At 39.3% G+C, this 115,343-nt stretch carries 88 protein-coding genes, 2 tRNA genes and 13 pseudogenes (1 of these 103 running past the window's edge); 66 read left to right on the forward strand and 37 right to left on the reverse strand.

Annotation, left to right across the window (positions count from 1 at the left end):
• Positions 1 to 315 precede the first annotated feature (315 nt).
• Positions 316 to 963 (forward strand): TfoX/Sxy family DNA transformation protein, encoded by a 648-nt coding sequence (locus CFY87_RS08275; RefSeq protein ID WP_236757394.1) that lies wholly within the window; start codon positions 316 to 318, stop codon positions 961 to 963.
• A gap of 398 nt (positions 964 to 1,361) precedes the next feature.
• A pseudogene (locus CFY87_RS08280) lies at positions 1,362 to 1,610 on the forward strand (YdcH family protein); the annotation flags it as partial.
• A gap of 40 nt (positions 1,611 to 1,650) precedes the next feature.
• On the opposite strand, the gene CFY87_RS08285 reads toward CFY87_RS08280, so the two are convergent.
• On the reverse strand, positions 1,651 to 2,253 hold the full coding sequence (locus CFY87_RS08285; RefSeq protein WP_094946732.1) for an outer membrane beta-barrel protein: 603 nt from the start codon (positions 2,251 to 2,253) through the stop codon (positions 1,651 to 1,653).
• 9 nt (positions 2,254 to 2,262) lie between these two features.
• The gene (locus tag CFY87_RS08290; RefSeq protein WP_094946733.1) at positions 2,263 to 2,763 is read right to left on the reverse strand and encodes a hypothetical protein; all 501 of its coding nucleotides are present in this window, start codon (positions 2,761 to 2,763) and stop codon (positions 2,263 to 2,265) included.
• A gap of 161 nt (positions 2,764 to 2,924) precedes the next feature.
• Between CFY87_RS08290 and CFY87_RS08295 the strand changes: the two genes are divergently transcribed.
• Positions 2,925 to 3,308, forward strand: coding sequence for a helix-turn-helix domain-containing protein (locus CFY87_RS08295; protein ID WP_094946734.1), 384 nt, complete (start codon positions 2,925 to 2,927; stop codon positions 3,306 to 3,308).
• A gap of 50 nt (positions 3,309 to 3,358) precedes the next feature.
• On the opposite strand, the gene gnd is transcribed toward CFY87_RS08295, so the two are convergent.
• The 5 genes from gnd to cysQ all read right to left on the reverse strand — a co-directional run bounded on the left by gnd (position 3,359) and on the right by cysQ (position 8,399).
• Positions 3,359 to 4,813, reverse strand: a complete 1,455-nt coding sequence (gnd, locus tag CFY87_RS08300; protein ID WP_094946735.1) for a decarboxylating NADP(+)-dependent phosphogluconate dehydrogenase — start codon at positions 4,811 to 4,813, stop codon at positions 3,359 to 3,361.
• Positions 4,814 to 4,891: 78 nt separating this feature from the next.
• Positions 4,892 to 5,179 (reverse strand): DUF1304 domain-containing protein, encoded by a 288-nt coding sequence (locus tag CFY87_RS12725; RefSeq protein WP_094946736.1) that lies wholly within the window; start codon positions 5,177 to 5,179, stop codon positions 4,892 to 4,894.
• A gap of 50 nt (positions 5,180 to 5,229) precedes the next feature.
• The gene (gene pgl / locus CFY87_RS08310) at positions 5,230 to 5,928 is read right to left on the reverse strand and encodes a 6-phosphogluconolactonase (RefSeq protein ID WP_094946737.1); all 699 of its coding nucleotides are present in this window, start codon (positions 5,926 to 5,928) and stop codon (positions 5,230 to 5,232) included.
• A gap of 82 nt (positions 5,929 to 6,010) precedes the next feature.
• Complete coding sequence (zwf, locus tag CFY87_RS08315; RefSeq protein WP_094946738.1) at positions 6,011 to 7,501, reverse strand: glucose-6-phosphate dehydrogenase; 1,491 nt, start codon at positions 7,499 to 7,501, stop codon at positions 6,011 to 6,013.
• Positions 7,502 to 7,571: 70 nt separating this feature from the next.
• Entirely contained in the window at positions 7,572 to 8,399 is an 828-nt protein-coding gene (gene cysQ / locus CFY87_RS08320; protein WP_094946837.1) for a 3'(2'),5'-bisphosphate nucleotidase CysQ, read from the reverse strand.
• A 243-nt stretch (positions 8,400 to 8,642) separates the two neighbouring features.
• Between cysQ and CFY87_RS08325 the strand changes: the two genes are divergently transcribed.
• The 5 genes from CFY87_RS08325 (at position 8,643) to CFY87_RS08345 (ending at position 14,448) form a co-directional block, all read left to right on the forward strand.
• On the forward strand, positions 8,643 to 9,677 hold the full coding sequence (locus CFY87_RS08325; protein WP_158216625.1) for a class I SAM-dependent methyltransferase: 1,035 nt from the start codon (positions 8,643 to 8,645) through the stop codon (positions 9,675 to 9,677).
• Complete coding sequence (locus CFY87_RS08330) at positions 9,652 to 10,218, forward strand: hypothetical protein (RefSeq protein WP_143226169.1); 567 nt, start codon at positions 9,652 to 9,654, stop codon at positions 10,216 to 10,218. The genes CFY87_RS08325 and CFY87_RS08330 overlap by 26 nt, the downstream gene beginning before the upstream one ends.
• Before the next feature lie 515 nt (positions 10,219 to 10,733).
• The gene (gene pyrG, locus CFY87_RS08335) at positions 10,734 to 12,371 is read left to right on the forward strand and encodes a glutamine hydrolyzing CTP synthase (RefSeq protein WP_094946741.1); all 1,638 of its coding nucleotides are present in this window, start codon (positions 10,734 to 10,736) and stop codon (positions 12,369 to 12,371) included.
• Positions 12,372 to 12,632: 261 nt separating this feature from the next.
• The gene (gene eno / locus CFY87_RS08340) at positions 12,633 to 13,934 is read left to right on the forward strand and encodes a phosphopyruvate hydratase (RefSeq protein WP_094946742.1); all 1,302 of its coding nucleotides are present in this window, start codon (positions 12,633 to 12,635) and stop codon (positions 13,932 to 13,934) included.
• Between the two features lie 103 nt (positions 13,935 to 14,037).
• Entirely contained in the window at positions 14,038 to 14,448 is a 411-nt protein-coding gene (locus tag CFY87_RS08345) for a DUF2251 domain-containing protein (RefSeq protein ID WP_094946743.1), read from the forward strand.
• A gap of 36 nt (positions 14,449 to 14,484) precedes the next feature.
• Here the strand turns inward: CFY87_RS08345 and gyrB (CFY87_RS08350) are convergent, their stop codons facing one another.
• Entirely contained in the window at positions 14,485 to 16,908 is a 2,424-nt protein-coding gene (gene gyrB / locus CFY87_RS08350) for a DNA topoisomerase (ATP-hydrolyzing) subunit B (RefSeq protein WP_094946744.1), read from the reverse strand.
• A 283-nt stretch (positions 16,909 to 17,191) separates the two neighbouring features.
• Between gyrB (CFY87_RS08350) and zapB the strand changes: the two genes are divergently transcribed.
• From zapB to CFY87_RS08415, 13 genes are all read left to right on the forward strand, one after another.
• On the forward strand, positions 17,192 to 17,410 hold the full coding sequence (gene zapB, locus CFY87_RS08355; protein ID WP_094946745.1) for a cell division protein ZapB: 219 nt from the start codon (positions 17,192 to 17,194) through the stop codon (positions 17,408 to 17,410).
• 59 nt (positions 17,411 to 17,469) lie between these two features.
• Complete coding sequence (gene mioC, locus CFY87_RS08360) at positions 17,470 to 17,913, forward strand: FMN-binding protein MioC (protein WP_094946746.1); 444 nt, start codon at positions 17,470 to 17,472, stop codon at positions 17,911 to 17,913.
• Between the two features lie 416 nt (positions 17,914 to 18,329).
• Entirely contained in the window at positions 18,330 to 20,219 is a 1,890-nt protein-coding gene (gene mnmG, locus CFY87_RS08365; RefSeq protein ID WP_094946747.1) for a tRNA uridine-5-carboxymethylaminomethyl(34) synthesis enzyme MnmG, read from the forward strand.
• Positions 20,219 to 20,857: a 16S rRNA (guanine(527)-N(7))-methyltransferase RsmG gene (gene rsmG / locus CFY87_RS08370; protein ID WP_094946748.1), complete on the forward strand. Its 639-nt coding sequence runs from the start codon at positions 20,219 to 20,221 to the stop codon at positions 20,855 to 20,857. Before mnmG ends, rsmG begins: the two co-directional genes overlap by 1 nt.
• A 367-nt stretch (positions 20,858 to 21,224) precedes the next feature.
• Entirely contained in the window at positions 21,225 to 21,401 is a 177-nt protein-coding gene (locus CFY87_RS12315) for an ATP synthase subunit I (RefSeq protein ID WP_236757395.1), read from the forward strand.
• A 26-nt stretch (positions 21,402 to 21,427) separates the two neighbouring features.
• Positions 21,428 to 22,216, forward strand: a complete 789-nt coding sequence (gene atpB / locus CFY87_RS08380; protein WP_094946749.1) for a F0F1 ATP synthase subunit A — start codon at positions 21,428 to 21,430, stop codon at positions 22,214 to 22,216.
• Positions 22,217 to 22,318: 102 nt separating this feature from the next.
• Complete coding sequence (gene atpE / locus CFY87_RS08385; protein ID WP_094946750.1) at positions 22,319 to 22,576, forward strand: F0F1 ATP synthase subunit C; 258 nt, start codon at positions 22,319 to 22,321, stop codon at positions 22,574 to 22,576.
• Positions 22,577 to 22,646: 70 nt separating this feature from the next.
• Positions 22,647 to 23,117: a F0F1 ATP synthase subunit B gene (atpF, locus tag CFY87_RS08390; RefSeq protein ID WP_094946751.1), complete on the forward strand. Its 471-nt coding sequence runs from the start codon at positions 22,647 to 22,649 to the stop codon at positions 23,115 to 23,117.
• A gap of 14 nt (positions 23,118 to 23,131) precedes the next feature.
• Complete coding sequence (atpH, locus tag CFY87_RS08395) at positions 23,132 to 23,680, forward strand: F0F1 ATP synthase subunit delta (RefSeq protein WP_094946752.1); 549 nt, start codon at positions 23,132 to 23,134, stop codon at positions 23,678 to 23,680.
• A 12-nt stretch (positions 23,681 to 23,692) separates the two neighbouring features.
• The gene (gene atpA / locus CFY87_RS08400; protein ID WP_094946753.1) at positions 23,693 to 25,234 is read left to right on the forward strand and encodes a F0F1 ATP synthase subunit alpha; all 1,542 of its coding nucleotides are present in this window, start codon (positions 23,693 to 23,695) and stop codon (positions 25,232 to 25,234) included.
• Positions 25,235 to 25,257: 23 nt separating this feature from the next.
• Positions 25,258 to 26,127, forward strand: coding sequence for a F0F1 ATP synthase subunit gamma (atpG, locus tag CFY87_RS08405; RefSeq protein ID WP_094946754.1), 870 nt, complete (start codon positions 25,258 to 25,260; stop codon positions 26,125 to 26,127).
• A 14-nt stretch (positions 26,128 to 26,141) separates the two neighbouring features.
• Positions 26,142 to 27,515: a F0F1 ATP synthase subunit beta gene (gene atpD / locus CFY87_RS08410; RefSeq protein WP_094946755.1), complete on the forward strand. Its 1,374-nt coding sequence runs from the start codon at positions 26,142 to 26,144 to the stop codon at positions 27,513 to 27,515.
• Between the two features lie 42 nt (positions 27,516 to 27,557).
• A complete protein-coding gene (locus CFY87_RS08415) occupies positions 27,558 to 27,986 on the forward strand; it encodes a F0F1 ATP synthase subunit epsilon (protein ID WP_094946756.1) in 429 nt (142 codons plus the stop codon).
• Between the two features lie 62 nt (positions 27,987 to 28,048).
• On the opposite strand, the gene CFY87_RS08420 is transcribed toward CFY87_RS08415, so the two are convergent.
• The 6 genes and pseudogenes from CFY87_RS08420 to CFY87_RS08450 form a co-directional block, all read right to left on the reverse strand.
• On the reverse strand, positions 28,049 to 28,147 hold the full coding sequence (locus CFY87_RS08420) for a methionine/alanine import family NSS transporter small subunit (protein WP_115238748.1): 99 nt from the start codon (positions 28,145 to 28,147) through the stop codon (positions 28,049 to 28,051).
• Positions 28,147 to 29,655 carry a sodium-dependent transporter gene (locus CFY87_RS08425; RefSeq protein ID WP_094946758.1) on the reverse strand — a complete coding sequence of 503 codons (1,509 nt, stop codon included), beginning with the start codon at positions 29,653 to 29,655 and terminating at the stop codon, positions 28,147 to 28,149. Before CFY87_RS08425 ends, CFY87_RS08420 begins: the two co-directional genes overlap by 1 nt.
• Before the next feature lie 248 nt (positions 29,656 to 29,903).
• Complete coding sequence (locus CFY87_RS08430; RefSeq protein ID WP_094946759.1) at positions 29,904 to 31,205, reverse strand: sodium ion-translocating decarboxylase subunit beta; 1,302 nt, start codon at positions 31,203 to 31,205, stop codon at positions 29,904 to 29,906.
• A 9-nt stretch (positions 31,206 to 31,214) separates the two neighbouring features.
• Positions 31,215 to 32,862: pseudogene (oadA, locus tag CFY87_RS08435) on the reverse strand (sodium-extruding oxaloacetate decarboxylase subunit alpha); the annotation flags it as partial.
• A gap of 596 nt (positions 32,863 to 33,458) precedes the next feature.
• Positions 33,459 to 35,408 carry a MacB family efflux pump subunit gene (locus tag CFY87_RS08445; RefSeq protein ID WP_094946761.1) on the reverse strand — a complete coding sequence of 650 codons (1,950 nt, stop codon included), beginning with the start codon at positions 35,406 to 35,408 and terminating at the stop codon, positions 33,459 to 33,461.
• Between the two features lie 115 nt (positions 35,409 to 35,523).
• On the reverse strand, positions 35,524 to 36,426 hold the full coding sequence (locus tag CFY87_RS08450; RefSeq protein WP_236757396.1) for an efflux RND transporter periplasmic adaptor subunit: 903 nt from the start codon (positions 36,424 to 36,426) through the stop codon (positions 35,524 to 35,526).
• 349 nt (positions 36,427 to 36,775) lie between these two features.
• On the opposite strand from CFY87_RS08450, the gene CFY87_RS08455 reads away from it, so the two are divergent.
• From CFY87_RS08455 to CFY87_RS12730, 7 genes and pseudogenes are all read left to right on the forward strand, one after another.
• On the forward strand, positions 36,776 to 37,333 hold the full coding sequence (locus CFY87_RS08455) for a hypothetical protein (protein WP_236757397.1): 558 nt from the start codon (positions 36,776 to 36,778) through the stop codon (positions 37,331 to 37,333).
• Between the two features lie 16 nt (positions 37,334 to 37,349).
• Positions 37,350 to 37,583, forward strand: a complete 234-nt coding sequence (locus CFY87_RS08460; protein ID WP_094946762.1) for a hypothetical protein — start codon at positions 37,350 to 37,352, stop codon at positions 37,581 to 37,583.
• Between the two features lie 153 nt (positions 37,584 to 37,736).
• The gene (locus CFY87_RS08465) at positions 37,737 to 38,297 is read left to right on the forward strand and encodes a hypothetical protein (protein WP_236757398.1); all 561 of its coding nucleotides are present in this window, start codon (positions 37,737 to 37,739) and stop codon (positions 38,295 to 38,297) included.
• A 12-nt stretch (positions 38,298 to 38,309) separates the two neighbouring features.
• On the forward strand, positions 38,310 to 38,543 hold the full coding sequence (locus CFY87_RS08470; protein ID WP_094946763.1) for a hypothetical protein: 234 nt from the start codon (positions 38,310 to 38,312) through the stop codon (positions 38,541 to 38,543).
• Positions 38,544 to 38,768: 225 nt separating this feature from the next.
• On the forward strand, positions 38,769 to 39,257 hold the full coding sequence (locus CFY87_RS08475; RefSeq protein ID WP_236757399.1) for a hypothetical protein: 489 nt from the start codon (positions 38,769 to 38,771) through the stop codon (positions 39,255 to 39,257).
• 13 nt (positions 39,258 to 39,270) lie between these two features.
• Entirely contained in the window at positions 39,271 to 46,086 is a 6,816-nt protein-coding gene (locus CFY87_RS08480; protein WP_094946764.1) for a S8 family serine peptidase, read from the forward strand.
• A gap of 76 nt (positions 46,087 to 46,162) precedes the next feature.
• A pseudogene (locus CFY87_RS12730) lies at positions 46,163 to 46,634 on the forward strand (transposase); the annotation flags it as partial.
• Between the two features lie 80 nt (positions 46,635 to 46,714).
• Here the strand turns inward: CFY87_RS12730 and CFY87_RS08490 are convergent.
• The 5 genes and pseudogenes from CFY87_RS08490 to CFY87_RS08505 all read right to left on the reverse strand — a co-directional run bounded on the left by CFY87_RS08490 (position 46,715) and on the right by CFY87_RS08505 (position 52,183).
• Positions 46,715 to 48,147 (reverse strand): annotated as a pseudogene (locus tag CFY87_RS08490) (HlyD family type I secretion periplasmic adaptor subunit).
• Between the two features lie 11 nt (positions 48,148 to 48,158).
• Positions 48,159 to 50,282 (reverse strand): type I secretion system permease/ATPase, encoded by a 2,124-nt coding sequence (locus CFY87_RS08495; protein ID WP_147291291.1) that lies wholly within the window; start codon positions 50,280 to 50,282, stop codon positions 48,159 to 48,161.
• A 68-nt stretch (positions 50,283 to 50,350) separates the two neighbouring features.
• Entirely contained in the window at positions 50,351 to 50,845 is a 495-nt protein-coding gene (locus CFY87_RS12320) for a hypothetical protein (protein WP_236757400.1), read from the reverse strand.
• Complete coding sequence (locus CFY87_RS12325) at positions 50,815 to 51,300, reverse strand: calcium-binding protein (protein ID WP_236757401.1); 486 nt, start codon at positions 51,298 to 51,300, stop codon at positions 50,815 to 50,817. Before CFY87_RS12325 ends, CFY87_RS12320 begins: the two co-directional genes overlap by 31 nt.
• A 265-nt stretch (positions 51,301 to 51,565) precedes the next feature.
• A complete protein-coding gene (locus CFY87_RS08505) occupies positions 51,566 to 52,183 on the reverse strand; it encodes a MarC family protein (protein WP_094946767.1) in 618 nt (205 codons plus the stop codon).
• A gap of 86 nt (positions 52,184 to 52,269) precedes the next feature.
• On the opposite strand from CFY87_RS08505, the pseudogene CFY87_RS08510 reads away from it, so the two are divergent.
• A pseudogene (locus CFY87_RS08510) lies at positions 52,270 to 54,174 on the forward strand (ABC transporter ATP-binding protein); the annotation flags it as partial.
• A gap of 6 nt (positions 54,175 to 54,180) precedes the next feature.
• Here CFY87_RS08510 and CFY87_RS08515 read toward each other — a convergent pair.
• The 4 genes from CFY87_RS08515 to xylF form a co-directional block, all read right to left on the reverse strand.
• A complete protein-coding gene (locus CFY87_RS08515; RefSeq protein ID WP_094946769.1) occupies positions 54,181 to 55,341 on the reverse strand; it encodes a XylR family transcriptional regulator in 1,161 nt (386 codons plus the stop codon).
• 194 nt (positions 55,342 to 55,535) lie between these two features.
• The gene (locus CFY87_RS08520; protein WP_094946770.1) at positions 55,536 to 56,663 is read right to left on the reverse strand and encodes a sugar ABC transporter permease; all 1,128 of its coding nucleotides are present in this window, start codon (positions 56,661 to 56,663) and stop codon (positions 55,536 to 55,538) included.
• A 3-nt stretch (positions 56,664 to 56,666) separates the two neighbouring features.
• Positions 56,667 to 58,181, reverse strand: a complete 1,515-nt coding sequence (xylG, locus tag CFY87_RS08525) for a D-xylose ABC transporter ATP-binding protein (protein WP_094946771.1) — start codon at positions 58,179 to 58,181, stop codon at positions 56,667 to 56,669.
• 62 nt (positions 58,182 to 58,243) lie between these two features.
• A complete protein-coding gene (gene xylF, locus CFY87_RS08530; protein ID WP_094946772.1) occupies positions 58,244 to 59,248 on the reverse strand; it encodes a D-xylose ABC transporter substrate-binding protein in 1,005 nt (334 codons plus the stop codon).
• 249 nt (positions 59,249 to 59,497) lie between these two features.
• On the opposite strand from xylF, the gene xylA reads away from it, so the two are divergent.
• Together xylA and xylB are read left to right on the forward strand one after the other, a co-directional pair.
• Positions 59,498 to 60,811: a xylose isomerase gene (gene xylA, locus CFY87_RS08535; protein ID WP_094946773.1), complete on the forward strand. Its 1,314-nt coding sequence runs from the start codon at positions 59,498 to 59,500 to the stop codon at positions 60,809 to 60,811.
• Between the two features lie 77 nt (positions 60,812 to 60,888).
• Complete coding sequence (xylB, locus tag CFY87_RS08540) at positions 60,889 to 62,334, forward strand: xylulokinase (RefSeq protein ID WP_094946774.1); 1,446 nt, start codon at positions 60,889 to 60,891, stop codon at positions 62,332 to 62,334.
• A gap of 96 nt (positions 62,335 to 62,430) precedes the next feature.
• Here the strand turns inward: xylB and CFY87_RS08545 are convergent, their stop codons facing one another.
• Positions 62,431 to 64,878: a TonB-dependent receptor gene (locus CFY87_RS08545; protein WP_094946775.1), complete on the reverse strand. Its 2,448-nt coding sequence runs from the start codon at positions 64,876 to 64,878 to the stop codon at positions 62,431 to 62,433.
• A gap of 316 nt (positions 64,879 to 65,194) precedes the next feature.
• On the opposite strand from CFY87_RS08545, the pseudogene gyrB (CFY87_RS08550) reads away from it, so the two are divergent.
• The 11 genes and pseudogenes from gyrB (CFY87_RS08550) to CFY87_RS08600 form a co-directional block, all read left to right on the forward strand.
• Positions 65,195 to 66,973 (forward strand): annotated as a pseudogene (gene gyrB / locus CFY87_RS08550) (DNA topoisomerase (ATP-hydrolyzing) subunit B); the annotation flags it as partial.
• A 1-nt stretch (position 66,974) separates the two neighbouring features.
• Positions 66,975 to 67,725 (forward strand): annotated as a pseudogene (locus CFY87_RS08555) (FGGY-family carbohydrate kinase); the annotation flags it as partial.
• Positions 67,726 to 67,859: 134 nt separating this feature from the next.
• Positions 67,860 to 68,984, forward strand: coding sequence for an A/G-specific adenine glycosylase (gene mutY, locus CFY87_RS08560; RefSeq protein WP_094946776.1), 1,125 nt, complete (start codon positions 67,860 to 67,862; stop codon positions 68,982 to 68,984).
• A 2-nt stretch (positions 68,985 to 68,986) separates the two neighbouring features.
• Complete coding sequence (locus CFY87_RS08565; protein ID WP_094946777.1) at positions 68,987 to 69,262, forward strand: oxidative damage protection protein; 276 nt, start codon at positions 68,987 to 68,989, stop codon at positions 69,260 to 69,262.
• Positions 69,263 to 69,266: 4 nt separating this feature from the next.
• A complete protein-coding gene (mltC, locus tag CFY87_RS08570) occupies positions 69,267 to 70,340 on the forward strand; it encodes a membrane-bound lytic murein transglycosylase MltC (protein WP_094946778.1) in 1,074 nt (357 codons plus the stop codon).
• Positions 70,341 to 70,523: 183 nt separating this feature from the next.
• A tRNA-Phe gene (locus tag CFY87_RS08575) sits at positions 70,524 to 70,599 on the forward strand.
• A 22-nt stretch (positions 70,600 to 70,621) separates the two neighbouring features.
• A tRNA-Asn gene (locus CFY87_RS08580) sits at positions 70,622 to 70,697 on the forward strand.
• Positions 70,698 to 70,782: 85 nt separating this feature from the next.
• Positions 70,783 to 71,614: pseudogene (locus CFY87_RS08585) on the forward strand (ParA family protein).
• A gap of 264 nt (positions 71,615 to 71,878) precedes the next feature.
• Positions 71,879 to 72,571 (forward strand): ESPR domain-containing protein, encoded by a 693-nt coding sequence (locus CFY87_RS08590; protein ID WP_094946779.1) that lies wholly within the window; start codon positions 71,879 to 71,881, stop codon positions 72,569 to 72,571.
• A gap of 94 nt (positions 72,572 to 72,665) precedes the next feature.
• Entirely contained in the window at positions 72,666 to 73,421 is a 756-nt protein-coding gene (locus CFY87_RS08595) for a hypothetical protein (protein WP_094946780.1), read from the forward strand.
• A gap of 66 nt (positions 73,422 to 73,487) precedes the next feature.
• Complete coding sequence (locus CFY87_RS08600) at positions 73,488 to 74,348, forward strand: YadA-like family protein (protein ID WP_094946781.1); 861 nt, start codon at positions 73,488 to 73,490, stop codon at positions 74,346 to 74,348.
• 326 nt (positions 74,349 to 74,674) lie between these two features.
• On the opposite strand, the gene acrB is transcribed toward CFY87_RS08600, so the two are convergent.
• The 5 genes from acrB to priA form a co-directional block, all read right to left on the reverse strand.
• The gene (gene acrB, locus CFY87_RS08605) at positions 74,675 to 77,773 is read right to left on the reverse strand and encodes a multidrug efflux RND transporter permease subunit AcrB (RefSeq protein ID WP_094946782.1); all 3,099 of its coding nucleotides are present in this window, start codon (positions 77,771 to 77,773) and stop codon (positions 74,675 to 74,677) included.
• 17 nt (positions 77,774 to 77,790) lie between these two features.
• Complete coding sequence (locus CFY87_RS08610) at positions 77,791 to 78,990, reverse strand: efflux RND transporter periplasmic adaptor subunit (protein WP_094946783.1); 1,200 nt, start codon at positions 78,988 to 78,990, stop codon at positions 77,791 to 77,793.
• Between the two features lie 27 nt (positions 78,991 to 79,017).
• Positions 79,018 to 79,596 carry a TetR/AcrR family transcriptional regulator gene (locus CFY87_RS08615; RefSeq protein ID WP_236757402.1) on the reverse strand — a complete coding sequence of 193 codons (579 nt, stop codon included), beginning with the start codon at positions 79,594 to 79,596 and terminating at the stop codon, positions 79,018 to 79,020.
• A 144-nt stretch (positions 79,597 to 79,740) separates the two neighbouring features.
• Positions 79,741 to 80,433: a cell division protein FtsN gene (ftsN, locus tag CFY87_RS08620; RefSeq protein ID WP_094946784.1), complete on the reverse strand. Its 693-nt coding sequence runs from the start codon at positions 80,431 to 80,433 to the stop codon at positions 79,741 to 79,743.
• A gap of 156 nt (positions 80,434 to 80,589) precedes the next feature.
• Positions 80,590 to 82,794, reverse strand: coding sequence for a primosomal protein N' (priA, locus tag CFY87_RS08625; RefSeq protein WP_094946785.1), 2,205 nt, complete (start codon positions 82,792 to 82,794; stop codon positions 80,590 to 80,592).
• Positions 82,795 to 82,977: 183 nt separating this feature from the next.
• On the opposite strand from priA, the gene rpmE reads away from it, so the two are divergent.
• The 13 genes and pseudogenes from rpmE to CFY87_RS08695 all read left to right on the forward strand — a co-directional run bounded on the left by rpmE (position 82,978) and on the right by CFY87_RS08695 (position 96,736).
• Positions 82,978 to 83,190, forward strand: a complete 213-nt coding sequence (gene rpmE / locus CFY87_RS08630) for a 50S ribosomal protein L31 (protein WP_094946786.1) — start codon at positions 82,978 to 82,980, stop codon at positions 83,188 to 83,190.
• Positions 83,191 to 83,423: 233 nt separating this feature from the next.
• Positions 83,424 to 85,045 (forward strand): annotated as a pseudogene (locus CFY87_RS11965) (capsular polysaccharide synthesis protein).
• Between the two features lie 13 nt (positions 85,046 to 85,058).
• Positions 85,059 to 85,886, forward strand: a complete 828-nt coding sequence (locus CFY87_RS08640; RefSeq protein ID WP_236757404.1) for a hypothetical protein — start codon at positions 85,059 to 85,061, stop codon at positions 85,884 to 85,886.
• A gap of 204 nt (positions 85,887 to 86,090) precedes the next feature.
• Entirely contained in the window at positions 86,091 to 86,465 is a 375-nt protein-coding gene (rpsL, locus tag CFY87_RS08645; RefSeq protein WP_013745731.1) for a 30S ribosomal protein S12, read from the forward strand.
• Between the two features lie 127 nt (positions 86,466 to 86,592).
• Positions 86,593 to 87,063, forward strand: coding sequence for a 30S ribosomal protein S7 (gene rpsG, locus CFY87_RS08650; RefSeq protein WP_094946787.1), 471 nt, complete (start codon positions 86,593 to 86,595; stop codon positions 87,061 to 87,063).
• Positions 87,064 to 87,170: 107 nt separating this feature from the next.
• Entirely contained in the window at positions 87,171 to 89,273 is a 2,103-nt protein-coding gene (gene fusA / locus CFY87_RS08655) for an elongation factor G (RefSeq protein ID WP_094946788.1), read from the forward strand.
• A 70-nt stretch (positions 89,274 to 89,343) separates the two neighbouring features.
• A complete protein-coding gene (gene tuf, locus CFY87_RS08660) occupies positions 89,344 to 90,528 on the forward strand; it encodes an elongation factor Tu (RefSeq protein ID WP_094946789.1) in 1,185 nt (394 codons plus the stop codon).
• Positions 90,529 to 91,256: 728 nt separating this feature from the next.
• A complete protein-coding gene (locus tag CFY87_RS08665; RefSeq protein ID WP_094946790.1) occupies positions 91,257 to 92,282 on the forward strand; it encodes a zinc-binding alcohol dehydrogenase family protein in 1,026 nt (341 codons plus the stop codon).
• A gap of 21 nt (positions 92,283 to 92,303) precedes the next feature.
• Positions 92,304 to 93,294: pseudogene (locus tag CFY87_RS08670) on the forward strand (TRAP transporter substrate-binding protein).
• A gap of 120 nt (positions 93,295 to 93,414) precedes the next feature.
• Positions 93,415 to 93,645: pseudogene (locus tag CFY87_RS12330) on the forward strand (TRAP transporter small permease); the annotation flags it as partial.
• A 1-nt stretch (position 93,646) separates the two neighbouring features.
• The gene (locus CFY87_RS08680) at positions 93,647 to 94,918 is read left to right on the forward strand and encodes a TRAP transporter large permease (protein ID WP_094946791.1); all 1,272 of its coding nucleotides are present in this window, start codon (positions 93,647 to 93,649) and stop codon (positions 94,916 to 94,918) included.
• A 653-nt stretch (positions 94,919 to 95,571) separates the two neighbouring features.
• A complete protein-coding gene (gene trmB, locus CFY87_RS08690) occupies positions 95,572 to 96,324 on the forward strand; it encodes a tRNA (guanosine(46)-N7)-methyltransferase TrmB (RefSeq protein WP_094946792.1) in 753 nt (250 codons plus the stop codon).
• Between the two features lie 73 nt (positions 96,325 to 96,397).
• Positions 96,398 to 96,736: a YggL family protein gene (locus CFY87_RS08695; RefSeq protein ID WP_094946793.1), complete on the forward strand. Its 339-nt coding sequence runs from the start codon at positions 96,398 to 96,400 to the stop codon at positions 96,734 to 96,736.
• Between the two features lie 55 nt (positions 96,737 to 96,791).
• Here the strand turns inward: CFY87_RS08695 and CFY87_RS08700 are convergent, their stop codons facing one another.
• Entirely contained in the window at positions 96,792 to 97,841 is a 1,050-nt protein-coding gene (locus tag CFY87_RS08700) for a glycosyltransferase family 9 protein (RefSeq protein WP_094946794.1), read from the reverse strand.
• Positions 97,842 to 97,924: 83 nt separating this feature from the next.
• Between CFY87_RS08700 and CFY87_RS08705 the strand changes: the two genes are divergently transcribed.
• Positions 97,925 to 98,647 (forward strand): 3-deoxy-D-manno-octulosonic acid kinase, encoded by a 723-nt coding sequence (locus tag CFY87_RS08705; protein WP_094946842.1) that lies wholly within the window; start codon positions 97,925 to 97,927, stop codon positions 98,645 to 98,647.
• A 179-nt stretch (positions 98,648 to 98,826) separates the two neighbouring features.
• Here CFY87_RS08705 and CFY87_RS08710 read toward each other — a convergent pair whose 3' ends face one another.
• Both CFY87_RS08710 and ilvC read right to left on the reverse strand, forming a co-directional pair.
• Positions 98,827 to 100,503 (reverse strand): solute:sodium symporter family transporter, encoded by a 1,677-nt coding sequence (locus tag CFY87_RS08710; RefSeq protein WP_094946795.1) that lies wholly within the window; start codon positions 100,501 to 100,503, stop codon positions 98,827 to 98,829.
• Positions 100,504 to 100,922: 419 nt separating this feature from the next.
• Positions 100,923 to 102,404: a ketol-acid reductoisomerase gene (gene ilvC / locus CFY87_RS08715; protein ID WP_094946796.1), complete on the reverse strand. Its 1,482-nt coding sequence runs from the start codon at positions 102,402 to 102,404 to the stop codon at positions 100,923 to 100,925.
• Positions 102,405 to 102,606: 202 nt separating this feature from the next.
• Here ilvC and ilvY point away from each other — a divergent pair, with 202 nt between their 5' ends.
• From ilvY to srlR, 7 genes and pseudogenes are all read left to right on the forward strand, one after another.
• Positions 102,607 to 103,485 (forward strand): HTH-type transcriptional activator IlvY, encoded by an 879-nt coding sequence (gene ilvY / locus CFY87_RS08720; protein WP_094946797.1) that lies wholly within the window; start codon positions 102,607 to 102,609, stop codon positions 103,483 to 103,485.
• Positions 103,486 to 103,557: 72 nt separating this feature from the next.
• Positions 103,558 to 104,439 carry an EamA family transporter RarD gene (gene rarD / locus CFY87_RS08725; protein ID WP_094946798.1) on the forward strand — a complete coding sequence of 294 codons (882 nt, stop codon included), beginning with the start codon at positions 103,558 to 103,560 and terminating at the stop codon, positions 104,437 to 104,439.
• 359 nt (positions 104,440 to 104,798) lie between these two features.
• Positions 104,799 to 104,912, forward strand: a pseudogene (locus CFY87_RS08730) (PTS glucitol/sorbitol transporter subunit IIC); the annotation flags it as partial.
• Positions 104,912 to 105,094: pseudogene (locus tag CFY87_RS11725) on the forward strand (sorbitol-6-phosphate dehydrogenase); the annotation flags it as partial. The pseudogenes CFY87_RS08730 and CFY87_RS11725, both read left to right, overlap by 1 nt.
• Before the next feature lie 54 nt (positions 105,095 to 105,148).
• Positions 105,149 to 105,724 (forward strand): transaldolase family protein, encoded by a 576-nt coding sequence (locus tag CFY87_RS08735; protein ID WP_236757405.1) that lies wholly within the window; start codon positions 105,149 to 105,151, stop codon positions 105,722 to 105,724.
• Positions 105,725 to 105,927: 203 nt separating this feature from the next.
• Positions 105,928 to 106,290: a transcriptional regulator GutM gene (gene gutM, locus CFY87_RS08740; RefSeq protein WP_094946799.1), complete on the forward strand. Its 363-nt coding sequence runs from the start codon at positions 105,928 to 105,930 to the stop codon at positions 106,288 to 106,290.
• A gap of 8 nt (positions 106,291 to 106,298) precedes the next feature.
• A complete protein-coding gene (srlR, locus tag CFY87_RS08745; RefSeq protein ID WP_094946800.1) occupies positions 106,299 to 107,066 on the forward strand; it encodes a glucitol operon DNA-binding transcriptional repressor SrlR in 768 nt (255 codons plus the stop codon).
• Between the two features lie 63 nt (positions 107,067 to 107,129).
• On the opposite strand, the gene lysA is transcribed toward srlR, so the two are convergent.
• Positions 107,130 to 108,386, reverse strand: coding sequence for a diaminopimelate decarboxylase (gene lysA / locus CFY87_RS08750; RefSeq protein ID WP_094946801.1), 1,257 nt, complete (start codon positions 108,384 to 108,386; stop codon positions 107,130 to 107,132).
• 8 nt (positions 108,387 to 108,394) lie between these two features.
• Entirely contained in the window at positions 108,395 to 108,517 is a 123-nt protein-coding gene (gene lptM, locus CFY87_RS08755; protein WP_094946802.1) for an LPS translocon maturation chaperone LptM, read from the reverse strand.
• A gap of 120 nt (positions 108,518 to 108,637) precedes the next feature.
• Here lptM and cyaY point away from each other — a divergent pair, with 120 nt between their 5' ends.
• From cyaY to pckA, 3 genes are all read left to right on the forward strand, one after another.
• Entirely contained in the window at positions 108,638 to 108,946 is a 309-nt protein-coding gene (gene cyaY, locus CFY87_RS08760) for an iron donor protein CyaY (RefSeq protein ID WP_094946803.1), read from the forward strand.
• Positions 108,946 to 110,814 (forward strand): DNA helicase RecQ, encoded by a 1,869-nt coding sequence (gene recQ, locus CFY87_RS08765; protein ID WP_094946804.1) that lies wholly within the window; start codon positions 108,946 to 108,948, stop codon positions 110,812 to 110,814. The genes cyaY and recQ overlap by 1 nt, the downstream gene beginning before the upstream one ends.
• A gap of 124 nt (positions 110,815 to 110,938) precedes the next feature.
• Positions 110,939 to 112,555 carry a phosphoenolpyruvate carboxykinase (ATP) gene (gene pckA / locus CFY87_RS08770; RefSeq protein WP_094946805.1) on the forward strand — a complete coding sequence of 539 codons (1,617 nt, stop codon included), beginning with the start codon at positions 110,939 to 110,941 and terminating at the stop codon, positions 112,553 to 112,555.
• A gap of 86 nt (positions 112,556 to 112,641) precedes the next feature.
• Here the strand turns inward: pckA and CFY87_RS08775 are convergent, their stop codons facing one another.
• The 3 genes from CFY87_RS08775 to malF all read right to left on the reverse strand — a co-directional run.
• Positions 112,642 to 113,007, reverse strand: a complete 366-nt coding sequence (locus CFY87_RS08775; RefSeq protein ID WP_094946806.1) for a hypothetical protein — start codon at positions 113,005 to 113,007, stop codon at positions 112,642 to 112,644.
• A gap of 104 nt (positions 113,008 to 113,111) precedes the next feature.
• Entirely contained in the window at positions 113,112 to 114,002 is an 891-nt protein-coding gene (gene malG, locus CFY87_RS08780; protein WP_094946807.1) for a maltose ABC transporter permease MalG, read from the reverse strand.
• Between the two features lie 9 nt (positions 114,003 to 114,011).
• On the reverse strand, positions 114,012 to 115,343 hold the 3' portion of the coding sequence (gene malF / locus CFY87_RS08785; protein WP_094946808.1) for a maltose ABC transporter permease MalF. 219 nt of this gene lie beyond the right edge of the window; only the last 1,332 of its 1,551 coding nucleotides appear in the window; its start codon lies beyond the right edge, outside the window; the stop codon is at positions 114,012 to 114,014.

The following is a 115,343-nucleotide window of genomic DNA, read 5'->3' on the forward strand; positions in this document are numbered from 1 at the left end:
TCTCATTATAAAATCAATTGGTAGTTTTTTACTCGTCTTTTGTATTTTTTATCTACAACACAACTAAATAAAAATATCTAGAACAACAAATTTTATTTTGTCAAAGGGAAATTTGCACAAAATACGGTTTTTGAGGCACTCTTTTTTATTTCCTCGATCAGGTTCACAATTTTGCAACATAATTTACATAAACTTTTCATTAATTGCTAAGTATGTGCTATAACATTACTTGAAGTGGTTATTCTTAATCACGACTTTTGGTATAAACAGAGTAATTTACTGTTTAAGTGAAAACTTTGGACAAAAGGATCTTGCATGAACATGAAAATAAACACACAACAACCCCGAGAACTCCGCCAACAATTAGAGGAGCTTATCGGTGACATCAAAATCAAAAGACTATTTATTGGATGTGGTCTCTTCAAGGATGAAGACTTATTTGGAATGTGTCAGGGAGAAATTCTTTATCTCAAGGCAACAGGTGAACTGGCTAAATACTTTGAGTCGCTCGGTGCGGTATCTTATTTAATTACTGCACCGAATTCTCGCCTCACAATAAGTAATTATTACAGATTACCTAAATATGTTATGGATGACAAAAAAGCTTTCAAGCGCTGTTTAATTCTCTCAATTGAACAAGCAAAAAAGCTACGAATTGCAATAGAGTTGTCAAAAAAAAGACGAATTAAAGAATTGATCAATTTATCAATTAAACATGAGCGTCTACTGGCTAAAATACAGGTTTATGATGTTAAAACCTTTAAAACGGTCGGAGCAGCTAATTGTTATGTTAGGCTAAAAAAACTCGGCATTTCCGTCAATGTTTCTCTTTATTGGTCTCTTGCAGCAGCACTATTGAATAAATATGTGATTTTACTCACGTCCCAAGAAAAGAAAAAATTGATTGCTGAATTAAATACAGCACTTTGGAATGCCGGTCTAAAACCAGTTAAAACAGAATAATAATCTGATTACATTCCTAAACCCAAAAGGGTTGGTTATGCCAACTCTTTTTTTTATTAAAAGAACTGCGCCTCATAAGTCCTCAAAGCAGTATTCCCACCACATCAGTCCAGTTGGCATAGAACAACTCGCTACTAAATCTTCAAAGGAATCCATCACGACTTTAAAGCTGTTATCATTCATTTTGATCCATTATCCATAACACCGATATTGCCTTTTACAGACATTTTTTGCTCCTGTTGGATTATTGAATTTATTGCGGAAAAATCATTGAATTTTCACCGCACTTTAACCTGCAAAGTGGGCATTTTACCCACCATTTTCAAATGAATAACATCCTGCCCATCAATTTTTCAGATTAATGATATTTTAGTGGACAAGAATGCAACCCTAAACCTAAACTAAAAACGGAACATGTACATTTTGCTCACCTTTTTAACAAACACAATGAATTAAACCAACGTATTAAAAATATAGAATCAAATATTGAACTTTCTACTCACATTGAAGTAGAGATCTTGAAAAAGAAAAACTGCATATTGCATATTAAAGATGAGTTGTATGTGATTTTGAAAAGTAAAGGAAAGAGATTTATTTATTATAAGTGTCAGGCATTTCTGCCTGACACTTATAAAAGCTCTATATAAAAAGCTTTAAATATGAATTCAATCAAAGCATATAATTTTTTTAGAAATGATAAACTGCTGTTAATGCAACACTCTTCGTTTTAATTTTGATATCATCTTTTCCTTTCAAAGTATATTGGTTATACTCTATGCCAACATCAAAATTATCCGATAAGTTTGCTCGTATACCGCCACCAATCCCAAAACCAAAAGCTCCCGAGTTTTCAATCACCGCATAATGACTAGGTATAGCTTCGTTGTTGATATCAAACGAACTTGCATTTACACTTACTTTTACATAAGGTAACACTTTATTTGCAATGCGATAGCCTTGTAAGTAAGCAAGGCTTGTTGCAAACTGTTCTTTAGTTACTTTTGTTTTTACATTAGATACTGATATGCCGGCTTCACCTAAACCAACAAAGTTACCTCCCATATCAAAACCGTAACCTGTTACTACTCCGAAACGAGTGCCACGAGAACCATTAGCAATAAATTTACCTTCTTGAACATAACCTAATTCCGAATAAGGAACAGAAAATTCTTGCTTGACTGAGCTTAATTCTCCACCAAAATAAAATCCTGTAAAGGCACTCTTTTCTGCAGCAATTGCACTTGTTGAGAACAATGCGGAAAGAGATAAATAGGTCAATAAACGCTTCATTTTATCTCCTTACAAATTGATTGGCTGTAATTTTGAGCGTTGCATATCATTCAGCTGCTCAATAGATATAATATGTAAGCCTGCCGTTGTCGTGTTTCCGCTAGCTAAATCTACCATAAATTCCTCTGGGAGTTTATACATCGCTCCAGTAAGTGGATCGACAATTAAATAGCCAATTAACCCTCCAAATATGAGGTTACCACCTAAATACCAACCGTCTAATGTTGTATCCAGTTCAAATGTTTGTGATTTTGCATTTTTACCTTTTGGTGTAAAAGTTACTTGATATTTTTCACCTTTAAAATATCCTGCTCCCGCTTTTAAAACAACCCTTTGTGGTGTAATGCCATTTACAATAACCTTACCTGCACGATTTGTAATTTGGAATGGCACTTCACTTGGTATAGAAGTAATATTCACTGGATAGCTACTCTCACTTACGATAGTTGCACAACCACTTGCCATTACGACAGCGACTGCCAATGTTGCTAATTTGCCTAACTTTTTCATAGCTAAAGACCTCTAAATATGTAAAAATAACACTAGTTGTATCTTGCAAACGATTGCTAAATACAATATAAATTGTAAAAAAATAGACCAAATTAAAACAGCAACAAACTGAATAATTACAATCTTATTCAGACAATTTTTACTCTATTTGGAAAATCAAAATGGCAATACACGATAAAATTCGTTTGATGAGAGAATTACATCAATTCTCACAAGAAGAAATGGCTGATAAGATGAATATGTCGCCAAGTGGTTATGCAAAAATTGAACGTGGCGATACTAAATTACAGTATGATAAATTAGTACATATTGCTCAGATTTTTAATATGAATGTGACGGATTTAGTCGATTCCGGGAAAGGGGTTGTTTTTTGTATGAATGATAATAGCGATTATATTTATACAAGTTATAATGGCAATAACGAGGGTTTAGAATTTGAAATTGAAAAACTAAGGCTACAATTAGCCCATAAAGACGATTTATTAGCTCAAAAAGAAAAAGAAATTGAGAATTTAAAGAAAATCATTTCATTACTTGAAGCATAAAAAAACGTAAAAAGGCATAGTTCTCACTATGCCTTTTTAGTGTCTATCACTTACACATCATAAGTCGTTGAAGCGGTATTCCCACCACGCCCTGTCCAGTTAGTGTGGAAGAATTCGCCACGTGATTTGTCGGTGCGCTCATAAGAGTGAGCACCGAAGTAGTCACGTTGCGCTTGGAGTAAATTTGCCGGCAAACGATCCGACGTGTAACCATCTAAGAACGTGATCGCAGATGCCATACACGGCATTGGGATACCAACTTCAATGGATTTCGCCACCACTTTACGCCAGTCGCTTAAGGCGTTTTCTAAAATGCCTTTGAAGTAGGCATCTGAACCTAAAAACACCAAATCCGGGTTCGCTTCATACGCATCACGAATGTTACCTAAGAAACGGCTGCGAATAATACAACCTTCACGCCATAATAACGCTGTTGCACCGTAATCGATGTCCCAGCCGAAGTTTTCCGATGCTTCACGAATGAGCATAAAGCCTTGTGCGTAAGAGATGATTTTTGAAGCCAATAACGCTTTGCGTACCGCTTCAATCCAGACGTTTTTGTCGCCTTCCACTTTGCCAATAGTTTTGTTGAACAGTTTAGAAGCTGCCAAACGTTGATCTTTGAATGAAGAAACGCAACGGGCGAATACCGACTCGGTGATTAAAGTTAATGGAATACCGAAATCTAAGGCGTTAATCCCTGTCCATTTACCGGTGCCTTTTTGACCTGCCGTGTCAAGGATTTTTTCCACAAGCGGTGTGCCATCCGTGTCTTTGTAGCCTAAGATATCCGTTGTAATATCAATAAGATAGCTATCTAACTCGGTATTTTTCCACTCAGCAAAGATCTGCTGCATTTCATCATAGTTTAAACCTAAGCCATCTTTTAAGAATTGGTAGGCTTCACAGATCAATTGCATATCGCCATATTCAATACCGTTATGTACCATTTTCACAAAGTGACCTGCACCTTCTTTACCCACCCAGTCACAGCAAGGCTCACCCTCGTCGGTTTTAGCTGAAATCGCTTGCAAAATTGGTTTTACATATTGCCACGCCTCGCTGTTACCGCCCGGCATAATCGAAGGTCCGTGACGTGCGCCTTCTTCACCACCCGACACACCCGAACCGATAAAACGGATGCCTTTTTCCGCTAACGCTTTCACACGTCGGTTGGTATCCGGATAGTTTGAATTACCACCATCAATGATGATGTCACCTGCTTCTAAGTACGGTAATAATGCCTCGATAAATTGATCGACCACATCGCCGGCACGCACCATTAACATCACTTTACGCGGTTTTTCCAATTTAGCGGCTAAATCTTCTAAAGAATATGCCCCAATAATGTTCGTGTCTTTTGCTGCACCTGCTAAAAACTCATCCACTTTTGAAGTAGTACGGTTATACGCTACGACTTTAAAGCCGTTGTCGTTCATATTTAAAATAAGGTTCTGCCCCATTACCGCTAAACCGATAACGCCGATATCGCCTTTTACTGACATTTTTTGCTCCTGTTGAATTGTTGAATTTGTTGCGGAAAATTCCTTGAATTTTCACCGCACTTTAATTATTTAATGTTATTACCGTAGGGACGCCAACACTGCGGGTATTCTCTGTTTAATCAAAATCTCTTTATTTTTGCAATCACTGCCCCATAAACTGCAACGACAATCACGCAAATTAAAAAGAAATTCAGACCGCACTTTGTTGAATGCAAAGAGAAAAATAATCCCTGCGGCTAAAAAAACATTGTATAAACCTTGATTGGCAAACAACAACTGAATTTTTCGGTTCGTTGCGCCCGGTTCATCTAAATTAAAAATTTGTCTCGCCTTTGGGTCGTTTAGCACAAACATTTCCAAATACATAATATAGAAATACTCAAGGGCAACAAGAATTATTAAAATATAGGCAATAATTAAAGTAATATCGCTGCCTCTTTATCCAAATACCACTCCGTTACACCATTTTTCGCTTGAATTTTTGCCGCGGGATAAGACAAATCTTCAGGAAGTGCGGTCTGAATTTCTTTTAAAATTTCCGCTTTGCCGGCGCCTGTTACCAAATAAGTAATGCGTTTTGCTTGTTCAATAAGTTTGGCGGTTTTTGAAATACGAATCTGCCCGGTTTCGGGATGTTTGGCGATCACCGCTAAATTCGGATCGTTAAAATTCGTTTGGTGCGGAAAAAGGGAAGCAGTATGACCGTCTGTCCCCATACCTAAAATAATCCAATCAAAAACTTGCCCGGGAACGACCGCACTCAGCTCTTGCTCAAAACGTTTTAATTCCTGCTCAACCGGTTCTTCGCCGCGAATACGGTGAATATTTTCCGTTGGGATTTGAATATGATCGAACAACAATTTCTGCACTTCGCCATAATTGCTTTCCGGATCTTGTGGCGCAACCATACGATCATCACCCCACCAAAAATGCAAATTTTTCCACCGCACTTGGCTTTTATAGGGCTCTTGGGCAAGAGTTTTGAATAACATTTTTGGCGTTGAACCACCGGATAGAGAAATATGCACCGGGCAGTTAAATTGGCTATAAAGCACAAATTCTTGTGCTATTTTTTCCACAGCATTTTGCGCGGTTGGGAATGTAATATAATTCATATAATCCTTGTAGGGACACATTAAGTGTGTCCGTTAATGGTTGATGTTAATTTCAGTGGACACTCACAGTGTCCCTACGTGGTTACACTTTTTTTCTCATAGCGCCGGTAGGTTTGCGCCAAACGCGACCGGATTTTGCGATTAATTTATCGGCTTCCGTTGGTCCCCAGGTTCCCGCTTCGTATTCATAAATACGTCCGCGTGCGGCTTTGTAATCCAAAATTGGCTGTACAAATTTCCAACAAGCGTGTACCGCATCAGTGCGTGCAAATAAAGTAGCATCCCCTTTCATTGCATCTAGCAACAAACGATCGTAAGCGGTTAAAATACTTGGCGACGCCAAATCCGCATAACGGAAATCCATTGACACTTCTTTTGCTTCAAAGCCGGCGCCCGGTTTTTTCAAACCAAAGCGCATTGAAATTCCTTCGTCGGGTTGAATACGAATAATCAATTTGTTTTCCGGCGCATTTTGGCTAAATACCGGGTGTGGCGTGGTTTTGAAATGAATCACCACTTCTGTTACGCGCGTTGGTAAGCGTTTTCCGGTACGGACATAAAATGGAACGCCCGCCCAACGCCAGTTATCAATCTCACAACGCAACGCCATATAGGTTTCTGTTATGGAATCCGGCGGCACCCCTTTTTCTTGCAAATAGCCTTTGGCTGCTTCACCTCGGATATTAGCAGCGGTATATTGCCCTAACACCAAGTTATTTTTAATATCTTCTTCGCTTAATGGGTGCAAACAATGCAACACTTTCGCCACTTCATCACGCATAGAATCCGCATTGATAATTGCCGGCGGCTCCATGGCAACCATTGCTAACACTTGTAACAAATGGTTTTGGAACATATCACGCATTGCACCGGAACCATCATAATAGCCGCCGCGTTCTTCGACACCAATTTCTTCCGCACCGGTAATCTCAACATAATCAATAAAATTGCGGTTCCACAGCGGTTCAAATAATCCATTGGAAAAACGTAAGACTAATAAATTTTGTACGGTTTCTTTACCCAAATAATGGTCGATACGATAAATTTGATGTTCTTCAAAGAAACGGTGAATTTGCACATCCAGCGCTTTTGCAGTTTTGATGTCATAACCAAACGGTTTTTCGACAATAATGCGTTTCCAACCAAACTCTTCGGTATTTAATCCATGCGCGGCTAAACATTCAGGAATAACGCCATATAAACTCGGCGGCGTTGATAAATAATAAAGCGTATTACCGGCAGTGTTATATTGATCATGCAATTCGTCAAGACGTGGAATAAGTTTACCATAATCCGCTGCATCGGAAGTATTTAGCGTTTGATAATAAAGATGGCTACAGAATTTTTCTAAAATGGCAGGATCCGGATTTTCCGTTTTGATTAAAGCCTCACACATTTTTTGTCGAAAGGTTTCGTCGTTCATGTCGCTGCGCGCCACGCCCAAAACAGAAAAATTTTCGGTTAAGCGCCCTATTTTATATAAATTAAATAGTGCCGGAATTAATTTGCGGTGAGTCAAGTCACCGGAAGCACCAAAAATGACAATACAATTATTTTCTGCGTTTGCGTTCATTTTATCCTACAACTTATAAAAACTATGATGAGTGGCTATAATATGCTGAAACGATACAAATTACCAATAGTTATAATGAATTATATTGAAAGATTTTTCGCCAATTAAACTGTGCGTCGGAAACCATTATAAAATCGGGATTAACAAAGGTTTCACGCTGGTTATAGGTGAGCGGATTAAAGTTTAAATCCATAATTTTCCCGCCCATTTCCGCTAGAATAATTTCTGATGCTGCAGTATCCCATTCCCCTGTTTTGCCCAAACGGATATAACAATCGGCAATCTTACCGGCAACCAAGGTACTTTTTAACCCACTTGAGCCATAAATTTGAAATTGATATTGAAAATTCGGTGATAAAATCGACCGCACTTTTGCAACAGCCCCCGCCGCGCCTACCACAATATGAATAGGCTGATTGGCATCCACCGGACGATATTGCAATTTTTCCAGCTGTCCATGGTCAATTTTATAGGCGCCATTGCCTTTGGTAGCATAAAACGTTTGTTGCAAAATCGGAGCGTGGATTATGCCTAAAACCGATCGATTTTGTTGCATCAATGCGATTAATACGGAAAATTGTCCGCTGCGATTGATAAATTGTTGTGTACCATCAAGGGGATCAATAAGCCAATAGCATTCCCAATTTTGGCGTTGCACTAAGGAAATATACTGACTTTCTTCCGATAACACCGGAATAGCGGGCGTAAGTGCGGTCAGTTTTTCGATTAAAAATTGACTAACTGCTAAATCCGCTTCAGTCACCGGCGTATTATCAGCTTTGGTGTGAATGTTAACTTTCGTAGAATAAAAACGCGTCAACAGCTCACCGGCTTGATGGGCGATGGTTAATGTCGCTCGTAAAAGCATTGGAGTGAGTAATACGTTTCTTTCCGTCATAAGCCATGATTTGATTAAAGACTCTAAGAGATAATATATCCATAACATAAAAAAACAATCTTAGAAGATATAACATCACTAATCGATCCGGCGTGAATCCAATGTAGCCCAATGTAGCAATGGGAAAAGGCATAAGTGGTATGGCATAAACTGTAGGTAAAGCCCGTTTTCATTAAAATATTAATGCAAAAAAACAGAATTGTTGATATTCTTATGAGCTTATTATCCAATGGAGATTTATTTATGGCTATAACACATCAAGCTCCCAATGAATACGACAGAATACCTTACCGTTCAAAGGGTTTTTATCGTTCTTCACCTGTAAGAATGGCGACTGTCGGAACATTATTCGGGTTGGAAAGCATTCAAATGAAAAAAGCCCGAATTCTGGAATTAGGTTGTTCATATGGGGGAAATATCATTCCTTTTGCGGTCAATTTTCCCCAATCAAAGGTTGTAGGAGTTGATTTATCAAAAGTACAGGTCGATGAAGGCAACCGTATTATTGCTGAAATGGGGTTGAAAAATATCGAACTTAAAGCAATGAATATGTTGGATATTGATGAAAAATTCGGCGAATTTGATTTTATTATTTGCCACGGTGTTTTTTCTTGGGTTCCTGATATCGTTAAAGAACATATTTTAAAAATAGTTAAAACCAATCTGGCATCCAACGGTTTGGCTTATGTATCGTATAACACTTACCCGGGTTGGAAATTGAATGATATTCTAAAAGACGGGATGCGTTTTCGGGTTCAATCGTTACTAAAAAACGGTGAAACGATTTCTCATGAAGATTATACCCGTTTCGGATTGGGCATGGTTGAATTTTTAGAACAATATGCGGACTTAGATAAAGGTTTAAAAGAAAAAATTCAAAATTTAAAAAACAAAGATCCTTATTATCTTTACCACGAATATTATGAAGAATTTAACGATCCGATTTATTTTTATCAATTTGCAGAAAAATTAAAGGAAAAGGATTTAGTTCACATTTCCGATTCAAATTTGCTTAGATCGGTATTGATTAATTTTCAAGAATCTCACCAAGCTATCCAAAGAGAATGCAAAGGTGATCATATCGCCGTGGAACAATATCTCGATTTTTTAAATGAAGTTCAATTTAGATCTTCTATTATTACACATGAAAAAAACCGGTCTCAACTCATCTTACAAAATGCATTAAGAAAAGATTTGATGAATGGAGTCTATGTGAGAGGATTATTTTCTTTAAAATCAGACTCAGAAGAAAATGCTAATGATTCGGGGGGGGGGTAGAGGATCTATCTATTATTACAATAAAAAAATTAATGTAACAGTGGATAATAATGTATTACTTGAAATAGGAAAAGCATTTCCAAGTAATATTAAAGTAAAAGATTTGGTTGAAAAGTTTGGTGATGATGCTTATGATACTATCGCTGTTTTAATGTTAGTTGATGATATTGAAATTTTTTCTGAACCATTGACATTGGTAAAAACAGATAAACCAAAATTAAAGCCCGAAATAGTCCGTTATTTTCATTATTTCTTGGAAAATGACCGCTCTTATGAAGACAAGAGCGAATTTTCCCATTGTTTTCCAATAAACATATCCAGTTTTTTAAATGAAGATATAGGTATCACCGGTCAATTAGATCTTAAAATATTTCTATTGTTTGACGGAACAAGAACTCAGGCGGATGTTGTTCGTTATTTAACGGAAAATTACCATTTTTCGGAAAATCCGGATCCTGTTGAAGAAAGAAATTATTTCGAGAAGCTCGTCAATTCGATTTTTGAACGGATGTATATATTTAATTTAGTGATCGTGCCGTAAACCTAAGTCCTTTAGGGCGTAGATAAGGCACAAAATGGAGTATAACATGCATGCTGACAGAGATACGCTTAGACTTTCTCAATGACGGCATTTCAGGCGAGGACATCGCCGTAGCGCTTATGAAGTAAACCGCATAAGCGGTAAGCCAAAGAACCCACCGAGAGTAGCCCACAGTTTGCTGTGGGAGCCGGTAGAAATCCCTCGCCTTTAGGAGGCTGGGGATGTCAAGTGAGTAAAATAGAAAACGGGGTAACTCCCGTTTTTTATGTCAACGTAATTTTAATTGACGGCGAATTTTTCTGAGAATAAGGAAGGAAATTCCATTATTCTGAAAATAAATTGAAAGATAAAAGTTCATTTAATTGTTATAACACCATAAAAAACGCAAGCGATAAAAAACAGAATCACTCAGCAAGGAAACTCGTTGAGTTAGCGCCTACATTGGTGTAAACTGTTTTCCCGTCTTAATCGCAAGTCAAGCAAGATTTTTCATTCCAATACAAATTAGGTTTACTATGACTACCAATTATATTTTTGTCACCGGCGGCGTGGTTTCTTCTTTAGGAAAAGGCATTGCCGCCGCCTCATTAGCCGCCATTCTTGAAGCGCGCGGTCTTAATGTTACTATGATGAAATTAGACCCTTACATTAACGTTGACCCCGGTACTATGAGCCCTACTCAACATGGCGAAGTGTTTGTGACGCAAGACGGCGCCGAAACGGACTTAGACTTAGGTCATTACGAACGATTTATTCGCACTAAGATGACCAAGCGCAATAATTTTACTGCGGGGAAAGTCTATTCCGAAGTGTTGCGCAAAGAGCGACGCGGCGACTATTTGGGCGCAACTATCCAAGTCATCCCGCATATTACTAACGAAATTAAAGCGCGCGTTATCGACGGTGCCGCGGGGCATGATGTGGCGATTGTGGAAGTGGGCGGTACGGTCGGCGATATTGAATCCCTACCGTTTTTGGAAGCCTTGCGCCAATTGGCAGTGCAAGTAGGACGCGAGCGCACACTTTTTATGCACCTCACCCTTGTGCCCTATATTCCAACCGCCGGCGAAGTGAAAACGAAACCGACGCAGCATTCCGTTAAAGAACTTCTTTCTATCGGTATTCAACCGGATGTTTTAGTTTGTCGTTCCGATCGCATGATCCCGCCTAACGAACGCGCCAAAATTGCGCTGTTTTGTAATGTTCCGGAAAGAGCGGTCATTTCTTTAAAAGATGTGAACTCTATTTACCAAATTCCGGCATTATTAAAATCGCAAGGTCTGGATGATTTTATTTGTCAACGGTTCCATTTAACTTGTCCTGAGGCAAATCTCTCGGAATGGGAGCAAGTGCTGTATCAAGAAGCTAACCCAACCGGGGATGTGACCATTGGTATGGTAGGCAAATATACTGAATTACCGGATGCCTATAAATCTGTAAACGAAGCCTTAAAACATGCCGGCTTAAAAAATCGCTTAACCGTTAATATCAAATATATTGATTCGCAAGATGTCGAAACCAAAGGCTCGGATCTATTAAAAGGTCTGGACGGGATTTTGGTGCCGGGTGGATTTGGTTATCGAGGGATAGAAGGCAAAATTTTAACCGCGCAATACGCTCGCGAAAACAATATTCCTTATTTAGGTATTTGTTTAGGTATGCAAGTGGCATTTATCGAATACGCGCGCAATGTCGCCGGTTTGACCCAAGCGAATTCGTCTGAATTTGACAAAAACTGTCCGCAGCCGGTTATCGCTTTGATCACTGAATGGCAAGATGCGGAAGGCAATATCGAGACCCGCAGCGATAATTCCGACCTCGGCGGTACCATGCGTCTAGGCGCACAACAATGCCATTTGGCAGAAGGTAGCCTTGCGCGTCAACTTTATGGCAAAGAAACTATCGAAGAGCGCCACCGTCACCGCTACGAAGTTAACAACCGGTTACGCCCGAAAATCGAAGCTGCCGGCTTAAAGGTGACGGGGTTAAGTGCGGATAAAAAATTGGTAGAAATTATCGAAGTGCCGCATCACCCTTGGTTTGTAGCTTGCCAATTCCACCCGGAATTTACCTCCACACCGCGCGACGGACATCCTTTATTTACCGGTTTTGTCAAAGCCGCTAAGGAAAATCAGAAAAAAGACTGTCGATAAAAATATTCTCATCAACGTATGGACGCCTCGCCTTTGGCGTCCATAAAATAGGTGAAATACAAAAAGTTGAGATGAAATAGAGGTCGGTATCGCCTTGGATGATCCATAATGTTAGTATATTAATAAATTACAAAATTATTTTTATTAAGATTTAGACTAAGATCAAAAAAAGTGTTTTTTTACAAGACAAACGTACGAAATAGCTTTACTATATTGCTCGTTTTTATACCTATTTTAGATTAACTATAGAAGGAAAATAAAATGGCAAAAATCGTTAAAGTCATTGGTCGTGAAATTATCGACTCACGCGGTAACCCAACTGTTGAAGCAGAAGTACACCTTGAAGGCGGTTTCGTTGGTCTTGCTGCTGCGCCCTCAGGTGCATCAACCGGTTCACGCGAAGCATTAGAATTACGTGACGGTGATAAATCACGTTTCTTAGGTAAAGGTGTATTAAAAGCGGTTTCTGCAGTAAATAACGAAATTGCGCAAGCGGTTGTGGGCAAAGATGCGTCTAACCAAGCAGAAATCGACCAAATCATGATTAATTTAGACGGTACCGAAAATAAATCTAAATTCGGTGCTAACGCGATTTTAGCAGTATCTTTAGCAAACGCGAAAGCCGCAGCAGCATCAAAAGGTTTACCACTTTATGCACATATTGCTGAACTTAACGGTACTCCGGGCGTATATTCTATGCCTTTGCCAATGATGAACATCATCAACGGCGGTGAACACGCGGACAACAACGTGGATATTCAAGAATTTATGATTCAGCCGGTTGGAGCGAAAACCTTACGTGAAGCATTGCGTATCGGTGCGGAAGTGTTCCACAACCTTGCTAAAGTATTAAAAGCGAAAGGTTTAAGCACCGCGGTTGGTGATGAAGGTGGTTTTGCGCCTAATCTTGAATCAAACGCAGCAGCATTAGCTTGTATCAAAGAAGCGGTAGAAAAAGCAGGCTACGTGTTAGGTAAAGACGTAACTTTAGCCATGGACTGTGCATCTTCTGAATTTTATAACAAAGAAAACGGTTTATATGAAATGAAAGGTGAAGGCAAATCTTTCACTTCTCAAGAATTTACACACTATTTAGAAGGTTTATGTAAAGAATATCCGATCGTTTCTATCGAAGATGGTCAAGATGAATCAGACTGGGAAGGTTTTGCTTATCAAACTAAAGTGTTAGGTGACAAAGTTCAATTAGTGGGCGACGATTTATTCGTAACTAACACCAAAATCTTAAAAGAAGGTATCGAAAAAGGTATCGCCAACTCAATCTTAATCAAATTCAACCAAATCGGTTCATTAACTGAAACCTTAGCAGCTATCAAAATGGCGAAAGACGCAGGTTACACCGCGGTGATTTCACACCGCAGCGGCGAAACCGAAGATGCAACTATCGCGGATTTAGCAGTAGGTACTGCAGCAGGTCAAATCAAAACCGGCTCAATGAGCCGCTCTGACCGTATTGCGAAATACAACCAATTAATCCGTATTGAAGAAGCATTGGGCGATAAAGCACCGTTCTTAGGCTTAAAAGCGGTTAAAGGTCAAGCCTAATCTTAATTTTAACAATTAAAGCTTAAAAATAATGAATATGTACACCGCACTTTCTATAAAGTGCGGTCTTTTTTTTGTATTTTTATAACAATAGGATTGTAAAATGTTATATTCCGTCTTAACGGATCAACTTCTGCCGGGAAAATCTTACCGCAACGGCGCACATTCTATTGCCCATGAGCATTTGGCAGTGATATTTGAAGATGACGGTGAAACCGGTTATTTCTATGCAATGGATTTACACCAGCCACAACCGGTGGTAGATCGTTTATTTGTATATAGTATTCATGATATTGAACAAGAAAGTCGCCAAGAACCGCGACGTTTTCAAATCTGTTGGTCAGAAGACGGTTATAAAGCCTTTTTATTGATCAATGATTATCCGCATGCGGTGTTCGATTTTCGTGCGTTTGTCGGCTATAACTATTCTAAATATCCTGAGCTCGAATTCGGCAGTATGTGGACCCACAAACAAACCACACCGCAATTAGTAGAAAGCTGGTTAACGAATTAAAATGGGGTGATTAAGCCCCTTTTTCTTGTTCAAAAATTAAATATCCAAATTTGCACGCAAGGCGTTGGCTTCGATAAATTCGCGACGCGGTTCCACTTCATCACCCATTAAGGTACTGAATAATTGATCCGCCGCCACAGCATCTTTAATCGTCACTTGCAATAACGTCCGATATTCCGGTTTCATGGTAGTTTCCGCCAATTGATTAGCATTCATCTCACCCAACCCTTTATAACGTTGGATAGTCAATCCGCGACGAGATTCTTTCACTAACCAATCAATAGCTTGTTCAAAGGAGCTAACTTGGTAACGACTTTCGCCGCGTGCCACATAAGCGCCTTCTTCCAACAATCCGTTTAATTTATCGCCCAATTTAATAATCCGCGCATATTCATTTCCGTTAACAAATTGAAAATCAAGGAAATAATCATTATCGACGCCATGGGTACGAATGGTTAATACAATTTCATATAGATGACGTTCTTGGTTAAAATTCACTTTGTAGCTGTAATGATTACCGCTATTTTCTTTTTCAACCAATTGATCAACCAAAGATTTTGCCCAATTTTCTACTGCACTTTGATCTTGCATCATCTCAACGTGCAATTTCGGTTGATAAATTAATTGATTTAACAAACTCTCCGGATAATAACGGGATAGGCGGATGATCATTTTTTGTACCATATTGTATTCACCCACCAATTTTTCCAGCATCAACGCATTCATCGCCGGTGCATTTTCATTGGTATGGAAACTTGCTCCTTCCAACGCCAAATTCAGTTCATATTGCACCATAGCATCATTATCTTTGATATATTGCTCTTGTTTACCTTTTTTCACTTTATACAGCGGCGGTTGCGCAATATAAATATGTCCGCGCTCTATTAACTCCGGCATTTGACGATAGAAAAAGGTCAAAAGCAACGTACTGATATGCGCACCATCCACGTCCGCATCAGTCATGATAATCACTTTATGATAACGCAATTTATCCGGATTATATTCTTCGCGACCAATACCGCAACCTAAGGCGGTAATCAAAGTACCGACTTCTTGTGAAGAAAGCATTTTGTCAAAACGAGCTTTTTCTACATTAAGAATTTTCCCTTTCAATGGTAAAATTGCCTGATTTTCACGATTGCGCCCTTGTTTTGCTGAACCGCCGGCGGAATCCCCCTCTACCAAGAACAATTCGGATAACGCCGGATCGCGTTCCTGACAATCGGCTAATTTCCCCGGAAGACCGGCAATATCCAATGCGCCTTTACGACGTGTCATTTCCCGTGCTTTTCTTGCCGCTTCACGCGCGCGTGCCGCTTCTTGGATTTTCATCACGATAATTTTGGCGTCATTCGGATTTTCTTCCAAATATTCCTGCAAACGCTCATTGGTCACTGATTCCACCGCACTTTTCACTTCAGAAGACACCAATTTATCTTTGGTTTGTGATGAAAATTTCGGATCCGGTACTTTAACCGAAATAATGGCTACCAAGCCTTCTCGCGCATCATCTCCTGATGCTGCCACTTCTTTTTTATCTTTTTTATTGGCGTGTTCTTCCATGTATTTGTTCAACACTCGAGTCAAGGCGCCACGGAAACCTGCCAAATGGGTCCCCCCATCTCGTTGCGGAATATTATTGGTAAAACAATATACATTTTCCGTATAGCTATCATTCCACTGCAATGCGACTTCTACTCCGATATCGTCTTTTTCCGTAGAAAAATAAAACGGTTTTTGATGAATTGGCGTTTTATTTTTATTTAAATATTCCACGAAAGCCTGAATACCGCCCTCATAATGGAAATGGTCTTGACGATCGTCACGTTTATCAAATAATTTAATGGACACGCCGGAATTTAAAAAGGACAACTCGCGCAAACGTTTTGCCAAAATTTCATATTCAAATTCGATATTATTAAAAATTGTCGGACTCGGCCAAAAACGCACGGAAGTCCCTGTTTGCGCAGTTTCACCGATTACCGACAATGGCGCTTGCGGTTCGCCCAAATGGTAAATTTGTTCATGTACATGACCTTGGCGACGAATGGTTAATTGCAACTTATCCGATAACGCATTTACCACTGAAACGCCCACTCCGTGCAAACCGCCGGAAACTTTATAGGAATTATCATCAAATTTACCGCCGGCATGCAATACGGTCATGATAACTTCTGCCGCAGAAACCCCTTCTTCGGGGTGAAGATCCACCGGAATACCGCGACCGTCATCTTGTACGGAAACGGAATTATCCGAATGAATGGTCACGATAATGTCTTTACAATATCCTGCCAAGGCTTCATCAATCGCATTATCCACCACCTCAAACACCATATGGTGTAAACCTGTGCCATCATCGGTATCACCAATGTACATTCCGGGACGTTTACGCACAGCATCAAGTCCTTTTAACACTTTAATACTGCTTGCACCATAATTTTCTGGGGTTTTATCTGCCATAAAGTTTCTCTATGTTTTAGTAATAAAAATTGACCGAATTATAGCAAATTTTTCCTTTTTTGGCTAAGACAAAGTGCGGTCTATTTTTCACTAATATATTAGGATAAACCTAAGCCTACAAAACCGTTCAAATTGCCAGATTACTTTACTGTCACAAATTACAAATATGTTGTTATAAATCAACTACAATAAGATATAATAATTTCATTACTACTGTTTAACAAACCGATTTAACTAAGGTAGAATACCCAAACTTAATGAACACTTTTTAGAGGAAACAGCAATGTCATTAGAAATTTTAGATCAATTAGATGAAAAAATTAAACAAGCCGTTGAAACCATCCAATTACTTCAGCTTGAAGTAGAAGAATTAAAAGAAAAAAATAACCAAGCACAACAAGCCAACGAAGCATTACGGAATGAAAATGAACAATTAAAAGCGGAACATCATAACTGGCAAGAACGTTTACGTTCTCTTTTAGGTCGCATTGACAATGTTTAATTTTTACGGTTTTCACCAAGGCTTAGATTAAATCTAAGCCTTCTTTTTAGGAGTAAAACATGAAACCTGAAGTTTGTATCATCACCGGCAGCACCTTAGGCGGCGCAGAATATTTGGCGGAACATATCGAAGATCTGCTAAAACAACAAGGATTCAAACCTCATCTCTACCATGGTCCGGAATTAGAGGAAGTGATCGAATATCAATATTGGCTTGTAGTTACCTCAACCCATAGTGCCGGAGAAATTCCTGATAATTTAAGACCGCTCTTTGATCTTTTAGAAGAAGATCAAATGGATTTATCTAACCTACATTTTTCTGTGATCGGCTTAGGCAATTCCGATTACGATACCTTTTGTTACGCCGCCAACCGGGTAGAAGATATTTTACAGCAAAAAAGTGCGGTACAAATTTGTCCAATTTTAAAAATTGACATGAAAAATACCTTTGATCCGGAACAAGAAGCAGAAAAATGGCTACCTAAATTTATGCAAAATCTTTAAATTTTGTTTGATCCTACTGTGGATAAGATCCGAATAAAAGACTGGATAACCTGTTTTTATCCGATTAATAAAAATCATCAACGATCAAACTGTGGATAACTTGGCATGTTATCCACAATAAATACCGATCATCTCAACCTAATATTTACCTTTTTTAAAAGGATCTAACTTCTTCATTTTCAATAAAAAAAGATCTTATACACAAGGATCCTTGATCCTAATAATCATTATAATAAGATCTTTATATATAAATAAAAGATCTTATTTTATTACACGATCCTTTTTTTCTAAAAAAGAATCCCTTTTATTTTTTTCTACTTAACCTGTTTACCAATTAAGAGCAATTCTTACTTTTAAGCAAGAGCAAATTTCAGTAGAATAGCGCCTAATTTTAGGATCAAGGATCATTGAGAAATATGTTTTACACAGAAAGCTACGATGTGATCGTCATTGGTGGCGGTCATGCAGGAACGGAAGCGGCTTTAGCACCGGCAAGAATGGGATTAAAAACCTTATTGCTTACACATAATGTCGATACTTTAGGTCAAATGTCTTGTAATCCAGCAATTGGCGGAATTGGCAAAGGGCATTTGGTAAAAGAAATTGATGCTATGGGCGGATTAATGGCGAGCGCAGCGGATAACGCTGGGATCCAATTTCGCACTTTAAACAGTAGCAAAGGTCCGGCAGTACGCGCAACCCGTGCACAGGCAGATCGAGTATTATATCGGCAAGCGGTCAGAATAGCGTTAGAAAATCAGCCGAATTTGGATATTTTTCAGCAAGAAGCAGTAGATATTTTAGTGGATCAAGATCGTGCAGTCGGTGCAGTGACTAAAATGGGATTGAAGTTTCGATCCAAAACCGTAATATTAACTGCGGGAACTTTTCTTGCCGGTAAGATCCATATTGGATTAGAATCTTACACGGGCGGACGTGCAGGTGATCCGGCATCGGTAATGTTGGCGGATCGCTTACGTGATCTTAATTTACGGGTTGCACGTTTGAAAACAGGCACACCGCCGCGTATTGATGCACGTACCATTAATTTTGATGTATTGGCAAAACAGCATGGTGATGCTCAATTACCGGTCTTTTCTTTTATGGGATCGGTTGATCAACATCCTCAACAGATCCCTTGTTATATTACTCACACCAATGAACAAACTCATGAGGTGATCCGTAAGAATTTAGATCGTAGTCCAATGTACACCGGTATGATCGAAGGGATCGGGCCTCGTTATTGTCCGTCTATTGAAGATAAAGTGATGCGTTTTATTGAACGTAATTCGCACCAAATTTATCTTGAACCGGAAGGATTGACTAGTAACGAGATTTACCCGAACGGGATTTCTACCAGTTTACCCTTTGATGTGCAGATGGGTATTGTGAATTCCATGAAAGGGTTGGAAAAGGCACGCATTGTTAAACCGGGTTATGCCATTGAATATGATTATTTTGATCCAAGAGATTTAAAACCGACCTTGGAAACCAAAGCCATTCGCGGTTTGTTCTTTGCCGGTCAAATTAATGGCACCACAGGTTACGAAGAAGCAGCGGCGCAAGGATTGTTGGCGGGAATTAATGCCGGTCTTTTCGTGCAGGAAAAAGATGCTTGGTTCCCAAGACGGGATCAAGCTTATATCGGCGTGTTGGTGGATGATCTTTGCACCCTTGGCACAAAAGAACCGTACCGTGTCTTTACTTCGCGTGCGGAATATCGCTTATTGTTACGGGAAGATAATGCAGATATTCGTTTAACGCCGATTGCTCATGAATTAGGTTTGATTGATGAAAAACGTTGGGCAAGATTTAACCGAAAAATGGAAAATATTGAGTTGGAAAGACAGCGTTTGCGCCAAATTTGGTTACACCCGCGTTCAGAATATTTAGCGGAGGCTAATCAGGTGTTAGGTAGCCCGTTAGTTCGTGAAGCGAGTGGCGAAGATTTGTTGCGTCGTCCGGAAATAACTTATCAAATTTTAACCGCACTTACACCGTTTAAGCCGGCAATGGAAGATAAAGAAGCGGTTGAACAAGTTGAAATTGCGATTAAATATCAAGGCTATATCGAACATCAACAAGAAGAAATTGAACGTCATAAACGCCATGAAAACACCGCTATTCCTGAACATTTTAATTATAGTAAAGTGTCCGGTTTATCCAACGAAGTGCGCTCAAAATTAGAGCAGCATCGCCCCATGTCAATTGGTCAAGCAAGTCGTATTTCAGGGGTTACACCGGCGGCGATTTCCATTTTGTTGGTGAATTTAAAAAAACAAGGTATGTTAAAGCGAGGTGAATAATGACTGACTTGGAACAACAGTTAGCGGAAAAACTCAATTCTTTGCTAAAACAGACCGCACTTTTGATAACCGATCAGCAAAAAAAACAGTTGATTGATTTAGTGAAATTATTAGATAAATGGAATAAAGCGTATAACTTGACTTCCGTACGCGATCCGCAGGATATGTTGGTGAAACATATTTTGGATAGCATTGTGGTAAGCCCTTACTTACAAGGTAAACGTTTTATTGATGTAGGAACCGGTCCGGGGTTACCGGGCTTACCACTGGCAATTGTACAGCAGGACAAGCACTTTGTGCTGTTGGATAGTTTGGGTAAGCGGATCAGTTTTATTCGTAATGCGGTTCGTGAACTTGGATTAACCAACGTAGAACCGGTATTAAGTCGAGTGGAAGATTATGTACCCGATCACCAATTTGATGGCGTATTAAGTCGAGCTTTTGCTTCGCTTAAAGATATGACCGAATGGTGTCGGCATTTACCGCATAAAAACGGATTTTTTTATGCTTTAAAAGGGCAATATCATCAACAAGAAGTACAAGAATTAAGCGATTTATTTGTTATCCAACGGGTTATCGAATTGCAGGTTCCCGAGTTAATTGGCGAGCGTCATTTGGTTTTAATTACACATAAATGACACTTGTGGTGATAAGCATAAAAATAGATTTGTCATTGTTAAAATTAATTTGTAAATTTGTGATTTATTTAACACTTTTTGTTTAGTTTTGAGTTGAATAGAAAGAAAACTTGCGTATAATTAAAAAGATTTTTTTGATTAAATTTTTATAAATTTTAATAATGTCTGCAGTTATTAACCAAACGAGAAGAAAATACCAATTGGCATTAGGGATAGAAATCGTTTGCTTTTTGGTGATTTTCGGTTTGTTGGCAGCATGGCAATGGAATAATGCATTGTCCTTCATTCTGGGTGCAAGCGCCATTTTTATTCCTCATTGTTTTTTTGTGTTATTGTTTTTTTTACTCGACAAGAATATGCTCAAAAGTTGACCGCGCTTTATCGTGGCGAGTTGGTTAAATTTGTGTTAACAATCTTATTGATCGTGTTGTTTTTTAAGATTTTCTTGTCGATAAATTTTATTATTTTTTTCTTAGGTTATTTTATAAGTATTCTATTGAATAATATTGTTCCCTTTATGGTCAGCAAATATTTTGGAATTTAATTTTAAATGTCGAAGGATTAACAACTATGGCAGGTCAAACATCCGCTGAGTATATTCAGCACCATTTGGAATTTCTTAAAAGCGGGGATTCTTTTTGGAGTATTCACCTTGATACCCTTTTCTTCTCTTTAGTGGCCGGGGTTATCTTTCTTTTCTTTTTCCGCAAAGTCGCTAAAACAGCAACCTCCGGCGTTCCGGGAAAATTGCAATGTTTGGTGGAAATGTTAGTGGAATGGGTTGATGGCGTAGTGAAAGAAAACTTTCACGGTTCACGTCATATGGTTGCTCCGCTTGCGTTAACGATTTTCTGCTGGGTTTTTGTGATGAATGCTATTGACTTAGTGCCAGTGGACTTTTTACCACAATTGGCGAATTTATTCGGTATTCATTATCTAAGAGCTGTTCCTACAGCTGATATTAGTGCAACATTAGGGATGTCTATTTGTGTATTTGCATTAATTATTTTTTATACGATTAAGTCTAAAGGGATTAGTGGCTTTGTTAAAGAATATACGCTTCACCCTTTTAATCACTGGGCATTTATCCCAGTAAATCTCATTCTCGAATCCGTTACGTTGTTGGCAAAACCAATATCATTGGCATTCCGTTTATTCGGTAATATGTATGCCGGTGAGTTAATCTTCATTTTGATTGCAGTAATGTATAGCGCCAATATGGCGATCGCCGCATTGGGTATTCCATTACACCTTGCGTGGGCGATTTTCCATATTTTGGTAATTACTTTGCAAGCTTTCATCTTTATGATGTTAACTATTGTATATTTGAGTATTGCTTATAATAAAGCGGATCATTAAGGTCATCTAACCGTCGGCGTAAGTTGGCGGTTTATGAAAAAACTTTTTACAACTTAACTTTAATTAACCTAGCCTGTCGGCTAAACATCTACGGAGAAAACTATGGAAACTGTAATTACAGCAACTATTATTGGTGCATCAATCCTACTTGCTTTTGCAGCATTGGGTACTGCAATTGGTTTTGCGATTCTAGGCGGTAAATTCTTAGAGTCATCTGCTCGTCAACCTGAATTAGCAAGCAGTTTACAAACCAAAATGTTTATCGTTGCTGGTCTTTTAGATGCGATTGCGATGATTGCAGTGGGTATTTCTTTACTATTTATTTTTGCAAACCCATTCATTGGTTTATTACAACAATAATTGTCATTGCTCATTACAGCAAGGATTACTCGATTAGAGTAATAAAGACGACATTATTGAGGAGGGCGTTGTGAACTTAAATGCAACATTAATTGGTCAACTTATTGCGTTCGCACTTTTTGTGTGGTTCTGCATGAAATTTGTTTGGCCACCAATTATTAAAGCAATTGAAGAACGTCAAAGTTCTATTGCTAATGCCTTGGCTTCAGCTCAAGCAGCGAAAAAAGAGCAAGCGGATACTAAAGTATTAGTTGAGCAAGAGATTACTCAGGCGAAACTTCAAGCTCAAGAAATTGTGGATTTAGCCAATAAACGCCGCAATGAAATTTTAGATGAGGTGAAGGCGGAAGCAGAAGCGCTTAAAGCTAAAATTATTGAGCAAGGGTATGCAGAAGTGGAATCCGAACGTAAACGTGTTCAAGAAGAATTACGGGTTAAAGTGGCTTCACTAGCGGTTGCTGGAGCAGAGAAAATTGTGGGTCGTACAGTTGATGAAGCGGCAAACAATGACATTATTGATAAATTAGTTGCAGAATTATAAGGAAGGTTGGGCTTATGTCAGAATTAACTACGATAGCTCGTCCTTATGCAAAAGCAGCATTTGATTTTGCAGTTGAACGATCCGCGACGGATAAAAGTGCGGTCAAAAAATGGGCTGAAATGCTGAATTTTCTCGCTGAAGCGGTAAAAAATGATGCGATGAATGCTTTCCTAAGCAGCTCTTTATCAGCTGATAAATTGGCTGACACTGTGATTTCAATTTGTGGTGAACAACTTGATAAATCAGGGCAAAATCTTGTTCGGTTAATGGCTGAAAATAAGCGTTTAACTGTACTTCCCGCCGTGACGGATGAATTTCAACGTTATGTTGAAGAATATCATGCAATCGCCGAAGTGGAAGTTATCTCTGCTCAACCATTAAATGAAAAACAACAGCAAAAAATTGTCGCCGCAATGGAAAAACGACTTGCTCGTAAAGTGAAATTAAATTGCAGCATTGATAGTAGCTTAATTGCAGGGGCTATTATTCGTACAGATGATTTTGTGATTGACGGAAGTAGTCGAGGACAACTTAACCGCCTTGCAAATGAGTTGCAATTATAAGAGGAATTGAAGATGCAACTAAATTCAACTGAAATTAGTGAATTGATTAGAAAACGGATTGCTCAGTTTGACGTGGTCAGCGAAGCTCGCAATACGGGAACGATTATTTCTGTAAGCGACGGTATTATTCGTATCCATGGATTAAGTGATGTAATGCAAGGGGAAATGATTGCATTACCGGGTAACCGTTACGCTATGGCACTTAACCTTGAAAGAGATTCGGTAGGTGCAGTAGTGATGGGACCTTATGCCGATTTAGCAGAAGGGATGGAAGTTCAATGTACCGGACGTATTTTAGAAGTTCCGGTCGGTCGCGGTTTATTAGGTCGTGTAGTAAATACCCTTGGTCAACCGATTGATGGAAAAGGTGAAATTGAAAACGACGGATTTTCTCCGGTTGAAGTGATTGCACCGGGGGTAATCGATCGTAAATCTGTCGATCAGCCGGTTCAAACCGGCTATAAAGCGGTTGACTCCATGGTTCCAATCGGTCGTGGTCAACGTGAGTTGATTATCGGCGACCGTCAAACTGGTAAAACTGCATTAGCAATTGATGCGATTATCAACCAACGCGATTCAGGTATTAAATGTATTTATGTAGCGATTGGTCAAAAAGCATCTACGATTGCTAACGTGGTGCGTAAATTAGAAGAACATGGTGCGTTAAAAAATACTATCGTTGTTGTAGCGTCTGCGTCTGAATCTGCGGCGTTGCAATACCTTGCGCCTTATGCCGGTTGTGCCATGGGTGAATATTTCCGTGATCGCGGTGAAGATGCGTTGATTGTTTATGATGATTTATCTAAACAAGCGGTTGCTTATCGTCAGATTTCATTGTTATTACGTCGTCCACCGGGTCGTGAAGCATTCCCCGGTGACGTATTCTATCTACATTCTCGTTTACTTGAGCGTGCATCACGTGTTAGTGAGGAATATGTTGAACGCTTCACTAAAGGTGAAGTGAAAGGAAAAACCGGTTCTTTGACCGCACTTCCGATTATTGAAACACAAGCTGGTGATGTATCTGCTTTCGTTCCAACTAACGTGATTTCAATTACTGACGGTCAGATTTTCTTAGAATCTAACTTATTTAACTCCGGTATTCGTCCAGCAGTTAACCCGGGTATTTCGGTATCTCGGGTTGGTGGTGCGGCACAAACCAAAGTGGTGAAAAAATTAGCGGGTGGTATTCGTACTGCACTTGCTCAATATCGTGAATTAGCGGCATTTGCTCAGTTTGCATCAGATCTTGATGATGCGACACGTAAACAATTGTCTCACGGTCAGAAAGTAACCGAATTGTTGAAACAGAAACAATATTCACCATTAAGCGTAGCTGAACAGGCATTAGTCTTATTTGCGGTTGAATTTGGTTATTTAGATGATGTTGAGTTACATCGTATCGGTTCTTTCGAATCCGCTCTTTTAGAGTATGCTAACCACAATAACGCTGACTTTATGCGCGAACTTACCAATACCGGTAATTACAATGATGACATCAAAGGCACATTGAAAGGTATTTTAGATAGTTTTAAAACAAATAGTTCGTGGTAACGAGACAGTAACGGAGAAACGAAATGGCTGGTGCAAAAGAGATAAAAACCAAAATTTCCAGTGTGCAAAGTACGAAAAAAATTACTAAGGCAATGGAAATGGTTGCTGCTTCGAAAATGCGTAAAACGCAAGATCGAATGTCTTCTTCACGTCCGTATTCTGATGCAATACGCAGTGTAATTAGCCACGTATCAAAAGCCAGTGTAGGTTATAAACATCCGTTTTTAGTTGAACGAGAAATTAAAAAAGTCGGTGTTTTGTTAATTTCAACAGACCGAGGATTGTGCGGCGGATTAAACGTAAACTTATTTAAAACAGCGCTTTCTGAAATTAAAGGTTGGAAAGAGAAAAATGTGGAAGTTTCGCTTGGTTTAATTGGTTCTAAAGGGATTGGTTTTTTCCATCCACTGGGATTAGATGTTGTCGCACAACATTCCGGTATGGGGGATAGTCCTTCTGTTGAAGAACTTATCGGTATTGCAAATCGTATGTTTGATGCTTACCGTGAAGGCAAAATAGATGCTATCTATATTGCTTATAATAAGTTTATTAATACAATGTCGCAAAAACCGACGTTTGAAAAACTTGTTCCGTTGCCGGAATTGGATAATGACAATTTAGGCGAGAAAAAACAATCTTGGGATTATTTATACGAACCGGATCCAAAAGTTTTATTGGACAGTTTGTTGGTTCGTTATTTAGAATCACAAGTTTATCAAGCGGTAGTTGAAAACTTAGCTTCTGAGCAAGCAGCGAGAATGGTGGCGATGAAAGCAGCAACAGATAATGCAGGTAATTTAATTAATGACTTGCAGTTGGTGTATAATAAAGCTCGTCAGGCAAGTATCACAAATGAATTAAACGAAATTGTTGCAGGCGCTGCAGCGATTTAATGGAGAAGACGGTAATGTCAGCAGGAAAAATTGTACAGATTATCGGTGCGGTAATCGACGTTGAATTCCCACAAGATGCAGTACCAAAAGTTTATGATGCATTAAAAGTTGAATCGGGATTAACACTTGAAGTTCAACAACAATTAGGTGGTGGTGTAGTGCGTTGTATTGCACTGGGTTCATCTGATGGTTTAAAACGTGGTTTAAAAGTAGAAAATACAGGTAATCCTATTTCTGTGCCGGTTGGTACGAAAACCTTAGGTCGTATTATGAACGTATTAGGTGAACCTATTGATGAGAAAGGACCTGTCGGTGCGGAAGAAACTTGGGCTATTCACCGTGCAGCACCAAGCTATGAAGAACAATCAAACAGTACGGAATTATTAGAAACCGGTATTAAAGTAATCGACTTAATTTGCCCATTTGCAAAAGGGGGAAAAGTGGGGTTATTCGGTGGTGCGGGTGTAGGTAAAACCGTTAATATGATGGAATTAATCCGTAATATTGCGATCGAACACTCCGGTTATTCCGTATTTGCCGGTGTAGGTGAACGTACTCGAGAGGGTAATGACTTCTATCATGAAATGACAGAATCCAATGTGTTGGATAAAGTATCTTTGGTTTATGGTCAAATGAATGAGCCGCCGGGTAACCGTTTACGTGTAGCCTTAACAGGATTGACTATGGCGGAAAAATTCCGTGATGAAGGGCGTGACGTATTATTCTTCGTGGATAATATTTATCGTTATACCCTTGCTGGTACAGAAGTTTCAGCTTTGTTAGGTCGTATGCCTTCTGCGGTAGGTTATCAACCAACATTGGCGGAAGAAATGGGGGTATTACAAGAGCGTATTACTTCAACTAAAACCGGTTCCATCACTTCCGTGCAAGCGGTTTATGTGCCTGCTGATGACTTGACTGACCCATCTCCGGCAACGACCTTTGCGCACTTGGACTCAACTGTTGTATTAAGTCGCCAAATCGCGTCATTAGGGATTTACCCTGCGGTTGATCCGTTAGATTCAACTTCTCGTCAATTAGATCCGTTAATTGTCGGTCAAGAGCATTATGATGTCGCTCGTGGTGTGCAAGGGATTTTACAACGCTATAAAGAATTGAAAGATATTATCGCAATTCTTGGTATGGATGAACTTTCCGAAGAAGATAAATTAGTGGTGGCGCGCGCACGTAAAATCGAGCGTTTCTTATCACAACCGTTCTTCGTAGCAGAGGTCTTTACTGGCTCACCGGGTAAATACGTATCATTGAAAGATACTATTCGTGGTTTCAAAGGTATTTTAGATGGCGAATACGACCATATTCCGGAACAAGCGTTCTATATGGTAGGTTCAATTGATGAAGTGCTAGAAAAAGCCAAAAAAATGTAATCACTTCAAGACTGAAAAACAGCAAACTTGAAGGAGAAAAAAATGGCAACACTTAAATTAACAGTAGTAAGCGCAGAAAAAAGCATTTTTACCGGCGAGGTAAAAAGTATTCAGGCTTCCGGTATTGAGGGGGAATTAGGTATTTTGCCGGGACATACTCCGTTAATGACTGCGATTAAGCCGGGTATTGTAAAGTTAACGCTTGAAAACGGTAACGAAGAAGTAATTTATGTTTCCGGTGGTTTTTTGGAAGTACAACCGACAGTTGTTACCGTGCTTGCTGATGTTGCTATTCGTGGAAAAGAGCTTGATGCAGATCGTATTTTGGAAGCTAAACGTCGTGCGGAACAAAATATCGTATCAGGCGCAAAAGATGCAAATTATGAGATGTTGGCATCTAAACTTTCAAGAGAATTAGCAAAATTACGTGCTTACGAATTGACGGAAAAATTAGTGAAAAACAGACGCTAATTTGACCGCACTTTAATAAAAAAGGGTTCGTTTTTTTGAACCCTTTTTTCTATCTGATAATGTTATCCTTCTTTAGGAAGGCGTTTAACCGCAAATAATAGTCCACCCCAAATAATTACTAACGCAATAACCATCATCAAAATTGCAATACTGCTCATCATTATTCTCCTCTATGCTCAGCTAAATGCTCATCTTTCCATTTTAAACGGGACAATAGAAATGAAACCACAAATAAACCGATAGACATTCCCCAACCAAAGATATTTACAAACCAACTTGGGTAGCCTTCGTAACCTTCCGATAATACTTTTGCTCCTTCACTTAACAACATAAAGGCAAGTACGCCGGTGGTTAAGATGATAAATAAACGCCAGAAAAAACCTACTTTAAAAGAAGAGGTTTCATTTAAGTGATTTCCTAATGTACTTAGTTTTTCATTGGTCACAATAGCTACTAATGAAACAAAGGCTACTGCAACAATACCGAAATAGTTGACGAATTTATCCAGTACATCTAGCATAGGTAACCCAGTTGTTGTACCAAATAGTAAAATTGAGACAAACATCATTGGAATTCCAACAATAAAAGTGGATTTTACCCGCCCTAATCTTAATTTATCTTGTACTGCGGAAATAATTACTTCAATGACAGAAATAAATGAAGTCAATGCAGCAAAGGTTAATGAACCGAAAAATAATACGCCTAACACTTCACCAAACGGGGCTTCGTTAATGATTGTCGGGAATGCAAAAAACGCCAATCCGATACCACCTTTCGCTACATCACTAACTTCTTGACCGGCAGCGGTTGCCATAAAACCAAGTGCGGCGAATACACCAATACCGGCTAAAATTTCAAAACTGCTGTTTGCAAATCCAACCACCAAGCCACTACCGGTTAAATCGGAATCTTTTTTCAAATAAGAGGCATAGGTGATCATAATACCGAAGCAAATAGATAGTGAGAAAAATATTTGCCCGTAAGCTGCAATCCATACACTTGGATCGGATAATTTTGACCAATTCGGAGTAAATAACGCATCCAGACCTTTTTCTGAACCCGGTAAGAAAAGTGCGGAAATAACTAAAATTATGAACATAATAATCAGTAAAGGCATTAATATTCCGGAAGATTTAGCAATTCCTTTTTGTACACCCAATGCTAAAACACCTAATGCCACTAACCATACTGCAATTAACGGACCGGTAACCATGCTTACAAATTCAAAACTTACCCCTTGATTAATATCTCCCATACGCAAAAATTCGCCAATGAAAAAATCAATCGGTTTATCGCCCCAAGCCCCATTGATGGAAAAATAAGTATAACTTGCAGCCCAGCCAAGAATAACGGCATAGTAAATACCAATAATTACATTCACCATCACTTGCCACCAGCCGAATGTTTCAAAATGACGATTAAAACGTCGATAAGAAAGCGGTGCGCCTCCACGGTGACGATGACCGATAGCATAATCTAAAAACAATAACGGAATACCGGCAGTTAATAATGCAATAATATAAGGAATAACAAATGCACCGCCTCCGTTTTCATAAGTAACATAGGGGAAACGCCATATATTCCCTAATCCTACTGCAGAACCGATAGCCGCAATAATAAACGCTTTTCGGCTGGAAAAGGTTTCACGTTGATTATTTGATTTTGACATAATTTAAACCTTCAATTAAAAATAAGGCTTTTAATATAACGGATTATTTTAACCAGTCAATAGATAAAAATATTTGATAATCATTGTTTTTATTCTTTTTTTAGTTATTTATTCTTTTAGAAATTATTATTTTAATTAATTATTTTGATTTAAAAAAAAAAAAAAAAAAAGTGAGGAAGAAATACGAGAACATATATTAATACCTAAATCTTATATTTTATAAAATAATAAGATTTAGGTAAAAATGATTACATAATAGCAATGTATTTTAACATTACACCGGCGGCGATAGCGGAACCGATAACACCCGCGACATTAGGTCCCATGGCGTGCATTAACAAAAAGTTTTGATGATCGGATTCCAGTCCTATTTTGTTGGCAACACGCGCCGCCATAGGTACTGCAGAAACACCGGAGGCACCAATTAACGGATTAATCGGATTTTTGCTAAAACGGTTCATTAATTTTGCCATTAACACTCCGCTTGCGGTACCGATACCGAACGCGATAATACCGAGTACCAAAATGCCGAGAGTTTGTGGTTGCAAAAATTTATCCGCTACCAATTTTGCTCCGACAGATAAGCCTAAGAAGATAGTGACGATATTGATCAAGGCATTTTGTGCGGTGTCGTTTAAACGTTCAACGACGCCACTGACCCACATTAAGTTACCAAAACAGAACATTCCCAATAATGGGGCAGCGTCCGGCAATAATAAGGCAACTAAAACTAATAACACGATAGGAAACAGCACTTTTTCCCGCCGGCTGACTTGACGTAATTGTACCATGCGGATTTTACGTTCCTGTGGTGTGGTTAAGGCTTTCATGATCGGAGGTTGAATTAAGGGTAGCAATGCCATATAAGAATAGGCAGCAACAGCGATCGCGCCCAATAATTCCGGTGCTAATTTGCCGGCAAGATAAATGGCGGTTGGACCGTCAGCACCGCCGATAATCCCGATCGCCGCAGCTTGTGGCAAGGTGAAATCAATGATACCAATCCAATTTAATAATAATGCGCCGATAACGGTGGCAAAAATTCCAAATTGTGCGGCAGCGCCTAATAATAGGGTTCTTGGATTGGCTAACAGCGGACCGAAATCCGTCATAGCGCCCACGCCCATAAAAATGATCAACGGCGCCACGCCATAACCAATTGCTACTTTATAAAACAGCGCTAACACGCCGGCGGCATACCCCATATCGCCCGCCATCACTTCCAGTTCGTTTTGCAGAGATGGCAACGCGTTGGCGAGCGCCAGTTTTATTGCCTGTGGATCGGCGGCACTATTGAGCTTAGCGGCGATAATTGCCAGTTGTTCGCTTGAGCCTTGGTGCAATAAATTATCCAAGGCAGTCATTGCTAAACCCGCTTCCGGAATATTGGATAATAATTCCCCGAAACCGATAGGTAGCAGTAACAAAGGCTCAAATTTGCGTGCAATGGCAAGCCACAGTAACAAGAGGCTGACAGCCATCATCACTGCCTGTCCCCATTCTAAATGCATGATCCCCATGCCACGTAATAAGGCGTAAATACTTTCCATATTCACCGCCTACACTAAGGTCATCAAAGTAGTGCCAACTGCAACGGAATCGCCGGTTTTCACGCGGATACCTTGCACGACACCGGATTTGGACGCACGAATTTCCGTTTCCATTTTCATGGCTTCCAAAATCAACAACACATCACCTTCCGTCACGCGCAGACCTTCAGTGGCAATAACTTTCCAAATATTGCCTGCCATTGGCACGCTGACCGGTGTACCTTCGACATTGGTTGGCGTTGTTGTGGGGACACTTGGTGCCGGAGAGGCAGTGCTAATTTGCTCAATTTCACCGCCTTCAGACACTTTAACCACCCTCCAATTCTACGGTGTAAACTGCCGGATTTTATGGTGTTTTCGCAAGTGCGGTCGATTTTTTGTTTATTTTGGTTTCTGTCGCTTTATTTTCTAGTGTCGGCGCCGGTTCAAAGGCATCCGGATTGCCACAATTTTCTAAGAATTTCAAGCCGATTTGCGGGAACAATGCTACAATTAACACATCATCAATTTCATTTTCCGCCAATTGAATACCTTTTTCTTTGGCTTGTTGTTTGACTTCATCAATCAATTTCTCCATTTCTGGCGCAAGATGATCTGCCGGACGGTCGGTAATTGGCTGTCCACCCTCCAACACCCGAGCTTGTAATTCGGCATTGACCGGTGCCGGCGTACGCCCGTATTCCCCTTTTAGAATACCGGCAGTTTCTTTGGCAATCGATTTATAACGTTCGCCCATCAATACGTTAATTACCGATTGGGTACCGACAATTTGTGAGGTCGGTGTAACCAATGGAATATAGCCCAAATCCGCCCGTACTTTTGGAATTTCTTCCAACACTAAGTCAATTTTGTCGGAGGCATTTTGTTGTTTTAATTGACTTTCCAAGTTGGTTAACATCCCGCCAGGAACTTGTGCCACTAAAATGCGGCTGTCCACACCATGCAATTGCCCTTCAAATTTGGCATATTTTTTCCGCACGTTACGGAAATAAGCGGCAATTTTTTCTAATTGCGGGATATTTAAACCGGTATCATATTGGGTATCTTGTAACTCAGCGACTAGGGCTTCTGTTGCCGGATGACCGTAGGTACCGCTCATGGAAGAAATCGCGGTGTCAATTCCATCTACACCGGCTTCCACCGCTTTCAACAAGGTTATTTCGGCAAGACCGGTGGTGGAATGGCAATGTAAATGCAGTTGCACATCATACCGTTGTTTAATTTCACTGACTAATTTATACGCATCAACTGGCGTCAAAATCCCTGACATATCTTTAATCACCAAGGAATCAATACCGATTTCCATTAATTGTTCGGCTGTATTTAACCAAGTTTCTAAGGTATGTACCGGACTGGTAGTGTAACTTAAAGTACCTTGTGCATGAGCGCCATTTTTGCGTACCGCTTTCAGTGCTTGCTGCATATTGAGTGGATCATTCATGGCGTCAAATACACGGAAAACTGACATTCCGTTATCCACCGCACGTTCCACAAACCGATCCACTACATCATCAGCATAATGGCGATAGCCCAATAAATTTTGTCTGCGCAATAACATTTGTAACGGGGTTTTCGGAATGGCTTTTTTCAATTCGCGCAACCGTACCCAAGGATCTTCGCCTAAGAAACGAATACAAGCATCAAAGGTCGCACCCCCAAGCTTTATATAAACTATCCGCTACATAATAACTGATTTAATAAAAAAATACTTGAAGCAGATCACAGAGTTAAAAATGAAATTAAAGAAAAGGGCGGTAGAAAAATAGAAAGTTTTCAATAAGATAATATTGAAATAAGAAAAAGTGGTAGGATTTACGGTTAATATTTTGCGGGCGATTTATTCAGGGGTGTTTGCAATAATTTGATGGTAATAAAAACACCCCATAAACAAATGTTGCCTAAGACGGCAATACACATCAGTTGTAAACCATAAATTCCGTTTAAAAAAAGCAAAAGCGCTAATAAAACCAGTGTAAATAAGAATTGAATAAAGCGTTTTTCCAATAGCGTAAACATAAAATATTGACATCATTTTCCTCAACATTCTGTCTTTATTTTTACCTAAAGTGGGGGATTTTTTCTGTGAATTGGATCACAGTTTGGTGAAAAACCGGGAAAAATTCTTGGATCGCGCAAAAGAGCGGTCAAAATTATTGACATTATGTCGGTATTGTGTAAATACCGTATAACTAAAAATTATTAAAGTCCTTATATATTTAGATAAATAAGGACTTAATATAAATAGATGACGTTTTATTCTCTGGATAGTGCATCTACCGGTTTTAAACGGGCGGCATTTCGTGCCGGAAAATAACCAAAAATGATGCCTATTAATGATGAACATAAAAATGCAACAAAAAATGAAGAAAGTGTGAATTGCATTTTAATACTTTCGGTCAATAGCGAAAAAAATGAACCGAACAGTAATGAGAGTAATATACCAATAATACCGCCGATAAGGCTAACAGTAGCCGATTCAATCAGAAATTGATGCAGTATATCTTTTTCTTTTGCACCGACAGCAATTCGAATACCTATTTCTTTTGTCCGTTCAATTACGGAAACTAACATAATATTCATTACACCAATACCTCCGACAATTAATGAAATAAAGGCAATAGAAGATATCATTAAGGTCAATGCTTGAGTGGTGCGATTTAAGGATTGTAAAAATTTACTGCTACTGAAGGTAAAGAAGTCCTTTTTACCATGTTTGACAGTGAGTAAATCAATAATAGCTTTGTCGGCAACTACGGGGTCAATATGCTGTTCTAATTGTACGGTGACTTGCTGAAAGTAAGCTTGGTTACGCAAGCGTGCAACCATAGTATTATATGGTAACCAAATGGTCGCCCGTTGTCCTTCTGCTATTTGAGAAGAGGCTTCTACAACGCCGATAATCAAAACCGGTACATCACCTATAAAAACTGTTTTACCATCTATTGTTTGCGTACCAAAAATTACTTCTTTTGATTTTTTATCAATGACACCCACTGCTTGATTGGTCTCTGAATCTTGTCGATTAAATAATCTGCCATTCAACAGTTTATAATTTTTTAATGTAAAGAAATCCTGATCTACTCCATTTATTGTGGCATTAATCGTTTTGTTTAAAAAACGAACGGGCAATTCTAATATCAGATTAGGCGTGGCACCTTTGATATAAGGTTGTTGACGTAATAAAGTTAAATCCTTACTATTCAGTGTTTGAATTTTATACGCTTCCGTATCCCCCCAATTTTTGCCGGGAAAAATGTCTATTGTGTTGCTTCCTAATGCGCTAAATTCATTTAATACCTTATTTTTAGTTCCTTCTCCTAATGCTATTACACAGACGACAGCGGCGATACCGATAATAATCCCTAACATTGTTAATAATGTTCTGACTTTATGCGCTCGCATCATATTGAATGCCATAATAAAAGATTCGTTATAGCTGAGCAGTGAAGCAAACCGGTTAGTGATATTACTTGGTTTTTTCCAAGCTGTTTGAATTTTTGGCTGAGTATCAAGGTAGTTGTTATCATTATCATTGATAATTTCACCGTCTTTTATGGTGATAATTCGGTCTGCATGTTGGGCAATGTGCATATCATGCGTAATCAAAATAACGGTATGTCCCTGATGATTTAATTCTTTTAAAACTTTTAGTACTTCATGGCTGCTTTGGCTATCCAGCGCACCGGTTGGTTCGTCGGCTAAAATAATTTCTCCTCCGTTCATCAACGCACGAGCAATACTAACCCGCTGCTGTTGACCGCCGGAAAGCTGTGATGGCTTTTGTTCCAGATGTTTTTCTAATCCTAAACGACAGAGCAATTCTATTGCTCGTTTGGTCCTTTTTTCCTTATCTGTTGCAGAGTAAATGGCAGGAATTTCTACATTGCCTATTGCACTTAGGTGAGGTAATAAATGATAACGTTGAAAAACGAAACCAAAATGACGGCAGCGCAATTCAGCCAGTTCATCAGCATTTAATGAAGTAATATTTTGCCCTCGAAACAAATATTCGCCGTTATCTGCGATATCAAGAGTACCTAATATGTTCATTAAGGTTGACTTACCTGAGCCGGAAGCACCTACGATAGCAATCATGTCGCCGGCATAGATTTTTAAATTAACTGATTTTAGTACTGTTGTTTCGGTATTACCGTTAAGATAGCGCCGCTCAATATTTTTTAGTTCAATTAATGGTTGTTTCATCACAATCCTATGCTATAAATTTCACTATCATTAGACGGAGATATTGCGTTAACGGAGAGTACGACTTCATCTCCTTCAGCCAATCCTTCAATAATCTCTATTTTTGATTCATCTTTTAGCCCGGTTTTGACTGTAACTTGTTCTTTTTACCGTTTTCTCGCAGTAATGTAACGTAATATTTATCCTGCTCAATCATTTCTCCTAATGCGGATAAAGGGATAGTCAATACATTCTCACGTTTATCCAACATAATTGTTACCTCTGTCGTCATGGCAATACGTAATTTATGTTCAAGATTAGGAATTTTAAATGTAGCATAATAGTAAATCGCATTATTTACATTATTAGATAAATCGGTGATATAAACTGGAGCCAGTTTAACTGTATCAAGTTGCCCATTAAATTGATAATTTGGGTTTCCTAATAACGTAAATGAAACCGGTAGTCCGGGGTGTAAGTCAATCACATCTGCCTCTGAAACTTTGGCATAGACCTTCATTGTGTCAATATTGGCTAATTTCATCAATACAGGAACTTGTTGGCTGGTTGCTAAGGTTTGACCGCTTTGTGCCATTACAGAAATTACTGTCGCATCAATAGGTGATCGGATTTCTGTATAACCTAATTCAGTTTCTGCTTTTTCTACTTTAATTTCTGCGCTGTTAAGGTTACTTTGTGCAATTCTAACTTCCGCTTTAGCAATATCTAATCGACTTTTCGTCTCTTCGGTTTCTCTTTTCGTGGTTGCATTTGTTAGCGTTAAGCGTTGCTGACGTTCCCAATCTGATTGAAGTTGTTTAAGATTAATTTTCTTCGCATCTAAATTTGCCAAAGCATTTTCCAATTCGGTCTTTGCCAGTTTTAAATTGGTTTCTGCCAAACTGGGATCAATGATTGCCAATAGATCTCCTTTTTTAACCCGCTGTCCCTCTTGTACCAATATATATTTAATTTGTCCGGACACTTGAGCACCAATATCCACTTGTTCTGCTGCCCGTAAAGCACCGCTGGCATTCACGGTTTTATGAATATTTCCTTTTTGTACATAAAAACTAATATTTTGTTCATTTTCTTTTTTTCCAAAAAAATATAAGAATATTAAGATAAATAATAAAAATAAGCAGAATATATTTAATAAAAATTTTAATTTTCAAAACAACCGCCTTTATAATAGGTTTAATAACCATTAAAAAATCAGGGTTTATTTACTCTAGAAGAGTTTAAATTTTCTAATTTTAACCAAAATAAGAGTATTAAATCAATAGTAGATAGGTATGACCTCAGTGTAAAAGTTATAGAAACACTTGACTTAACCAATCATTTTAACCATTCTCATACCCGAGTTGTGCTATTTTTTGCAGGAGTTGATGATGAATATTTCGTTTTTTAAGAAACACCGCATATGTTGTTATGTTTTTCTTACGCCCTTATGTTTATTTTTGTTATGTTCTTATGACTTGATTGTCGCAGAGATTATCACGCCTTTTCGCTGCGAAATGTGGAAAGGGAAAGAAGTCGAGGTATTTTTAACGCCGCAAGAATGGCGAAGTTTGTCGGGAGTTAATGAGTCGCTAAAAGATACAGAATGGATTTATTATTCTAGTAATAGAGCGAAAACTGATCCTTTTTTTATTAAAAATCAAGGGGTATATCAACCTATAATGTACATAAATGAAAAAAAACATTGGTTATCCTCAGTAAATAGTAAATATCCTAACTTAAATATTTACAGTTATATATATCCAAAAACAATTTTGGGTCAAGATACTTTTATTCTTTATGATTACAGGCTTAATAAAATAATTATGAAATATAATTTCATTGCAGGATATTTTAAGTCTCCACTAACAGGGTTAGCACAACGTGTATATTGTGATAATGAATTTTTAGATGTTTATAGTGTATTAAAAAATTATTTGAACTAAGAGAAGGAATTTAATTATGTATAAAGATAATTTAGCTTTGTTAGCTGCTGCAGCTTATGGAAACTTTACTGATAAGAATAATGTAGATAGCATTCAAAGAGCACTACTAGATCAGGATATATTGGAAAAACAAGCAACACAATTCACAGACACTTATGAAATCCTCGCCCATCAAGCCAATACTGCAAATGGTTATTCCGGTACCATTGTTAGAAATAAACATAGCCATCAAGTATTTGTATTACACTGAGGAAAATGAGAAATCGGTCACAAATCTGATATTTAATGGTTTATTAAAATGATCAGATATGTTAAAACCTAGTCAAATTGAGTAAAGTAATCAGTCGCTTTAACCATTCCTATCACTTTACGTCCCCGAGTTGTGCTATTTTTACAGGAGTTGATGATGAATATTTCATTTTTTAAGAAACACCGTATATGTTGTTATGTTTTTCTTACGCCCTTATGTTTATTTTTGTTATGTTCTTATGACTGGATTGCCGCAGAGATTATCACGCCTTTTCGCTGCGAAATGTGGAAAGGAAAAGAAGTCGAGGTATTTTTAACGCCACAAGAATGGCGAAATTTGTCGGGAGTTAATGAGTCGCTAAAAGATACAGAATGGATCTATTATCCTACCATTGAAGGGGAGCCTGAAACTGAACCTTTTTTTATTAAAAATCAGGGGTTGTATCAGCCAAAAATGGATTTTTATAACAATAGACATTCGTTGATTTCCGTGAATAGTAAATATCCAAACTTAAATTTGTATATGTATATAAATCCCACAACTATTTTAGGGCACGATACATATATTCTTTATGATCATAAACTCAAAACCAAGATTTTACAGTATAACAAGATTGCAGGTTACTATGATATTCCGTTTGTTGGTTTGGCCGATAGAGTGGAATGCAATCATGATCAAAAGCATTATGATCTGATTGAAAACTATTTGAATTAAAAAGGAGATATTATGTCGAATGATAATTTGGCTCTTTTAGCAGCAGTAGCTTATGGGAAATTTAACGATATTAAAAATACCGAAGAAGTCCAAAAGATATTAAAAAAAGAAATAATATCCCAAGAGCAAGCTGAAAAATTCACAGCCACTTATGAAATCCTCGCCCATCAAGCCAATACTGCAAATGGTTATTCCGGTACCATTGTTAGAAATAAACATAGCCATCAAGTATTTGTATTACACTGAGGAAAATGAGAAATCGGTCACAAATCTGATATTTAATGGTTTATTAAAATGATCAGATATGTTAAAACCTAGTCAAATTGAGTAAAGTAATCAGTCGCTTTAACCATTCCTATCACTTTACGTCCCCGAGTTGTGCTATTTTTACAGGAGTTGATGATGAATATTTCGTTTTTTAAGAAACACCGCATATGTTGTTATATTTTTCTTACGCCCTTATGTTTATTTTTGTTATGTTCTTATGACTGGATTGCCGCAGAGATTATCACGCCTTTTCGCTGCGAAATGTGGAAAGGAAAAGAAGTCGAGGTATTTTTAACGCCGCAAGAATGGCGAAGTTTGTCGGGAGTTAATGAGTCGCTAGAAGATACCGAATGGCCATTTTATTCTACCATTGAAGGCGAGCCGGAAACAGATCCTTTTTTTATTAAAAATCAGGGGTTATATCAGCCAAAAATGGATTTTTATAACAATAGACATTCGTTGATTTCCGTAAATAGTAAATATCCAAACTTAAATTTGTATGTGTATATAAATCCTACAACTATTTTTGGGCACGATACATATATTCTTTATGATCATAAACTCAAAGCCAAGATTTTACAGCATAACGAGATTGCAGGTTACTATAGGGTGCCGTTTGTTGGCGTGAGCAATAGAATAGCATGCAATCTTGATAAAAAGCATTATGATCTGATTGAAAGCTATTTGAATTAAAAAAGGAGATATTATGTCGAATGATAATTTAGCCCTTTTAGCGGCAGCGGCTTACGGAAAATTCACTGATATTAAATATGATAAAGAAATCCAAGATGCATTAAAAAGAGAACATATACTAACTGAACCACAAGCAACACAATTTACAGCCACTTATGAAATCCTCGCCCATCAAGCCAATACTGCAAATGGTTATTCCGGTACCATTGTTAGAAATAAACATAGCCATCAAGTATTTGTATTACACCGAGGAACGGAGGATGTTCAAGATTGGGTAGAGGATGGATTATTGGTGTTGGGAGGATTGCCTTATCGCCAGATTGTGGATGCTAAAAAATTTGTTGATGAGAATATAAAAAATGGAAATATTTCAGGGGATTTTACCAATGTGGGGCATAGCTTAGGTAAATCAATAGCGGATATTGTGCATTTTACCACCGATCTCTCTTCGGGTTCGATTGGTTTTAACGGGGCGGGTTCTTCATTTTTGGGAGATGGACAAAAGGTAAATATTTCAATTCCGGCATGGGATATATCAAATCTTGTGAAACAGTCCGGAAATAGAAAATTATTAGAAAAGTTAGCAAAAGAAAGCGGGAATGTATTTGATCCGAGTAAAAGCAATGTTAAAAATTTTGTCAGCCTCGGTCCGTCGATAGTGGCAAGTCATCTCCCTTATCACCAACATGGAAAAATAATTTCCTTTAATAATGGCACGACAGCATCGCATTCTATTTCACCTTTTATAGAACCTATGGATTGGGTTGTTAAATTAAGCGACAAATATCAAATTGGTTTGGAGGAAGCTGTTAATTTATATAATATCAATGGGCAATATGCATATAGCTTTGACAAAAAATATGGGAAGCCCGGATATGATCTGGATAAAGCCCATGAAGTTTTAAATCGCTATATGTCTGAAAATAAAAATATAAGTGCGACAAATCTTGAACTTTATGCTAAAAATGAATATTTATCTCATCGGGGTGGTATAAGTTCAATGATTGATATTGGGAAAAACCGATATTGGCCGAATTATGGGCTAAAAAGTGATAATAAAGTGTATATCGGAAATACGGACGCCATACCGAGTGATTATGACAGTTTTTATGTTACGAATCAAAATAAGATTTCATTTAATAAAGATGTACTGAATAAAAGCACTAAAACTTCCGATCTGGCCTCTTCTTCCATCTTGACCGACGACCGACGAATTGCAAATCATAATTTAATTGCAATGAAAGCAATAGAAGTCGCGAATATGGCGGTATCTGCCATTCCTAAAGTAAGAACACCCAAAATTAATACCCTTCTCAACAGTTCACAGGGTAAGCCTTATAAAATAGCCATAGATCCGCTGATTTTAGATCTTAACGGAGATGGTGCTAAAGCGGTCAGCTATAGCGATAAATCCGTATTATTTGATATTGATAATGATGGCGGGTCATTAGAGGAAACAGGATGGTTATCAAATCAAGACGGTTTACTTGTGCAGGATTTAAATAATAATGGCAAAATCGATAATATGGCGGAGGTGTTTTCTGAATATTATGCGGGTAAAGCCGGACGCAACGGTGAAAGCGGAGAAAAACGTTTTAAAAACGGTTTTGAGGCATTGAGCACCTTAGACAGTAATAGGGACAGGGTATTCGATCACAAGGATAAAGGGTTTAATAGCGTACGAGTTTGGCAAGATAAAAATCACAATGGTATAACCGATAAAGGTGAATTACAGACGTTGGCGGATTTAGGGATAACGTCAGTTGACTTGAGGTATCAAGATGCCGGCGGTCAATTATTTTATGGGAATGAATTACTTGCAAAAGGCAATTTCACTCGTAAAGGTAAAAAATATGAAGCCGCTGCGGTTAATTTTCTGGCAAATCCAAGAGGGCATATTATCACCAGTATGGCTGGCGGAAAAAAAACAGTGACCGAAGCCGCCGGCGTTTTAGCGAAAACCGGCAGTTTTACCGCGGCGGATGATGTTGCTCGCACATTAGAAGCAAAGCGCTTAGGCGTTGAGAATATTCAGGCGGGAAATGGTAATGACACCTTGTATGGGGATGAGCGAGATAACTGGCTTGCCGGCGGTGGCGGTAAAGATACGTTTTATGGGGGGGATGGTGATGATGTGTTGCTGATTGACGGTGAGGATTTACCGGAAAATATTCACGGAGGAAAGGGAAACGATGTTGTTCAAGTGATTGGTAATCAAGGTGTTTCACTGGATTTAGGTAAAGCGGAAATTGAAATTGCACATGGTGGACGTGGGAATGATGTGTTTTTTTCTTCCGGTAACAGCTCAGTGTTTGTACGGGGCGGGGACGGGAATGATACTATTATCGGCAGTATCGCTAATGATGCCCTTTCAGGTGAAAACGGTAACGATTCACTATCGGGTAATGCCGGGAATGATTTAATTCGGGGGCACCGAGGGAATGATCGCCTGTTTGGGGATGATGGTGATGATATTCTTTTCGGCGGGTCTGATGATGATATTTTACATGGCGGTTACGGTAATGATACTTTACTCGGTGAGGGCGGTGATGATTATTTAGACGGTGGAGAAGGCGAAGATACAGCGGAATTCTCCGGAAATTTTGCCGATTATAAAATTACAAAAATGGGTGAGGGGATTCTGATTAGTGATAAAACGCAAGGACGTGACGGTACGGATTTTTTACGCAATATTGAAAGATTGAACTTTAAAGATATTACAAATTATCTTGCACCTACCGCTGATAATGAATGGGAAAATCCGATTCCGGTAGAAGATATTCTCTATCAAGACAGCAAAGGACAACGTTTCGACGGTACACGTCCTTACATTATTAAGCCATCTCAATTACTTAAAAATGATATTGATTTGCAAGGCGATAATCTGGTTATTTATCAAGCTTCAAATATTCGGGGCGGATCGCTTAAAGAATTAGCAAATGGCGATATTGAATTTACGCCGCTTAAGGGATTTAACGGGATTGCCGGGTTTGAATATTCAATTAAAGATAGCAAGGATGTGACGTCTGTCGGTACCCAAGGGAAAGGGGAGTTGACAGGAAAGGTTTATCTTGTTCCGCCTCATTTACCGTCTGATCCTGATGTTATTCGCCAGCATTATTTGGACGCTGCCAATATATTGCCGGTTTGGGCGCAATATAGCGGTAAAAATATCCGTATTGGGCAATTTGAACCGAGCGGACCTTTTTCAATTGCGGAAGAAGTGGCTGATTATCGGCATTTTGAATTACGCAATAAAGTAGATAAGTCGTGGTTGCATGATTATGAATATAAACGTCAGGAGGATGATAAAGTATTTAGTAAACATGCGACGGAAGTTGCCGGTATTATGGTGGCGGAGCGTAATGGCGAGGGCGGTGTTGGCGTTGCTTATGATGCCACGGTGGCAAGCTATTGGGTAGGGGCTGATGTCTCCGGTTTGGATAAAATGAAATATTATGATGTGGCTAATCATAGTTGGGGGCATACTCAAAATTTTAGGCAACAAATTAGTTTTTCCGATAAAAGTAAAACGATTTTTGATCTTTATAAACCGGCGTTGACCGAAGGGCGTCACGGTTTAGGAACGGTTATAGTGAACTCGGCGGGCAATGATCGCGCCAAGGGCGGTAATACGAATTATTCGGAGTTAACAAATGTTCGTTATGGGATTGCCGTTGCTTCGGCTGAATTGAATGCGGCATTTGAGACAAAAATTGCGGGCTATTCTAATCCGGGTGCAAGTGTATTAGTGACGGCGCATGGTTCTAATGCTTATTCCTGTTCACGCGAAATTGTGAATGAAAATGGCTCTGTATTAGGGGAAGAGTATGCGCGTAATAATGGTACAAGTTACTCGGCTCCGGTGGTTTCGGGGATTGTAGCTTTAATGTTGGAAGCCAATCCTTATTTAGGGTATCGTGATATTCAAGAAATTTTGGCGTTAACTGCAACGACAAAAGGGATAACCGATAGTCAGTGGCAGCGTAATGGCGCCAAAAATTGGAACGGTACAGGAATGCATGTGAGCCATGATTATGGGTACGGTATAGTTGACGCTCAGGCGGCGGTAAGATTAGCGCAAAACTGGAATACGCAGCATACTTATGATAATGAGGTTAAACTTGAATCGGTTTTCCAATCGGAGCCGTTAAAATTGGCAATTGATGATAATAGCGGCATTCAAAGTTCCGTAGAGGTTTCTAATGCGAAAATTCAATTAGAAAATGTGAGCGTTAAATTGAATTTAACTCATCCAAGAGCGGGCGATTTAATTGTGAAATTGATCTCACCGGCAGGAACGGAGTCAATATTAATGAATCGGGCGGGCAAGGATCCTAATGATGAGAGCGCAACGGGAGAGGTGAAATTCGGTGAGTCATCTACCTTGAACTACACATTTAATACGGCGTTATTAAAAGGGGAAGATCCGAATGGGAAATGGGCGTTACAGGTTTTTGATGTAGCAACAGGGGAAACCGGAACGTTAAATCATTGGTCGCTCAGTTTCTATGGACGGACGTATGATGGTTCGGATACGTATGTTTATACAAATGAGTTCCATAATAATCAAATTTCTCATCAATTAAATGATACCAATGGCGGAGTTGATACGATCAATGCTTCGGCAATGGATGGGGTGATTAACGTTGATTTATTATCAGGTAAAGCCGATTTAGCGGGAAAAGCCTTAACGGTTCAGAACCCGCAACATATTGAAAATATTATCGGCGGTGATTTTAATGATGTGCTATCGGGAAATAACGGAGTAAATGTGTTAGTCGGAGGGCGGGGGAATGACATCCTTTCCGGCTTAGCGGGAAATGATGTATTAGTCGGCGGATTGGGTAAAAATACGTTAACCGGCGGTGAGGGGAGTGATACGTTTATTATTGAGAAAAAATCATCAGGTGAAGATGTGATTGTTGATTTCAAAGTTGGAACGGATCGCTTGGTGTTAACCGGCTTTGACCCGCTTAATGTACCTACTAAAGCACAGCAGGGCAAAGATACCGTTATTACGCTGCAGGAGCAAATAATTCGATTGAAGAATATTAAAGCGGATTCATTCTTAATGGATAATATTGTATTGACCAAAGAAGTATTTAAACCTTATTGGTTAAATCAAAGGGATGCCTATGGGTTTGCGAACAGTAATGATGAAGTAGCATTACCGCATATGGGCGTTGCATTTTGGGGAACGGAGAGGGATGATCGGTTATTCGGTGGCAACGGTAACGATATTATTAGAGGCGGTTCAGGGAGAGATATTATTGTTGGTGAGCATGCTGCAGATTCGGTAATGGGAGGTAATGATATTCTCTACGGAGACGGAGGTGACGATCGCATCATGGGCGGAGGAGGTAATGATACGCTTTATGGCGGTATGGGCGACGACTATCTCGGCGGTGGAGCAGGAGATGATATTATTTATCTTGAGGGAGATGATACCGCACTTTCGAATAGCTATCGAAATCAACAATATATCACGCTGGGACAATACAATGATGTAGAATTTAGTTGGGCGAGAGGGGAAGGAGGAAGCGGTAGTGATCGCTTTGTCATTGTTAAAGATAATTCAGGGAATGCATCAAAAGGGTTATTGAAAAATCTCATTTGGGATTTTGACCTTAATGACAAAAATGAGAAGATCGATTTATCCCAATTTAAAGGATTGCATACAGTGAATATTTCAGGATTTGCAGTGAATGGTGAACAATATTCACGTATTTGGTTAGGGGAAGCGAAAGCCGGAACGCAATATATTACGTTAAGAGGTATAAGTCCGGATAAAATTAAAGAGGAAATGTTTATTTTTTCAAATGAGCAAGCTGATTTACCACAACTGACGTATTCTATTTCCGGTTCAAACAAAAATGATACCTTAAAAGGTAATGCGATTGGTAATGTTATTGACGGTAAAGCCGGCAGCGATGTCATGGAGGGTTTTGCCGGTGATGATGTTTATTCGGTTGATAATGTTGGGGATAAGGTTATTGAAGCTAAAAATGAAGGATATGATACAGTGAAATCCTCTGTTTCTTATACCTTGCCTAATCATGTGGAAGAATTGCAATTAACAAAAAATGCTTCAATTAATGGAACCGGTAATGCGGAAAACAATCGCCTTGTCGGTAATAGCGGCAATAACCGACTTGATGGAAAAGCGGGATTTGATACCATGATTGGCAAAGCAGGGAATGATACCTATATTGTAGATTCTCATTTAGACAAAGTAATTGAAAAGCCGGGAGAAGGTCATGATACGGTGATTTCATCTGTCTCTTATACGTTACCGGAGAATGTTGAGCACTTAGCGTTAAGCGGTAATCATCCTATTTCGGGGACAGGTAATGACAAAAATAATACTATTAAGGGAAATGCGGCAGACAATCGTTTAATTGGTTACGAGGGTAATGATACTTTAAACGGTATGCGAGGTAATGATTTTCTGATGGGAGGTAAAGGAAATGATACGTATCAATTTAATCGCGGAGACGGAATTGATACTATTTATGATGAACAGGGAGAAGATACGTTACGTTTCACCAATGTAAACCATAACCAGCTGTGGTTTCGTAAGTTGGATACCGATTTAGAGGTGAGCGTTATCGGTACACAAGATAAGGTTATTATTGCTGACTGGTATGCTAAGAATTATAAAATTGAGACGATTGTCGCGGCGAATAATAAATCTTTAGCCCATTCCGATGTAGATAAATTAATCAGTGCAATGTCGGCATTCGCTCCACCGACAGCGGGACAAATATCATTACCACAGGAGATAAATGCAAAAATAAATCCGGTTTTAGCAGCCAACTGGATATAATTTGTAGGAAAATCAACTCTGATCTGATCGTTAATGCATTAGCTATGAAATTGGCTAAAATAATAAATTGTCAAAAGCGATTTATCCTCAAACGAAAATCCGGCTTTGCATCATGCATTTAGCTCGTAACAGCCTAAAGTATGTCGCGTGGAAAGATTACAAGGTGGTAACGGCAGATTTGAACAAGCTCCAATTAAGGCTCAAGCGCGAGAAAATCTGACCGCACTTTCGCAAAAATGGCAGGAAAAATACTCGCTGCGGCAAGAGGCAGGGAAGAAAATTGGGAAAATATCGCCACATTTTTTGACTATTCTCCGGATATCCGCAAAGCGATTTATACTACCAATTCGTTGGAATCACTCAATAGCGTGATTCGTCTTGTTATTAAAAAACGAAATGTGTTTTCAACGGATGATTCGGTGTTCAAAGTGATATGACCGGCGATGAAAGATGCGTCAAAAAAATGGACAATGCCGATTCAAAACCGGAAACAGGCAATGAATCGATTTATGATTGATTTTGGTGATCATCTAAACGATCACCGTTAAGTTGACATGGGCGTTTACACAGAATGTGGGATAAGCTCGACAGACGCATCATTTTAGACGGAAGTCGGATTAAAAATAAATTAACGTTCTCGTAGGCTCTCTGTAATAGATTCCTCTAATGGGCTGAGTAGGAAACTGATAACGCTACGTTCGCCGGTTTTTATTTCAGCAATAACATTCATGCCGGACCCCAGTTGAATTTCTTTATCACCATCAGATAATGTTTTCTTATTAATTTCAATAATTGAATTAAATACTAAACCAAGCTGTGGATGCTCAATAGCATCAAGCGTTATACTCTTTACTTTTCCATAGAGATAACCATATCTGGTATAAGGGAAGGTTTCCACTTTAATTACTACGTCTTGTCCGATTTCAACAAAGCCGATATCTTTATTTTGAATTAATGCGCTTACTTCTAATACATCCTCTTCAGGAGCGATTACCATTAAAGTTTCGGCGGTAGTAACTACGCCACCTTTAGTATGGGTTTTTAACTGTTGAACCGTACCTGATACCGGTGCGCGAATAATAGATGCCAATTGTCGTTGTTCATTTTTTTCAAGTTCTAAAGAAAGCTGTTTGTCACGTTGTCTATTTTGCTGCAGTTTTTCCAAAAGATCACTTTTAAATAATTGTGTGACAAGCTCCAATTCCTCTTTTGCCTGCAGTAGATCACTTTCTACTTCTTTGAGATGGGATTCGTAAATAGAAAGTTCGTTTATAGCTTCAACATATCGGTTTTCTTGTGCCAATAATTCATGTTTAGAAATAGATTTTACATTATATAATTTTTTGAAATCACTTAGTTTTCCTTTTCAATACGGCTGGTCGTTTTATATTTACGGATATTGGCTAATACAGTCTGTTTTTCAGCCTGTTTTCGTTGATATGCCAGCTCCTTCTGATATTTTTGTTTTTGCCATGTCTCAAATTGTTCAGTAATTAGATGGCGTGTATTCGTTTTATCTTCTTCTTTTACAGCATTGAAGTCAGCTTGGTTAAAATCTAACAAAGGTAATCTATTATGTTCAATACTGTATAATAGTACGCTGTAGCGATAACCGTCCAATTTTTCCAGTCCTAATGCAACTTGTGTTTTTTGTAAATCAGCGTCGGCACCAAGTGCGGTCAAATTTAACAATAATTGTCCTTTTTTAACAAATTGCCCGTCTTTGACAAAAATATCTTTAACTAAGGCATTTTCAATAGGTTTTATTTCTTTACTATGCCCGCTAAAGACTAATTTACCGGTAGCACTCGCAACAATTTCTACTTTGCTTACAATAGAAATTATGATTGCTAACAGCAAAAATAGCATAATTAAATAGGCAATCAGGCGAGGTCTTTTTGAAACGGGGGTTTCAATCAGCTCTAAATGTGCGGGCAAAAATTCATTTTCATCTTTTTGTCTGATAGGCGTATCCAGTTGTTTACGAGTTTTCCATACTTCATGCCAAATATGGCAATAGTGTCGGAAAAAATCTATAAGTCCATTAATCCATAATTTCATACTATTTTACCTTAGATTGATTGTAGCTGATTGAGATAGTAATAAAGTCCATCTTTATTTTCGAGTAATTCACTGTGCTTGCCGCGCTCTACAATATGTCCTTTTTCCATCACAATAATGCGATCGGCATTTCTTACCGTAGAAAGACGATGCGCAATAATAATTACTGTTCGTCCGTGACAAATCTGTTGCATATTCTGCATGATGATATGTTCGGATTCATAATCTAATGCACTTGTCGCCTCATCAAAAATCAAAATTCTAGGGTTATTCACCAACGCTCTTGCAATAGCGATACGTTGACGTTGTCCACCGGATAAACCGGCGCCTTGTTCTCCTACCATTGTGTTGTAACCTTCTCGTAGTTCAGAAATAAAATCATGAGCACCGGCAAGTTTTGCCGCATGGATTACTTGCTCTATGGGCATACTTGGGTCAGTAAGTGCAATATTGTCGCGAATACTACGGTTGAGTAATACATTATCTTGTAAAACAACACCTATTTGGCGGCGTAACCAATTAGGATCGGCTAAAGCTAAATCATGACCGTCAATTAATACCTGACCGTTTTCCGGAATATAAAACCGTTGTAATAATTTAGTAAGCGTACTTTTGCCGGATCCTGAACGCCCCACAATGCCGATCACTTCTCCTTGTTTAATGGTTAAATTTACATCATTTAAAATGATGGGGGTATCCGGTTTATAGCGAAAGCGAATATTTTTGAACGTTACATCACCTTGAATTTCCGGTAATGAGAGTTTGCCTTGAAAGTTTTCTGTGGGGGCATTTAATACGTCACCTAATCGGGTAATGGATATACCTACTTGTTGGAAGTCTTGCCATAATTGAGCCAGACGAATAACAGGTGCAATGACTTGTCCTGAAAGCATATTAAAAGCAATTAACTGTCCGATACTGAGATTCCCTGAAATGACTAAATGTGCCCCTAACCATAAATTAATTATCATTACTGTTTTTTGAATCAATTGTATACCTTGTTGCCCTATAGTTGCCAAGACGGTTACTCGGAAATCTGCAGATACATAGCTTGCCAGTTGTTTATCCCAGATATTCGTCATTTGCGGAGTTACGGCAAGTGCTTTGATTGTATCAATGGCAGTAACGGATTCTACTAAAAAGGCTTGGTTATCTGCATTACGGGTAAATTTTTCATCTAATCTGCGACGCAATATTGGACTGATAAATATTGACCATGCAATATAACAAGGCAAAGAAAGTAAAATGACGATAGTTAGTTTGGGGCTGTAGTACCACATGACCGCAAAGAAAATAAAAGAGAATAATAGATCTAATACTGACGTGAGCGCTTGACCGGTTAAAAAATTACGTATTTGATCCAATTCCCGAACCCGTGCGACGGTATCACCGACACGTCTATTTTCAAAATAGGAAATAGGTAATGCCAATAAGTGGCGAAATAGTTTTGCACCGAGTTCCACATCGATTCGACTGGTACTGTGGGAAAATACGTAGGTTCGTAAGCCACTTAAGACAATTTCAAAGATGACGACAATCGCCAAAGCAACAGTGATAACATTGAGTGTCGAGAATCCCCGATGGACAAGAACTTTATCCATTACTACTTGGAAAAAAAGAGGTGTAATCAGCGCAAATAGTTGTAAAAAAATAGACACGATCATGACTTCTACAAAAATTTTGCGATATTTGATAATTGCCGGAATAAACCAAGTGAAATCAAATTTTGCTAATTTTCCCATGATAGACGCACGAGAGGTAAGAAGAATGACATTTCCTTGAAAAACTTGTTGAAATTCAACCGCACTTAATACTTTTGGATTGCGTTCTTTTAAGTCAAAAATAAGGTAACGATTGGTTTGAGTATCAATTTTCGTCAAGATAAAATGTTGACCGTCATCTCGCCAAATCAAGGCAGGAAGATGAATAAAGGGTAAACGATCAATACTTTTTTTTACTTTCTTGGCTTTTAGTTCAAGGGATTTTGCAGCTAATAACCAAGCGACAAGATCTACTCCTTTCCCCTCCGGATCAAATTTATGTTTTATCTCTTCAGGACTTACAGCAACGTTATGATATTGAGCAAGGATTACTAAAGCATATAATCCATAATCGTTTTTTTGTTTAAAGGACATTAATGGCTCCATAAATAAAATAGCAATCCTAAAGGCATATTAGGATTGCTATTGGTTAATTGATTCGACTAAGCTGTTTTAGCCAGACTGATTAATGTAGTCGAGTTAGCATTGTTTAATGATAACAGCCCCATACCTAAACCACTCATTTGTGAAGTAGCAAAGTTACTTGCAGAAGATATAATTTTATCTACGTTATTTAATGTAGAGGCGTGATCACTGGTGCTCTCCTGTTTTGTTAAACCGAAATTACCCGCACTGGAAATAATTTTACCTAATTCAGTTTTAAGAGAAAATAAATTATTTTCATTCTGATTTTCTTCGGTGTAACCAAGTAAATTAGCTTTTTGGGTACCATTGAAATGGGTTTCCAATTTATCTAATATTAATTTTCTACCATTTTTATCAACGATTTGTTCAATCTTATGGTTGTAACCATGACCTGTTTTAAACCAATCTTTAATAGTAAGTGAACCACGATTACTATTGTGATCACTAGGTTTAAACACAAGGTTATTATCAACTTTTTCAACTAACAGATTATCGAAAGAAAGATCTGACAAATAAAGTTTATCGGAATCACTGGATTTACCTTGACCATAAATAGTATGGTTTCCTGAAGTAGCTCGATAGGCATAGAAGTCACTGCCTTCTCCCCTTTCCAGATAATCATTACCTTCCCCCCTTCTAATAAATCAGATCCGGATCCACCATACAATTTATCATCTCCTTTACCGCCACGAAGCACGTTAGAACCATTACCAAATACTTGAAGTTCATCATTACCATCACCTCCACTGAGATAATTGTTGCCATTGCCTCCAATCAGTTTATCGTCACCATCATTACCTTGTAGTAAGTCGTCGCCCTCGGCACCATGGAAAATATCTCCAAATTTGCTACCTTTAAACTCATCTCTACGATTACTTCCGATAATTTCTTCAACAGAATACAGTTCATCTTTTGCTTTTAGATTACTGTTACCTGATTGAGCTAATTCATAATCACGATATTCCACAGTTTCTTCACGTCTGCCTACAAACGATTTTTGATTTTTTATAACCTCTCTTAAAATCTGTGTAGCACCGCTTAATTCACGAATAACAGAGTAACGCCCCTTTTCAGTTGTTTGAGTTCCGTCAATAAATAAAGAGTATTATATGTACGTTCAATTAAAACTAAAAGGACTGAGTCCGATACAATATCGAAATCAGTCATGTGAATAACGGTCCGGCTTTTCGGGATCAGAGCATTTCGACCACGCCTTTGTTTGGCGATATGGGTTAGCCGATTTGGGTAAAGAAATCACGAATACCGACCAGCATATTGTTAATTGCGACCGCGGCGAGGATTAATCCCATCACGCGGCTGATGACAGCGGCGCCGGTGGTGCCGATAATCCGTTGGATATTATTGGCGGCGAGAAATAATAAGTAGGTAATAAATAAAACCGCTAACATAATAAAAGTGGTCAACACTTGATCAAAAAAGCTGAAGCGGTGGTTATCGGTTAATAACACGATTGCCATCATGGCACCGGGCGAGGCGATAGACGGAACCGCTAAAGGATAAACTGCCAGTTCGCTTAGGCTGGTGGACATCCGCATTTCTTGTTCCGGTTTGCCTTCACCAAAAATCATGGTTAATGCGAATAATAACAAAACTAAGCCGCCGGCAATTTGGAAGGCGGTTAGCGGAATTTGCATTGCCTCAAGTAACGCTTGCCCTAAAATCAAGAAAAACATCAAAATACCGGTCGCAATTAAAATCGCTTTTAAGGCGATTTTGCGCCGATCTTCTATGGGTAATCCGATTGTTTTAGCTAAATACACCGGGATCGAACCGATAGGATCGATAACTGCCCATAACACCACAAATTGAACAATTAATGAATCAAACATTGGCAACCTCAGAAAAAAAGTGGAAAATACAGGAATTCTATGTAATGCCTTATATCTTATAACAAAATTAAAAAAATAATGATTTTTTTACAAATTTAACCTTAAAACGCGGGCAATCGCTCTTATTGGATAACGCAAGCGCCACCATTAATCCGGGGCAAAAAGTCGGCTTGGTGGGAAAAAACGGTTGCGGTAAATCTTCGCTATTTGCCTTGTTGAAGCAAGAAATGAGTGCGGAGGGCGGCGAAATTGGTTTTCCCTCCAATTGGTCTATGGCGTGGGTCAACCAAGAAACACCGGCGTTGGAGATGAGCGCTCTGGATTATGTTATCGAAGGTGATCGGGAGTATTGTCGTTTGCAAAATGCCTTGCAACAAGCCAATGCGGATAATGATGGGAACGCTATTGCTTATATTCATGCACAACTGGATACTATTGATGCTTGGACTATTCAGGCTCGCGCTTCTGCGTTATTACATGGGTTAGGCTTTAGTCAGCAAGCGCTTACACAATCGGTAAAATCCTTTTCTGGCGGTTGGCGAATGCGGTTAAATTTGGCACAAGCATTACTTTGTCGCTCCGATCTTTTATTATTGGACGAACCGACTAACCACTTGGATTTAGATGCGGTGATTTGGTTGGAACGTTGGTTGGTACAATATCCCGGAACCCTGATTTTGATTTCCCATGACCGCGATTTTCTCGATCTCATCGTGGGAAGAATTTTGCATATTGAAAATCAAAAATTAAACGAATATACCGGCGATTATTCTTCTTTTGAAGTGCAACGCGCCACTAAATTAGCGCAACAAACCGCACTTTATCGTCAGCAACAACAAAAAATCAGCCATTTGCAGCAATATATTGATCGCTTCAAAGCGAAAGCCACTAAAGCCAAACAGGCGCAAAGCCGCATGAAAGCCTTGGAGCGTATGGAATTGATCGCGCCGGCGTATGTGGATAATCCTTTTACGTTTCAATTTCGCGAACCGCTATCCTTGCCAAACCCGTTGTTGAGTTTGGATAATGCCGGCGCCGGTTATGGTGAGGGCGAAAGTGCGGTGGAAGTTTTGCAAAAAATTAAACTTAATTTGGTGCCGGGGTCGCGTATTGGATTATTGGGGAAAAATGGCGCGGGTAAATCAACTTTAATTAAATTATTGGCGGGCGAATTGACCGCACTTTCCGGGCAAGTACAACTCGCCAAAGGCGTGCAGTTAGGGTATTTTGCACAGCATCAATTAGATACCTTGCGTGCGGAAGAAAGTGCTTTGTGGCATTTGCAAAAAATGGCGCCACAACAAACCGAGCAACAATTACGCGATTATTTAGGCGGCTTTGCGTTTCATGGCGATAAAGTTAATCAAGCGGTTGCTTCTTTTTCCGGCGGGGAAAAAGCCCGTTTGGTGCTGGCGTTAATCGTGTGGCAACGTCCGAATTTGTTGTTATTGGATGAACCGACCAACCATTTGGATTTGGATATGCGTCAAGCCTTAACCGAAGCCTTGGTGGATTATCAGGGGTCTTTGGTGGTGGTTTCCCATGATCGCCATTTATTGCGCAACACGGTTGAAGAATTTTACTTGGTGCATGATAAACAAGTAGAGGAATTTAAAGGCGATTTGGATGATTATCAAAAATGGTTAAGTGAGGTGAAAGCACAAACATCGGTGAAAAGTAGCGAAAGTGCGGTCAATTTTAAGGAAAATTCCAGCCAAAATCGTAAGGAACAAAAACGCAAAGAAGCCGAGCAGCGCCAACAAACAGCGCCGTTACGCAAAAAAATCAGCCAATTTGAAGCCGAAATGGAACGCTTGCAACGCCAACTGGAGGAGATTGAACAACAACTTAGCGATACTGAATTATATGCGGCAGAAAATAAAGAAAAATTGACCGCACTTTTAGCCACTCAAGCCTGCGATAAAAAAACGCTGGAGGAGGTAGAAATGCAGTGGTTTGAAGCGCAAGAAGAATTGGAAAATTTATTGTAATAATTTTTATTCGTTATCTCGAAACGCTTTCGGCGTGAGGTTTAATTCTTTTTTGAATACCGCGTAGAAATATTGTAACGACGGGTAGCCGCAAACCTCGGCGATTTCTTGGATTGGCAGATCGGTTAAATGCAATAATTGTTTAGCTCGCGCCAGTTTTTCTTCGTGGATGACTTGATGAATGGTTTTGTGCATTTCTTCTTTGAAGCGTTGTTCCAAATTAGAACGGGAAACGCGCAGATGATCCAATACTTGTTCCGTTTTGATCCCTTGTGTTGCACGGTGGCGGATAAAGTGCATAGCTTGGATAACCAGCGGATCTTGTAAAGAACGATAATCAGTGGAGCGACGCTCTTCAATTTTAAATGGCTGAATTAGCATTGGTTTATTGGAAACCGGTTGATCGAGTAAACGTTTATGCAGCAATTTCGCTGCTTGGTAGCCTATCTGTTTGGTTCCTTGCACCACGGAGGATAGGGATACGCGGGATAAATATTGGATCAATTCTTCATTGTCGATACCGATGATACAAAGTTGATCGGGAACCGCAATTTTTAAGTATTCGCACGCTTGTAATAAATGTCTGGCACGGGCATCGGTTACCGCGATAATACCGGTATGTAGCGGCAAGGTTTTAATCCAGCCACAGAGTTTTTCTTGTGAAGTCTCCCAGTTGTAGGAGTGAATTTTATCGCCTAAGTAAAAAACTGGCTTGTGTTCGTATTTTTCCATTAATTGAATAAAGGCATTCAATCGTTCTACTGACCAATGTTTTTTCTGTGTGGTCGGGTAACCATAAAAAGCAAATTGATCGATGCCTTTTTGTTTAAGATGTAAAAAAGCGTTTTCAATTAAGGCATTATTGTCAGTAGCAACATAGGGGACATTGGGATAATCTTCCGGATTTTGGTAAGAACTGCCCACGCCGATAATTGGGACTTCAATATTTTTGAGCAATTCAACGGTTTCGGGATCGTCGTAATCTGCAATAATACCGTCAATGGATAAGTTTTTAATGGTATCGCTATGGTAGATAAATTCATCTTCCATAAAAATATCCCACGTACATTGAGAGGCTTGGATATATTGCCCAATGCCTTCGATAACGCCGCGGTCGTAAATTTTATTCGCATTAAATAATAAAGCGATTTTAAACCTTTGTTCCATTTGCTTCCTCTCTTTTCTGTCTTACTATAAAAGAAATAGGAAAAGAGGGAAACAGTAAGTTAGTAAAAATATTTTAAATATTGAAAGGATAAAAATAACATAATAATGTTAACTGTTATTTTATAAAAAATAACAAGTAGTCGAATAGTTATAAAATGTTATAGCTTTTCGACCACTTGTTAATTTAGACAGCGTTAAGCTTTTTTCTTACTCATACTATCTGCCCATACCGCAAGAAGTAATATGGCGCCTTTCACAATATATTGCCAAAATGTTGGGACATCAAGCATACTCATTCCGTTATCAAGTAAGGCGATAATAAATGCTCCGATAACGACACCGTAGATAGTACCGATACCACCGGCTAAACTTGCTCCACCAATGACACAAGCGGCGATAGCATCAAGCTCGGCATTTTGTCCTGCTGATGGCGCACCTGCACCTAAACGCGAGCTTAAAATCAATCCTGCAACACCAACGAGTAAACCGTTGATTGCAAAAATCATTAATTTGACTTTTTCTACCGCAATACCTGACAAACGCGCCGCATCAATGTTGCCACCAATTGCATAGATATGGCGACCAAAGGCGGTTTTACGTGCAATAAATGTGCCGGCAATGGTAAGTAGAGCAAGTAATAAGACAGGGAATGGTACGCCACGGTAATTGTTTAATAAGTAAATCGTCCCTAATACTGCAATGGCGACTAAACCATATTTAGTTGTTTCTCTGCCTGCTGTTGGTACATTTAAATTTAGGTTTTGTCGAGCCTTGCGTTGGTAACTCCCCCAAGCAATGAAGCAGAACATTCCTATAGTACCCAATACCATTCCAATGATGTCTGAAAGATAGCCTTGACCAATGAATGTCATATCTTGGCTGATTGGAGAAACAGTTGTACCGTTTGTTAAGCCAATTAACACGCCACGGAAAGCAAGCATACCGGCAAGAGTAACGATAAATGATGGAACTTTTTGATAAGCCACCCACCACCCATTCCAACCACCAATAATTAAGCCTAACATTAGGGTGACAATAATAGTAAGAGATAATGGCCAGCCCCACCAAACGTTAGTAATTGCGGCAAAACCACCGAGTAAGCCCATCATTGAACCTACCGATAGGTCAATTTCGGCGGAGATAATTACAAACACCATACCAATTGCCAAAATCCCTGTAATAGAAGTTTGACGTAATAAGTTAGAGATATTTCTCGCACTTAAATAAGCGCCGTCTGTGGCAAAAGAGAAGAATGCCATAATCACAACAATGGCAATCAACATAATATAAATTTGTAAATTGATCGATTTAAAGTTGTTCATGAGTTACTCCTTAAGGGCGGCTTCCATCACTTGTTCTTGAGTTAAATTATTATTGATTAAATCAGCTTTGATTTTACCTTGATGCATCACAAGTACTCGGTCGCTAATCCCCAATACTTCAGGTAGTTCTGATGAAATCACAATTACCCCCATTCCTTGTTGAGCAAGTTGATTGATGAGTTTATAAATCTCATATTTTGCTCCTACATCTATACCTCGAGTTGGTTCATCTAAAATGAGAATTTTTGGATTGAGCAATAAATATTTGGCAAGAATTGCTTTTTGTTGGTTACCTCCGCTTAAACGTCCGATAGCAAGTTCAGAGGAAGAGGTTTTTACTGTCAATTTAGCGATAGATTGATTAATAATAGTTTCTTCTAGCGGTTCATTAATCACTTTTTTACCGAAACAGAACTTGGGTAAGGCGGCAAGTGTAATGTTTTTTCCTACGCTCATAATCGGCACAATACCGTGTTTTTTACGATCTTCAGGTACCATCACGATATTTTGTGTAATGGCTTGTGCACAATTTTTGATTTGCACTTTTTGCCCTTCCACATAAATATCGCCTTGATATTTACCAAGATAAGAACCAAAAATACATTGGACCATTTCCGTACGACCTGAACCAACAAGCCCTGCTACGCCAAGAATTTCACCGTGTTTCAGCGAAAATTTGGCATTATCTACTCGCTTGATATGTGTATTTGTCGGATGCCAAGCAATTAGATTTTCTACACGCAAAATTTCTTTGCCAATTTCGTGAGGTTCCTGTGGATAAAGAGAGGTGATTTCACGCCCTACCATCATCGTGATGATGTCATCTTCACTTATTTCTTTTGCAAAACGTGTGCCAATATATTCTCCATCTCGAATCACGCAGATGTTGTCAGAAATGGCTTTTACTTCGTTAAGTTTGTGGGAAATATAAACACAAGCAATGTTATGTGCTTGTAACTCTTTGATGAGGTTAAGTAAAACAGCAGTTTCTTTTTCGGTTAATGACGCTGTAGGTTCGTCTAAAATTAATAACCGCACTTGCTTATTTAAGGCTTTTGCAATTTCTACCAATTGTTGTTGCCCTAAACCTAATTCGGATATTTTCGTATTAGGATCAATATTAAGCTGTACCTGTTTCAGTAAGGTTTGGCAGCGTAGATACATTTCATTATCGTTAGTTATTCCGTAATTTTTTATTTCATTGCCTAAAAACATATTTTCAAGCACGGTCATATTTTTCACGAGCGTTAATTCTTGGTGGATAATTGAAATTCCTTTTTCTTCCGTATCCTTGATATTTTTTGCAATGAGTTTTTCGCCCGCAAAGTAAATTTCACCCTTATAATCGCCATGAGGATAAATACCACAAAGCACTTTCATCAGTGTTGATTTACCTGAACCATTCTCACCACAAAGGGAAAGTATTTCGCCAGGTTCTAATGAAATAGAAATATTATTCAGGGCGACCACCTCACCAAATTTTTTAGTGATATTCTTCATTTCTAATAATTGAGCCATAATCCTTTCCTCTCGTCGTTAAAAAGTGCGGTATTGCTACCGCACAGGATTTTTTTAGCTAATTACTTGCCATAAACTGCTTCTTTAGTATGGAAACCGTCTTTAATCACTGTGTCCTCAATATTCTCTTTGGTAACTACAACCGGCTCTAAAAGATACGCAGAAACATTTTTTATCCCATTATTTAAGATTGCATTTGATTCCACTTTTTCATCTTTACCAAGTGCTACGGAAATTTCCGCGGCTTTATCGGCAAGGTTAGTAATTGGTTTGTAAATAGTCATCGTTTGTGAACCGTCAACAATACGTTTGATTGCAGCTAAATCGGCATCTTGCCCGGAAATAGCCACTTTCCCAGCCAATCCTTGAGCTTGTAATGCTTGAATTGCACCGCCGGCGGTAGCGTCGTTTGAAGCTACAACCGCGTCAATATTATTTTTATTTGCCGTTAAGGCATTTTCCATAATCTGTAACGCCTTTTCTGCTAACCAAGAGTCCACCCATTGGTCACCAACTACTTTTACTTTTCCACGATCAATATGTGGTTGCAGTACTTTCATTTGACCTTTACGGAATAATTTTGCGTTGTTATCCACAGGTGAACCGCCCATTAAGAAATAATTACCCTCCGGTTTTTGTTCAATAATCGCTTGGGCTTGTAATTCACCGACTTTTTCATTATCAAATGAAACATAGAAATCAATATCAGCATTATTGATTAAGCGGTCGTAGGCTAATACTTTTACCCCTTCTTTTTTCGCTTCTGAAATCACATTACTTAATACTTCACCATTAAATGGAATAATGACCAACACATCAATATCTTTATTTAACATATTCTCAATTTGCGAAATTTGTGCAGTCGCGTCGCCATTGGCGGATTGAACAAATACTTCCGCTCCCAGAGATTCCGCTTTTTTAACGAAAATATCACGGTCTTTTTGCCAACGTTCCAAACGTAAATCATCAATAGACATACCTATTTTAAGATCTTTTGCAACAGCAGATTGCCCAAAAACCAGTAACGTCGCTGCTGCAACTGCTAATAAGGTTGATTTGATTTCCATAGTTCACCTCAAGTAATTTAGTAAAGATTATTGAGCGCTAACCTCTTGCTCGCTTCAGAGTTTGCGTTCCTTGATTAAATAGTTCAATTACTGGATTTCATAATGACATTACGTTTTTTCACTTTTGTGATCTGATACACATTAACTAATAATCTAAATTGAAAAACGAAATATCGTAATTGAAGGCATTTCTAGTTTTCGTCATTATGCAATAGATTTCAGTATTTACTACTTAGAGGAGAATGAACTATGTCTAACTATTTCAACAAAATAGGAAAAGTACAATATGAAGGTATAAATTCAACCAATCCGTTTGCCTTTAAACATTACAATCCACAAGAAGTGATTTTAGGTAAAACTATGGAAGAGCATCTACGTTTAGCAGTATGTTATTGGCATACTTTTTGTTGGGAAGGGAATGATATGTTTGGGGTTGGGTCGCTTAATCGTAGCTGGCAAAAAATATCTAATCCATTAGATGCAGCAAAACAAAAAGCGGATATTGCCTTTGAATTTTTGCAAAAATTAGGCGTGCCATATTATTGTTTCCATGATGTAGATATCGCTCCAGAAGGGAATTCTTACGTAGAATATATGAAAAATTTTAATACAATTGTGGATCTTTTAGCACAAAAACAAGCGGAAACTGGCGTAAAATTGTTATGGGGAACCGCGAACTGCTTTAGTAATCCGCGTTATATGTCAGGTGCGGCGACTAACCCAAATCCTGAAATTTTTGCGCGAGCAGCGGCTCAAGTGTTTAATGCGATGAATGCAACCAAACGTTTAGGTGGGGAAAATTATGTGCTTTGGGGCGGACGTGAAGGTTATGAAACTTTACTTAATACGGATTTACGTCGTGAACGCGAGCAAATTGGTCGTTTTATGCAAATGGTAGTGGAACACAAACACAAAATCGGTTTTAAAGGTACGTTGTTGATCGAACCAAAACCACAAGAACCAACTAAACATCAATATGATTACGACGTAGCGACTGTTTATGGTTTCTTAAAACAATTTGGTTTAGAAAAAGAAATTAAAGTAAATATTGAGGCTAATCACGCAACATTAGCAGGTCATACTTTCCAACATGAAGTTGCAACTGCTGCCGCACTTGATATTTTGGGTTCTATTGATGCAAACCGTGGCGATCCGCAATTAGGTTGGGATACTGACCAATTCCCGAATAGTGTAGAAGAAAATACGCTTGTACTTTATGAAATTTTAAAAGCTGGTGGCTTTACAACTGGCGGTTTCAACTTTGATGCAAAAGTCCGTCGTCAAAGCACCGATCCTTATGATCTTTTCCACGGTCATATTGGAGCCATTGATGTACTTGCGTTGTCATTAAAACGTGCCGCGAAATTACTTGAAGATAAAACTTTAGAGAAGATCGTTGAACAGCGTTATGCAGGCTGGAGTAGTGAATTAGGTCAACAAATTTTAAGCGGTCAATCATCACTTGAAGCGTTGGCAAAAGTGGCGGAAAATTTAGATCCGCAACCGGTTTCAGGACAACAAGAATATCTTGAAAATATTGTCAATCATTATATCTATCTTTAATCTTAAAAGTGCGGTGAGAATTTTTAAAGTTTTGACCGCACTTTTAGCTATCAGGATCGGTGTAATAAGGAGCCTTTATGTATATTGGAATTGATTTAGGCACATCTAGCGTCAAAGCGATTTTGCTGGATGAGGAGCAACATATTCTTGCCACCGCAAGCCACGCGCTTACTATTTCTCGTCCGCAGCCGCTTTGGTCGGAACAACATCCGCAAGACTGGTGGCAGGCGACCAATCTTGCCATGTTGGAGTTGGCAAATCAACAAGATCTTAGCCGAGTAAAAGCGATCGGGTTAACCGGACAAATGCATGGCGCCACTTTGCTGGATAGCGCAGATCAAGTCTTGTCGCCCGCGATTTTATGGAATGACGGACGCAGTTTTGCCGAATGCGCCGAGTTGGAACAATTGGTACCAACCGGTCGCGAAATTACCGGAAATCTGATGATGCCGGGCTTTACTGCTCCGAAATTAAAATGGGTGGCGAAACACCAACCTCGCCTTGCCGACCAAGTGGCGAAAGTGCTGCTACCCAAAGATTATTTACGTTTATTGATGACCGGCGAATATGCCTCCGATATGTCGGATGCGTCCGGAACCATGTGGCTGGATGTCGGCAAGCGGGATTGGAACCAAGATTTACTCCATGCTTGCGGGCTGGATATCGATAATATGCCACAACTGTTTGAAGGCAATCAAATCACCGGTTATTTGCGTAAAAGTTTGGCGCAACAATGGAAAATGAAAGAAGTGCCGGTAGTGGCGGGCGGGGGCGATAATGCAGCTGGTGCCATTGGCGTCGGATTATATCAAAGCGGGCAGGCAATGCTGTCGCTCGGCACTTCCGGCGTGTATTTTGTAGTCACTGATAAATTTACTGCTAATCCCAAAAAAGCGGTACATAGTTTTTGCCATGCATTACCAGATCGTTGGCATTTGATGTCCGTGATTTTAAGTGCTGCTTCAGCAGTAGATTGGGTAAAAAAAGTAACTGGCATAGGTGATATTCAAACACTATTCCGTCAAGCGGAACAAAGTGCGGTTAATTCTGAAGCGATTTTTTTACCTTATCTGTCTGGAGAAAGAACCCCACATAACGATCCTTATGCTAAAGGCGTGTTTTGGGGATTAACTCATAATGATGATCAAGCAAGTATTGCGAAAGCTGTAATTGAGGGAGTAAGTTTTGCCTTAGCTGACGGAATCGAAGTACTACACCAAACTGGTGTAGTAGCAAATAATATTTCATTAATTGGAGGTGGAGCAAAAAGCACTTATTGGTGTCAATTGTTGGCAGATATAAGTGGCAAAACGCTTGAATACCGCACTGGTGGCAATGTCGGTCCAGCATTGGGTGCAGCAAAACTAGCACAAATTGCACTCAATCCAAAACAAGATATAGCACAGTTTTGTCAGCCCTTACCATTAGTGGCTGTTTACCAACCTCACCAAGAAAAATATAAAGAATACCAACAAAAACATGAAAAATTTACTAGGTTATACTATCAACTAAGTGATTTTTAATTACACATAGTAAAAAGAAATTCTTGCTGACTTTCCCCACAATAGATAAAAGAGAGGTGCATTTTAAAAATTCACACCGCTCTTTTTTATAGCAATCTAAAAATGAATATTCATTCCTACGGTAATATTACGCCCCATCTGTGGCACAAAAGGTAAAAACGAAGCATGAGAATACACTTTCTCATTTAACAAATTATTACCCTGAATAAAAATTTGATAATCAATATTATTGACTGTCTTATTATATTCAAGATTCATATTTACCATATTATATCCATCTGTTGGGTATTCTGTTATTATCCATTCAAAATTCCCATTCTTATCAGTAATAATTGACCCATCTGTATTCTGTTTTTTTCTTGGAGCTGTTACTTTATCTTGTTTGAAAACATGAATATATTCTACAGAAGCAAGAATATTATCGGTAAATTGAATATTTGTACGTAATCCTAACCGTGCAGGAGGCACTCTTGGAGCATTCTGATTTGGCTGAGACTCAGCGATTCCTCCACCGAAAGCTCCCTTGCTGTGATAAAAATCTGGTAAATTAGACAATTTACCTCTGATATAATCTCCAAAAATTCCCACAGAAAATTCAGGAGTCACACTGTAATCAATTTGTCCTTCTACGCCATAATATTTAGCTTTTGATTGGGTATAACGATTCAGTGATAAATTTCCTTCTCTATTTAAAGTTTGGCTAAAAATATGATTATCGAAATCATTGTAATATAAACTCGCCTTGTAGCTTAACTTATCTCCTTCATATGAGATACCCATTTCAAAATTATCTGAAACTTCTTTTTTTAGATCTTTGTTACCATATTCAAATGAATTCGTTGCAATATGATTACCATGATAGTAAAGCTCCATTGGTGTTGGATGTCGCTCATTATGAGAATAAGATAAATTAAGCATATATTCTGAAGAGACATTCCAACTTATTGATAATGCATAGGAATTGGCTCTATCATGATAACCACTTAAATCAGGTAACGGTAAATCTCCTATTCTAATTTTTTTCAACGCTTCAACATCATAGTCTATTTTGATTTTCTGTTCTTCTGTTCTCGCCCCTAACTCAAATAAAAAATCTTTATAACGTAATTGTTCTACAGCAAAAAAACTTAACTGAGTATTTTTATTCTCAATTAGAGCCCATCCACCAACGCGATCTCCTTCCGTAATTTTGGTAGAGTCAAATGGTTTTTCTTTTGGACACACTTCTCCATAAGGGCAATATTTTCTCCGCTTAGGTGGTAAACGAGGAATATTCGCACTCATTATTTGCGATTGATATTGCACGCCCCAAACACCAGTCAAATTAGCAATTGGCGTATGAAAAAATTCAGTACGAAAGTTATAACCATCATTTTTAAACAAATTAACTGGAACGTGACCATCTGATTCATCATGTTTATAATCCGTTGTAGAATAACTCAACTTAATTTTGTCTAATCCTTTAACTACTTGATTCAATTCTGCTTTTACATCATATCGTTTTGATTGAGAATTCACAGTAGGGCCACCTAAACTTGGGTCATGGTCATGCCCATAAGGATGATCAGGACTATGATCGTGATTGTGACCATCATGTGCATGACTACTTCCACAGTGAAAATGAGGGTTATCCAGATCTTTATCCGAAATTAAATGTTTATAAAGTAATAAATAATAATTTTTATCTGTTCTCAAAGGTAAACCATACACATGTCCCGCACAACCATCCCATTCGTGATTATGTCCTGGAATACCATAAGATTCACGACGCTCATTATAAGAAGCCCCGATATACCCATTTTTACCAATAAAAGAAACGCCATAATTACCTGATTTAGTTCTATTGTAAGTATCTGGTACATAGTCTAATACTTTACTTAAATTGAATGATGGCACATGATAATTGTCTGAACGACGAACTAATCCTTCAAACCGTAACGCAATATTCTTCCCAACACTACCCGTTATACCTGCCGTGCCAAGTTTTTCATTACTATTGTTATTGTACCGCCAATTTAAATCTACATCATACCCCTTTTCAGGAATCGAAGTTGGAATACGATTATCAATTACATTGACTACTCCAGCGGGTGAAGCATTGGCATAAAGCAAAGTTGAAGCACCACGTACAATTTCTACTTGCTGTGAAAGTAAAGTATCAACACCTATTGCATGATCAGGAGAAATCTGCGACATATCCACTACATCTGATCCATTTTGCAAAACTTTCAACCGCACTCCTTCTTGCCCACGAATTACAGGTGCTGATGCACCTCCACCAAACTGGCTACTATGCACACCTAATTCACCATTTAAAGCGTTCCCTAGCGTACTGGAACGAGCCTTTAACTTTTGTTTATTTACGACAATATCATTAAATTTAGGTGCACCTGAAAGAGGATCTGAACTAAACGTAAAGGGAGTGCTTTCCACTTTAATTTCATCAAGTTGAAAAACATCAACTTGTTCATGATCTTGATGAGCTAATACTAAAGTTACTGAAAAAAGTCCTGTTAAAAAAACAGGAATTGAGCTGAGTTTCATAAAAATCCATAAAAATTATGCAAGTAAAGAATAAAATAGAAATAATTTGAACTTTGATAAAAGTTTAAATAACTTATGTTTAGTTTCAGATTATTTCTACTGCTATATTACACAACTTATTTCTCAGTGAAAAATAAGTAAAACCTAGGTGCTAAATAATACGTATAAATTAAAAAAGTAAACAAATTTATATTTAATTTGATAGAAATTTCACAAATTCGTTAAATAAAAAAAAAAAAAAATTAGCTAATTTTTATAAAAAATAGAGAAAATTTATGTCAAATGAAACTCCTGAAATTTTTATGGTGCAGACAGTATTAAAGTATTAAAAGGACTTGATGCTGTACGTAAACGTCCTGGAATGTATATCGGTGATACTGATGATGGCACAGGATTGCACCATATGGTATTTGAAGTAGTAGATAACGCAATTGATGAATCCCTAGCTGGTTTTTGTAAAGATATTATCGTAACTATTCACACTGATAATTCTATTTCAGTACAAGATGATGGGAGAGGAATCCCTGTAGACATTCATCCTGAAGAAGGCGTTTCAGCAGCTGAAGTCATTATGACTGTACTACACGCTGGAGGAAAGTTTGATGATAACTCTTATAAAGTTTCGGGCGGTTTGCATGGCGTCGGCGTATCAGTAGTGAATGCTTTATCTGATAAATTACAATTAACTATTCGCCGTCAAGGACATGTTTATGAACAATTTTACCATTTAGGTGATCCTGTTGCCCCTCTCGCTGAGGTTGGCAATACTGAGCAAACTGGAACGTGTGTCCATTTTTGGCCAAGTCCTACCATTTTTAAAAATATTCAATTTGAATACAATATATTAGCTAATCGCCTACGTGAGTTATCTTTTTTAAATTCTGGTGTTTCTATTAAATTGATTGATAAACGAAACGATAGAGAAGACCACTTCCACTATGAAGGTGGTATTCAAGCGTTCGTTGAATATTTAAATAAAAACAAAAATCCAATTCATCAAAAAACTTTTTATTTTTCCATAGAAAAAGACAATATCGGCGTAGAAGTCGCATTACAATGGAATGAAGGGTATCAAGCAGAAAATATCCATTGTTTTACTAATAACATTCGCCAACGTGATGGTGGAACTCACTTAGCAGGGTTTCGCAGTGCATTAACACGCACGCTAAACAACTATATGGAAAAAGAAGGACTAAATAAAAAAGGTAAAAGTGACAAAGATCGCGTAGAAACTTCAGGTGATGATGCAAGAGAGGGGTTAGTCGCGATAGTATCAGTTAAGGTCCCCGATCCAAAATTTTCCTCGCAGACTAAAGATAAATTAGTCTCTTCAGAAGTAAAAAGTGCGGTTGAATCTGCGATGAGTGAACGGCTACAAGAATATTTGGAAGAAAATCCGCAAGATGCCAAAATTATTGCAGCCAAAATTGTAGAGGCTGCTCGAGCTAGAGAAGCAGCTCGGAAAGCTCGTGAAATGACTCGAAGAAAAGGTGCATTAGATATTGCGGGGTTGCCAGGCAAATTAGCCGATTGCCAAGAACGCGATCCCGCACTATCTGAGCTTTATTTGGTGGAGGGTGATTCTGCAGGGGGATCTGCAAAGCAAGGTCGTAATCGCAAAAATCAAGTGATTTTGCCATTGAAAGGAAAAATACTCAATGTCGAAAAAGCTCGCTTTGATAAAATGCTTTCTTCCGCTGAAGTAGGGACTTTAATTACAGCTCTTGGTTGCGGTATTGGACGTGATGAATATAACCCAGATAAATTGCGTTATCATAGCATTATTATTATGACCGATGCTGATGTAGATGGTGCCCATATCAGCACTTTACTATTAACTTTTTTCTATCGCCAAATGCCTGAATTAATTGAGCGTGGACATATTTACATTGCTCAGCCCCCACTCTACAAAGTTAAAAAAGGCAAAAATGAGCAATATATTAAAGATGATGAGGCTATGGCTCAATTTGAGCTAAATATTACATTAGAAGGCGCTGAATTACACACTAATGAAAATGCTCCAGCAATGAATAGTGCAATGTTAGAAAAATTGATTTCAGAATATAACAATGTGCAAAAAATAATTAGCCATTTATAATGCGGCGGGTGCCATTGGCGTCGGATTATATCAAAGCGGGCAGGCAATGCTGTCGCTCGGCACTTCCGGCGTGTATTTTGTGGTCACCGATAAATTTAGCGCCAATCCGCAAAAAGCGGTGCATAGTTTTTGCCATGCGTTACCCGAGCGTTGGCATTTAATGTCGGTGATTTTAAGTGCCGCGTCGGCGGTAGACTGGGCGAAAAAAGTGACCGGCATAAGGCGATATTCAAACGCTTTTCCAGAGCGTTGCACAAAGCGCGGTCAATTCTGAAGCGATTTTTTTGCCTTATCTTTCCGGCGAAAGAACGCCGTACAACGACCCGCATGCCAAAGGCGTCTTTTGGGGATTGACCCACAATGATGATCAAGCGAGTATGGCAAAAGCAGTGATTGAAGGGGTAAGTTTTGCTTTGGCGGACGGAATTGACGTGTTGCACCAAACCGGCGTGCTCGCCGACAGTATTGCGTTAATCGGCGGCGGTGAGAAAAGCGGTTATTGGCGCCAATTGTTGGCGGATATTAGTGGCAGAACCCTAGAATATCGCACCGGCGGCGATGTCGGTCCGGCATTGGGCGCGGCAAAACTGGCACAAATTGCACTCAATCCAAAACAAGATATAGCACAGTTTTGTCAGCCTTTACCCCTAGAAGCCATATATCAACCAAATTTGCAACGGCATGAATATTATCAACAAAAACGTGAGAGATTTACTAACTTGTACCATCAACTTAGACAATTTTGGTGATTTCACGCTATGTTATAAAAAGAAAAAGTCAGGGGTTTCCTGACTTTTCCACAACAAGCATAGCATCGCCCTCTTGGATATGCTACACTTCTGCCCTATTTTTAACCGCACTTTTCTGACCTTACACGAGTGTTATGCAGGCAAAATCTTCCGTCAATTCCCCTTTCGTAAAAGCGATTTTAACTTGGTATGATAACTTTGGGCGAAAAACCTTACCTTGGCAGCAACAGAAAACCCTGTATGGCGTTTGGTTGTCGGAGGTGATGTTGCAGCAAACTCAAGTGACCACGGTCATTCCCTATTTTGAACGCTTTATCAAAACTTTCCCAACAATTACTGCACTTGCAGATGCGCCGCTGGATGAAGTGTTACATTTGTGGACCGGATTGGGCTATTATGCGCGTGCGCGCAATTTGCATCGGGCAGCACAGGTAGTGCGAGATCAATTTCACGGCGAATTTCCTACGGATTTTCAGGACGTTTGGAATTTGCCTGGCGTTGGGCGCAGTACTGCCGGTGCCATTTTGTCTTCCGTATTGAATCAACCTTATCCGATTTTAGACGGAAATGTGAAACGGGTGTTGACTCGTTATTTTGCAATTATAGGTTGGCCGGGCGAGAAAAAGGTGGAGGATAAACTTTGGCAGCTAAGCGCTGAGGTGACGCCGACGGAAAAGGTGGCGGATTTTAATCAAGCAATGATGGATATTGGTTCGCTGATTTGTACACGCAGCAAGCCGAAATGTTCCCTTTGTCCGATTGCCGAACATTGTCAAGCCGGAATGATGCAAAAACAAACGGAATATCCAAGTAAAAAAGTCAAAAAAAGTTTGCCGGAGCGGGAAAGTTATTTTTTAATTTTAGCCTGCCGGGGCAAGGTCGTATTGGAACAACGACCGCCACAAGGGCTTTGGGGTGGGCTTTATTGCTTTCCGCAATTTACGCAGAAACAAGATTTACTTGAGGCGTTGCAACAACAAGGAATTACCCGTTATGAGGAATGGGTGGCGTTTCGCCATACTTTTAGTCATTTCCATCTCACTATTTATCCGATTTATGCGGAAAGTGAGCGAACTTTTTGCGTGGGAAACCGCTCTAATAAAAGATCTGATGAGAAAAAAATTTCAGAAACAGGGGCAGAATATCAATCATCGGTATTAAGTGCGATCAAATATTGGTATGATCCGCAAAATCCTGATCAAATCGGACTGGCAGCGCCCGTCAAGAACTTATTACTTCAATTTCAAAAAAGGAAATGATTATGGCAAGAACGGTGTTTTGTGAATATCTAAAGCAAGAGGCGGACGGATTGGATTTTCAATTCTATCCTGGCGAATTAGGAAAACGTATTTTTGATCATATTAGTAAACAGGCGTGGGCAGAATGGATGAAAAAACAAACCATGCTGGTGAATGAAAAAAAACTAAATATGATGAATGTCGAACATCGTCAATTATTGGAAAAAGAAATGGTGAATTTTTTGTTTGAAGGCAAAGAGGTTCACATTGAAGGTTATGTTCCACCGACAGAAAAATAATACTATGAAAAAATATTTGATGTTAGTGCTGATTCCTTTTTTGTATGCTTGTAGTAGCTCAGTAAATAAAGGAGTGAATTATGATGAGGCGTTTTCTAAAGATACCCAAGGGTTAGATATCTTAACCGGTCAATTTTCCCATAATATCGATCAAATTTGGGGCGTTAATGAACTCTTGGTCGCAAGTCGAAAAGACTATGTAAAATATACTGATCATTATTATACTCGTAGTCATGTTAGCTTTGATGAGGGAACTATAACCGTAGAAACCCATACCGATACACAGCATTTATATAATGCAATTGTGCATATATTATTAATGGGTTCTGATGCAAAAGGAATTGATTTATTTGCTTCCGGTGATGTGCCGATAAGTTCCCGTCCGTTTTTAGTAGGGCAAGTCATTGATAATCATGGCAAGCAAATTACTAATACCGCTATTGCGGGTAACTTTGCCAATTATCTTATTCAAAATAAATTACGCACTCGACGACTAAGCAATGGAAAAAATGTCATATTTGTAGTCATCCCAATGATCGCTAACCACGTTGCAGTGCGCGCACAAAAATATGTGCCTTATGTGCGTAAATCTGCTAGAAAATATGGCATTGATGAAAGTTTAATTCTTGGTATTATGCAAACGGAATCCAGTTTTAACCCGTATGCGATTAGTTACGCCAATGCCATGGGGTTGATGCAAGTCGTGCCACATACTGCCGGACGCGATGTGTTCCAAATGAAAGGACGCGGTGGACAACCATCGAAAAGTTATTTATTTGATCCGGTTAAAAATATTGATACCGGTGCAGCTTATTTGTGGTTGTTGCAAAATAAATATTTAGATGGCATTACTAACCCAACTTCGAAACGTTTTGCGATAATTTCGGCGTATAACAGCGGTGCCGGCGCGGTATTGCGAGTTTTTGATTCGGATCGTGATGCAGCGATTGCCAAAATCAACCAAATGTATCCTGAACAGGTTTATCGTATATTAACTACCCGACATCCATCTTCCCAAGCGAGAAACTATTTGGTGAAAGTGGATAAAGCACAAAAAAGTTATCGCGTTAGACGATAGGTGAAAATAACTCGCTAAAGGGTAATTTATGTGAAGTAAATTGCCCTTTCTTTTAGCTAAAATTGAATGTTTTCTATTCGCCTTGTTTGTTAAATATGCAAACAAACAAAAAAATACATTTTTTTTCATTTATCTGTTGACTTGAAAGCGAAAAAAACGTTTAATACGCACCACTGATGAGTTGCCTCGATAGCTCAGTCGGTAGAGCAGGGGATTGAAAATCCCCGTGTCGGTGGTTCGATTCCGCCTCGAGGCACCATTCCTTAAGTCGTAAAATCTACTCCTCCTTAGTTCAGTCGGTAGAACGGTGGACTGTTAATCCATATGTCGCTGGTTCAAGTCCAGCAGGAGGAGCCAAATTCGTTGCTTAGTAATGTTACAGAATCATATCTAATTCCTAGTCGATACTTTATTAACAATCATTTTGTTAAGAGAGTATCAAATGAGAAATTCGAACTTATCTAAAAAACCATTCATCATTACCGTTGCCTCAACCAAAGGTGGTTCGGCAAAAAGTACCAATGCGGCGAATATCGGAGCATTTTGTGCAGATCACGGGTTGAAAACCTTACTAATTGATACCGATACGCAACCGACACTCAGTGCCTATTTTTCCTTAGATTATGTTGCTTTTGGTGGTATTCATGAGTTTTTAATTTATCAAGATGTTGAGCCGAGCCATATTATTTCAAAAACCTCCCTACCTAATTTAGACCTCATTCAATCTAATGATCCGACCAATAATGTCAGTCAAATGCTGCGTAATGCACCTGATGGTGCTATTCGTTTTAGTTTTTTGCTAAAAAAATTACGAGGCTATGACCTCATTATTGTAGATACGCGCGGAACAAGAGATATTACCGTAGATATGTCCGTTCTTGCTGCCGATTTATTATTTTGTCCAATTCTGCCTCATATTCTATCTGCCAAAGAATTTATTCGTGGTACGATAGGTATGTATCAGGAGCTTCAGACTTTTGAGGCTTTCGGCTTTAAGCTTCCTCCACTTAAAGCAGTACCAAACTGTGTTGATCATACGAATGATGTCAAATTTGTGCTTGGACAGCTCAAGCAGTTATTTGAGAAAAATCTGAGTAAAGATAAAACACTTTTGGATTTCCATATTCCCGATAAAGTTGCCTACCGTGAAGCGGCTACTTATTCATTATCGTCATAGCAAAGCTGAATATGACATTATTAAATCACTTTGTTTCCTGTTATTACCTCAATTTATCGCTCGATTTGAACAAGTTCAAGGAGGTTCTAATGGGTAAAGAGAAGAACGCTTCACCGGAATTATATTCTGTGGATTTAGAAATTTTTTGTAAAAATGTTAAGAATAAATTGTATTTTTTATAATAGATGAGTTTTATAATTTTGTTTTTTGATGAGGCATGTGCAAGGAATGGCGAAGATAAATGAACTTTTTATGCTACAAATTTTAAGTAATATCCTCTTTCTCTCTTTTCGGCGCTATGACGCGTTTGTAAGAAATCCGATGAATTATTTTTTTTCAATTTCTCAATTTGGTTAATGGAATGAATAAAGTATTTAGAATTGTTTGGAGCGAAGCTCGTCAGGCTTGGTTAGCCGTTTCTGAACTAACAAAAATAAAGGGTAAATCCAAAACTGAACGCCAAGCTCAAGGTTCCAAAAGTGCGGTCATTTTTTCCTCTAAACTTCACTTTTCATATCAAATTATTTTATTAGGTTTGTTTACCGTTGCATTGCCGGCAGAGGCGGCATTTCCAGTAGCGGATGGAATACAAGGAAGTGGGAGTATAGATAAAAATACAGCAGCCATTATAGGGGAAGCAAGTTTTGGTTCAATTTCTAACGGTAGTGATAATGGAAAGATTACGCTTTCACCGGATGAGAAAAAAATTGATATCGATGGTGCGAGAATTACTAATGTCGGCACTCCTTCACAGGAAAGCGATGTTGCTAATAAAAAATATGTAGATGATGTTAATAATGCACTTGATAATAAAGGGATTATCTTTGAAACTAATCTTAATGACACTAAACCAATTAAACTGGGTGAACGCCTGAAAATTGTTGGATTCAGTAAAAATCAAATCACGACGACAACAGCGAGAAATGGGACGATTGAGATTCACGTTAAAACGGTAGGTATTGATATTAATGATGATGGCATGGTCATTCTTGATGAAGAATGGACACGAGTAGGTCAACACTGGAAATTTAGTCGCTGCCAGCGAACTTCTTAACGCAGTCAATATTTCCGGTTTTAAGATAAAAACCACGGATGGAAGCGGTTCTGTTGACAGTAAAGATTCGGCAAAGATAAATCCGAGGGATAAGGTGATTTATGCAAACGGTACAGGCACCACTGCGGAGGTTACTAATAAAGTAGAAGAAAAAGGAATAAAAGATACACTAACAGTGAAATTTAATGTTAACATCGGAAATTCTACGGTAGGTAATGATGGCAAAGCTAAACCAACAACTGACCAAGATAATAATAAAATTGCCATGTTAACCGATATTACCAAAACTATTAATGATACGTTTTGGAAAGTGACGTCCGGTACTGATGGCGGTAGCGAAGCGGAAGGGTCTCAAAAATCGGAGCAACAAATCAAAGCCGGTGATATGGTGAGCTTGAAAGCGGGTAAAAATTTAACCATTAAGAAAGATGGCGCTAATTTTACCTTTGCCTTAAGTGATGCGTTTAAAATTGATAATTTTAATGTAGGCGAAAAAGGGGCGGACGGTAAACCGGGTGAAGACGGTAAGATTAGCGTTGATGGTAAGGATGGTTCGTCAGTTGTGCTTAACGGGAAAGATGCTTCAATCGGATTGAACGGAAAAGACGGGGTGATGATTAAGAGCGCTGATGGTCCGGCGGGCTTGGACGGGAAAGCGGGTGAGTACAAAACTCGGATTGTGTATGAACGTAAAGATCCGAAAGATCCAAGCAAAACCATTACGGAAGAAGTGGCGACCTTGGAAGATGGTCAGCAATATTCTGCCGATAATTATGCGGAAAAAGATGATAACACCGTGATTAAGAAAAAACTAAATCAACGTCTTGAAATTAAAGGCGGTGGTCAATAACAATGGTAATTTCTTAACGCAAACCATTAACCCGGACCGATAAGCCTCAATCCAATTCAGGTTAAGGTGAATTTAGCGAATAAAACGCCAATGCAATTGGGAAATATTGCAGACGGTACAGCGGATAATGACGCGGTGAATGTAAGACAGCTTAAAGCAACAAAAACCGAGGTTGAATCCACGAGTGTTGTTATTAGCGAACGTCAGGGAGATAATAAACAGACGGTTTATACTCTATCTGTGGCAAAAACTGGCTTAACATTATCTGATGATAAGAGAACCGTTAGCGCAGATTTTGCGAGAAATCATTTTGCGAAGGGTGAAGACGTAGCGAAAGCGATTAATGCAACCGCAGCGGCAGCAAGAACAGAAGTTATTGGTGGAACCAATGTAAAAGTGAGAGCGGAAATCGGCGAAAAAGGACAAAACCGTTATACCTTGAGTGTCTCCGGTGATCTCACGGATATTCATTCTATTAGTAATGGCGATACGAAATTATCTTTAAGTAAAGATAATGAGGGGACCTCGGTTGTGAATGTGAATGGTGCGAGAGTGTCTAATGTTGCTGATGCAAGAGCGAACGGTGATGCGATTAATGCAAAACAACTGAAAAATGTAGTGAATGCTATCGGTGCCGGTATGGATAGATTATCACGTGATATTCATAATGTTGATAGCAACGCGAGAGCCGGTATTGCAGCAGCAGGGGCAATGGCTAACTTACCGCAGGTGTATTTACCGGGTAAAAGTGCGGTCGCTATGGCCGGCGCATATTATCGTGGGCAATCTGCTTATGCCTTGGGTTATTCCAGAACCTCAGATAATGGGAAATGGATTATCCGCGCTTCGGCAGCGAATAATAGCCAACAGGATGTGATGGTGGGGGCTGGCGCCAGCTATTTGGTAAGCTATAAAATGAAAGGGTAATTTTATCTGTACCCTAATTTTGGCTGACTGAATTTAAGGACTAAGTTCTGTATTGTGCGGAACTTAGTCCTTTTTGTTTACGTTGAATTTGATTATGCTCTAATCTATTGGTATCACTATAATTAAAATTGACTGTTCCGGAAATATGATGTGCGTTTTAATAGTTGAACATATTGATGAGTTAATATGTGACTTGATTGTTTTGAAGATAAAATGTGATCATTTGTTGGTTGAGTTATATTTAGTCAAAAAAATCTGCCCTTTAATCCGTTGGTTGTAGTTCAACTTTTAGGGGCAGATTAAATCAATCGCACTTTGGCTGATGTTTAATGACGTGAATCCGAGGTTAGCGGTTTTATACTTTCGTCAAATTCCGGTAGAGGCTTATGTTGGCTTGCGACATAAGAGTAGATGACCGGTAATACGAATAGAGTAAACAGGGTACCAATAGCCAGCCCGGAGATAATTACAATGCCGATACTAAAACGGGAAACCGCACCGGCGCCGGAGGCGTATAATAGCGGGATGAGACCGGCAATCATTGCGGCAGTGGTCATCAAAATCGGGCGTAAACGCACTTTGGCTGCTTCAATGATCGCATCAATACGATTTTTGCCATGCTTCAATTGTTCTTCTTTTGCTACTTCACACATTAAAATACCGTGTTTGGTAATGAGCCCTACGAGGGTAATTAACCCTACTTCGGAATAGATATTTAATGTTGTTCCCGTTACGCCGAAGAAGCTAAATAAATTCAAGGATAATAATGCTCCGCTAACCGCAAGCGGTACGGAAATCATGATGACAAAAGGATCTCGCATAGATTCAAATTGAATGGAGAGAACCAAGAAAATGATAATGACCGCTAAGATAAAGGTGATGACTAAGGCATTACCTTCTTGCTCCAATTGTCTTGCTTCGCCTTTAAAATCATATGAATAGCCTTGTGGTAACATTTCCGGTACTTTTTCTTTTATCCAATTCATTGCATCACCGATACTGCTGGTTGGCGCAGGAACCGCGCTTAATACCGCGGAGTTTAGTTGGTTAAATTTAGGCAAAGAATTAGGTTGAGTTTCTAATTTTATGCTAATTAAGCTACTAAGCGGGATTGATTTACCGTTGCTTGCAGTGACGTAATAATTTTTTAAACTTTCCGGAGAAAGGCGGTCATCACGTTTGACTTGAGAGATCACTTTGTATGCACGACCGTCAATATCTACCCGTGTTATGGTTGCCGCAGAAAGATAGCTGCCCAGGGTATCGCTAATTTGTTTCATTGTAACGCCATAAGTGGCGGCTTTTTCTTTATCTATCGTGATTTTCATTTGTGCGGTGTCAAATTTTAAATCTAACGAGTTGTACACAAATAAGCCTGATTTTTTCATTTCATTTAAGAATTTATCGGCAACTTTAGCTAATTCGCTGTAATCATTTGCGGTGGTAATGATAAACCCGATCGGGGTTCCTTGTTCACCGGTTTCAATTTCAGGGAATGCGAATCCGCTGATAGCAACTTCCGGAATCATTTTTGCTTTTTGGTTTAATTCTGCCATCACTTGGCTTTGGGTACGTTGTCGATCATTCCAATCTTTTAATGTGATGATATTTAAAGATTGGTTGGTATTTGGTATCCCGGAAATTACGAGCGAAAATTGTACTTCATCCGTTGCTTCCAAGATTTTTTCAAAACTATGCATGGCGTTCTGAATATAGTCGATATTTACATTAGACGGTGCTGTACCTATTGCTAAGAATGTCCCTTTATCTTCGGTTGGTGTTAATTCCGTTGAGAGGGATTTAAATAAAACCGGTAGGGTAGCAAAAATGACGAAGGCAAAGGCAATCATACATTTTCGGTTTGACATGACCAGACCTAAAATATATTCATAGGTGCGATTTACTTTACCTAATACAGATTCAATTTTTTGCTCTAATTTTGATGGTGAAGTATGTGCTTTTAATAGCTTGCTGGACATCATTGGCGAAAGCGTTAGCGCAACGATACCGGAAATAAAAACTGCACCTGCAAGCGTTAGCGCAAACTCTTTAAATAAGGAACCGGTAATGCCTTGCATTAATGCCATTGGTGAATACACCGCCATTAATGCTATTGTCATTGAGATAACCGGTACTGCAATTTCTCGGGTGCCGATAATTGCTGCACGAAATGGCGTTTCGCCTAATTTTATATGGCGGTCAACGTTTTCTAATACCACAATAGCATCATCAACCACTAATCCTATTGCGAGAACTAAAGCTAATAATGTCATTAGATTGATAGAAAAATCGAAGGCTTGTAACAACATGATTACGCCGATTAGCGAGATTGGAATTGTGATAATCGGGATGATAATTGCACGAAGTGAGCCGATAAATAAGGTAATAACAACCAATACGATAACTGTTGCTTCTAATATGGTTTTTACCACTTCATCAATGGAGCTATTAATCGCAACAGTTCTATCATACAATACTTCTGATTGCATACTGTCAGGCATATTTTTAACAATATTTTCATAGAGCGGTCGGATATTTTCTGCTACTGTCAGAGGGTTTGCTGATGAAATGGGTTCAATTGAAAGTACAACAGAATCCGCACCGTTTGCCACGCCACGACTATCATCACTTTCTTTATTTAACTCAATGGTTGCGATATCACGTAATCTGACAAGTTTGCCGTCTTGTGAATGTACAATGAGATTTTCTAATTGTGCAGCCGATTTAGTGGTCGTCTCCACTTTATTTTTATAGACGGTAAAGTAACCATTGTCGTTTCCGGCGGCTGTTTGTACGTTATTTGCCGATAATGCTGCCATGACTTGTGAGGCAGAGAGATTTTGCGACGCCATTTTTTGTGGATCCAACCAAATGCGTAACGCATATTGTGCAGCACCAAAGACCTCTACTTTAGCTACCCCTTCAACGGTAAAAAATTGTGGTTTTACTACCCTTTCAATGTAGTCGGTGACTTGGCTGGCATCTAATTTGTTGGAGCGGAAACTAATGTACATAATCCCTGATCCGCCTGTGGAGGAGAGTATTTTAGGATCGTCAATTCCTGATGGTAATTCGGAGCGAACGGAGTTGACTTTCGCTAATACGTCGGCTAACGCTGAATTAGGATCTGTATTTAATTTCATTTTTACCATGATTTTAGAAAAACCGGCTCGGCTGGAAGATGACATATAGTCAATATTATCCGCTTGAGCGATAGCGCTTTCTAATTTTGAGGTAACGAAAGCTTGAATGAGGCTGGCGTCTGCTCCGGCATAAGTTGTCGTAACATTAATGACGGTTGTTGTCATTTCGGGGTATTCACGTACAGCTAATTTCGAAATGGCTTGCAAGCCTAAAATAATAATAAGCAAGCTAAGTGAAATTGCGAGAACGGGACGTCGAATAAAGATATCTGTAAATTTCATTCAGTAAATCCTAAATATTAAAGATTTGTTTTTATCGTAGGTTCGGTTGTGCCGACACCTTGCTTGTCTGAAATAATAACAAGGCTGCCGTTACCGATATTTTGTTGACCGCCTGTTACAATAATATCGCCAATTTTAACATCATCACCTTTTAATTGAGCATAAATGCCTTGTCGGTCTTTGGTAAAGACGGTAATTTGTTTAGCACGATACATATTATCCAGATTTTTGTTTCCGGCAAATTTGGTTTTATCTTCAGCAGAAAGTGCGGTTAAAATGTAAGCGATTTCTCCATACATATTGTAGCTGATGGAGACTTGAGGCACGACAATTTGGTTTGTTTCCGGTTGTAAGGCGACTTGTAAGCGGGTGAACATACCGGATAATAATTTTTTACCTTCTTCCGGTTCAAACGTAGCTTGAAGATCAATCAATCCCGTAGAGGTATTAATCGCCGGTTCAATGGTTGTAATGGTGGCGGAAAAGCTTTCGCTCGGTAATGCGTCAGTCGTAGCGGTTACTTTTTGTCCAATATACAAGTTTTTTAGCTCATTTTGCGCAAGTGAAAAATCAACTTGCATCAAGCGGCGATCTTCAACTCTTACGATTTCAGTACCAACAGTGACATATTCACCAACATTGACTTTAACGATACCGGTTATTCCATCAAAAGGTGCGACGATTTGACGACGTTCAATTGTGGCTTTTAATGCGGCAATATTCGCCACTAACGCATCGTAATTTGATTTTGCATTATCCATTTCTTGGCGCGAAATGCTTTTTGTTTTATAAAGTGCTACATAGCGTTTATAGGTTTGGCTAACTGCCGGCAATTGTGCTTGTGCCGCCGCTAAATTCGCTTTTTCGACAGAATTGTCCAGGTCAATCAATAAATCCCCTTTGTTGACTTTTTGTCCTGATGTGACATATATATGAGCGACGACACCTGAAGTTTGAGCGCTTAACATTGCACCTTGTTTAGGGCGAACAAACCCGGTGGATTCGATCACCGGTGTCCACACTTGAGGGGTAATTTTCATTGCAGTAACGGGGCTGACAGGTTCGCCCATATTCGCTAACACTTTACTGATTTTAGCACTTTTATACATATTCAACCCGATAACAATGATAAAAATGATCACGATAAGGGCTAGCGTTCCTTTCATTAGGAAGGTATGGGAACGTTTTGCATTTTTTGGGTGAGTTTGAATACTCATAAATAAAGCTCCATGGTAAACAATAGATTATTTTTGAATTGAACGCCACGTGCGCTCAATGACATCTTCCAACATTTCATTTGATAATTCTTTTTTTAACAAGTGACAATTAGCGGAAAGTTTTATAGCGCTGCCCAAACCTAATAAAAAGAGGATGTGAGCGGGGAAATCACACAATACATCAGCTTGAATTGCCTCTTGACAAAAATTTGCCCAGTAACCTTCTTTTTCCCAGTTTTTGCAAAGTTGATGAAAATGAGGGAGCGATTGATATTGGTTTAAGTTAATGATAAATGTTGGGTTATCATTAAAAAAAGACCAAACATCCCACCACATTTTTTGATATTGCTCAAAATAACTACAGGAATTATTTTTCGCTTTTTTTAATACTTGGTCAAACCTTAGAAATAAATGGTATGCAAATTTTTCCAATAATTCATCTTTACTTTTAAAGTAAATATAAATCGTACCGGCAGAAATGTTCGCCTCTTTAGCAATTTTATGCATAGAAAGGTTGTGTAACCCTTCTTCCGCCATTAATCGTTCAATTGCTTTAAAAATATGCTCCGGCATTTCGCTTTCGCATTGAAGAGTGGGTGATTGCATAATAATCCTTGTCGTACCGATAAAATATATACACTGTATAAGAAAATGAACGTTCATTCATTTTAATAGACTTTTCATTTTTCGCAACCTTAAAATAAAAAAAGTGCGATCATTTTGACCGCACTTTAGGCTAATTTTCTCCGCTTACATTCCGATAACCACACAGGTTCCCACCGATTTCGCCTTATTTAATGCCGCATTGGTCGCACTTCTATCGCCGATTGGACCGACAACAACACGATTCCAATCGGTGCTACTGCTTACTCTGGCGTTAAATCCTGCCATGATCAAACGTGCCTGCATATTTTCTGCCTGCTCTCGATTTTTAAACGCACCGCACTGTAAACCGAATTTTTTGTCGTGATTTGATGGGGTGGCAGCTTTTTTTTCCGGCTCAGTTTTTTTCATTTCAGTGGTTTTGTTTTCTGCAGTTTGGGATTCTATTAGCGTGCTTTGCGTTGCCGGTTTACTTTCTACTACATTCACTTCAGCCGGTTTTACTGCTTCTGATTTACTGTCCGCTGTTTTACGTTCTTCGGCTTGTTTGGCTTTGGCTAATTCTGCTTGTTTTTGCTTTTCTTCCATTTCCAACAGGATTTTTTTCTGTTCTTCCGTCAAACGCATATTGTTTTCCAACGACTGCGAATGATTATCCACGGGCACGGTTCTGGTTTCCAGTGCTTTAATGTAGCTCCACACTTCTTCCGGCGGCGTTGGCAAAACGCTTTTCGGTTGCGACTTTTCCGTTTTCTCTACTGCAACTTGTACTTGTGGGGATTTTTCTTTTAAAAAATACAAACCGGCGGCAAAGCCTGCGACCACGCAAAGGGCAAGAATGAGTAATAACGATTTATTGGGGGCGGATTTTTTTTCTTTCCGCGAGGCGCATAATCACGTTTTGCCACGATATAACCTTTCTACTTTCTACGATTGATCGACAAATTCTTCAAAAAATACGCTTAATTCTACTGAAAAATAGAAAATTTTCCAGTTTTAACTGAGGTCCAAGGGATCTACGTCTAAAATCCACCGCACTTGAGCGGATTTGGGCAGATGTTGCAGTTGAATTTGATGCAAGAAATGCTGTAGTTTCATGCGTGATGGGTGTTGTAGCAACAATTGCCAACGATAAAACCCCGCTTTCTTACTAAATGGCGCAGGCAGCGGTCCTAAAATTTGCAGATCCGGATCTTGCGCCTGTTGACGTAGGGTATAAAAATCCTCAGCAATTTGTTGTAAAAACTGTTCGGCGTCTTCGGTTTTTTTGCTTTGCGCGTTAAATAACGCTTGCGCACTAAATGGCGGAAGACCGATTTGTTGCCTTAATTGTAAGGATTGGTCGGCAAAGGCGCCATAACCTTTGGTCAGCAAACAGCGTAGTAGCGGGTGGTCGGGATAGTGGGTTTGCAACACTGCTTCTCCTTGTTTTTCCGCGCGTCCTGCGCGACCGGCGACTTGAATATATAATTGGGCAAGGCGCTCTTCGGCGCGAAAATCCAAAGAAAACAAGGCGTTATCCACATTCAATAAGGCAACCAAGGTGACATTGGGGAAATGGTGACCTTTGGCTAACATTTGCGTACCGATTAAAATTTGGCTTTTACCTTGGCGAATATCCGCGAGATGTTGTTCAAGAGATCCTTTGCGCGCGGTACTGTCGCGATCAATGCGCGTCACCTTAAATTGCGGAAAGCGTGCGCTTAAGCTTTCTTCCAGTTGTTCCGTGCCGAGTCCTGTGGTGATTAAATGGGTTGAGCCGCAAGCGCCGCATTGCATTGGGATGGGTTTTTGCGACGCACAATGATGGCAGCGCAGTACGCGGTGTGATTGGTGATAGGTGTAGGGTTTATCACAATGTTGGCATTGGCAAATCCAACCGCATTCGTGGCACAATAATACTGGGGCAAAACCTCGTCGATTTAAAAACAGTAGCACTTGGTTACCACGCTGTAAATGTTCCTGCATCACATTAAGCAAGGCATCAGACAAGCCTTGTTGCAAGCGTTGCTGTTTTAAATCAATGACGCAATGGCGAAGTGCGGTGGCATTTCCTGCTCTTTGGGCTAATACTAGATGGCGATATTTACCGCGTTTTACATTATTTAAGCTCTCCAAACAGGGGGTTGCCGAGCCGAGAATAATTGGAATATTTAAGCGATTGGCGTACACCACCGCCAAATCGCGTGCATGGTAGCGCCAGCCTTCTTGTTGTTTAAAGGAGGGATCATGTTCTTCGTCGATAACAATTAAGCCTAGTTGTAAAAATGGCGTGAAAAGTGCCGATCTTGTGCCAATTACTATGGCACTTTGTCCCGATCTTGCCCGTTGCCACACTTGTAAGCGCTGCGTATCGTTTAAATTGGAATGCAGTACGTCAATGGCGACGTTAAAACGAGATTGAAAGCGTTGTACGGTTTGTGGCGTTAAGGCAATTTCCGGCACTAACACTAAAACTTGCTGATCTTTTTTCAGAATTTCTTCGATATATTGCAGATAGATTTCCGTTTTGCCTGAACCGGTAATACCATCCAACAACCAAGCGGCAAACCCTTCATGGAAGACCAATTGACTTATCACTAAGGTTTGCTGTTTATTGAGAGTTAAACGATTTTGTTGATTGACGATCGGACGAGCGGCAAGTTGTTGTTGCCAGCTTAATGGGCGTATTTCCTGCTCAATTTCTTCAACCCAACCTTTGCTTTTTAATGCCGACCAAATAGCGGAATTAAAAGCGTTGTTGCCTTTTTCTAAAGGGGTTTTCTTGAGAGATTGCAAGGCTTCTCGTTGTTTTATCGCTCGTTTAAGCGGATTTTCGGCTAAAGTTTGCGCGCCAAGTGCGGTTAATTTAAACAATGTTTTGCTTTTTTCGACCGCACTTTCGCCTTGGCGCAATTTAACGGGCAACGCTTGAAATAATACATCACCGAGCGGCGTTCGGTAATAATCTGCCGCCCAATGCAATAAGTGCCAAAGTGGGGCGGGAAAGATCGATTGTCTATCGAGGAGCGCGGTGAGCCTTTTTAATTGTTCTGTTGGCACTTCCGTTTGCGTCGGAAATCCTACCACAATGCCGACTTTGCTTTGTTTCCCGAAAGGTACCAAGACGCGACAGCCTAACTCCGGGGTTTGCTCCTGCGCCAAGAGATAATCAAAAAACTGAAACAAAGGAATCGCCAACGCGATACGAACAAGTTGCATATATCACCTAAGGAAAAAATTTGCCCCATTATAACGAAATTATCGCAAGGCTTGAATATTCCTTTTTTTGCGGTATAATTTGCCACCTTAAATGTAAAGGTTGCCAGCTATGGCGTAATATTAACGACACTCGGTGCCGAATTCAGTTTCGGAGAGCGGAGTGGCTTCAGATTGAGGTTTTCTATGAAACAAGGTATTCACCCGGAATATAAAGAAATTACTGCAACTTGTTCTTGCGGTAATGTGATCAAAACTCGCTCAACCGTGGGTAAAGATTTAAATTTGGACGTGTGCAGTAATTGCCACCCATTCTACACGGGTAAACAACGTGTTGTTGACACCGGCGGTCGTGTAGAGCGTTTCAACAAACGTTTCAGCATTCCAAGCAAAAAATAATTTGGATTTTTATCGGCAAAACCCTACAATTGTGGGGTTTTGTTTTATCTGAAAATCGGAATTGTTATGACAGAAACCTTGGTTCCTCTCTTTATTATCAATATGAAAACGTCAGTTGATAGAAAAGCCTTTATTCAACATCAATTTGACAGTTTAATGCAATCCCCCCCCTCACACACGTTGACTATCAGTTTTTTGAAGCGATAAACGGTAAAGAAAATCCGGATTTCCCTTTGTTTAAAAAACATAATGCGAAAAAACGTTTTGAACGCAAAGGTAGCGTTTCTACCTTGGGGCAATTAGGGTGTTTTGCGAGCCACTATTTATTATGGGAAAAATGTGTTGCGTTAAATGCACCGATTATAGTGTTGGAAGATGATGCCATTTTGCAGCAAAACTTTTTATCTGCTTACCAATTTCTTTGTCAGGGTGCCAACCAATTTGAATTTTTATGGCTTAGTCCGCCTTCTCCGGCAAAACGCAATCAGCCGGAAAAGCCGATTTATGCCATTCCTAATAGTGATAATTATGTGGCGCAATTTTATGGTCAGTGGAGCAATACCACCGGCTATTATTTAACACCCAAAGCGGCAAAAAAATTTTTATCCCAATCACAAGAATGGATTTTTGATGTGGATATTACCATGGAACGCTATTGGGAAAATAATGTTCCTTACTTGGCATTAAAACCGTTTTGTCTTGAACCGAATTTTGAATTGGAAAGTAATGTACCGATTGATAAAGGTCGCGCCAATCGCACCACCTTACTTATTCGCTTAAAAAGAGAATATTATAAGATTCAAGATAAAATTAAAAAACGTATTTTTGATTTGAGACATCGGTCAAGGTATGGAAAAAAGTTTGAACACCTTTTTTTAGTAGATTCCTTTTGGGATAAGCTGATAGCTACCTTAAATAAGAAATATCCATATCGCACGTTTTATCGAGGACTGGTTCCCAAATTTTTGCGTCACTTTTGGGAGCGAAAACTTGACCTGATAAAACAAGAGAAAATTGAACGCGCATGGGATGTGCTAATTGATAATTATCTATCTGGTTCTACGCCTACATTTAAACTTTCTGCTAAGCAAAATTTTCCCGATCAAAAAATCATTTGGCAATATTGGGGACAGCCCTGTGAATTTCATGAATTGCCGGAAACGGTGCAAATCTGTTTTAAATCTGCTGAGCGGTTTGCCGACGGTTATCGAATTATCCGTTTAAATGATAATAATATTGGGGAATATTTAGATTTACCGGATTTTGTGGCAGAAAAGCGCAAAAATCCAGCGTTTAAATATGCTTTTTTTGCTGATCTTTTACGCTTAGCGCTGTTGGATACTTATGGTGGTATATGGATGGATGCAACGATATTATTGACCGGAGAAATTCCGTATGAAATGCGAGATCAATCTTTTTTATGTTTCAACGGGATAAAAATTCAGAAAATAAAGTACTATGGTCGAAACCAAATCAATATTTTTCTTGGGCAGAGGAACATAAAATTAATTTTTTAAATAGTTTTATTTGTGCCAAACAAAATGATTTTGTTATCCATACTTTACTTAATCTATTACTGATTTTTTGGAAAACACAAAATAATATACCGCACTATTTCTTTTTTCAGATATTAATGAATACATTAATCAATCATTATTTCCCGGATAAACGAGGAATAGTTATTGATGATACCATTCCTCATTTGTTAGCAAAAAATATTAAAAATCGATTTGATCCTGAATTGTATGCGCAGATTACTGCTAAAACTGCAATTCATAAATTAACTTATACCAAAAAATATGCCTCTGATTCTTTTTTGGCCGCTTTAAAAGAGAATTATTTGAAGAATAAATAATGAGATAATCCCCATGATCCTCACTCTCCTTACATTTGGTCCTCGTTTGGAAAATCATTATCAAGCGGCATTTGCGATATTAAGTTATTTAAAAGATCCGTTAATTGAACGAGTTGTGGTGGTAACGAATTATCCGGCGTTTTATGCGTTTTTTGCCGATCGGGTGGACACCTTGGTGATTGATGAGCAGACGTTGACGCAGTGGCAAGGGGAGTTTCAGTTTTTTTGGCGGGTGAAAATAAAGGCGTTGGAAGCAGTGTATGCGCGTTATCCGTTATCGGCTTTATTGTATGTGGATAGCGATATGTTTTTAGCTGGAAATTTGACCGCACTTTCGTCTCATTTTGCCCAAGGCGGGTGTGTGATGCATTTGGCGGAATGTCGCTTGGCGGATAATACGGATAAAACCTTGCGAAAAATGCACCGCACTTTGCACGGAAAAACCATTGCAGGTGTTGAGATTGGGGATGATAGTTTGATGTGGAATGCGGGCGTGATTGGATTGTGTGCGCAAAAGGCAAAATCAATTATTGCCTTGAGTTTGCAACTTTGCGATGAAATTTGTGCGACGAATTGTCCGCGCCGTTTGGTGGAGCAATTTTCTTTTTCTTTGGCGTTGGCACAGTTATCGTTGTTGCGTGCTTGTGATGATGTGATGGGACATTATTGGGGCAATAAAATAGAATGGAATCAAGCGATTATGCAATTTTGGGTGGTAGCGAAATTGCAAAATTTTTCTGTACAAGATTGTGTGGTGACTGTCTCTGAGTGGGGTTGGTCGGCAATCGCATTACATAAAAAAACAGCGTCATACAAATGCGAAATTAAAATGCTTGATTGATAAGTGCTTTAAGATGAAAAATATTCGCTATTTTTATTAACTTCTCAAGTGCGCGAAAAAGTGCGGTCATTTTTGTGCGAGTTTTGCTTAATTCTTGACATCTTGCCCGTTCGAGATTAAAATTCGGCGTCTATTCATCTTTGAGTAGAACAATAAATAAACATTTTTTTGTGAATAACAATTAATAAAACTGGAGCTTTTTTAATGGCAACTATCAACCAGCTAGTACGCAAACCGCGTGTTAAAAAGGTTGTAAAAAGCAACGTTCCTGCTTTGGAAGCTTGTCCGCAGAAACGTGGCGTGTGTACTCGTGTGTACACAACTACACCTAAAAAACCGAATTCTGCATTACGTAAAGTGTGCCGTATTCGTTTAACGAATGGTTACGAAGTAACCTCTTATATCGGTGGTGAAGGTCATAACCTTCAAGAGCATAGTGTTGTGCTTATCCGTGGCGGTCGTGTTAAAGATTTACCGGGTGTGCGTTATCACACCGTACGTGGTGCATTAGATTGTGCCGGTGTTAAAGATCGTAAACAAGGTCGTTCTAAATACGGCGTGAAACGCCCTAAAGCTTAATGGTTCTCCGTTAAGTAAGGCCAAACGCTAATTAACTAAATTAATTAACCATAAACTCCAGTATCAGCAGCTTTGTTGCAATAGAGTTTTGGATAATCCTGAAGATTAATAATACGGAGAAATTAAAATGCCACGTCGTCGTGATGTAGGTCAACGCAAGATCCTCCCAGATCCGAAATTCGGTTCAGAATTACTTGCGAAATTCATTAATGTGTTAATGGTAGATGGTAAGAAATCTATCGCTGAAAAAATCGTTTATAACGCGCTTGATACGTTAGCACAACGTACCGGTAAAGAAGCGTTAGAAGCATTTGAAATTGCATTAGAAAACGTGCGCCCAACGGTTGAGGTTAAATCTCGTCGTGTGGGTGGTTCTACATACCAAGTACCTGTTGAAGTGCGTCCGGTTCGTCGTAATGCGTTAGGTATGCGTTGGATTGTGGAAGCTGCACGTAAACGCGGTGATAAATCAATGGCTTTACGTTTAGCTAACGAATTGTCAGATGCGTCTGAAAACAAAGGTGCAGCGGTGAAAAAACGTGAAGACGTTCACCGTATGGCTGAAGCTAACAAAGCGTTTGCGCATTACCGTTGGTAATCTGTTAGCAAATCGGTTTTTCAGGCTTCATCTCATAGCTTTGTGTGATGGAGCCTTATCCATATTTAAAATTTTATATTTATTACGTTCCCAAAAAGGAAAAACTAATGGCTCGTACAACCCCTATTTCACTTTACCGTAATATCGGTATCAGTGCGCATATTGATGCGGGTAAAACCACTACTACTGAGCGTATCTTATTCTATACCGGCGTAAGTCACAAAATTGGTGAAGTACATGATGGTGCTGCAACAATGGACTGGATGGAACAAGAACAAGAGCGTGGTATTACTATCACCTCTGCGGCAACCACGGCGTTCTGGTCCGGTATGTCACAACAATTCCCGCAACACCGTATCAATGTAATCGATACTCCGGGACACGTGGACTTCACTATCGAAGTTGAACGTTCAATGCGTGTTCTTGACGGTGCGGTAATGGTTTACTGTGCGGTTGGTGGGGTTCAACCTCAATCTGAAACCGTATGGCGTCAAGCTAACAAATATAAAGTACCTCGTATTGCGTTCGTAAACAAAATGGATCGTACCGGTGCAAACTTCCTACGTGTTGTTGAACAAATCAAAACTCGTTTAGGCGGTAATGCCGTTCCTCTACAATTGCCAATTGGCGCTGAAGATAACTTCAAAGGCGTAGTTGATTTGATCAAAATGAAAGCAATCAACTGGAATGAAGCAGATCAAGGTATGACCTTCACTTATGAAGATGTTCCGGCGGATATGCAAGCCGCTTGTGAAGAATGGCGCCAAAACTTGGTTGAAGCGGCGGCAGAATCTTCAGAAGAATTAATGGAAAAATATTTAGGCGGTGAAGATTTAACTGAAGAAGAAATCAAAGCCGGTCTTCGCCAACGTGCGTTAGCGACCGAAATCATTTTGGTAACCTGTGGTTCAGCCTTTAAAAATAAAGGCGTACAAGCAATGCTTGATGCAGTAATTGATTATTTACCGGCGCCAACAGATATTGAAGCGATTAAAGGTATTAATCCGGATGAATCTGAAGGTGAGCGTCATGCAAGTGATGATGAGCCTTTTGCTGCGTTGGCATTTAAAATCGCAACCGACCCGTTTGTGGGTAATTTAACTTTCTTCCGTGTTTATTCCGGTGTTGTTGAGTCCGGTGCAACGGTATTAAACTCTGTAAAAGATAAACGTGAACGTTTTGGTCGTATCGTGCAAATGCACGCTAACAAACGTGAAGAAATCAAAGAAGTTCGTGCAGGCGATATTGCTGCAGCAATTGGGTTGAAAGACGTCGGTACCGGTGATACGTTGTGTGCGATTGATGCGCCAATTATTCTTGAGCGTATGGAATTCCCTGAGCCGGTAATTTCTGTTGCGGTAGAGCCGAAAACTAAAGCTGACCAAGAAAAAATGGGGCTTGCATTAGGTCGTTTAGCGCAAGAAGACCCTTCATTCCGTGTTCACACAGATGAAGAATCCGGTGAAACCATTATCTCCGGTATGGGTGAGTTGCACTTAGATATTATCGTTGACCGTATGCGTCGTGAGTTCAAAGTTGAAGCGAATATCGGTAAACCACAAGTGTCTTACCGTGAAACTATCCGTACTCGTGTTAATGATGTTGAAGGTAAACACGCAAAACAATCTGGTGGTCGCGGTCAATATGGTCATGTTGTAATCGACTTGTATCCATTAGATCCGGAAGGTCCGGGATACGAATTTGTTAATGAAATCAAAGGTGGTGTAATCCCCGGCGAATATATCCCGGCGGTTGACAAAGGTATCCAAGAACAACTTAAATCCGGTCCGTTAGCGGGTTATCCGGTAGTCGACCTTGGTGTACGTTTACACTTCGGTTCATACCATGATGTGGACTCATCAGAATTAGCGTTTAAATTAGCCGCTTCTTTAGCATTCAAAGCAGCGTTCGCTAAAGCAAACCCAGTTCTACTTGAGCCAATTATGAAAGTGGAAGTTGAAACTCCACCGGATTATGTGGGTGATGTAATTGGTGACTTAAGCCGTCGTCGCGCGATGGTGAATGGTCAAGAAGCCAATGAATTTGTAGTTAAGATCAATGCAGAAGTACCACTTTCAGAAATGTTTGGTTATGCAACCGATCTTCGCTCACAAACACAAGGTCGTGCTTCATATTCAATGGAACCGTTGAAATATGCAGAAGCACCATCAAGCGTTGCGGCAGCTGTTATTGAAGCGCGCAAAAAATAATTTTTTGAAAACTCCCAAAACTCCATAGCACATCATGTGCTATGGAATTTCAATAAAGGAAATATTAGCAATGTCTAAAGAAAAATTTGAACGTACAAAACCGCACGTAAACGTGGGTACAATCGGCCACGTTGACCATGGTAAAACAACCTTAACCGCAGCAATCACTACCGTATTGGCAAAACACTTCGGTGGTGCGGCGCGTGCATTTGACCAAATCGATAACGCGCCGGAAGAAAAAGCGCGTGGTATCACCATCAACACATCACACGTTGAATACGATACAGAAACTCGTCACTATGCACACGTTGACTGTCCGGGACACGCCGACTATGTTAAAAACATGATCACCGGTGCGGCGCAAATGGACGGAGCAATCTTAGTCGTTGCGGCGACTGATGGTCCAATGCCGCAAACTCGTGAACACATTCTTTTAGGTCGCCAAGTAGGTGTACCTTACATTATCGTATTCTTAAACAAATGCGACATGGTGGATGACGAAGAATTATTAGAATTAGTGGAAATGGAAGTGCGAGAACTTCTATCTCAATACGACTTCCCGGGTGATGACACACCAATCGTACGCGGTTCAGCATTAAAAGCGTTAGAAGGTGAAGCGGAGTGGGAAGAAAAAATTCTTGAGTTAGCGAAGCACTTAGATACTTACATTCCGGAGCCGGAGCGTGCAGTGGACCAACCGTTCTTATTACCAATTGAAGACGTATTCTCAATTTCTGGACGTGGTACTGTAGTAACTGGTCGTGTAGAACGTGGTATCATCCGTACAGGTGAAGAGGTTGAAATCGTTGGTATTAAAGAAACTGCGAAAACTACCGTAACCGGTGTTGAAATGTTCCGTAAATTACTTGACGAAGGTCGTGCAGGTGAAAATATCGGTGCATTATTACGTGGTACCAAACGTGAAGAAATCGAACGTGGTCAAGTATTGGCGAAACCGGGTTCAATCACTCCACACACTGACTTTGAATCCGAAGTGTACGTATTATCAAAAGAAGAAGGCGGACGTCACACTCCATTCTTCAAAGGTTACCGTCCACAATTCTATTTCCGTACAACTGACGTAACTGGTACAATCGAATTACCGGAAGGCGTGGAAATGGTAATGCCGGGCGATAACATCAAAATGACAGTAAGCTTAATCCACCCAATCGCGATGGACCAAGGTTTACGTTTCGCAATTCGTGAAGGCGGACGTACGGTCGGTGCAGGTGTTGTAGCTAAAATTATCAAATAGTGCGATAAACTGTCTACTGATAGCAGTAGCTACTTAAATCTTAAGTAGTTACTGTTAAAAGTAAGTGGTCTTTGTGCCACTTACTTTTGATTATTTATGCTACTATACAGCCTTGTCTTACCTTACTGTTTCCAGCCGCTTTTTTATACGATCATACAACTCTATTGCTTCAGAACACACGTTTTAAGCATCTTTAGATCTTCGGTACTTTCGCTAAATAGTATTTAAATTCCCTTTCCTTTATTCAAGGTATAAGCAGATTACCTACGCTAATATGTACCGGCTATAGTGACCGCACTTTTACCGATTAAGCATGTTAAGTAAATTTTTTATCTTCTAACATAATAATAGTTTCTCTAATAATAGGTTAACTGCCATTTAATTTTTCTAATATTTTTCATTTTTTGGCTGTTTGTCACCTACTTTATCGATTTAGTCATAAATGCCTTTTTGATCAAAGTCCGCCGTCAAACCTCGTCCTTTAGGGCAGGGATATTTAATTGGTTAACTATTTTGGCGTAACTATAATTTTGAATATTATTTGTTATTTTTGTCCCTTCTCTTCCTCTTTCCCATTCAAATTGGAATGCCAGTTGTTTATTTTTGTGAGATGTATCACAAAAATAAAATATTGAAATACCATAGTATCAGTAGTAGTAGTATATGCGATTAGTATCACTTGAGTTTTAATCAAAACGTTATATTTATTGCTAACTTGGAGAAATAAAATGGATAAAAAAATTAAAGCGATCTTATTAGATAAGCCGGCTAACGTGAGTATAAAATTGGTTGATCCACCAATCAAGAAAGCTAATGAAGTCTTAATAAAAGTCGAGAGCATGGGGATTTGCGGCTCCGATATTGGAGCATATCGAGGCACTAATCCATTGGTAACCTATCCAAGAATTTTAGGTCATGAAATCGTTGGAACGATTATTGAATCCGGAATTGGTATGCCGGAAGATGTTAATCTTGGCGATAGAGTTGTAGTTGATCCCTATATTTATTGCGGACATTGTTATCCTTGCTCAATAGGAAGAACAAACTGTTGTGAATCTTTAAAAGTACTTGGCGTACATATTAATGGCGGTATGCAAGAAATCATAGCTCATCCGGCGAATCAAATAGTTAAAGCTCCTGATTTACCAATTGAAAAATTAGCTTTAGCCGAGCCTCTTACTATTTCATTGCATGCTCTGCACAGAACACAAGTCAAAAAAAATGAACACGTTGTTATTATTGGTGCAGGTGCCATTGGTTTAATGGCAGCATTAGTCGCAAAAGTGTATGGTGCAACTCCTATCTTAATTGACGTATTAGATCAGCGTTTAGAATACGCAAGCTCTATAGGTATTAATCATACAATTAATCCAAATAAAGAAAATACGCTTGAATTAATACGAGAGTTGACAAAGGGACGTATGGCAGAAGTTGTTATTGAGGCTTCCGGTGCAAATATATGTATTCAAAACACATTAAAATATGTTTCGTTCGCCGGCAGAATTGCTTTAACCGGCTGGCCGAAAACAGAAACATCATTGCCAACTAATATTATTACATTTAAAGAGCTAAATATTTGTGGTTCAAGAACAAGTAAGGGGGAGTTTAAGGAGGCTATACAGCTATTATCAACAGAAAAAATAAGAGCAAATCAAATTATTAGTGAAGTTATTGCATTTGATGAAATCCCTGAATACGTACGGAAAATTTCAGATAATCCTGATAAATATCTAAAAGTGATTGCTAAATTTTAAATCTATCAAAAGGAAAATAATATGAAACTTAAAAGCTTAACGAAAACAATCTTAATATCTACTTTAATATTTAGCACGCCTGTTTTTGCTAAAACAATTATTAAATTAGGACATTATAATTCTGATACTCAAAAAAAAAAAAAAAAATATTGCCTTAGTTGAATATTTCAAAAAGACGATAGAAGAAAAAACGAATAATAGATATGAAATTAGAATATATCCAAATAATCAATTAGGCGGAGAAGATCAGATTGTTAATGGTCTGAGAAATGGAACTATTGAGGCGGGTATTACAGGATTACTTTTACAAAATATTGATCCTATTTTCGGTATATGGGAATGGCCATATTTATTTAAAGATAATTTAGAGGCTAAAAAAGTTCTAGAATCTCCGATAGCAAAAGAAATTGGAGATAAAATGGAAAAATATGGAATTAAGTTGTTGGCTTACGGTATGAATGGTTTTCGAGTTATCTCATCAAATAAGAAATTAGAAAAATTTGATGATTTCAAGGGGCTTCGTTTGAGAGTACCGCTTAACTCCCTATTTGTCGATTGGGCTAACGCAATGAAAATTAATCCACAAAGTATGCCGCTAAGTGAAGTTTTTACAGCGCTGGAGCAGAAAGTGATTGATGGACAAGAAAATCCATATATCTTAATTAAAGATTCCGGATTATATGAGGTGCAAAAATACGTGATTCAAACTAATCATATTTTTTCACCTGGTCTTTTACAGATTAGCTTGAAAACATGGAATAAAATTCCTAAAGAAGATCAAGATATTTTCTTAGAGGCTGCTAAATTATATCAAGAAAAAGAGTGGGAACTGGCTATTAAAACGGAACAAAGTGTAAAAGAATTTCTTGCTAAAAATGGAAGTTCAATCATTATACCAAGTGAAGAATTTAAAGCTGATATGTTAAAAGCCTCTGAAAAATTATATAAAAACTTTTATCAAAAGTATCCTTGGTCTAAAGCGTTAGTTCAACGTATTGATTCAGAGAAATAAAGAAATAAGGCTGCTTATATAATATATAAGTAGCCAATATTAAAGAGGATAAAAAAATGAAAATATCTAATACTTTAGAAAAAAACGACTAAAAAATTAGTATAAAAAAAAAAAAAAAATCAAGTATTTTTCTTATTTTTAGCAGATATTTTAGTTTTAATATCTCTTAGTCTTATCACCTACGGTGCATATCAATTAATGTTACTTACATATACTCAAAAAATGCCTGCTACAGAGATATCATCATCTGTTCTTTATTTCGCAGCCGTTATCTCTGCTATATCCTATTTTTTAATAATCTTTACTAATTTAGTAAAACATATTAAATGGGCAATTCAAGGAGGAAAATAAAATGTTATGGTTATTTCTAGGTAGTTTATTTTTCTTTCTTTTTCTTGGCGTACCTGTAGCATTATCTATGTTATTAAGTGCAAGTTTTATGCTATGGCATATGGATATGTTTGATGCTCAAATTATTGCTGAAAATTTTGTTATGGGAACAAATAACTTCCCTTTGATGGCAATTCCATTTTTTATGCTAACAGGCGAAATAATGAAACATGGAGGAATTTCAGAAAGAATAATCAATTTTGCAATGAGTATGGTTGGTCATATTAAGGGAGGGCTAGGATATGTTGTTATTATTTCAGGATTAATTTTTGCCGGGCTTTCAGGATCTGCTGTTGCTGATACCGCAGCGTTAGGCGCAATTTTAATTCCGATGATGGCTAGTAAAAATTATGATGTAGCAAGATCAACAGGGTTAACTTGTGCGGCAGGTATTATTTCTGTTGTTATTCCTCCTAGTATACCAATGATTGTTTATGGAATTACGGCAGGTGCATCTATAACAAAATTATTTATGGGAGGAACGGTACCGGGTTTATTAATGGTATTTGGTTTATGGTTAATGTGGAAATTTCTGTATAGAACACAGCAAGATAATCTGGAACCTAAAAAAACAGCTATTCAAAGATGGAACGCATTTAAACAAGCATTTTGGCCATTATTATTGCCGGTAATCATTATTGTTGGATTAAGAGGAGGAATTTTTACTCCTACTGAGGCAGGTGTAGCCGCTGCAATTTATGCAGCAATAGTAAGTTTAATGTATCAAACTTTAACTTGGTCTAAAATACAAGAAGTTTTCCTAAACACAATAAAAACAACGTCAATGGTAATGTTTGTTGCCGCTGCCGCGATGATCTCGGCTTTTGCAATTACAGTGGCACAAATACCGATGGAATTAGTGAGTTTTATCAAAGGCATTACTGATAATGCAACTGTTCTAATGTTGGTAATCATGATCTTCTTATTATTGGTTGGTTGTGTAATGGATCTCATTCCTGCCGTGCTAATTTTCGTGCCGGTTTTATTACCGCTATTAAGGGCATACAATATTGATATAGCTTATTTTGGTATTATGATGGTTATTAATCTATCAATTGGTTTAATAACACCGCCAGTCGGTACAGTACTTTATGTAGGGCAGGGCATATCTAAGATAGGAATTGCTAAGCTCACAAGGGGAATAGCGCCATTTTTACTTGTATATTTTATTATCTTGCTCACGATGTGTTTCTTCCCTGAAATTGTCATTACACCAATGAATTGGTTGTCTTAACAAGACTGTTAGGAGAATAAAATGAATATTGCAAAAGCTTATAAAACCAACGTATAGAATTAGGCAGTATTAATGAAACTCGAGATACAATTGTGGCTTATTTTATCGCCTGTAATCTTTTAAGTATAGTAGGAAAATTGTTGCTAATGTTTATTTTTCAAAATGTTAGCAATTCTTTTTATTAAAAAATCCTTTATAAATATAAGTGACATTTTTTCGATAATCTATCGTCAATATTTAATTTATCCTTAAGATATTTAAATAAACCCTCCATCCGATTTGTCGTATTTTCAATATTTATTGCAGTATACTTTTCAAAAGTAAAATAGCTTCTCTTATTCTCTTTTTTGCATCGTTCTTTTAAAGATTCATATTTTATAAACCAAGCATGCAAATGAAGATAAAATTCATTTTTTGAACTTTTAACTAATGTTTTTGCAATGATTTTTAATTCTTTACTCACTATGAGAGGGTATGATACACACAACCGGTTGCTATACCAAACTGTACACATGCTATATCGCAAGCTCTTCTTTCTTTTCCCTAAAGGTCTTCTGGCAATTTATTGCATAAATTCACCGAAAAATGCCTGCACTTTGCAAATTAGTGTAAACCGCTTATAATTCACGCCATTTTTACATAAACAATAAATAATGATGATAAAACAAGAGACTTTTGCTGATCAAAAACGTAAAACCGTAGAAACTGCCGAATTTACCGAAGACGGACGCTATAAGCGAAAAGTTCGCAGCTTTGTTTTGCGTACCGGACGATTAAGCGATTTTCAACGGGATATGATGAATACCAACTGGGCTTTTTATGGATTAGCGCATCAACTTTCTTTCTTTGATTTTGCCGGCATTTATGGCAATACCAATCCGGTGATATTGGAAATCGGCTTTGGTATGGGGAAATCCTTGGTGGACATGGCGATACAAAATCCGGATAAAAATTATCTTGGTATTGAAGTCCATACACCGGGTGTAGGGGCTTGTATTGCTTATGCAGTGGAAAAGCAAGTGAAAAATTTACGGATCATTTGTCATGACGCTACCGAAATTTTACGCGATTGTATTGCAGATGAAACTTTGGGCGGGTTACAATTGTTTTTCCCGGATCCGTGGCATAAAGCCAAGCATCATAAACGTCGCATTGTGCAACCGGCATTTGTGGATATGGTGTGCCAAAAATTGGTACCGAACGGATTTATCCACATGGCGACAGACTGGGAAAATTATGCTGAACAGATGTTGGCGGTGCTAAAAAGTGCGGTCAATTTACGCAATGTTTCGCCGACTGACGATTATATTCCCCGTCCGGATTTTCGCCCATTAACTAAATTTGAAGCGCGTGGACATCGTTTGGGACATGGCGTATGGGATTTGTATTTTATCAAGCGTGGATAACGGAAGTATGTTATCATTAACGCCGAGTAAAACCGTTAACCACATCTGTTGATGACAGCAATCGGAGAAAAATATGGCTATCAAACGTAATCAAAGACAACGTAAAAAGATGCACCTTGCCGAATTCCAAGAATTGGGCTTTTTAGTGAACTGGCAATTTGCGGAAAATACGTCGGTTGAACAAGTGGATGAAGTCGTTGATCGCTTTATCGACGAAGTAATTCAACCGAACGGACTTGCCTATGAAGGAAGCGGTTATTTGCATTGGGAAGGGTTGGTTTGCTTGGAAAAACTGGGAAAATGTGATGAAAACCACCGCACTTTAGTCAAAAATTGGCTGGAGCAAAATGGATTACAGCAAATCGAAATCAGTGAATTGTTCGATATTTGGTGGGATTATCCGACAAAATAAGCTTTCTTCAAAGAAAATGCCTGTGTGAACACAGGCATTTTTTATTTAACATCAGTTATCCTTTTGGATTTTCTATTTTTTCGATCGAGGTAATCACCTCTTCCACCTGAATTTCCGCCATCAGATTTTTGCCTTTTAGTTTTGTTGCCCAAGGCAGTTGAGCAGAGGGTTTGCCGAATTCTTTTTGCACATTTTGCTCATATACGGACACGATATTGTCCAAATTGTAATAAGGACCGGTACGCAACGGATTATGATAAGCGTATAGCCCGACAATCGGTGTACCTTGTGTGGTGGCGATGTGTGCCGGACCGCTATCAGGTGCGACAACCAAATCCACTAAACCAATCAGTGCTGAAAGTTCCAAGAGTGAGGTTTTACCGCATAAATTTGTTGGCGTAAAATCGCAATGTGCCACAATATCTTGTACCATTGCCATTTCGCGCGCTGCCGGTGAACCACATAAAATAACGTGCATATGGCGTTGATTGGCGTAATTTGCAATCGCCGCATAACGTTGTGGCAACCAATCTTTTTCCGCTTTGCTGGAGCAAGGGGAAATCAAGAGATTACGTCTGTTCGGATCCAAATAAGGTGTCACTTGCCGGCGCATTTCATCGGTTATTCCCAAATCCCAAGTTGGCGGACTTACCGGAACCCCCAAATAAGCGACAAAGGCTAAAAAACCGTCTAATACATGTGGTGTTGCCGGATCTTCAATGCGCCGATTGGTAAACAACCATTGTCCCTCTCGAGCGCGTTGTTTACCAAAACCGATTTTGTAATTAGCTTTGATGCCCAATGAAAGCAGTGAAGCACGAAAGGCAGTCTGCATATTGAGTAGTGCATCAAAATGACAGTCTTTTAACTGCTTCCACAACGCCAACACGCCCTTCCAGCCACTTTTTTTGTCATATATCACAAAATGAATCCCTTTCACATGGCGAAAAAGTGCTGCTTCCGTCTTACCGATAATCCACGTGATCCGTGTTTGTTGCCAATGGCGCTGAATTTGCTGTACTGCGGCAAGTACATGGCAAGTATCGCCGATAGCGGATAAACGGAGGATACAGAGAGATTTTGGCGGTTGTGTAAAAAGTGGCATATCTTTTCCTATGACTTTTGGTATTCTATTAATTTTACCGTAGAATATAGCTGACCCTCTATTTTATAAGAAATTCGTCGATGATGCTTGAATTCCAACTGAAAAAACAGTTTTTTATTTTTAATTTCAGTCAATCTCTGGCTGACCGGGTGCATTTTTTTGACCCTGACTATTGGCAACAACAAAATCGCATTTTAGGCTCTGCCAAAGGGCGAGGAACCACATGGTTCGTGCAAACTCAGGATTTATTTGGTATCAATTGCGCCCTGCGCCATTATTATCGTGGCGGACTTTGGGGTAAAATCAACAAAGATCGTTATTATTTCACGTCACTACAAGAAACGCGCAGTTTTGCCGAATTTCATCTCTTACATCGCCTCCATCAAGCCGGATTACCGGTACCTAAACCAATAGGCGCACGCGTGCATCAACACGCCTTGGGTTGCTACAGCGCCGATATTTTGACAGAACGCATTGAAAACGCGCAAGATTTGACCGCTCTTTTACAACACACGGCATTATCCGCCACGGCATGGCAACAAATCGGCAGTTTAATCCGCCGTCTACATGATATGCAAATTTGCCATACTGACTTAAATGCGCACAACATTTTAGTGCAACACACCGCCGAAACGGAAAAGTATTGGTTGTTGGATTTTGATAAGTGCGGTGAAAAATCCGGTGATTTTTGGAAAGCCGAAAACTTACAACGTTTGTACCGCTCTTTTGTCAAAGAAGTCGGACGCCTCGGTATTCGCTTCACCGAACAGCATTGGCAACATTTATTAGCGGGATATGGACATTAAGCACGATGGTTTTTCCCATTTTGAAGATAAAATTCGATGACTTGTTGTTTGAAAGATTGGTTATATTTAGTCACAAAAAATCTGCACCTTAATCAGTTGGTTGTTTAGTCCAACTTTTGGGGGCAGATCAAATTCGTGCTTTTGATTTTTAATCCTGCTTTGGAGGCATAAAACAAGCGTTAAGATTTAAATTGTTTATTCCGTTCTCTGGCGAAAACATAGATAAAATATAAAAAAGTAAATGCGCCGAAGCAGTAATAGCCAATCCAAACAAACTCCGGTGCATCTTTCGCCATAAAGATATACATACTAAATGAGGCGAAGGTGACGATTAATGAAACCGCTTTTGCAAATGCCCAAGGTTGAATATCCACTTGTTTGGTGTATTCTTCTTGATACGGATTTTCCATTGGTTTTAATTTACCGATAATCAACATAACAACGACGTTCAGGACGAATAAAATTGCGATCAAATGGAAGAAGTGAATATCTACTTTGATCACGTAGGTACATACAACATAAGCCACCATACCAAAAATTAAGCCAAATTTCGCTGCAATCGGCGGTACGCGTTTAGTTAATAATCCGACGACTACCACGCTTAAAATCGGTGCGTTGAAAATCCCTTGTAATTCTTGAATTAGGAAATATAAACCATCCGGTGCGTTTGCCACTAACGGTGCAACGATCATGGAAACTACCGCTAAAATGGTTCCCACCCATTTACCGACACTTACTAATTTCATATCGCTGGCATTTGGGTTAATTTTGACTTTATACACATTGCGTGAAAACAATGTAACGGAAGAATTTAGCGCACTGTTGAAAGTGGAAAGTACCGCACCAACAACCACGGCGGCGAAGAAACCGACGAAGGCATCCGGTAGAACCAAATGGACTAAATCCGGATAAGCTTGGTCAGGAATATCTAATTTTCCTTGGAAAATGTGATAAGCAATAATCCCCGGTAGAATGATTAATAATGGACCGAGCAGTTTTAAGAACGCGCAAAGTAACACCCCTTTTTGTCCTTCTTTTAAGTCTTTGGCCCCCAGTGCACGTTGGATAATGGACTGATTGGTGCACCAGAAGAATAAGTTAGAAATAATCATCCCGGTAAATAGGGTAGAAAATGGCACGACGGAGTTTTCATCACCAATGGAATTAAAATGATCCGGGTTGGCATGATAAACCTCTTTTAGTCCTTCCCACATATTACCATCGCCCACATAAGCCAAGCCTAATACGGTTACCATAATTCCGCCGATCAATAAGCCTACGCCATTAATTGTATCGGAAACCGCGACCGCTTTTAAACCACCGAAAATTGCATAGATAGAACCTAAAATACCAATTCCCCATACCATAATCCAAAGTGCGGTGGTTTTATCCACGCCAAACACATGAGAGACTTGGAACAAACTTTCCAATGCGAGAGCACCGGTGTAAAGCACGATAGGTAATAAAGAAATGACGTAGCAACCGAGGAAAAGTAATGAAGTGATTAATAATGTGCCTTTGTCAAAACGTCGTTCCAAAAATTCCGGGATGGTGGCGATACCTAATTTTAAATATTTCGGTAAGAAATATAGCGCAAATGCGGCAATGGTAATGGCTGCCAATACTTCCCATGCCATAACGATAAAACCTTGGCGATAGGCTAATCCGTTTAAGCCGACTAAATGTTCGGTAGAGAGATTGGTTAACAGCATCGAACCGGCAATAAAAGTGGCGGTTAGCGAACGACCGGCAAGGTAATAACCTTCGGAATTGCTTAAATCGTCTTTTCTAGTGTACCACCACGCTAGCACAGCAACCAAAGCGGTAAATCCAACAAATGATATAAAAGCTAACATAATAATTTCCTTATATCGGGTTTTTGGTCATTGAATACAACAATGAGAGGATGAAAACAGTTTTGCAACGTTTTCTTATTTTGAAATATATATTTCAAATCTTTATTTAACAAATACTTTTGTTCTATTTTGCTACAGAGATCAAATTTTTTCTTTTGTCCCAACCCATTTTTAGGCAAAAAGTGCTTATCAAGAGTAGAAAAATAAGAAAATTAAAGTGAAAAATTTATTGCATTTAAAAAAAAAAAAAAAACCACGACTAATTAAAGTGAAAATTTATTGCATTTTTAAAATAAATTAAAAAATAATTCAATAAAAAAGAGAATGGCGTTTATGGCGGAGGAGATAGGGCTTATTTTTTTGTATAAAACAAAAGTGCGGTCATTTTAACCGCACTTTTTCTGTCATTGTATTAAAAATTAACCACCAACGGAAATACGCTTCATATCTGTCATATAACCACGCAACTCTTGACCGATTAATTCAACCGGATGATTGCGGATGGCATCGTTGATGTCGCGTAGGTAAACGTTGTCGATTTCTGCGCTTGGGGTTGGTTCGCCTAAGTCACCTTTTTGCAACATTGGAATTAATTTTTCCGCAAGAATTGGGGTTGCAACGTGTGAGAATAAGTAGTTACCGTATTCTGCGGTATCGGAAATCACCACGTTCATTTCATATAAACGTTTACGCGCGATGGTATTGGCGATTAAGGGTAATTCGTGTAATGATTCGTAGTATGCGGATTCTTCATAAATACCGCTTGCTACCATGGCATCAAATGCCATTTCAACACCCGCTTTTACCATTGCCACCATCACTACGCCATTATCAAAATAATCTTGTTCGGAAATTTTGATGCTGTCTGCTTTTGGTGAGTTTTCAAAGGCAGTTTTGCCGGTTTCTTCGCGCCATTTTAACAAGTTTGCGTCACCGTTCGCCCAGTCTGCCATCATGGTAGAGGAAAATTCGCCATTGATGATGTCGTCCATATGTTTTAAATAAAGATCATTTAATTGCGCTTTAATTTCTTCCGCTAATTCAAAGGCACGGATTTTCGCAGAGTTGGATAAACGATCCATCATTAAGGTAATTCCGCCTTGTTTTAAGGCTTCGGTGATGGTTTCCCAACCGTATTGGACTAATTTACCGGCGTAGGCAGGATCTTTACCGTCTGCCACTAATTTGTCATAGCATACGATAGAGCCGGCTTGCAACATACCGCAGAGGATGGTTTGCTCGCCCATTAAGTCAGATTTCACTTCTGCCACGAATGAAGACTCTAACACGCCCGCACGGTCGCCACCGGTAGCAGATGCCCAGGCTTTCGCGATTGCCATCCCTTCGCCTTGCGGGTCATTTTCAGGGTGAACTGCGATTAAAGTTGGCACGCCGAAACCGCGTTTATATTCTTCACGCACTTCGGTACCCGGACATTTTGGTGCAACCATTACAACGGTAATGTCTTTACGAATTTGTTCACCCACTTCAACGATATTAAAACCATGTGAGTAACCGAATGCCGCACCTTGTTTCATCAATGGCATGACATCAGCTACTACTTTAGAGTGTTGTTTGTCCGGGGTTAAGTTAACCACCAAGTCAGCAGTTGGAATTAATTCTTGGTAAGTACCTACTTTAAAACCGTTTTCGGAAGCACGGGTAAATGATGCGCGTTTTTCCGCAATCGCTTCAGCGCGCAACGCATAAGCAATATCTAAACCGGAATCACGCATATTTAAACCTTGGTTTAATCCTTGCGCACCACAACCTATGATAACAATTTTCTTGTCTTTCAAGAAGTTACAACCATCAGCGAATTCGCCACGGTCCATAAAACGACAGCGACCTAATTGGTCAAGTTGTTGACGTAAGTTTAATGTATTGAAATAGTTAGCCATAATAGGATCCTTTATATTGGGGATGATGTTGTGTTTGCATATTGTTTTATGTTGTTGTAAACAGATTATCGCTTTTTTTACATTGCGTAAATTGATATTATTGCGATTTATTATTTCATTTTTTGCAATGAAATATAGTAAAAATGACCGCATTTTTACCGGCAAAGCTCGCTAATATTCACCAAATTTAGGAGGGTGAACCATGGACTTTCGCGATTTATACTTATTTTTACACCTTGCCGAAAGTAAAAATTTCAGCCAAACCGCCAGCCAAAATTTTATGTCGGCGTCCACGCTGTCGCGTCAAATTCAGCGCATGGAAGAAGAAGTGGGGGCAACGCTGTTATTGCGAGATAATCGCCGGGTATCGCTCACTACAGCAGGAGAAAAATTTCGTCTATTTGCGCAACAAAATTGGCAGCAATGGCTGCAATTTAAACAATCTTTAAGTACTGATCCGCAGGAATTAAGCGGTGAATTGCGTATTTTCTGCTCGGTGACTGCAGCTTATAGTCATTTACCACCTATTTTGGAACGTTTTCGTTCGCACTATCCAAAGGTAGAAATTCAATTGACGACCGGCGATCCGGCATTGGCGGTGCAGCAAATTCAAACTCAACAAATTGATTTAGCTTTTGCCGGACGACCGGCGCATTTGCCGAACAGCATTATTTTTCATTATATTGATGATATTCCATTATCGTTAATTGCACCACGTATCGCTTGTCCGACAATGCAATTATTGCAACAATCGCCGATTGATTGGCAGCAAATCCCTTTTATTTTGCCGGTGGAAGGACCGGCAAGGCAGCGTATTGACCAATGGTTTAAGCAGCAAAAAATTAAATATCCGAAAATTTATGCTACAGTGTCCGGGCATGAAGGGATTATGCCGATGGTGGCGCTGGGCTGCGGGGTGTCAATGTTGCCGGATGTGGTGATGAAAAACAGCCCTCTGATAAGCCAAGTATCCACCTTGGCAGTGGATTTTCCAATTGATCCTTTTGAATTGGGGATTTGCGTGCAACGAAAGCGGCTTGAGCAACCGATAATTCGTGCATTTTGGGAAATGTTGGGGTAAAGTGCTGTGAGAAATTATGAAATTTTGTACCGCACTTTTATAATGGTTTAACTGATAGTTTAAGGTATCGCTATGTTAAAAGGAATCAGTTTTTCGCTCCTTGCCTCGTTATTATTTGGCTATATTTATTATTTTTCTACCTTATTACTTCCTTTGGGCGGAGAAGATATTTTTGGTTATCGTGTCGTCTTTACTGTGCCTTTTGTGGTCGCGGCAGTGTTTATTTTTCGTAAAAAATATTTATTAGTCAGACACTTAAAGCGCATTCGTCAACAACCTTGGTTAGTTTTAGTCTTTTTATTTAACGCCGCTATGATGGGATTTCAAATGTGGTTGTTTCTGTGGGCGCCGAATAATGGCGGGGCGTTGAGTGTATCGCTCGGTTATTTATTGCTCCCGCTGGTAATGGTGGTAATGGGGAGGATTTTCTTTAAAGAAAGCATTTCTAAGGTGAAATTGGTTGCGGTGCTTTTGGCAGCGATCGGCGTGTTTTCCAATATTGCGATTAAGGGCGGTTTGTCTTGGGAAAGTGTCGCGGTTTGTGGCTACGCAGTGTATTTTATGGTTCGCAAACAGCTTAATTTTGCTGATATTGCCAGTTTTGCCATTGAAATGGTTTTGCTGTTGCCGGCGTGTATTTATTTGGCGCTACAAGTGGATCTTGATGCGGTACAACAAGTTAATCCGCCCATTGTTTGGCTCTTGTTGTTATTGGGCTTAATGAGCGGTGTTGCCTTTATTTTTTATATCGCTGCCAGCAATTTATTGCCCATCAATGTACTCGGTTTACTGGGTTATGCGGAGCCGATTATGATGCTGGTAGTAGCTTTTATTATCGGCGAAAAAGTCGATCCTGAAAGCTATCCGTTATTTCTTTGTTTGATTGCCTCCATGGCATTGATTTTGACAGAAGGAATATGGAAATTCAATAGATTACACTCTCATAAAGCATAAATCTTTTTCAAGAATATCGCTGGATTATTGATAGAACTATACTCGTTGTGTTCTATCATATTTAGTTTTATCTTTCCTAATCTTAGAAAGCCTATATTTCAATTCGCATCTTTAAAGCTTTCAAATGAAAGAAATATATTTTAATTTAAAATAAATGTTTTTGTTATGTGATCTATGTCACGGATTTTTTATTTTGTTTTGAAATATTAAAAAAAAAAAAAAACCTATCCCCTGTGTGCCTTGCCTCCACGACTATTTTGTTTTGAAATATTATGATTGTTAATGATTAATTAAATTGATATGAAATGAATTAATCAGATGAAAAATTATTTTAGAATGAAAGTTTGTGGGGCGTGTATATGGAATACATTACATATGGTGCGGAATGGTTCATTGGGTTGTTTCAAAAAGGTGGAGAGACCTTAGTCGGTATGATAATGGGGATCTTGCCATTACTTATCTCACTTCTTGTTACGCAGAAAAATTAGGTATTCTTGAAAGTGAAGTGGAACAAGTTTATATCAATAAAGTACCGCTCAAACGCGGTTGTGATTACCAAGACGTGTTAAATGTATTAAAATTTTATGCCAGTGAAGAAGCTTCCTATTGTACAGGGCAATCGATTAATATTACTGGCGGTCAAGTTATGTTTTAATCGATATAGTTGGGCGGATAACTTCTTCCGCCCAATTTATTATGGAGAATATTAATGGAGCTTTATCTTGATAAGGCTGATGTCAAAATCATCGCAAAATTTCACCGCACTTTACTGTTAGCGGGTGTGACAACAAACCCCGGCATTATTGCTAAATTAAAACGTGAAATTTTTGATGTATTAAGCGACATTCAATCCATTGTGGGTGAAGATAAACGACTCTTTGCTCAAACTATGGGATGTTCTGAAAAACAAATCATTGCGGACGCATTGGCACTCCGTGAACATCTCCCTAATATTATTATTAAAATTCCCGTTATTCCTGAAGGATTAGCTGCCATTAAAGTACTTTCAACATTAGGCATTCCTACTTTAGGGACAGCAGTGTATGGTGCGGTACAAGGTTTTTTTAGCGGCATTAGCCGGGCAAAATATATCGCACCTTACGTTAATCGCATTGATGCACAAGGAGGTAATGGGATTGAAACAGTCTCGGAATTGCAAACTTTACTTAAGCAACATCAGTTAAATGCAAAAGTATGTGCAGCCCAGCTTCCGCACTTCACGTCAGGCATTAGATTGCTTGTTGGTTGGCTGTGGTTCGATTACGATTCCGCCGGATGTGGCTGAGACGTTTTTAAGCGATCCCGCTGTATTTGCCGCAGTGGAGAAATTTGAAACTGATTGGGAAACGATGTTTAAACGTCAAACATTGATTTAAACATCTTAACCTTGCGGATAAGTGATAAAGAAACAATGTTCACAGCTAAAACTTATCACCTTTGATAACGTTAATTAGCACTAATTTTTTCTTTTAAATTGTGAGATAATCTATGTCGAATGTAACAAATGTTCTTATTCTTTTAGCTGTCATGGCTTGGGTGTTACAAATTGTCCTGGGTTGGTGGCAAGTTAATCGTTTTAATCAAGCGTTTATGTTGCTGAGTAAGCAAGGAAATGTGGGGATAGGTCGAACTAAGGGACGGTTTAAAAGCAAGATCGTCATTGTGCTTGCTTTTAATGAAGATCGTTATATAGTAAATAATATTGTGATGAAAGGATGGACGGTCTTTTCAAAACCGCAATCTATGCCGGAATTAAATGGGTTATATTATGATGAAATCAATCCTTTCACCATTTTTCCCACGAATAAAAATGCACGAGAAGCCCTCGTAGAAGCAATTCAACTGAAATAGATTTCATTATGAAACCAAGAGACAGACAACAGGCTATTTTAGATTATCTCCAAGTCCACGGACGAACTCCTGTGGATCAACTTGCTGAATATTTTCAAACCACCGGAACCACAATTCGTAAAGATCTGACTCTACTTGAGAGTGAAAAGAAAGTATTGCGCACCTACGGTAGCGTTGTATTAACTCAAGCAAGTGATGACATCGATCCACCCATTATTAATAAAACGACAATCAATTTGGCAGTAAAAACTCAAATTGGAAAAGCTGCCGCTGAACTTATTCGAAATGGTGACTCTATCATCATGGATCAAGGCAGTACAGTACTGCAAATGGTATCTAATTTGGTACATTTTAAAAACCTCACTATTATGACAAACAGCTTGCATATTATTAATGCATTAACATCCTTAAATACTGATTTTGAAATATTAATGTGTGGTGGTACGTATCGTTCTAAATCAGGTTCATTTCACGGTATTTTAGCGGAAACAACAGTCGAAAAATTTAATTTCGATAAATTATTTATCGGTACAGACGGATTTGATTTAACAGTCGGATTAACTACATTTAATGAAGTACACGGTGTAAGTAAGGCAATGTGTAATGCAGCCCGTGAAATTATTGTCTTGACTGATTCGAGCAAATTTGAACGTCGCAGTCCGAATATTGTTTGTCCGCTCGAAAAAATCACGACTGTAATCACAGACCCCGGCATTACTGATGAAATTCAGCAGGCTTTGATTAAAAAAGGCATCCGGCTAATTATTGCCGGATAAGATGATTTTGATGGGAGGAATGCTAAAAATTTAGCCACCCTCCTTAAGGTAAGAGGGTTTATACTAATCAATATCCACCAAACTTTCCAATTGCCACAATTCTTCAAAGCGTTCGCGACGTTTGATCAAATGCGCCTTGTTGCCATCCACCAATACTTCAATGGCGCGCGGGCGGGAATTGTAGGTAGATGCCATGCTGGCGCCATAAGCACCGGCGGAACGTTGCGCGATCAGATCGCCTGCCGCAATGGCAAGCTTACGTTGTTTGCCGAGAAAATCTGAGGTTTCGCAAATCGGACCGACCACGTCATACACTTGGCTCTCACGTCCCAAAGTGCGGTCAATTTCAATGATATTCATGTATGCTTGATACAACGCCGGACGGATCATGTCGTTCATGCCGGTATCGACGATGGCAAAATGGCGGCTTTCGTTGCTTTTTAAATATTCCACTTTGGTGACCAAAATACCGGCGTTGGCAGTAATCGCCCGCCCCGGTTCCAAGATGATTTCCAACTCGGCATAATCTTTTAATTTCGCCAACAAAGCGCGCGCATATTCAGAGGGATGCGGCGCATTTTCGTTAGTATAAGTGACGCCTAAACCGCCGCCTAAATCCAAATGTTTTAGCGAAATGCCATCTTGTTTAAGTTGTTCCATTAACACAATTAAACGATCGGTCGCATCTAAAAAAGGTTGTAATTCCGTTAATTGCGAACCGATATGGCAATCCATGCCGCTAATATGAATATGCGGTAATTGGCTTGCCAACCGATAAACTTCACGCGCTTGCTCAACGCTGATGCCAAATTTATTTTCTTTTAAACCGGTGGAAATATAAGGATGGGTATGCGCATCTACGTCGGGATTGACGCGCAATGAAATTGGCGCAATTTTGCCCATTTCGCCGGCAACTTGGTTAATCCGCTCCAATTCCGCCACGCTTTCCACGTTAAAACAACGAATGCCGACTTCCAAGGCGCGAGCAATTTCTTGTCTTGATTTTGCCACACCGGAAAAGACGATTTTCCCCGCCTCACCGCCGGCAGCCAGCACGCGTTCCAACTCCCCTTGAGAGACAATATCAAAGCCTGACCCTAATTTTGCCATCAGATTTAAAATCGCGATATTCGGATTGGATTTGACCGCAAAGCAAATTAAATGCGGATGGGTGCCTAAGGCATCATCAAAGGCGTGCCAATGGCGTTCTAAGGTGGCGCGCGAATAAATATAAAGTGGGGTACCGAATTGTGATGCAATGTCGCTAACGGGCAGATTTTCCGCCATTAATTGATCGTTTTTATATTGGAAAAAATCCATACTGTTCCTTATTTAATTTGTTGTTTCTGTGGTTGTTGTTGCGCCGGAAAATAAAGCGGCCCTTTTACCCCGCAGGAAGTGACTAAAAAAGTGACCGCACTTAAGAGTAGAATGGAAATAGTTTTTTTCATTGAAATCTTCCTCATACAAATTAATTTTCACTTTTTACCATTAAATTTTTCTTTGTGCTACCACAATATAACGAAAATCTCTATAATTTAAGTTTATTTTGTCAATCAGGAAGGAATTTTATGAACGTAGCAGAATTTCATCAAAATATCGAACAAATCTGGCTGAATATTGAAGAACAATTAGAAGTGCAAGATTGCGATGTGGATTGCGATACGCAAGGTTCGGTATTTACGATCACCTTCGCTGACCGCAGCCAAGTGGTGATCAATAAGCAAGAACCTTTGCTTGAACTGTGGCTCGCCAGCAAAGCGGGCGGTTTTCATTTCGCCTTTAACGATGGACAATGGATTGCCTCCGACGGTAAATTATTCTGGTCTTGCTTAGAAGATGCTTGCGCCGCTCATGGTGAAAACGTTCGTTTCGCTTAATGTCCTCGCCTACTGTATCTACCTCTGACGCTTGCCAAAGGGCGGTCAAAAATTGCGAAAATTTGACCGCACTTGAGGTGCTGCGTTCGGTTTTTGGTTATCAATCTTTCCGCCAAGGGCAAGAGGAAGTGATCAACGCCACCTTGCAAGGCAAAGATAGTTTAGTGATTATGGCAACCGGCAACGGAAAATCTTTGTGTTATCAAATTCCGGCGCTGTGTTTTGACGGATTGACCTTGGTGGTGTCTCCCCTGATTTCGTTGATGAAAGATCAGGTGGATCAATTATGCGCCAACGGAATTGCCGCGGATTATTTAAACTCTACGCAAACCTTTGAGCAGCAGCAAAAGGTGCAAAATCGCGTGATGTCGGGAGCGTTAAAGTTGCTTTATGTCTCGCCCGAAAAAGTGATGACCGGCAGTTTTTTTCATTTTATTTCTCATTGCAAGGTGAGCTTTATCGCTATCGACGAAGCGCATTGTATTTCGCAATGGGGACATGATTTTCGTCCGGAATATGCCCAACTCGGTGGTTTAAAAGGCTGTTTTCCTGACGCCCCCATCATGGCACTGACCGCGACCGCCGATCAAACTACGCGTTTGGATATTTTGCAGAATTTGAAACTGGCTGAACCGCATTGTTATATCGGTAGTTTCGATCGTCCAAATATCCGCTATACCTTGGTTGAGAAATTCAAACCGATGGAGCAATTGAGCCAATTTGTGTTGGGACAAAAGGGAAAAAGCGGGATTATTTATTGCAACAGTCGCAATAAAGTTGAGCGTATTGCGGAAAGTTTGCGTAAAAAAGGCGTGGCGGCGGAAGGGTACCATGCCGGTATGGAAAATAGCCGGCGGGAGCAGGTGCAACAGGCTTTTCAGCGCGATAATGTGCAAGTGGTGGTGGCGACTATTGCCTTTGGCATGGGTATTAATAAATCCAATGTACGCTTTGTGGTGCATTTTGATTTACCGCGCAGTATTGAGGCATATTATCAAGAAACCGGTCGCGCCGGACGGGATGATTTGCCGGCAGAAGCGGTATTATTTTATGAACCGGCAGATTATGCTTGGTTGCAAAAAATGTTACTGGAAAAACCGGAAACGTCACAACGCCAAATTGAACAACATAAATTGCAAGCTATAGGTGAATTTGCCGAAAGCCAAACTTGCCGCCGTTTGGTATTGCTGAATTATTTCGGTGAATATCGCCAAACGTCTTGTAACAACTGCGATATTTGTCTAGATCCGCCGAAAAAATATGACGGATTAATTGATGCGCAAAAAGTGATGTCCACTGTTTACCGCGTCGGACAACGTTTCGGTACACATTATGTGATCGCGGTGTTACGCGGGATGCAAAATCAAAAAATCAAAGAAAATCAGCATGATAAGTTAAGTGTGTATGGCATTGGCAAAGAGCGGACGAAAGAATATTGGCATTCCGTTATCCGTCAACTGATCCATCTTGGCTTTATTCGTCAAGTGGTGGATCAATTTAACAGCACATTGCAATTGACGGAAAGTGCCAAACCGATTTTGCAAGGCGAGGTCACCTTATCTTTGGCAATGCCGCGCATTTCCTCAGTGACCGCGTCGATAGTGAAAAATGCGCCAATTAATTATGATAAAGATTTATTTGCCCGCTTGCGCTTTTTGCGAAAACAAATTGCCGATCGGGAAAATATCCCGCCTTATATTGTGTTTAATGATGCGACGCTGCAAGAAATGGCACAATATCAACCTACCAGTGCACGGGAAATGTTGCAAATTAACGGAGTTGGTACCGTCAAATTAGAACGTTTTGCTCAACCGTTTATCGATATTATTCGTCAACATAAAAAATTGTGGACGTCAACTTCTGTTTAAAAATTCCAAAAAGAATTGAGGTAAATTTTCATTTTTGAGATCAAGCTAACATTTTTTTGTTTAAAAATTTAATACAATGCCTACCACTTAATGATTAACTTTTAACTTTAAATAGAGGTAATGTATGGTCGATGTAAACAAAGTAATCAAAGAGCTGGGCGAACTTGGCATTTATGATGTAAAAGAAGTTGTGCATAACCCAAGTTATGAACAGTTATTTGAAGAAGAAACCAAGCCGGGGTTGCAAGGTTTTGAGAAAGGTGTTGTGACCCAATCCGGTGCGGTTGCCGTTGATACCGGTATTTTCACCGGTCGTTCGCCGAAAGATAAATATATCGTTTTGGATGAAAAAACCAAAGATACGGTTTGGTGGACCGGCGAAGCGGCGAAAAACGACAATAAACCAATGAACCAAGCCACATGGCAAAGCTTGAAAGAGTTAGTAACCAAACAACTTTCCGGCAAACGTTTATTCGTGGTTGATGCGTTCTGTGGTGCAAACCCGGATACGCGTTTAGCGGTGCGTATCGTAACTGAAGTGGCATGGCAGGCGCATTTCGTAAAAAATATGTTTATCCGTCCTTCAGAAGCGGAATTACAAAACTTCAAACCTGACTTTACCGTAATGAACGGTTCTAAAGTCACCAATCCAAACTGGAAAGAACAGGGTTTAAATTCCGAAAACTTCGTTGCCTTTAATATTACCGAAGGGGTGCAATTAATCGGTGGTACTTGGTACGGCGGTGAAATGAAAAAAGGGATGTTCTCTATGATGAACTACTTCCTACCGTTAAAAGGCATCGCATCAATGCACTGTTCTGCCAACGTGGGCAAAGACGGTGATGTCGCGGTATTCTTCGGCTTGTCCGGTACCGGTAAAACCACGCTTTCCACCGATCCGAAACGTCAATTAATCGGTGATGATGAACATGGTTGGGATGATGATGGGGTATTCAATTACGAAGGCGGTTGTTACGCGAAAACCATCAACCTTTCTGCGGAAAATGAACCGGATATTTATGGTGCTATCAAACGCGATGCCTTGTTAGAAAACGTAGTGGTTCGTGCAGACGGTTCTATTGACTTTGCCGATGGTTCAAAAACTGAAAATACTCGTGTTTCTTACCCAATTTACCACATCAACAACATTGTTGAACCGGTATCCAAAGCGGGTCATGCAACCAAAGTGATTTTCTTAACCGCAGATGCATTCGGCGTATTGCCACCGGTTTCTAAATTAACACCGGAACAAACCAAATACTACTTCTTATCCGGTTTCACAGCGAAACTTGCGGGTACAGAACGGGGTATTACCGAACCGACACCAACTTTCTCAGCTTGTTTCGGTGCCGCATTCTTATCACTTCACCCAACACAATATGCGGAAGTATTAGTGAAACGTATGCAAGCAGCCGGCGCGAAAGCTTACTTGGTGAACACCGGTTGGAACGGAACCGGCAAACGTATTTCCATCAAAGATACCCGCGGTATTATTGATGCGATCTTAGACGGTTCAATTGAAAAAGCGGAAATGGGTTCGTTACCGATTTTCAACTTAGCAATTCCAAAAGCTTTACCGGGTGTTGATCCTGCGATCTTAGATCCGCGTGATACTTATGCGGATAAAGCGCAATGGCAAAGCAAAGCGGAAGATCTTGCCGGTCGTTTCGTGAAAAACTTTGAAAAATATGCGACAAATGCTGAAGGTGAAGCCTTAATTGCCGCCGGTCCAAAAGCATAATTGCGTAAAAAACAAAATAAAATTCGACCGCACTTTTAAAAGTGCGGTCTTTTTTTGAACGTTTTTGATAATTTAATATGTTACTGCTACCGGCACTTTTCTAATAATAACAAACTATTAGCCTCTTTTGCCGGCATAAATGTCACTTTCCCATGTTTTACTTGCGCCTGATAATCGGCGGATTTAAATAAGCGCAGTTGCGGCACATCGCCGCTGCAAGGGATAAGTGATACTGTTTGATTTAATTTGACCGCACTTTGTGCTTGGAAACATTGATTATCCTGCCAAAATTGTAACGGGTAATTGCCTTTGGTTAAGTGGGCATCCGCTTGAAAAAGGATATTTTGTTCAAGGGCGTTAAACGCGTTAAAGTGGGGATGTTGCCGGTTTGTGGCGTAAGCGGAAAAACTGAGCGAGCCAAATAATGCGAGAAAACGTGCTTTTTTTTGCATAGTGAAACCTCACGTAAAATTAGGCTGGAAAGTGAAATCTGAGTAAAAATCAGGGAGAAGTCGGCATGAAAATAAAGGTGGGCAAACGCCCACTTTTAATCGAATTACCCTTTTACGCCACCGGCGGTTAAACCACCGACTAACCAGCGTTGTGCGATCAGGAAAACTGCGGTAATTGGAATGGCGGATAACACTGCCGCTGCGGCAAAATCGCCCCACAAATAGTTTTGCGGATAAAGATATTGTTGCATTCCTACCGCGAGCGTGTAGCTGTTAACATCACGTAGCAACAAGGATGCCACCGGTACTTCAGTAATCGCAGCAATAAAGGAAAGAATGAATACCACTGCTAAAATTGGTACGGAAAGCGGCAATAAAATGAGACGGAAAGCCTGCCAAGGCGTTGCACCGTCTAGTGATGCCGCTTCTTCTAAGGATCCGTCGATGGTTTCAAAATACCCTTTAATAGTCCATACATGTAACGCGATCCCGCCTAAATAAGCGAAAATCACGCCGGCATGGGTATTTAATCCTAAGAATGGCACATATTGTCCTAAGCGATCAAATAAGGCATATAACGCCACTAATGACAACACTGCCGGGAACATTTGGAAAATTAGCATCCCTTGCAAGATGGTTTTTTTACCTTTAAATTTCATGCGCGCAAAGGCGTAGGCACAAGTGGTGGATAATGCCACGATGCCGACAGAGGTGATGGTTGCCACTTTCACTGAATTCCATAACCAACGAAGTACCGGGAACGGTGGTGGGGTGATGCTGCCATCTGCGTGTACCACATTAAAGCCTAAGGCAAGTTTCCAGTGTTCCCACGAAATTTCACTCGGGATAATATCGCCAATCGCAAGGTTTCCGGGACGCAGTGAAATCCCAATGACCATTAAGAGCGGAAACATAATCAACGCGATGAAACAGATTAACAGCACATGAGTTGCCAACAAACGGTAACGCATGGATTTAGGTTGTACGATAGCCATAATAATCTCCTAATCTAATTTCATTTTTGTTGCTTTGATATTTAATAAAGCCAGTCCACCAACCAACAGGAATATGATGGTGGCAATCGCCGCAGCCAAGCCGAAGTCTTGTGAACCGCTGCCTTCAAAGGCAATACGATAGGTGTAGCTCACCAATAAATCGGTATAACCCGCCGGCGTTGTAGTACCGATCATATCCGGGCGACCGTTGGTTAATAATTGGATCAATACGAAGTTGTTAAAGTTAAAGGCAAAAGAGGCAATCATCAACGGAGTTAATGGTTTGAGCAACAAAGGTACTGTGATTTTGCTGAAATTCTGCCAAGTGGAAGCGCCGTCCATCGCAGAGGCTTCGTATAAATCTTGTGGAATGGCTTTAATAAACCCAATACATAAAATCATCATGTACGGATAACCCAACCAAGTATTGACGATTAAAATCATCACTTTAGCTAAGAACGGATCGTTAAACCATTCCGGACGGATACCAAAAAGATTGTGCAAAATCATATTGATTTCGCCGAAACTTTGGTTAAACAAGCCTTTAAACACTAAGATGGAAATAAACGCCGGTACCGCATAAGGTAAGATTAATAATAAGCGGTAAATCGCTTTGCCGCGTAATGCTTCCCATTGCACCACGCAAGCTAATACCATACCGATAATCACAGTGAAAATCACGGTTAACACCGAAAACACCACCGTCCAAATAAAGATCTGTACGAACGGTTTTTGGATGCCTTCGTCGGTGAAAATTTTAACGAAGTTATGAAAGCCTGTAGAGACGGTGTAGCCCGGTTCTAAGGTTTCTTTTTCCCAATCGCCATTGGCGTTAATGGTTTGGAAAAAACCAATATCATTGTTAGCACGGTAACGTTTTCCGTTTTCGTTATTAGTTAAAATTTGACTTTCTTCATCATATTGATAGCGGGCTTTCTGCTCGGAAAATTGACGCAGTGAACTCATGGTCAAGGCATTTCCGTTAGGCAATAATACGGTCATTTTTTGTAATGCCGCACGATTTTGTGTAATTACTTTTAATGGCGCGACTTTGCCCGTCGGCGCGGGTTGTTCACTGACGTTGACTTGCTCGTCGCTTAATAATATCGACTCGGAGACAAAATCTTGCGCGCTGTTATTATTGTGGAGCGAGAGGATATAACGATTATCCGCTTGCGGGTAAAGTTTGAAGTCAAATTTATCGCCGGAGAAATAATGTTGATCACGTAAAACATTTAACGCGCGCTCAAAGGCGAGCTGGTTGGTACCGCTGTAGTTGGTGAAAGCGATGGCGATGGTTGCCACCAATGGAAACAAAATAAAAATCATCATCCCCATAAT

The organism is Actinobacillus seminis (assembly GCF_002263215.1).
Taxonomy (GTDB): domain Bacteria; phylum Pseudomonadota; class Gammaproteobacteria; order Enterobacterales; family Pasteurellaceae; genus Actinobacillus_B; species Actinobacillus_B seminis.

Coding starts and splice junctions, on each gene's coding strand:
- CFY87_RS08275 (WP_236757394.1), top strand. CDS start 316: ATGAACATGAAAATAAACACACAACAACCCCGAGAACTCCGCCAACAA.
- CFY87_RS08285 (WP_094946732.1), bottom strand. CDS start 2,253: ATGAAGCGTTTATTGACCTATTTATCTCTTTCCGCATTGTTCTCAACA.
- CFY87_RS08290 (WP_094946733.1), bottom strand. CDS start 2,763: ATGAAAAAGTTAGGCAAATTAGCAACATTGGCAGTCGCTGTCGTAATG.
- CFY87_RS08295 (WP_094946734.1), top strand. CDS start 2,925: ATGGCAATACACGATAAAATTCGTTTGATGAGAGAATTACATCAATTC.
- gnd (WP_094946735.1), bottom strand. CDS start 4,813: ATGTCAGTAAAAGGCGATATCGGCGTTATCGGTTTAGCGGTAATGGGG.
- CFY87_RS12725 (WP_094946736.1), bottom strand. CDS start 5,179: ATGTATTTGGAAATGTTTGTGCTAAACGACCCAAAGGCGAGACAAATT.
- pgl (WP_094946737.1), bottom strand. CDS start 5,928: ATGAATTATATTACATTCCCAACCGCGCAAAATGCTGTGGAAAAAATA.
- zwf (WP_094946738.1), bottom strand. CDS start 7,501: ATGAACGCAAACGCAGAAAATAATTGTATTGTCATTTTTGGTGCTTCC.
- cysQ (WP_094946837.1), bottom strand. CDS start 8,399: ATGACGGAAAGAAACGTATTACTCACTCCAATGCTTTTACGAGCGACA.
- CFY87_RS08325 (WP_158216625.1), top strand. CDS start 8,643: ATGGCTATAACACATCAAGCTCCCAATGAATACGACAGAATACCTTAC.
- CFY87_RS08330 (WP_143226169.1), top strand. CDS start 9,652: ATGCTAATGATTCGGGGGGGGGGTAGAGGATCTATCTATTATTACAAT.
- pyrG (WP_094946741.1), top strand. CDS start 10,734: ATGACTACCAATTATATTTTTGTCACCGGCGGCGTGGTTTCTTCTTTA.
- eno (WP_094946742.1), top strand. CDS start 12,633: ATGGCAAAAATCGTTAAAGTCATTGGTCGTGAAATTATCGACTCACGC.
- CFY87_RS08345 (WP_094946743.1), top strand. CDS start 14,038: ATGTTATATTCCGTCTTAACGGATCAACTTCTGCCGGGAAAATCTTAC.
- gyrB (WP_094946744.1), bottom strand. CDS start 16,908: ATGGCAGATAAAACCCCAGAAAATTATGGTGCAAGCAGTATTAAAGTG.
- zapB (WP_094946745.1), top strand. CDS start 17,192: ATGTCATTAGAAATTTTAGATCAATTAGATGAAAAAATTAAACAAGCC.
- mioC (WP_094946746.1), top strand. CDS start 17,470: ATGAAACCTGAAGTTTGTATCATCACCGGCAGCACCTTAGGCGGCGCA.
- mnmG (WP_094946747.1), top strand. CDS start 18,330: ATGTTTTACACAGAAAGCTACGATGTGATCGTCATTGGTGGCGGTCAT.
- rsmG (WP_094946748.1), top strand. CDS start 20,219: ATGACTGACTTGGAACAACAGTTAGCGGAAAAACTCAATTCTTTGCTA.
- atpB (WP_094946749.1), top strand. CDS start 21,428: ATGGCAGGTCAAACATCCGCTGAGTATATTCAGCACCATTTGGAATTT.
- atpE (WP_094946750.1), top strand. CDS start 22,319: ATGGAAACTGTAATTACAGCAACTATTATTGGTGCATCAATCCTACTT.
- atpH (WP_094946752.1), top strand. CDS start 23,132: ATGTCAGAATTAACTACGATAGCTCGTCCTTATGCAAAAGCAGCATTT.
- atpA (WP_094946753.1), top strand. CDS start 23,693: ATGCAACTAAATTCAACTGAAATTAGTGAATTGATTAGAAAACGGATT.
- atpG (WP_094946754.1), top strand. CDS start 25,258: ATGGCTGGTGCAAAAGAGATAAAAACCAAAATTTCCAGTGTGCAAAGT.
- atpD (WP_094946755.1), top strand. CDS start 26,142: ATGTCAGCAGGAAAAATTGTACAGATTATCGGTGCGGTAATCGACGTT.
- CFY87_RS08415 (WP_094946756.1), top strand. CDS start 27,558: ATGGCAACACTTAAATTAACAGTAGTAAGCGCAGAAAAAAGCATTTTT.
- CFY87_RS08420 (WP_115238748.1), bottom strand. CDS start 28,147: ATGATGAGCAGTATTGCAATTTTGATGATGGTTATTGCGTTAGTAATT.
- CFY87_RS08425 (WP_094946758.1), bottom strand. CDS start 29,655: ATGTCAAAATCAAATAATCAACGTGAAACCTTTTCCAGCCGAAAAGCG.
- CFY87_RS08430 (WP_094946759.1), bottom strand. CDS start 31,205: ATGGAAAGTATTTACGCCTTATTACGTGGCATGGGGATCATGCATTTA.
- CFY87_RS08445 (WP_094946761.1), bottom strand. CDS start 35,408: ATGAAACAACCATTAATTGAACTAAAAAATATTGAGCGGCGCTATCTT.
- CFY87_RS08455 (WP_236757397.1), top strand. CDS start 36,776: ATGATGAATATTTCGTTTTTTAAGAAACACCGCATATGTTGTTATGTT.
- CFY87_RS08460 (WP_094946762.1), top strand. CDS start 37,350: ATGTATAAAGATAATTTAGCTTTGTTAGCTGCTGCAGCTTATGGAAAC.
- CFY87_RS08465 (WP_236757398.1), top strand. CDS start 37,737: ATGATGAATATTTCATTTTTTAAGAAACACCGTATATGTTGTTATGTT.
- CFY87_RS08470 (WP_094946763.1), top strand. CDS start 38,310: ATGTCGAATGATAATTTGGCTCTTTTAGCAGCAGTAGCTTATGGGAAA.
- CFY87_RS08480 (WP_094946764.1), top strand. CDS start 39,271: ATGTCGAATGATAATTTAGCCCTTTTAGCGGCAGCGGCTTACGGAAAA.
- CFY87_RS08495 (WP_147291291.1), bottom strand. CDS start 50,282: ATGTCCTTTAAACAAAAAAACGATTATGGATTATATGCTTTAGTAATC.
- CFY87_RS08505 (WP_094946767.1), bottom strand. CDS start 52,183: ATGTTTGATTCATTAATTGTTCAATTTGTGGTGTTATGGGCAGTTATC.
- CFY87_RS08515 (WP_094946769.1), bottom strand. CDS start 55,341: ATGGAACAAAGGTTTAAAATCGCTTTATTATTTAATGCGAATAAAATT.
- CFY87_RS08520 (WP_094946770.1), bottom strand. CDS start 56,663: ATGAACAACTTTAAATCGATCAATTTACAAATTTATATTATGTTGATT.
- xylG (WP_094946771.1), bottom strand. CDS start 58,181: ATGGCTCAATTATTAGAAATGAAGAATATCACTAAAAAATTTGGTGAG.
- xylF (WP_094946772.1), bottom strand. CDS start 59,248: ATGGAAATCAAATCAACCTTATTAGCAGTTGCAGCAGCGACGTTACTG.
- xylA (WP_094946773.1), top strand. CDS start 59,498: ATGTCTAACTATTTCAACAAAATAGGAAAAGTACAATATGAAGGTATA.
- xylB (WP_094946774.1), top strand. CDS start 60,889: ATGTATATTGGAATTGATTTAGGCACATCTAGCGTCAAAGCGATTTTG.
- CFY87_RS08545 (WP_094946775.1), bottom strand. CDS start 64,878: ATGAAACTCAGCTCAATTCCTGTTTTTTTAACAGGACTTTTTTCAGTA.
- mutY (WP_094946776.1), top strand. CDS start 67,860: ATGCAGGCAAAATCTTCCGTCAATTCCCCTTTCGTAAAAGCGATTTTA.
- CFY87_RS08565 (WP_094946777.1), top strand. CDS start 68,987: ATGGCAAGAACGGTGTTTTGTGAATATCTAAAGCAAGAGGCGGACGGA.
- mltC (WP_094946778.1), top strand. CDS start 69,267: ATGAAAAAATATTTGATGTTAGTGCTGATTCCTTTTTTGTATGCTTGT.
- CFY87_RS08590 (WP_094946779.1), top strand. CDS start 71,879: ATGAATAAAGTATTTAGAATTGTTTGGAGCGAAGCTCGTCAGGCTTGG.
- acrB (WP_094946782.1), bottom strand. CDS start 77,773: ATGAAATTTACAGATATCTTTATTCGACGTCCCGTTCTCGCAATTTCA.
- CFY87_RS08610 (WP_094946783.1), bottom strand. CDS start 78,990: ATGAGTATTCAAACTCACCCAAAAAATGCAAAACGTTCCCATACCTTC.
- CFY87_RS08615 (WP_236757402.1), bottom strand. CDS start 79,596: ATGCAATCACCCACTCTTCAATGCGAAAGCGAAATGCCGGAGCATATT.
- priA (WP_094946785.1), bottom strand. CDS start 82,794: ATGCAACTTGTTCGTATCGCGTTGGCGATTCCTTTGTTTCAGTTTTTT.
- rpmE (WP_094946786.1), top strand. CDS start 82,978: ATGAAACAAGGTATTCACCCGGAATATAAAGAAATTACTGCAACTTGT.
- CFY87_RS08640 (WP_236757404.1), top strand. CDS start 85,059: ATGATCCTCACTCTCCTTACATTTGGTCCTCGTTTGGAAAATCATTAT.
- rpsL (WP_013745731.1), top strand. CDS start 86,091: ATGGCAACTATCAACCAGCTAGTACGCAAACCGCGTGTTAAAAAGGTT.
- rpsG (WP_094946787.1), top strand. CDS start 86,593: ATGCCACGTCGTCGTGATGTAGGTCAACGCAAGATCCTCCCAGATCCG.
- fusA (WP_094946788.1), top strand. CDS start 87,171: ATGGCTCGTACAACCCCTATTTCACTTTACCGTAATATCGGTATCAGT.
- tuf (WP_094946789.1), top strand. CDS start 89,344: ATGTCTAAAGAAAAATTTGAACGTACAAAACCGCACGTAAACGTGGGT.
- CFY87_RS08665 (WP_094946790.1), top strand. CDS start 91,257: ATGGATAAAAAAATTAAAGCGATCTTATTAGATAAGCCGGCTAACGTG.
- CFY87_RS08680 (WP_094946791.1), top strand. CDS start 93,647: ATGTTATGGTTATTTCTAGGTAGTTTATTTTTCTTTCTTTTTCTTGGC.
- trmB (WP_094946792.1), top strand. CDS start 95,572: ATGATGATAAAACAAGAGACTTTTGCTGATCAAAAACGTAAAACCGTA.
- CFY87_RS08695 (WP_094946793.1), top strand. CDS start 96,398: ATGGCTATCAAACGTAATCAAAGACAACGTAAAAAGATGCACCTTGCC.
- CFY87_RS08700 (WP_094946794.1), bottom strand. CDS start 97,841: ATGCCACTTTTTACACAACCGCCAAAATCTCTCTGTATCCTCCGTTTA.
- CFY87_RS08705 (WP_094946842.1), top strand. CDS start 97,925: ATGCTTGAATTCCAACTGAAAAAACAGTTTTTTATTTTTAATTTCAGT.
- CFY87_RS08710 (WP_094946795.1), bottom strand. CDS start 100,503: ATGTTAGCTTTTATATCATTTGTTGGATTTACCGCTTTGGTTGCTGTG.
- ilvC (WP_094946796.1), bottom strand. CDS start 102,404: ATGGCTAACTATTTCAATACATTAAACTTACGTCAACAACTTGACCAA.
- ilvY (WP_094946797.1), top strand. CDS start 102,607: ATGGACTTTCGCGATTTATACTTATTTTTACACCTTGCCGAAAGTAAA.
- rarD (WP_094946798.1), top strand. CDS start 103,558: ATGTTAAAAGGAATCAGTTTTTCGCTCCTTGCCTCGTTATTATTTGGC.
- CFY87_RS08735 (WP_236757405.1), top strand. CDS start 105,149: ATGGAGCTTTATCTTGATAAGGCTGATGTCAAAATCATCGCAAAATTT.
- gutM (WP_094946799.1), top strand. CDS start 105,928: ATGTCGAATGTAACAAATGTTCTTATTCTTTTAGCTGTCATGGCTTGG.
- srlR (WP_094946800.1), top strand. CDS start 106,299: ATGAAACCAAGAGACAGACAACAGGCTATTTTAGATTATCTCCAAGTC.
- lysA (WP_094946801.1), bottom strand. CDS start 108,386: ATGGATTTTTTCCAATATAAAAACGATCAATTAATGGCGGAAAATCTG.
- lptM (WP_094946802.1), bottom strand. CDS start 108,517: ATGAAAAAAACTATTTCCATTCTACTCTTAAGTGCGGTCACTTTTTTA.
- cyaY (WP_094946803.1), top strand. CDS start 108,638: ATGAACGTAGCAGAATTTCATCAAAATATCGAACAAATCTGGCTGAAT.
- recQ (WP_094946804.1), top strand. CDS start 108,946: ATGTCCTCGCCTACTGTATCTACCTCTGACGCTTGCCAAAGGGCGGTC.
- pckA (WP_094946805.1), top strand. CDS start 110,939: ATGGTCGATGTAAACAAAGTAATCAAAGAGCTGGGCGAACTTGGCATT.
- CFY87_RS08775 (WP_094946806.1), bottom strand. CDS start 113,007: ATGCAAAAAAAAGCACGTTTTCTCGCATTATTTGGCTCGCTCAGTTTT.
- malG (WP_094946807.1), bottom strand. CDS start 114,002: ATGGCTATCGTACAACCTAAATCCATGCGTTACCGTTTGTTGGCAACT.